This window comes from Nucisporomicrobium flavum (assembly GCF_016464385.1).
GTDB lineage: Bacteria > Actinomycetota > Actinomycetes > Mycobacteriales > Micromonosporaceae > Actinoplanes > Actinoplanes flavus_A.
The window spans coordinates 1-113005 of sequence record NZ_JADMLH010000002.1; the positions used below are offsets into that span (position 1 = coordinate 1).

At 71.3% G+C, this 113005-nt stretch carries 107 protein-coding genes, 9 tRNA genes, 1 other RNA gene and 1 pseudogene (1 of these 118 cut by a window edge); 62 read left to right on the forward strand and 56 right to left on the reverse strand.

The window, feature by feature from the left end:
• Window positions 1–269: 269 nt before the first annotated feature.
• Window positions 270–1244 (forward strand): NAD(P)H-quinone oxidoreductase, encoded by a 975-nt coding sequence (locus tag IT780_RS04150; RefSeq protein WP_199510074.1) that lies wholly within the window; start codon window positions 270–272, stop codon window positions 1242–1244.
• Between the two features lie 228 nt (window positions 1245–1472).
• On the opposite strand, the gene IT780_RS04155 is transcribed toward IT780_RS04150, so the two are convergent.
• Window positions 1473–2192 (reverse strand): hypothetical protein, encoded by a 720-nt coding sequence (locus tag IT780_RS04155; protein WP_199510075.1) that lies wholly within the window; start codon window positions 2190–2192, stop codon window positions 1473–1475.
• A gap of 116 nt (window positions 2193–2308) precedes the next feature.
• Window positions 2309–2740 carry a redox-sensitive transcriptional activator SoxR gene (gene soxR / locus IT780_RS04160; RefSeq protein ID WP_199510076.1) on the reverse strand — a complete coding sequence of 144 codons (432 nt, stop codon included), beginning with the start codon at window positions 2738–2740 and terminating at the stop codon, window positions 2309–2311.
• 58 nt (window positions 2741–2798) lie between these two features.
• On the opposite strand from soxR, the gene IT780_RS04165 reads away from it, so the two are divergent.
• Window positions 2799–3545, forward strand: coding sequence for an NADPH-dependent FMN reductase (locus tag IT780_RS04165; protein WP_199510077.1), 747 nt, complete (start codon window positions 2799–2801; stop codon window positions 3543–3545).
• Window positions 3546–3547: 2 nt separating this feature from the next.
• Window positions 3548–4159, forward strand: coding sequence for an antibiotic biosynthesis monooxygenase (locus IT780_RS42980; RefSeq protein ID WP_199510078.1), 612 nt, complete (start codon window positions 3548–3550; stop codon window positions 4157–4159).
• Here IT780_RS42980 and lipB read toward each other — a convergent pair.
• Genes lipB through IT780_RS04185 form a run of 3 tightly spaced genes read right to left on the reverse strand, consistent with a single transcriptional unit; the run spans window position 4122 to window position 6296 of the window.
• Window positions 4122–4778: a lipoyl(octanoyl) transferase LipB gene (gene lipB, locus IT780_RS04175; RefSeq protein WP_199510079.1), complete on the reverse strand. Its 657-nt coding sequence runs from the start codon at window positions 4776–4778 to the stop codon at window positions 4122–4124. The genes IT780_RS42980 and lipB overlap by 38 nt on opposite strands.
• Entirely contained in the window at window positions 4756–5967 is a 1212-nt protein-coding gene (locus IT780_RS04180) for an RNA polymerase sigma factor (RefSeq protein ID WP_199510756.1), read from the reverse strand. Before IT780_RS04180 ends, lipB begins: the two co-directional genes overlap by 23 nt.
• Window positions 5955–6296, reverse strand: a complete 342-nt coding sequence (locus IT780_RS04185) for a YciI family protein (protein ID WP_199510080.1) — start codon at window positions 6294–6296, stop codon at window positions 5955–5957. Before IT780_RS04185 ends, IT780_RS04180 begins: the two co-directional genes overlap by 13 nt.
• Window positions 6297–6518: 222 nt before the next feature.
• On the opposite strand from IT780_RS04185, the gene IT780_RS41575 reads away from it, so the two are divergent.
• The gene (locus IT780_RS41575) at window positions 6519–7421 is read left to right on the forward strand and encodes a C40 family peptidase (RefSeq protein WP_307831034.1); all 903 of its coding nucleotides are present in this window, start codon (window positions 6519–6521) and stop codon (window positions 7419–7421) included.
• A 106-nt stretch (window positions 7422–7527) separates the two neighbouring features.
• Window positions 7528–8091 (forward strand): prepilin-type N-terminal cleavage/methylation domain-containing protein, encoded by a 564-nt coding sequence (locus IT780_RS04195; protein WP_199510081.1) that lies wholly within the window; start codon window positions 7528–7530, stop codon window positions 8089–8091.
• Here the strand turns inward: IT780_RS04195 and IT780_RS04200 are convergent, their stop codons facing one another.
• The gene (locus IT780_RS04200; RefSeq protein ID WP_199510082.1) at window positions 8092–9276 is read right to left on the reverse strand and encodes a GAF domain-containing sensor histidine kinase; all 1185 of its coding nucleotides are present in this window, start codon (window positions 9274–9276) and stop codon (window positions 8092–8094) included. It abuts the gene before it with no gap.
• A 417-nt stretch (window positions 9277–9693) separates the two neighbouring features.
• On the opposite strand from IT780_RS04200, the gene IT780_RS04205 reads away from it, so the two are divergent.
• A complete protein-coding gene (locus IT780_RS04205; protein ID WP_199510083.1) occupies window positions 9694–10224 on the forward strand; it encodes a YbhB/YbcL family Raf kinase inhibitor-like protein in 531 nt (176 codons plus the stop codon).
• 73 nt (window positions 10225–10297) lie between these two features.
• Here the strand turns inward: IT780_RS04205 and IT780_RS04210 are convergent, their stop codons facing one another.
• A complete protein-coding gene (locus IT780_RS04210; protein ID WP_199510084.1) occupies window positions 10298–11011 on the reverse strand; it encodes a class I SAM-dependent methyltransferase in 714 nt (237 codons plus the stop codon).
• A gap of 264 nt (window positions 11012–11275) precedes the next feature.
• On the opposite strand from IT780_RS04210, the gene IT780_RS04215 reads away from it, so the two are divergent.
• Complete coding sequence (locus IT780_RS04215) at window positions 11276–13246, forward strand: DUF6311 domain-containing protein (RefSeq protein WP_199510758.1); 1971 nt, start codon at window positions 11276–11278, stop codon at window positions 13244–13246.
• Window positions 13247–13307: 61 nt separating this feature from the next.
• On the opposite strand, the gene IT780_RS04220 is transcribed toward IT780_RS04215, so the two are convergent.
• The gene (locus tag IT780_RS04220; protein WP_199510759.1) at window positions 13308–14030 is read right to left on the reverse strand and encodes an IucA/IucC family C-terminal-domain containing protein; all 723 of its coding nucleotides are present in this window, start codon (window positions 14028–14030) and stop codon (window positions 13308–13310) included.
• Window positions 14031–14430: 400 nt separating this feature from the next.
• Between IT780_RS04220 and IT780_RS04225 the strand changes: the two genes are divergently transcribed.
• A complete protein-coding gene (locus IT780_RS04225) occupies window positions 14431–16011 on the forward strand; it encodes a peptide deformylase (protein ID WP_199510085.1) in 1581 nt (526 codons plus the stop codon).
• Between the two features lie 3 nt (window positions 16012–16014).
• On the opposite strand, the gene IT780_RS04230 is transcribed toward IT780_RS04225, so the two are convergent.
• Both IT780_RS04230 and IT780_RS04235 read right to left on the reverse strand, forming a co-directional pair.
• Window positions 16015–17127: a globin domain-containing protein gene (locus tag IT780_RS04230; protein ID WP_199510086.1), complete on the reverse strand. Its 1113-nt coding sequence runs from the start codon at window positions 17125–17127 to the stop codon at window positions 16015–16017.
• 351 nt (window positions 17128–17478) lie between these two features.
• On the reverse strand, window positions 17479–18975 hold the full coding sequence (locus IT780_RS04235) for a hypothetical protein (protein WP_199510087.1): 1497 nt from the start codon (window positions 18973–18975) through the stop codon (window positions 17479–17481).
• Window positions 18976–19248: 273 nt separating this feature from the next.
• Here IT780_RS04235 and IT780_RS04240 point away from each other — a divergent pair.
• The 3 genes from IT780_RS04240 (at window position 19249) to IT780_RS04250 (ending at window position 19903) form a co-directional block, all read left to right on the forward strand.
• Window positions 19249–19339, forward strand: a tRNA-Ser gene (locus IT780_RS04240).
• A gap of 36 nt (window positions 19340–19375) precedes the next feature.
• Window positions 19376–19448: transfer RNA gene (locus IT780_RS04245), tRNA-Arg, on the forward strand.
• Window positions 19449–19600: 152 nt separating this feature from the next.
• The gene (locus IT780_RS04250) at window positions 19601–19903 is read left to right on the forward strand and encodes a hypothetical protein (RefSeq protein WP_199510088.1); all 303 of its coding nucleotides are present in this window, start codon (window positions 19601–19603) and stop codon (window positions 19901–19903) included.
• On the opposite strand, the gene IT780_RS04255 is transcribed toward IT780_RS04250, so the two are convergent.
• Window positions 19894–20466, reverse strand: a complete 573-nt coding sequence (locus IT780_RS04255; RefSeq protein WP_199510089.1) for an alpha/beta fold hydrolase — start codon at window positions 20464–20466, stop codon at window positions 19894–19896. The two genes, IT780_RS04250 and IT780_RS04255, sit on opposite strands and share 10 nt — an antisense overlap.
• Before the next feature lie 93 nt (window positions 20467–20559).
• Here IT780_RS04255 and IT780_RS04260 point away from each other — a divergent pair, with 93 nt between their 5' ends.
• Genes IT780_RS04260 through IT780_RS42985 form a run of 3 tightly spaced genes read left to right on the forward strand, consistent with a single transcriptional unit; the run spans window position 20560 to window position 25593 of the window.
• Window positions 20560–21735: an FIST signal transduction protein gene (locus IT780_RS04260; RefSeq protein WP_199510090.1), complete on the forward strand. Its 1176-nt coding sequence runs from the start codon at window positions 20560–20562 to the stop codon at window positions 21733–21735.
• Between the two features lie 34 nt (window positions 21736–21769).
• Entirely contained in the window at window positions 21770–24418 is a 2649-nt protein-coding gene (locus IT780_RS04265; RefSeq protein ID WP_199510091.1) for a putative bifunctional diguanylate cyclase/phosphodiesterase, read from the forward strand.
• 20 nt (window positions 24419–24438) lie between these two features.
• Complete coding sequence (locus IT780_RS42985) at window positions 24439–25593, forward strand: DUF4241 domain-containing protein (protein ID WP_199510092.1); 1155 nt, start codon at window positions 24439–24441, stop codon at window positions 25591–25593.
• A gap of 18 nt (window positions 25594–25611) precedes the next feature.
• Here IT780_RS42985 and IT780_RS04275 read toward each other — a convergent pair whose 3' ends face one another.
• From IT780_RS04275 to IT780_RS04325, 11 genes are all read right to left on the reverse strand, one after another.
• Window positions 25612–26064 (reverse strand): hypothetical protein, encoded by a 453-nt coding sequence (locus IT780_RS04275; protein WP_199510093.1) that lies wholly within the window; start codon window positions 26062–26064, stop codon window positions 25612–25614.
• Entirely contained in the window at window positions 26061–26696 is a 636-nt protein-coding gene (locus IT780_RS04280) for an RHS repeat-associated core domain-containing protein (RefSeq protein WP_199510094.1), read from the reverse strand. Before IT780_RS04280 ends, IT780_RS04275 begins: the two co-directional genes overlap by 4 nt.
• Complete coding sequence (locus IT780_RS04285) at window positions 26600–29869, reverse strand: DUF6531 domain-containing protein (RefSeq protein WP_199510095.1); 3270 nt, start codon at window positions 29867–29869, stop codon at window positions 26600–26602. Before IT780_RS04285 ends, IT780_RS04280 begins: the two co-directional genes overlap by 97 nt.
• A gap of 56 nt (window positions 29870–29925) precedes the next feature.
• Window positions 29926–30006: transfer RNA gene (locus tag IT780_RS04290), tRNA-Tyr, on the reverse strand.
• Window positions 30007–30018: 12 nt separating this feature from the next.
• Window positions 30019–30091, reverse strand: a tRNA-Leu gene (locus IT780_RS04295).
• Between the two features lie 11 nt (window positions 30092–30102).
• Window positions 30103–30175: transfer RNA gene (locus IT780_RS04300), tRNA-Leu, on the reverse strand.
• Window positions 30176–30205: 30 nt separating this feature from the next.
• A tRNA-Gln gene (locus IT780_RS04305) sits at window positions 30206–30278 on the reverse strand.
• A gap of 96 nt (window positions 30279–30374) precedes the next feature.
• A tRNA-Ala gene (locus IT780_RS04310) sits at window positions 30375–30446 on the reverse strand.
• 277 nt (window positions 30447–30723) lie between these two features.
• On the reverse strand, window positions 30724–32343 hold the full coding sequence (locus IT780_RS04315) for a glucuronyl esterase domain-containing protein (RefSeq protein WP_307831035.1): 1620 nt from the start codon (window positions 32341–32343) through the stop codon (window positions 30724–30726).
• A gap of 273 nt (window positions 32344–32616) precedes the next feature.
• Window positions 32617–33390, reverse strand: coding sequence for a CPBP family intramembrane glutamic endopeptidase (locus IT780_RS04320; protein ID WP_199510096.1), 774 nt, complete (start codon window positions 33388–33390; stop codon window positions 32617–32619).
• Window positions 33387–33998 carry a DNA mismatch repair protein MutL gene (locus IT780_RS04325; RefSeq protein WP_199510097.1) on the reverse strand — a complete coding sequence of 204 codons (612 nt, stop codon included), beginning with the start codon at window positions 33996–33998 and terminating at the stop codon, window positions 33387–33389. Before IT780_RS04325 ends, IT780_RS04320 begins: the two co-directional genes overlap by 4 nt.
• A 36-nt stretch (window positions 33999–34034) precedes the next feature.
• Between IT780_RS04325 and IT780_RS04330 the strand changes: the two genes are divergently transcribed.
• The 7 genes from IT780_RS04330 to IT780_RS04360 all read left to right on the forward strand — a co-directional run bounded on the left by IT780_RS04330 (window position 34035) and on the right by IT780_RS04360 (window position 40986).
• A complete protein-coding gene (locus IT780_RS04330; protein WP_199510098.1) occupies window positions 34035–34721 on the forward strand; it encodes a response regulator transcription factor in 687 nt (228 codons plus the stop codon).
• Window positions 34718–36043, forward strand: coding sequence for a sensor histidine kinase (locus IT780_RS04335; protein WP_199510099.1), 1326 nt, complete (start codon window positions 34718–34720; stop codon window positions 36041–36043). The genes IT780_RS04330 and IT780_RS04335 overlap by 4 nt, the downstream gene beginning before the upstream one ends.
• Window positions 36044–36133: 90 nt before the next feature.
• Window positions 36134–36931, forward strand: a complete 798-nt coding sequence (locus IT780_RS04340) for a lytic polysaccharide monooxygenase (RefSeq protein WP_199510100.1) — start codon at window positions 36134–36136, stop codon at window positions 36929–36931.
• A gap of 26 nt (window positions 36932–36957) precedes the next feature.
• Window positions 36958–37509, forward strand: a complete 552-nt coding sequence (locus IT780_RS04345) for a DUF305 domain-containing protein (RefSeq protein ID WP_307831036.1) — start codon at window positions 36958–36960, stop codon at window positions 37507–37509.
• A 215-nt stretch (window positions 37510–37724) separates the two neighbouring features.
• Entirely contained in the window at window positions 37725–38720 is a 996-nt protein-coding gene (locus IT780_RS04350; protein ID WP_199510101.1) for a methyl-accepting chemotaxis protein, read from the forward strand.
• Between the two features lie 137 nt (window positions 38721–38857).
• The gene (locus IT780_RS04355; RefSeq protein WP_199510102.1) at window positions 38858–40090 is read left to right on the forward strand and encodes an MFS transporter; all 1233 of its coding nucleotides are present in this window, start codon (window positions 38858–38860) and stop codon (window positions 40088–40090) included.
• Between the two features lie 62 nt (window positions 40091–40152).
• Window positions 40153–40986, forward strand: coding sequence for a phosphoribosylaminoimidazolesuccinocarboxamide synthase (locus IT780_RS04360; protein ID WP_199510103.1), 834 nt, complete (start codon window positions 40153–40155; stop codon window positions 40984–40986).
• Window positions 40987–40990: 4 nt separating this feature from the next.
• On the opposite strand, the gene IT780_RS04365 is transcribed toward IT780_RS04360, so the two are convergent.
• From IT780_RS04365 to IT780_RS04395, 7 genes are all read right to left on the reverse strand, one after another.
• Window positions 40991–41167, reverse strand: coding sequence for a hypothetical protein (locus IT780_RS04365; RefSeq protein ID WP_199510104.1), 177 nt, complete (start codon window positions 41165–41167; stop codon window positions 40991–40993).
• Between the two features lie 30 nt (window positions 41168–41197).
• Window positions 41198–41485, reverse strand: a complete 288-nt coding sequence (locus IT780_RS04370; RefSeq protein ID WP_199510105.1) for a DUF3040 domain-containing protein — start codon at window positions 41483–41485, stop codon at window positions 41198–41200.
• A gap of 70 nt (window positions 41486–41555) precedes the next feature.
• Entirely contained in the window at window positions 41556–42146 is a 591-nt protein-coding gene (locus tag IT780_RS04375) for a DUF6518 family protein (RefSeq protein WP_199510106.1), read from the reverse strand.
• Window positions 42133–42591 carry a hypothetical protein gene (locus IT780_RS04380; protein ID WP_199510107.1) on the reverse strand — a complete coding sequence of 153 codons (459 nt, stop codon included), beginning with the start codon at window positions 42589–42591 and terminating at the stop codon, window positions 42133–42135. The genes IT780_RS04375 and IT780_RS04380 overlap by 14 nt, the downstream gene beginning before the upstream one ends.
• Window positions 42588–43685, reverse strand: coding sequence for an FxsB family cyclophane-forming radical SAM/SPASM peptide maturase (locus IT780_RS04385; protein WP_199510108.1), 1098 nt, complete (start codon window positions 43683–43685; stop codon window positions 42588–42590). Before IT780_RS04385 ends, IT780_RS04380 begins: the two co-directional genes overlap by 4 nt.
• Window positions 43686–43724: 39 nt before the next feature.
• Window positions 43725–43919 carry a hypothetical protein gene (locus IT780_RS04390; protein ID WP_199510109.1) on the reverse strand — a complete coding sequence of 65 codons (195 nt, stop codon included), beginning with the start codon at window positions 43917–43919 and terminating at the stop codon, window positions 43725–43727.
• Entirely contained in the window at window positions 43916–44242 is a 327-nt protein-coding gene (locus IT780_RS04395) for a hypothetical protein (protein ID WP_199510110.1), read from the reverse strand. Before IT780_RS04395 ends, IT780_RS04390 begins: the two co-directional genes overlap by 4 nt.
• 301 nt (window positions 44243–44543) lie before the next feature.
• Here IT780_RS04395 and IT780_RS04400 point away from each other — a divergent pair, with 301 nt between their 5' ends.
• Complete coding sequence (locus tag IT780_RS04400) at window positions 44544–45434, forward strand: Sco1979 family transcriptional regulator (RefSeq protein WP_199510111.1); 891 nt, start codon at window positions 44544–44546, stop codon at window positions 45432–45434.
• Between the two features lie 158 nt (window positions 45435–45592).
• Here IT780_RS04400 and IT780_RS04405 read toward each other — a convergent pair whose 3' ends face one another.
• Entirely contained in the window at window positions 45593–45829 is a 237-nt protein-coding gene (locus IT780_RS04405) for a DUF397 domain-containing protein (protein ID WP_199510112.1), read from the reverse strand.
• Window positions 45830–46078: 249 nt separating this feature from the next.
• Here IT780_RS04405 and IT780_RS04410 point away from each other — a divergent pair, with 249 nt between their 5' ends.
• Together IT780_RS04410 and IT780_RS04415 are read left to right on the forward strand one after the other, a co-directional pair.
• Window positions 46079–46330 carry a hypothetical protein gene (locus tag IT780_RS04410; protein WP_199510113.1) on the forward strand — a complete coding sequence of 84 codons (252 nt, stop codon included), beginning with the start codon at window positions 46079–46081 and terminating at the stop codon, window positions 46328–46330.
• Window positions 46308–46682 (forward strand): hypothetical protein, encoded by a 375-nt coding sequence (locus IT780_RS04415; RefSeq protein WP_307831037.1) that lies wholly within the window; start codon window positions 46308–46310, stop codon window positions 46680–46682. The genes IT780_RS04410 and IT780_RS04415 overlap by 23 nt, the downstream gene beginning before the upstream one ends.
• Before the next feature lie 211 nt (window positions 46683–46893).
• On the opposite strand, the gene IT780_RS04420 is transcribed toward IT780_RS04415, so the two are convergent.
• Together IT780_RS04420 and IT780_RS04425 are read right to left on the reverse strand one after the other, a co-directional pair.
• Window positions 46894–47685, reverse strand: coding sequence for an SAM-dependent methyltransferase (locus tag IT780_RS04420; protein WP_372443629.1), 792 nt, complete (start codon window positions 47683–47685; stop codon window positions 46894–46896).
• A 399-nt stretch (window positions 47686–48084) separates the two neighbouring features.
• Window positions 48085–49686 (reverse strand): tetratricopeptide repeat-containing diguanylate cyclase, encoded by a 1602-nt coding sequence (locus IT780_RS04425; RefSeq protein ID WP_199510114.1) that lies wholly within the window; start codon window positions 49684–49686, stop codon window positions 48085–48087.
• Between the two features lie 175 nt (window positions 49687–49861).
• On the opposite strand from IT780_RS04425, the gene IT780_RS04430 reads away from it, so the two are divergent.
• Both IT780_RS04430 and IT780_RS04435 read left to right on the forward strand, forming a co-directional pair.
• Window positions 49862–50521 (forward strand): TetR/AcrR family transcriptional regulator, encoded by a 660-nt coding sequence (locus tag IT780_RS04430; RefSeq protein WP_233412242.1) that lies wholly within the window; start codon window positions 49862–49864, stop codon window positions 50519–50521.
• An 88-nt stretch (window positions 50522–50609) separates the two neighbouring features.
• Complete coding sequence (locus IT780_RS04435; RefSeq protein ID WP_199510115.1) at window positions 50610–52037, forward strand: MFS transporter; 1428 nt, start codon at window positions 50610–50612, stop codon at window positions 52035–52037.
• A gap of 75 nt (window positions 52038–52112) precedes the next feature.
• Here IT780_RS04435 and IT780_RS04440 read toward each other — a convergent pair whose 3' ends face one another.
• Entirely contained in the window at window positions 52113–53696 is a 1584-nt protein-coding gene (locus IT780_RS04440; protein ID WP_199510116.1) for an MDR family MFS transporter, read from the reverse strand.
• Window positions 53693–54175: a MarR family winged helix-turn-helix transcriptional regulator gene (locus tag IT780_RS04445; protein WP_199510117.1), complete on the reverse strand. Its 483-nt coding sequence runs from the start codon at window positions 54173–54175 to the stop codon at window positions 53693–53695. Before IT780_RS04445 ends, IT780_RS04440 begins: the two co-directional genes overlap by 4 nt.
• A gap of 104 nt (window positions 54176–54279) precedes the next feature.
• Between IT780_RS04445 and IT780_RS04450 the strand changes: the two genes are divergently transcribed.
• The gene (locus IT780_RS04450) at window positions 54280–54891 is read left to right on the forward strand and encodes a TetR/AcrR family transcriptional regulator (protein ID WP_199510118.1); all 612 of its coding nucleotides are present in this window, start codon (window positions 54280–54282) and stop codon (window positions 54889–54891) included.
• Window positions 54892–54987: 96 nt separating this feature from the next.
• Here IT780_RS04450 and IT780_RS04455 read toward each other — a convergent pair whose 3' ends face one another.
• Window positions 54988–56433 (reverse strand): cellulose binding domain-containing protein, encoded by a 1446-nt coding sequence (locus IT780_RS04455; protein WP_199510119.1) that lies wholly within the window; start codon window positions 56431–56433, stop codon window positions 54988–54990.
• A 170-nt stretch (window positions 56434–56603) separates the two neighbouring features.
• Here IT780_RS04455 and IT780_RS04460 point away from each other — a divergent pair, with 170 nt between their 5' ends.
• On the forward strand, window positions 56604–57350 hold the full coding sequence (locus IT780_RS04460; RefSeq protein ID WP_199510120.1) for a dienelactone hydrolase family protein: 747 nt from the start codon (window positions 56604–56606) through the stop codon (window positions 57348–57350).
• Between the two features lie 2 nt (window positions 57351–57352).
• Here IT780_RS04460 and IT780_RS04465 read toward each other — a convergent pair whose 3' ends face one another.
• Genes IT780_RS04465 through IT780_RS04480 form a run of 4 tightly spaced genes read right to left on the reverse strand, consistent with a single transcriptional unit; the run spans window position 57353 to window position 61907 of the window.
• Window positions 57353–57697, reverse strand: coding sequence for a hypothetical protein (locus tag IT780_RS04465; protein ID WP_199510121.1), 345 nt, complete (start codon window positions 57695–57697; stop codon window positions 57353–57355).
• A 1-nt stretch (window position 57698) separates the two neighbouring features.
• A complete protein-coding gene (locus IT780_RS04470; protein ID WP_199510122.1) occupies window positions 57699–59333 on the reverse strand; it encodes a DUF2334 domain-containing protein in 1635 nt (544 codons plus the stop codon).
• Window positions 59333–60529 (reverse strand): non-hydrolyzing UDP-N-acetylglucosamine 2-epimerase, encoded by a 1197-nt coding sequence (gene wecB, locus IT780_RS04475; RefSeq protein WP_199510123.1) that lies wholly within the window; start codon window positions 60527–60529, stop codon window positions 59333–59335. Before wecB ends, IT780_RS04470 begins: the two co-directional genes overlap by 1 nt.
• 31 nt (window positions 60530–60560) lie before the next feature.
• Complete coding sequence (locus IT780_RS04480; protein WP_199510124.1) at window positions 60561–61907, reverse strand: glycosyltransferase; 1347 nt, start codon at window positions 61905–61907, stop codon at window positions 60561–60563.
• A 323-nt stretch (window positions 61908–62230) separates the two neighbouring features.
• Between IT780_RS04480 and IT780_RS04485 the strand changes: the two genes are divergently transcribed.
• From IT780_RS04485 to IT780_RS04500, 4 genes are all read left to right on the forward strand, one after another.
• The gene (locus IT780_RS04485) at window positions 62231–62482 is read left to right on the forward strand and encodes a hypothetical protein (protein ID WP_199510125.1); all 252 of its coding nucleotides are present in this window, start codon (window positions 62231–62233) and stop codon (window positions 62480–62482) included.
• A 123-nt stretch (window positions 62483–62605) separates the two neighbouring features.
• Window positions 62606–63184, forward strand: coding sequence for a DUF1449 family protein (locus IT780_RS04490; protein ID WP_199510126.1), 579 nt, complete (start codon window positions 62606–62608; stop codon window positions 63182–63184).
• A 10-nt stretch (window positions 63185–63194) separates the two neighbouring features.
• The gene (locus IT780_RS04495) at window positions 63195–65192 is read left to right on the forward strand and encodes an SPFH domain-containing protein (RefSeq protein ID WP_199510127.1); all 1998 of its coding nucleotides are present in this window, start codon (window positions 63195–63197) and stop codon (window positions 65190–65192) included.
• Window positions 65189–70027 (forward strand): DNA repair ATPase, encoded by a 4839-nt coding sequence (locus tag IT780_RS04500; RefSeq protein ID WP_199510128.1) that lies wholly within the window; start codon window positions 65189–65191, stop codon window positions 70025–70027. Before IT780_RS04495 ends, IT780_RS04500 begins: the two co-directional genes overlap by 4 nt.
• Before the next feature lie 52 nt (window positions 70028–70079).
• Here the strand turns inward: IT780_RS04500 and IT780_RS04505 are convergent, their stop codons facing one another.
• The 7 genes from IT780_RS04505 to IT780_RS04535 all read right to left on the reverse strand — a co-directional run bounded on the left by IT780_RS04505 (window position 70080) and on the right by IT780_RS04535 (window position 78595).
• Window positions 70080–70748: a hypothetical protein gene (locus tag IT780_RS04505; protein WP_199510129.1), complete on the reverse strand. Its 669-nt coding sequence runs from the start codon at window positions 70746–70748 to the stop codon at window positions 70080–70082.
• A gap of 95 nt (window positions 70749–70843) precedes the next feature.
• A complete protein-coding gene (locus IT780_RS04510) occupies window positions 70844–71476 on the reverse strand; it encodes a GTP-binding protein (protein ID WP_199510130.1) in 633 nt (210 codons plus the stop codon).
• Window positions 71454–71930 carry a DUF742 domain-containing protein gene (locus tag IT780_RS04515; RefSeq protein WP_199510131.1) on the reverse strand — a complete coding sequence of 159 codons (477 nt, stop codon included), beginning with the start codon at window positions 71928–71930 and terminating at the stop codon, window positions 71454–71456. Before IT780_RS04515 ends, IT780_RS04510 begins: the two co-directional genes overlap by 23 nt.
• Window positions 71927–72397, reverse strand: coding sequence for a roadblock/LC7 domain-containing protein (locus tag IT780_RS04520; protein ID WP_199510132.1), 471 nt, complete (start codon window positions 72395–72397; stop codon window positions 71927–71929). Before IT780_RS04520 ends, IT780_RS04515 begins: the two co-directional genes overlap by 4 nt.
• A complete protein-coding gene (locus IT780_RS04525; RefSeq protein ID WP_199510133.1) occupies window positions 72394–75138 on the reverse strand; it encodes a sensor histidine kinase in 2745 nt (914 codons plus the stop codon). The genes IT780_RS04520 and IT780_RS04525 overlap by 4 nt, the downstream gene beginning before the upstream one ends.
• Window positions 75125–76192, reverse strand: coding sequence for a hypothetical protein (locus IT780_RS04530; RefSeq protein ID WP_199510134.1), 1068 nt, complete (start codon window positions 76190–76192; stop codon window positions 75125–75127). Before IT780_RS04530 ends, IT780_RS04525 begins: the two co-directional genes overlap by 14 nt.
• 561 nt (window positions 76193–76753) lie before the next feature.
• On the reverse strand, window positions 76754–78595 hold the full coding sequence (locus IT780_RS04535) for a M48 family metallopeptidase (protein WP_199510135.1): 1842 nt from the start codon (window positions 78593–78595) through the stop codon (window positions 76754–76756).
• 168 nt (window positions 78596–78763) lie between these two features.
• On the opposite strand from IT780_RS04535, the gene IT780_RS04540 reads away from it, so the two are divergent.
• The 3 genes from IT780_RS04540 to mtnA all read left to right on the forward strand — a co-directional run bounded on the left by IT780_RS04540 (window position 78764) and on the right by mtnA (window position 82624).
• Window positions 78764–79831: a PHP domain-containing protein gene (locus IT780_RS04540; RefSeq protein ID WP_199510136.1), complete on the forward strand. Its 1068-nt coding sequence runs from the start codon at window positions 78764–78766 to the stop codon at window positions 79829–79831.
• Between the two features lie 38 nt (window positions 79832–79869).
• A complete protein-coding gene (locus tag IT780_RS04545) occupies window positions 79870–81540 on the forward strand; it encodes a DUF885 domain-containing protein (protein ID WP_199510137.1) in 1671 nt (556 codons plus the stop codon).
• A gap of 121 nt (window positions 81541–81661) precedes the next feature.
• A complete protein-coding gene (gene mtnA, locus IT780_RS04550) occupies window positions 81662–82624 on the forward strand; it encodes an S-methyl-5-thioribose-1-phosphate isomerase (protein ID WP_199510138.1) in 963 nt (320 codons plus the stop codon).
• A 195-nt stretch (window positions 82625–82819) separates the two neighbouring features.
• Here mtnA and IT780_RS04555 read toward each other — a convergent pair whose 3' ends face one another.
• Window positions 82820–82987 carry a hypothetical protein gene (locus tag IT780_RS04555; protein WP_199510139.1) on the reverse strand — a complete coding sequence of 56 codons (168 nt, stop codon included), beginning with the start codon at window positions 82985–82987 and terminating at the stop codon, window positions 82820–82822.
• A gap of 103 nt (window positions 82988–83090) precedes the next feature.
• Window positions 83091–83477 (reverse strand): hypothetical protein, encoded by a 387-nt coding sequence (locus tag IT780_RS04560; protein WP_233412244.1) that lies wholly within the window; start codon window positions 83475–83477, stop codon window positions 83091–83093.
• 132 nt (window positions 83478–83609) lie between these two features.
• Between IT780_RS04560 and IT780_RS04565 the strand changes: the two genes are divergently transcribed.
• Window positions 83610–84323 carry a M23 family metallopeptidase gene (locus IT780_RS04565; RefSeq protein ID WP_233412245.1) on the forward strand — a complete coding sequence of 238 codons (714 nt, stop codon included), beginning with the start codon at window positions 83610–83612 and terminating at the stop codon, window positions 84321–84323.
• A gap of 96 nt (window positions 84324–84419) precedes the next feature.
• On the opposite strand, the gene IT780_RS04570 is transcribed toward IT780_RS04565, so the two are convergent.
• Window positions 84420–85541, reverse strand: a complete 1122-nt coding sequence (locus IT780_RS04570; protein ID WP_233412246.1) for an outer membrane protein assembly factor BamB family protein — start codon at window positions 85539–85541, stop codon at window positions 84420–84422.
• Window positions 85542–85680: 139 nt separating this feature from the next.
• Between IT780_RS04570 and IT780_RS04575 the strand changes: the two genes are divergently transcribed.
• Both IT780_RS04575 and IT780_RS04580 read left to right on the forward strand, forming a co-directional pair.
• On the forward strand, window positions 85681–86649 hold the full coding sequence (locus tag IT780_RS04575) for a prephenate dehydrogenase (protein ID WP_199510141.1): 969 nt from the start codon (window positions 85681–85683) through the stop codon (window positions 86647–86649).
• 35 nt (window positions 86650–86684) lie between these two features.
• Window positions 86685–87269, forward strand: coding sequence for a DinB family protein (locus tag IT780_RS04580; RefSeq protein ID WP_199510142.1), 585 nt, complete (start codon window positions 86685–86687; stop codon window positions 87267–87269).
• 75 nt (window positions 87270–87344) lie between these two features.
• Here IT780_RS04580 and IT780_RS04585 read toward each other — a convergent pair.
• Window positions 87345–87434 (reverse strand) — tRNA-Ser (locus IT780_RS04585).
• A 152-nt stretch (window positions 87435–87586) separates the two neighbouring features.
• On the opposite strand from IT780_RS04585, the gene deoD reads away from it, so the two are divergent.
• On the forward strand, window positions 87587–88294 hold the full coding sequence (gene deoD / locus IT780_RS04590) for a purine-nucleoside phosphorylase (RefSeq protein WP_199510143.1): 708 nt from the start codon (window positions 87587–87589) through the stop codon (window positions 88292–88294).
• Between the two features lie 11 nt (window positions 88295–88305).
• On the opposite strand, the gene IT780_RS04595 is transcribed toward deoD, so the two are convergent.
• From IT780_RS04595 to IT780_RS04605, 3 genes are all read right to left on the reverse strand, one after another.
• Window positions 88306–88728: a nucleoside deaminase gene (locus IT780_RS04595; protein ID WP_199510767.1), complete on the reverse strand. Its 423-nt coding sequence runs from the start codon at window positions 88726–88728 to the stop codon at window positions 88306–88308.
• Window positions 88729–88754: 26 nt separating this feature from the next.
• Window positions 88755–89276 (reverse strand): tRNA adenosine deaminase-associated protein, encoded by a 522-nt coding sequence (locus IT780_RS04600; RefSeq protein ID WP_199510144.1) that lies wholly within the window; start codon window positions 89274–89276, stop codon window positions 88755–88757.
• 176 nt (window positions 89277–89452) lie between these two features.
• The gene (locus tag IT780_RS04605; RefSeq protein WP_199510145.1) at window positions 89453–90400 is read right to left on the reverse strand and encodes an AraC family transcriptional regulator; all 948 of its coding nucleotides are present in this window, start codon (window positions 90398–90400) and stop codon (window positions 89453–89455) included.
• 162 nt (window positions 90401–90562) lie between these two features.
• Between IT780_RS04605 and IT780_RS04610 the strand changes: the two genes are divergently transcribed.
• The 7 genes from IT780_RS04610 (at window position 90563) to IT780_RS04640 (ending at window position 96439) form a co-directional block, all read left to right on the forward strand.
• Window positions 90563–91975: an extracellular solute-binding protein gene (locus IT780_RS04610; RefSeq protein ID WP_199510146.1), complete on the forward strand. Its 1413-nt coding sequence runs from the start codon at window positions 90563–90565 to the stop codon at window positions 91973–91975.
• A gap of 101 nt (window positions 91976–92076) precedes the next feature.
• Window positions 92077–92964: a carbohydrate ABC transporter permease gene (locus IT780_RS04615; RefSeq protein ID WP_199510147.1), complete on the forward strand. Its 888-nt coding sequence runs from the start codon at window positions 92077–92079 to the stop codon at window positions 92962–92964.
• On the forward strand, window positions 92961–93809 hold the full coding sequence (locus IT780_RS04620; protein ID WP_199510148.1) for a carbohydrate ABC transporter permease: 849 nt from the start codon (window positions 92961–92963) through the stop codon (window positions 93807–93809). Before IT780_RS04615 ends, IT780_RS04620 begins: the two co-directional genes overlap by 4 nt.
• Window positions 93810–93849: 40 nt before the next feature.
• Window positions 93850–94845 (forward strand): NAD(P)-dependent alcohol dehydrogenase, encoded by a 996-nt coding sequence (locus IT780_RS04625; RefSeq protein WP_199510149.1) that lies wholly within the window; start codon window positions 93850–93852, stop codon window positions 94843–94845.
• A 37-nt stretch (window positions 94846–94882) separates the two neighbouring features.
• Entirely contained in the window at window positions 94883–95332 is a 450-nt protein-coding gene (locus IT780_RS04630) for a MarR family winged helix-turn-helix transcriptional regulator (RefSeq protein ID WP_199510150.1), read from the forward strand.
• Window positions 95333–95343: 11 nt separating this feature from the next.
• On the forward strand, window positions 95344–95949 hold the full coding sequence (locus IT780_RS04635) for a maleylpyruvate isomerase family mycothiol-dependent enzyme (protein WP_233412248.1): 606 nt from the start codon (window positions 95344–95346) through the stop codon (window positions 95947–95949).
• A 97-nt stretch (window positions 95950–96046) separates the two neighbouring features.
• Complete coding sequence (locus IT780_RS04640; RefSeq protein ID WP_199510152.1) at window positions 96047–96439, forward strand: ribosomal maturation YjgA family protein; 393 nt, start codon at window positions 96047–96049, stop codon at window positions 96437–96439.
• Here IT780_RS04640 and IT780_RS04645 read toward each other — a convergent pair.
• Entirely contained in the window at window positions 96402–96803 is a 402-nt protein-coding gene (locus IT780_RS04645; protein ID WP_199510153.1) for a glutaredoxin domain-containing protein, read from the reverse strand. The two genes, IT780_RS04640 and IT780_RS04645, sit on opposite strands and share 38 nt — an antisense overlap.
• Window positions 96804–96842: 39 nt before the next feature.
• Between IT780_RS04645 and IT780_RS04650 the strand changes: the two genes are divergently transcribed.
• The 5 genes from IT780_RS04650 to IT780_RS04670 all read left to right on the forward strand — a co-directional run bounded on the left by IT780_RS04650 (window position 96843) and on the right by IT780_RS04670 (window position 100013).
• Complete coding sequence (locus IT780_RS04650) at window positions 96843–98069, forward strand: SLC13 family permease (RefSeq protein WP_199510154.1); 1227 nt, start codon at window positions 96843–96845, stop codon at window positions 98067–98069.
• Window positions 98066–98509, forward strand: coding sequence for a universal stress protein (locus IT780_RS04655; RefSeq protein ID WP_199510155.1), 444 nt, complete (start codon window positions 98066–98068; stop codon window positions 98507–98509). Before IT780_RS04650 ends, IT780_RS04655 begins: the two co-directional genes overlap by 4 nt.
• A gap of 240 nt (window positions 98510–98749) precedes the next feature.
• The gene (locus IT780_RS04660) at window positions 98750–98959 is read left to right on the forward strand and encodes a hypothetical protein (protein WP_199510156.1); all 210 of its coding nucleotides are present in this window, start codon (window positions 98750–98752) and stop codon (window positions 98957–98959) included.
• Between the two features lie 105 nt (window positions 98960–99064).
• A complete protein-coding gene (locus IT780_RS04665) occupies window positions 99065–99589 on the forward strand; it encodes a DUF6886 family protein (protein WP_199510157.1) in 525 nt (174 codons plus the stop codon).
• Window positions 99590–99683: 94 nt separating this feature from the next.
• Window positions 99684–100013 (forward strand): STAS domain-containing protein, encoded by a 330-nt coding sequence (locus tag IT780_RS04670; RefSeq protein ID WP_307831038.1) that lies wholly within the window; start codon window positions 99684–99686, stop codon window positions 100011–100013.
• Between the two features lie 30 nt (window positions 100014–100043).
• On the opposite strand, the gene IT780_RS04675 is transcribed toward IT780_RS04670, so the two are convergent.
• On the reverse strand, window positions 100044–100787 hold the full coding sequence (locus tag IT780_RS04675) for a hypothetical protein (RefSeq protein WP_199510159.1): 744 nt from the start codon (window positions 100785–100787) through the stop codon (window positions 100044–100046).
• A gap of 686 nt (window positions 100788–101473) precedes the next feature.
• Between IT780_RS04675 and IT780_RS04680 the strand changes: the two genes are divergently transcribed.
• From IT780_RS04680 to IT780_RS43400, 4 genes and pseudogenes are all read left to right on the forward strand, one after another.
• Window positions 101474–102544, forward strand: a complete 1071-nt coding sequence (locus IT780_RS04680; protein WP_199510160.1) for an ArsR/SmtB family transcription factor — start codon at window positions 101474–101476, stop codon at window positions 102542–102544.
• 62 nt (window positions 102545–102606) lie between these two features.
• Window positions 102607–103131, forward strand: coding sequence for a maleylpyruvate isomerase N-terminal domain-containing protein (locus tag IT780_RS04685; protein WP_199510161.1), 525 nt, complete (start codon window positions 102607–102609; stop codon window positions 103129–103131).
• A complete protein-coding gene (locus IT780_RS04690; RefSeq protein WP_199510162.1) occupies window positions 103128–103919 on the forward strand; it encodes a metallophosphoesterase in 792 nt (263 codons plus the stop codon). The genes IT780_RS04685 and IT780_RS04690 overlap by 4 nt, the downstream gene beginning before the upstream one ends.
• Before the next feature lie 93 nt (window positions 103920–104012).
• A pseudogene (locus IT780_RS43400) lies at window positions 104013–104484 on the forward strand (transposase); the annotation flags it as partial.
• A 186-nt stretch (window positions 104485–104670) separates the two neighbouring features.
• Here the strand turns inward: IT780_RS43400 and IT780_RS04700 are convergent.
• A tRNA-Ser gene (locus IT780_RS04700) sits at window positions 104671–104758 on the reverse strand.
• A gap of 81 nt (window positions 104759–104839) precedes the next feature.
• On the opposite strand from IT780_RS04700, the gene ffs reads away from it, so the two are divergent.
• The 7 genes from ffs to IT780_RS04735 all read left to right on the forward strand — a co-directional run.
• Window positions 104840–104936: signal recognition particle sRNA small type (gene ffs / locus IT780_RS04705), an RNA gene on the forward strand.
• A gap of 71 nt (window positions 104937–105007) precedes the next feature.
• Window positions 105008–108331 (forward strand): DNA polymerase III subunit gamma and tau, encoded by a 3324-nt coding sequence (locus IT780_RS04710; RefSeq protein WP_199510164.1) that lies wholly within the window; start codon window positions 105008–105010, stop codon window positions 108329–108331.
• A gap of 163 nt (window positions 108332–108494) precedes the next feature.
• Window positions 108495–108827: a YbaB/EbfC family nucleoid-associated protein gene (locus IT780_RS04715; RefSeq protein ID WP_199510165.1), complete on the forward strand. Its 333-nt coding sequence runs from the start codon at window positions 108495–108497 to the stop codon at window positions 108825–108827.
• A 4-nt stretch (window positions 108828–108831) separates the two neighbouring features.
• Window positions 108832–109425, forward strand: coding sequence for a recombination mediator RecR (gene recR / locus IT780_RS04720; protein ID WP_199510166.1), 594 nt, complete (start codon window positions 108832–108834; stop codon window positions 109423–109425).
• A gap of 600 nt (window positions 109426–110025) precedes the next feature.
• Window positions 110026–110982: an ABC transporter permease gene (locus IT780_RS04725; protein ID WP_307831039.1), complete on the forward strand. Its 957-nt coding sequence runs from the start codon at window positions 110026–110028 to the stop codon at window positions 110980–110982.
• A gap of 71 nt (window positions 110983–111053) precedes the next feature.
• The gene (locus tag IT780_RS04730; protein ID WP_307831040.1) at window positions 111054–112808 is read left to right on the forward strand and encodes an ABC transporter substrate-binding protein; all 1755 of its coding nucleotides are present in this window, start codon (window positions 111054–111056) and stop codon (window positions 112806–112808) included.
• Window positions 112809–112902: 94 nt separating this feature from the next.
• Window positions 112903–113005: the beginning of an ABC transporter permease gene (locus IT780_RS04735; protein ID WP_199510169.1), read on the forward strand. 911 nt of this gene lie beyond the right edge of the window; the window shows 103 of its 1014 coding nt (coding positions 1–103); the start codon lies at window positions 112903–112905; its stop codon lies beyond the right edge, outside the window.

A 113005-nucleotide genomic window follows, 5' to 3' on the forward strand; every position in this document is an offset into this window, starting at 1 on the left:
GGCCACGAGGTCTCCGGTATGAAGTTCTTGCTTGGTCGCAGAACCAGATACCGGAGACCTCTTCAGTTATCGACCACCGCCACGCCGCAACTTCAGATCTCGGCGGGGCTTATGAAACACGCCTTAGGGCCGGCCTCGGACGAGAGGGCTCGCGGGTGGCGGTGGGTGCCACCCGTGGGCCCTCTCCCCGTCCAACCACCCCGCCGCCACCCACAACCGGACTGAAGGCCATCCCGTTTTCTGTCACACCCCTGGGGCAAGCTCATCCCATGCACGCCATCACGATCGAGAAGCCGGGCGGACCCGAGGCGCTCGTCTGGGCCGAGGTCCCGGATCCCGAGCCCGGCCCCGGGGAGGTTGTCGTCGAGGTCACGGCCGCGGCCGTCAACCGCGCCGACGTGATGCAGCGACAGGGCCACTATCCGCCGCCGCCCGGCGCCCCGCCGTACCCCGGCCTCGAATGCTCCGGCGTGATCGCCGCGACCGCGCCCGACGTGACCGGCCACCACGTGGGTGAGCGGGTCTGCGCCCTGCTGGCGGGCGGCGGCTACGCCGAGCGCGTCGCCGTGCCGGCCGGCCAGCTGCTCCCGGTGCCGCAGGGCATGTCGCTGCAGGAGGCGGCGGCGTTGCCCGAGGTCGCCTGCACGGTCTGGTCCAACGTCGTGGACATCGCCCGCCTCCGCAAGGGCCAGACCCTGCTGGTGCACGGCGGTGGCGGCGGCATCGGCACCTTCGCGATCCAGCTCGGCAAGGCGCTCGGCGCCACCGTCATCGTGACCGCCCGCGAGGCGAAACACGAGCAGCTGCTGGCGCTCGGCGCCGACCTCGCCGTCGACTACACCACCGGCGACTTCGTCCAGGCGACCCGCGACTTCACCGAGGGCCACGGCGCCGACGTGATCCTCGACATCATCGGCGCGAAATACCTGCCCCGGAACATCGAGGCGCTCGCCACGGACGGCCACATCGTCACGATCGGCATGCAGGGCGGCCGCAAGGGCGAGCTCGACTTCGGCGCCCTCATGGCAAAACGCGGCACGGTCGCCGCGACAACGCTGCGAGCCCGCCCGGTCCGAGACAAGTCCCGCATCGTCCGCGGCGTGCGAGACCAGGTCTGGCCACTCGTGGACGCAGGCGCCATCCGCCCGATCATCGACCGCACCATCCCGATGCGCGACGCCGCGGACGCCCACCGCCTGATGGAAGCGAGCGACCACCTGGGCAAGATCGTGCTGCTCCCGTAAGCGGTTCGGCCCACGCGGCCCTCCAAAGCCGGGCTGGCCGAGCCGAGCCGCGCTGAGCCGCGCCGAGCGACCGGGTCGGGCTGCGCGGCCCGACCGGCCGGGCCGCGCGCCGCGCGACTCGCTCGAGCCGCACGCCTGGCCGCCGGGCGATCGGGCGCCCGGAAGAGCGAGCGGCCGGCCGGCCCCGGTTGCCCGAGCCGACCGGCCGGCGTCGTTCTGTGAGGAGGTTCAGACCTGCACGTTTTCGATGCCGGAGAAGACCCGCACCCGCCAGCTGCAGTTGATCCACGTGCTCACGTCGAAGTAGCCCGTACGCGCCCCGGCGTGGCCGTTCAGCGTCACCGTGCCCGCGGACGTGGAGGCGTTCGCCGACTCGTAGCCGGACGGGTTGCCGTTCCACGCGACGAAGAGGAAGCCGTCCTCCTCGCACGTGTAGTTCGCGATCACCTTGTAGTCCTTGGTCGGCACCCGCAGCGTCGGGCTCTGCCAGGTGCTGGACGTGCCCTGCCAGTCGGAGATCAGCTTGGAGCGGCGCTGCACGACCTGGACGGCGTCGAGGCGGGCGGCGTTCTTGCGGGCCGTGGTGGCGGCGAAGACCGCCTTCCAGGTGCCCGTGGTGTCGGCGACGTAGCGGCGGGTGAAGGTGCCGGCGTCCGTCGTGGTCGCGTAGCCGCGGTAGGTGAAGGCGGTCGACATGGTGCCGGCCTTGCGGAAGTAGAAGCTGACCCTGCCGCGGTTGCCGGTCGCGCCGACCCAGACGCGGCCGGTGAGGGTGACGGTGGAGCCCTTGAGCGCCGGCTCGGGGGTCGCGTTGAAGGTCATCTTGACCGCGACCTGCGCACTCGGGGCGGCCTGGGCCGGGGCGGCCTGGGCCGGGGCGGCCATGGTGGCGGCGAGCGCGGTGGCGGCGGTGAGCAGGGTCAGGAACAGGGACGGGTTGCGGCGCATGAAACGGGTGGCCTTTCGGAATGGTTCACAGTGGTATGTCCGAAGTGTCCCAGCCGCAGGCGGGGCCGTCGAGAACGCCGAAAGAAGACCACCGTGTCCGGTTCGTCCGAATGGGGTCAGTTGTCGATCAAGCGGCGGGGACCCGCACCCAGTCGGCCCAATTCGTCGCCCGGGTTGATGAGCGGGCAGCGGTCGATCGACATGCAGCCGCAACCCACGCAGCCGGTGAAGTCGTCGCGCAGCTGCTGCAGGTGGCGCATCCGCCGGTCGAGTTCGGCCTGCCAGCACGCCGACACCCGGGCCCAGTCCTCCCGCGTCGGGGTGCGGTTCTCCGGCAGCACAGCGAGGACCGCAGCTACGTCCTTGAGTGGGATGCCGACCCGCTGGGCGATGCGGATGAACGCGACCCGGCGCAGCGCGTCACGGCGATAGCGGCGCTGGTTGCCGGCGGTGCGCGTACTCGTGATGAGGCCCTGCCGCTCGAAGAAGTGCAGCGCGGACACCGACACGCCGCTGCGGGCCGCGAGCTGGCCGACCGTGAGCTCCATCTCCCGTGCCCCTTCGTCGCTTGACCTCAACATTAGTTTGGGTTCTAGCGTCCCGGGCATGGACACCACGCCGCTTCGCGTAGCAGTCATCGTCGGCAGCACCCGGGAGGGCCGGTTCGGGCCGACCGTCGCCGCCTGGATCGCCGGCCTGATCAGCCGGCGATCCGACCTGAAAGCCGACCTCATCGACCCGGTCGCACCCGCCCTCACCCACCGCGTCCGGGCCGACAAAGCCGAGAGCGTCCGGGCCGACGAAGCCGAGAGCGTCCCGGCTGACGCAGCCGACCGCGTCCCGGCTGACGCAGCCGACCGCGTCCGGGCCGACGAAGCCGACAGCGTCCCGGCTGACGCAGCCGACCGCGTCCGGGCCGACGAAGCCGGCAGCGGCAACGCCGGCGCCGCCCCAGCCGGCCCCGCGACCGTGACGGAGGCGCTCGGGCTGGCCGACGCCTTCGTCGTTGTCACGCCCGAGTACAACCACAGCTATCCCGCCCCGCTGAAGGCCATCATCGACGGTCACTTCAGCGAGTGGCGGGCCAAGCCGGTCGCCTTCGTCTCGTACGGGGGACTGTCCGGTGGTCTGCGCGCGGTCGAACACCTGCGCCCCGTTTTCGCCGAGTTGCATGCCGTCACCGTGCGGGACACCGTCAGCTTCCACGGCGCCCGGCAGTGTTTCGGCGGGGACGGGCTTCCTGTCGACCCCGGCAGCACCGTCGCGGCGGGGCGGATGCTCGACGGGCTGGCCTGGTGGGGGCACACCTTGAGGGACGCCCGCGTGCTGCGCCCGTACCCGATGGGAGCCTGAAAGTGCAGATCAGTGACCGGATTCCGGACCCTGCGCGAGACGATGCCCGGTTTGTCCTCTCGGGTGAGTGGCAGGCGCGCGACCTGGCCGCGTCGGCCGCGGTCGATGCGAGGAGGGCCGAGCCGTGGCCGGAAGGCCTGCTTTCGTACTCGATCTATTGTGATGCCGACGGCGACCTCATCCGGGACTACTCACAGTGGACGGACCGGCCGGTGGAGCGCGACCTGCCCGGCATCGTCCGGCGCGATCTCGTGGAATACCAGCTGTATCGCGGCTCGCGGAAACCCGGCGTTCCCGGCGCGTTCGTCGTCGTGCGCGTCGACACGGACGGTGCCGATCTCTCCCGCACCTGGGTCGACGCGGTTTTCGATGCGCTGGCACACGACGGGAATCTGCCCGCCGGCGGCATCGGCGCGTTCTTCCACATCAGCACCGACGGCACCCGCGTGCTGAACTACGCCGAGTGGGAGAGCGCGGAGGCCCACCGCTGGGCCGTCGCGGCGACCGGTCGCGGGATCTCCTCCGGGCCGTTGTGGGACAAGGTCCAGACAATGCCGGGGGTACGCCCGCAGAGCGTCACCCGTTTCCACCTGTACGCGACCCTGACTCCTTGACCAGGTGGAGCGCGATGGCGTCGCGGACCGCGGCCTCGTCCGGCATCGGGATGTCCTGCTGCGTGGCGAGCTGGCGCAGCGACGTCATCGCCACATCGGTGAGGCTGCACGCGACGAACGAGTCGAAGACCGACAGGTCCGGGTCGATGTTGAGGGCGAAGCCGTGGCTGGTCACGCCGCCGCGGATGCGCATGCCGATGGAGACGAGCTTGCGGCCGTCCGGGGTCCAGACGCCGACGAGGCTGGGTGACCCCTTCGGCGTGTCCCGGCGCACGGTCTCGAACCCGAGGTCCCGCAGCGCCGCGATCAGGCCGTTCTCCAACCAGCGGACCACGTCGCCGGGGCCGCGTTCGCGCAGGTTGAGCACCAGGTAGCCGACGAGCTGGCCGGGGCCGTGGTAGGTCGCGTGGCCGCCGCGGTCGGCCTCGACCGCCGGGATGCGGGACAGGTTGTCGGGCAGTTCGGTGACGGGTGTCGTGTGCCCGTACGTGATCACCGGCGGGTGGCTGAGCAGGAAGAGCCGGTCCGGCGCGGCCCCGGACCGGCGCTCCTCGACCCAGCCGGCCATCCGCCGCATGGCGTCCTCGTACGGAACCTCATTGAGGTCGACTCGTTCCATCACCCCAGTCTGCGCCGCCGCGGGCCAGCAGGTGGCGGCGCTCGGCCTCGTTCTGCGTGAGTTCCGCCGCACGCTCGTACTCGAGCGCCGCCTCGGGTGCCCGTCCGAGCCGGCGGAGGAGGTCGGCGCGGACGGCGTGGAAGACGTGGTACCGGTCGAGGTCGAGCCCGTCGACAATCTCCAGCGCCGACGCAGCACCGGTGACCTCGGCGACCGCGACGGCGTGGTTCAGCGCGACGACCGGTGTCGGGGTGAGGGCCATGAGCTGGTCGTACAGCTGCAGGATCGCGGGCCAGTCGGTGGCCGCGGCGGTCGGTGCGGCGCTGTGCACCGCGTTGATCGCCGCCTGGAGCTGGTACGCACCCGGTTGGCCTCGCCGCACACACGCCCGCACGAGCCGCTGGCCCTCGGCGATCAGCGCGGCGTCCCACCGGGCCCGGTCCTGGTCGCCGAGGCGGATCAGCTCGCCGTCCACAGTGGTGCGTGCGGGCCGGCGGGCGGCGATGAGCAGTTGCAGCGCCAGCAGGCCGGACACCTCCGGCTCGTCCGGCATCAGGGCCGCCAGCATCCGGGTGAGCCGGATCGCCTCGGCGCACAGGTCGTCGCGGACGAGGGCGGGGCCGGTGCTGGCCGCGTACCCCTCATTGAAGATCAGGTAGAGCACGGCCAGAACCGGTCGCAGCCGGTCCGGCAACTCCGCCTCGCCCGGCACCCGGTACGGGATGCCCGCGTCGCGGATCTTGGCCTTGGCCCGCACGATCCGCTGCGCCATCGTGGCCTCCGGCACGAGGAAGGCGCGCGCGATCTCGCCGGTGGTGAGCCCGCCGACGAGCCGCAGGGTGAGGGCGACCTGCGCTTCCCGGCGCAAGGCGGGGTGGCAGCAGGTGAAGATGAGCCGCAAGAGGTCATCCTCCTCGGACGTCCGGCCGGCGTGCAGCCGGAGGGCTTCCGCCTCCTTCGCGCCGCGGGCCGCCTCCCGGCGGAGGCGGTCGACGGCCCGGTTCCGGGCGGTCGTGATGATCCAGCCGGCCGGGCTGGGCGGCGTGCCCTCGCGCGGCCAGCGGTCGGCCGCGACGGTGAAGGCGTCCTGCACCGCCTCCTCGGCGAGGTCGAGGTCGCCGAGGAAGCGGGTCAGGACGGCCACCGCGCGCCCGTACTCCGCGCGGTAGATCTCGGTCAACCCTGGAATGGCCGGACCTCCACCGGCAGCGTGGTGATCGCCGCCATCCGCCGGCCCCACTCCAGCGCGCCATCGAGGTCGGGCGCCCGGACGACAGTGAAGCCGCCGAGGTGTTCCTTGCCCTCGGTGAAAGGGCCGTCGGTCAGCAGGGTGTCGTCGTCGCGTACGCGAACCACCGTCGCCGTGTCGGGCGGGCACAGGCCGGCCGTGAACACGAATGCTCCGGTGTCGTGCATTTCCCGGGTGAGCTCGGCGAGCCCGCGCATGATCGGTTCCAGGAACTCCGGCGACGGCGCCGGCCCGTCGGGCTGATACAGGCTGAGCAGGTACGTCTTCACAACTACCTCCCTGGAAGAACTGCTTTCACGCCCTACACGAACGGCGGTCCCCCGATCTCGACAGCGGCCCGGGATGGATTTTGCCAATTCCGCCGGACCCGATGGCGAATGTGTGTTGGCATGGTCGGCGGAATGACCAATACGTCCGGGTTCCCATTGTCGCCGCTCGACGGGTGACGAACCGGTCGGCGGCAGCGACGCCTCCGCCCGGCTGGGATGCGCGTGAGTGCCCCGGGCCGAGTTCGGAGGCTCCTGCTGTCCCGTCCGACCACCGGCCGCGTGCTGGCCGCCGGCGCCCTGGCGCTGGCCGTGAGCGCACCGGCCCTCGAACCCGTCCACATCGCCGCCGAGGCGCGGCCCACCCCGGTCCTCGCCGTCGCCCCCGCCGCGGTGGCCGACGCGACGCTGCAGGCCCGCTCCCGTGACCGGGTGGCTTCCCGGACCGCGGCCCGCCGATCGGCCACGCGCCCTGCCGCGATCGCGCTGCGTGCGGCACACCGTCAGATCGCGACCGTACGGCGGGCAGAGAAGTCCCGCCGCGCGGCCGAACTCCGCGCGGCCGCCCAGCGCCGCGCGATCGCTCAGCGTGAGGCCCGCGTCGCGGCCCAGCACCGGCGCGCCCTCGCCGAAGGGCGCGTGCAGGCCACCGGAGCCGAGCGCCGGGCCCCCGCGCGCCGGGCCTCCCCGCGCCGGGCCTCCGCGCGCCGGGTGCAGGGCGAGCGCCGGGCCCACGTGAGTCCCGCGCGCCACGCGGTGAGGCATCGCGTGAAGCAGCGCACGCGCCGCAGCGTGCCGGCGGGGATGTCCGCGGTGATCGCCTTCGCCCGGGCCCAGGTCGGCAAGCGCTACTCGGCGGGCGCGGAGGGCCCGAACGCGTTCGACTGCTCGGGCTTCACCAAGCGCGCGTACGCCCGCGCCGGGATCAACCTGCCGCACTCGTCGGGAGCGCAGGCGGCTCGGGCCCGCTCGATCTCCCGGTCCGCGGCCCGGCCCGGCGACCTGGTCGTCGGCGCGGGGCACGTGGGCATCTACATGGGCGGCGGCATGATGATCGACGCCGGCAACCCGCGCACCGGCGTGGTCTACCGCAGGATGTACGCCGGCCTGCACATCGAACGGCTCTGACCGCAGGGTTCGGTTTGATCATGGCGCCGGGCCGGAACGACGGCCTGGCGCAGGTTCGGCCGGTGAGGTGCTCGGATCCCGTCCGGCGGTGCCGATAACGACGGTCATGGGGAGCAAGTCCGCGTCGACGCGTGCCGGCGACGAGGGCTTCACCTTGATCGAGCTGCTCGTCGCGATGACCGTCATGGTGGTCGTGATGTCGGTCGCCACCGCGGGGATCGTCTCGATGTACCGGTCGGCCGGCGAGGTCGATGCCCGGTCGGCGGCGCAGGCGGAGCTCGGGCTCGTGCTCCAGCGGCTCGACCGCGAGGTGCGTTACGCCCGGGGCGTCTCGTCGACGCCGGCCACCGGCGCCTCCGCCGTCGACTTCCTCACCATCCAGGGGACGCACGAGGTCTGCGTCCAGCTGCGGGTCGTGGGTGGGGTGCTCTCCCAGCGGACCTGGGCGTACGGCGGGAGCGGGATCAGCCCGACGGGGTGGAAGCCGCTCGCCTCAGGGCTCACCCTGGCCCGGCCGTTCACGTACGTGCCACCGGACGACTCGCTCGGGCACCAGCGCCTGCGGATCGATTTGCGCCGGCAGGGGGAGGGCAACCAGGCCACCTTCACCGCGCTCAACACCGATCGCAGCAGCGGGAACGATTACTGCGCGGCCGGCCGTACCCCCTGATCAGGGTTTCGACAGGATGATCCGGACGGTCGTGCCGATGCCGGGCTCGCTCGCCACGTGGATGCTGCCGTGGTGGGCGTCGATGATCGAGCGGACGATCGCCAGCCCCAGGCCGGGCCCCGGCGTCGCCATGGCGTCCGCCGTCGCGCTGCGGAAGAAGCGGTCGAAGACGTGCGGCAGCTCGTCCGCCGGGATGCCCACCCCGGTGTCGGTGATCACGACCTCGGGTTCGTCGCCGGCGGTGGTGGTCACCGAGATCTCCCCGCCGGCCGCGGTGAACTTGATCGCGTTCATGATCAGGTGGTTGAGGGCCTGGCCCAGCCGCTTGGCGTCGCCCCGGGCGGGCACCGGCTCGGCGCAGCGGATGCGCAGCTTGACCTCGCGGTGCTCGGCCAGCGGCCGGCACGACAGCGTGACGTGGTGCACCAGCTCGGCCAGGTCGATCTCGGTCAGGTCCAGCTCCACGCTCTCGTCGCTGAGCCGCGCGACGGTGAGCAGGTCGTCGATGAGCCGCAGCAGCCGGTCGGAGTTGCGCTGCATGACGGTCAGGAACCGGTGCGAGGTCTCCGCGTCGAAGTCGTCGTCGAGCAGCATCTCCAGGTAGCCCCGGATGGCGGACAGCGGCGTGCGCAGCTCGTGGCTGACCGAGGCGAGGAACGAGTCCTTCATCCGGTCGAGCTGGCGCAGCCGGTCCACGATCTCGCCGGCGTGCCGGGCGTACCGGCGCAGCTCCAGCTGCACGGACGCGTGCCGGGCGAGGCTGCGCAGGGCGCGACGCTGCTCCTCGGTCAGCTCCCGAGGCCGTCGGTCGACCACGCACACCGTGCCGATCGAATGATTCCCGCCGAGGACGACGGGCGCACCCGCATAGAACCGGACCTCGTGACCCGCGAGGGCCGGGGTGCCCGGGCCGGTGTCCGGCACCTCCACCATCTGCCGGCCCTCCACCACCCGGAAGCAGTACGGGAGCCCGCCGCCGACCTCGCCCCGGTCCACCCCGGCGGCGGCCTTCACCCACTGCCGGTCCCGGTCGACGAACGTCACCATCCCCACGGGGGTCGCGCAGATCTCCGAGGCGAGCATGGCGATGTCGTCGAAGTCGTCCTCGGCGGGCGTATCGAGGACCTGGGCATCGTGCAGGGCGGCGAGACGGGCGGCCTCGTCGTCCGGCAGCGGAGCTCTCACGACAGTGATCGTCTCATCGCCGCACCCTGGTCAGGGCCGGTTTGCGCGGTGCGACAGGGCTTGGCGCGGGCGGCGGGGACGCATCGCGCGGCGGGCGGTGGCGGCGTCCGGGCGATCGGTGGCCGGACGGCAGTCGGCGCCCGTCCCGTGGGACAGGCGCCGACTTGCTGGCCGCGGCGTCGTTGCCGGACGACCGATCACCACCGGGCGCGGGGATCTCCTGCCGCTCACACCCGGTCGGATGTCTGACACAACTATTGCCCCCGTCAAGCGATTTGACGCGCACCAGCTGTGCGTTTGTTCAATTTCCTCGGCGCAGGTCATCAGCTCGAAAGGCCGCTGACATGTCCGCCGGTTACTCTCGGCTGCACCTGGGCAGTCTGACTCGGACCGAGCACAGCTGGAAGGACAACGAGTATGAGCCTGGAGCGCGCCGAAGCACCGGATCCGTACGACCTCCTGCCGCCGGTGCCGTCCTTCACGGTGACCAGCACGGACCTGGCCGACGGGCAGCCGCTCGACGAGCTGTACGTGCACACCAGCGTCGGTGGCAAGAACCTCTCCCCGCAGCTCGCCTGGTCCGGATTCCCGGCGGAGACCCGCGGCTTCGTGGTGACCTGCTTCGATCCGGACGCGCCGACCGGCAGCGGTTTCTGGCACTGGGTGCTGGTGAACCTGCCGAAGTCGGTGACCGACCTGCCGCGCGGCATCGACCCGCTCCCCGAGGGAGCGTTCACGATCCGTAACGACTACGGCGAGGCCGGGTACGGCGGTGCCGCCCCGCCGCCGGGTGACCGCCCGCACCGGTACGTCTTCGCGGTGCACGCCCTGGACGTCGACAGTCTCGAGGTCGGCGCGGACGCGACGCCGGCGTACGTGGGCTTCAACCTCGCGTTCCACACCCTGGCCCGGGCGACGATCCGCCCGACGTACCAGGTCAAGGGCTGAGGATCCGCCGCACGCGAAAGCCCGCCAGGTCGATCGACCCGGCGGGCTTCGTCGTTCGCTGCTGAGGGTGGGGTCAGCCGGGGACCTTGGCGACCACGAAGACCGACTGGCCGAACGGCGGCTTCACGATCTTCTCCGCGGCCTTGGTGATCGGCAGCACCACGCTGTCGTACACCTTCACCATCGGGCCCTCCTTCGGGGCCAGCTTGAAGATGCTCGTCGCGCCGTAGTAGCCGATGAGGCCGAGCGCGTTCGCGTAGTGCAGCTTCTCGATGGTGAGGCCCGCCTCGGTCATGGCGGCGCGCATCGTCTTCTTGGTGTAGCGGCGGATGTGCCCCGTCGCGATGTCGACCTGGCTCATCGCGAACATGAACGCCGGCACGATGAGGATGACCCGGCCGCCGGGGCGGACCAGCTCGGCCATGCTGCGCAGGGCGCCGACGTGGTCCTCGATGTGCTCGAGCACGTTGTACGACACCGCGGCGCTGTACTCACCGGCGGCGTCGGCCGCGGGCAGCAGCATCTGCCGCACGTCGATGTTGGTGTGGTCGGCCAGGCGCTCCTTGAGCTGCACGAGCCGGTCCGGGTCCGCCTCGGTGGCCGTGAAGTGCGGAACGTGCTCCGCCCACTCCAGGGCGTAGTCGCCGAGACCGCTGCCGATCTCGATCGGGTTCTCCCCCAGGTAGGGGAGCGCGAGCTCGACGAACCACCGACGGTGGTTCACCGCCATGGCGAGGCCTTCGAGCACTTCGGACTGGATCCGCTGGTCTCCAGTGATGTCTGCCATAAGTAGGTTCCCTCGTCTTGCCGATCCGAGCTGACAGCGGGACCGGAAGAGTTAACCATCCGGTGCGTCCTGCCGAAAGTTGAGCAGGGGGTGGGCGCTCTATTTTTGCCTGATTGAGACATTGCCCGGCGGGTAGCCGGGGTCGATACCCATCATGCCCGACGGGTGCCGACCGCGTCTAAAACATGCCTTCATATCGGCTCGATCACGCATGGGCCGCCCGTCACAACACTGTTACCAACCTCGGTTAGGCTCGCCGATGCTATGACGATTACGGGTATTGACTCGACAGGCCACTCGCCCGGCGGGAACCTTCTGCCGCCGCCCCGCGAGGCCGCCGCCGACGACCTGGATGCGGAGCTGATCGCGCTGGAAAGCGAGGTCGCCGCCGCGCCGATCTCCGTCATACCCGCAGATCGCACGGCACCCGCCGGTGAGTCGCAGGTCACGCCGCGGCGCCGCTGGTGGCGTTCTCTCACCTGGCGAGATGCGCTCGCGATTACCTCGTTCATTGCGGTAGCGCTCTTCGTCACAGCTCCGTTGTGGCTCAACCTTGATCATGAGTTGCGCGACGATCCACAGGACCAAGCATTTTTTGAGTGGATGTTGGCGCACGGTGCACGCGTGCTCACGGATGGCGTTTATCCGTTCTTCTCGGATCGCATGAATTACCCCGATGGGGTGAACATGATGGCCAACACCTCGGTGTTGGCAGTTTCGCTGCCGATGACGCCCGTCACTGCCATCTTCGGGCCGCATGTGGCGTTCAACGCGTTTCTCACCCTCGCGTTGGCACTCACCGGTATCTCGTGGTATTTGGTGCTCTCTCGCCACTTCGTGGCATCTCGGCTCGCGGCGTGGGTCGGCGCCCTCGTTGCCACCTTCGCGCCGAGCATGATCTCGCACGCCGGCGGCCACCCGAACATCGTCTCGCAGTTCCTGGTTCCGCTGATCATCTGGCGCACCCTCGCGCTCCGGACGCCCGGCCGGGTGGTCCGCAACGGCCTCGCCCTCGCGGGCCTGCTGGTCTGGCAGGCGTTCATCAACCTCGAGGTCCTGTTCATGACCGCGGTGGGACTGGGCGTCTTCTGCGTGGTGATGGGGCTCGTCCGGCGCCGCGGCGGGCGTACCGAGGCGCTGACGTTCCTGCGCGGCCTCGGCATCGCGGCGGCCGTCACGGTGGCGCTGCTGGCGTACCCGCTGTGTGTGCAGTTCTTCGGGCCGCAGAGCTACCACGGGCTGCCCGAGTTCGTCCGCTACTTCGGGGCCGACCTGGGATCCTTCACCGCGTACGCGCAGCGCTCGATCGCCGGTAACAGCGAGACCGCGGCGCGCCTCGCCCAGAACGCCTCCGAGCAGAACGCGTTCTTCGGCTGGGGCCTGGTGATCCTCTTCTTCGGCCTGGTGGCGTGGATGCGCCGCAGCGCCGCCGTCCTGACGCTGGCCGGGGTCGCCCTGCTGTTCGGCGCGATGTCGCTCGGCCCGCAGGTCCGCCTCAACGGCGTGGACACCGGCGTCTCCGGCATCTGGTCGCTGCTGCACAGCGTGCCGGTGCTCAACTCGGCCGTGCCGACCCGCTGGGCCATGGCGATCGCACCGGTCGTCGGCATCATCCTCGCGCTCGGCTGCCAGAAGGCCTCGGACCTGATGAAGGCCCAGCCGGGCGCACGGGGCCCGGTCCGGGTCGCGATGATCACGGCGGTCGCGATGGCGCTGGTGCCGCTCGCGCCGACCCCGCTCGAGACCGTGAAGATGGACCCGGTCCCCGAGTTCGTCACGTCCGGCGCCTGGCAGCAGTACGTGGACGACAACCACACGATGGTGTCGCTGCCCCTGCCCGACAGCACGTACCCGGACCCGCTGCGCTGGAGCGCGTACACCGGGCTCGACATGCGCATCGCCAGCGCGTACGCGTTGCTGCCCAGCCAGAACCCGCTCGACCCGAGCGACCGGACCGCGCTGTTCTCGCCGCCGTGGCGGCCGACCAGCGGGCTGATGACGTCGATCAAGCAGGGCAACCCGATCCCGGAGATCACCGACACCCGGCGCGAGATGACCCTGGCGGACCTGCGCTACTGGAAGGCCGGCGTCATCGTGCTCACGCCGCAGGTGCGCGACATCGAGATGCTCCGCGCGATGACCGACCTGCTCGGCTTCCAGCCCACCTGGACCGGCGGCGCGTGGGTGTGGGACGTGCGGAACCTGGTGGACGACCCGAAGGCGACGCTGGGCTGAGGTCCGGCACAGCGATGCCGGCGCGGGCTTCCCGCGCCGGCATTTTGTCGTTCAGGTGGGCTTAGGCCTGCTTGATGCAGCAGCCCATGCACACCTTGGGCTTCGGCAGCGTGAACGCGAGGCAGCACGTCTTGCGCTGCACGTCCAGCTTGCCGGCGCGGCCCGGGACCAGCTCGATGAGGTCCTCCACGCCGAGTGTGGTGAGCAGGGTGTCGATGGTCCGGGCGGACGAGCCCGGCATGACGTCGGCCGAGCGCAGGACCGCGTACGCGACCCCGGACGCCAGCGAGCCCATCAGCGTGCGCTTGCCCAGCCGTACCTTCGCGTGGATGGCGTCGAGCAGCGGCGTGAGGTGCTGATCCAGCAGCGAGCGGCGCAGCTCCTCCAGGAGCGCGGCCTCGTCCGCCACGACGCGTACCTCGGGCAGGCCGCTGAGCGCGAGCGGGTCCGACGGCAGGACCGCCACGGTGATGTCCGGGTGCAGGCCGAGCGTGACGAGCGGCCGCGGGTCGTTGAAGTGCATCAGCACGTCCGTGCCGGTCAGCAGCGGCACCCGGCGCGCGGACGCCCAGCCCAGCACGGCGGGCAGCGCCAGCCAGTACGTGTACGCCTTCCAGGCCAGCGCGGCGGCGGCGTGCGGCTGCGCCTGCCAGCGGTGCTTCGACGACTCCAGAAGGATGTCGAGGGTGCTGCCGGCCAGCTCGGCCGAGGGCACCCAGCCGGCGGTGTCGCGGATCAGGAGATCGGGGGCCAGGCCGGGAAGCTGGGTGGACGTGCCGAACATCGCGCGCAGGCTCGCCGTGACGGGTGCCAGGGGCGAGTCGGCGAACGAAGCGTGACCGGGGGCGTGGTCCAGGGTGGTCGTCACCGGCTGCCGCCGGGCCCGGGGGAGCAGGGACTCCGCTGGATCACCGTGCTCACCTCGCTGTCCTTGAACCGGGAGCTGTCGGCGCTCAAGCTCCGGGTCACTCACCGTACCCCGTTAAGGCTAGCCTAACCATGCCACCCCCTGGGCGCCCGGACCGGGTGTTCTTCTGCACGAATACCCCTAGCAAGGGTCACCTAACGGAACGCTGCGCCGTTGCCGGAGTCGTCAAGGTATCTGTCGGCAACGCGCTACTAGCCCCATGCGGACACCGGAAGACATGGACACTGAAATTCCTGTCGCAAAGGGGACATCCGTGATGACCACCTCGCCTGTCGAGAGGGCCGCCGACCAGTTCGTGACGGCGCTCGCGCAGTGGCGGGTCGAGCGCGGGATGACGAAGAAGCAACTCGCCGCCCGGATGGGCTTCGACCCCTCCTACGTCAGCCACGTCGAAGGCCGCCGGCACAAGCCCACCGAGGACTTCGCCCGGCGCGCCGAGGCGGTCCTGGCCGCCGGCGGTGCCATCTGGCAGAGATTCCAGGAGTACGACGAGCTGCGGCACGCCCGCGGCGCCACGCTGCACCGCGACCCGCCGGTACCCGTCCAGTGGATGCCACCCGGCACCGGACTCATCGTCGAGCGTGAGGTGGCCGAGCTCACGTACACGCAGGGGGCGTACCGGTGCCGGATCCGCCGGGCGCTCTACAACGCCGGCGTCGAGCCCGTAACCCGCTACCTGGTGAAGATCGCGGTCGACCGTTACCCGCACGACCCCGCCGGCTCCAACCGCCACCACCGGACGCACCCGCTCAGCTTCGACGAGATGGACCTGCACGCGGTCGCCGGCGAGGGCGACGCGGCGGAGCCGATGCACTGGCGGCTCAAGCTCGACCGGGACGCCGCCAAGGAGGTCTGGCTGCTCTTCGCCAACGACCACGGCCAGTTCCCGCTCTACCCGGGCGAACGGACGACGATCGACTACGCGTACACGGTCGGCGAGGAGAAATGGGGCCAGTGGTTCCAGCGGGCGGTCCGCCTGCCCACCCGCAACCTCACCGTACGGCTGGACTTCCCGGTCGAGTTCGAACCGCAGGTGTGGGGCGTCGAGACGTCCCTCGCCGCCGAGGTGCCGGTCCGTACGCCCCTCGAACGCCACAACGACGACGAGCGCGCCGTCTTCGAATGGTCGACCGACGCGCCCCTGCTCAACGCCCGGTACCGCCTCGAGTGGCGGTTCCGCGGGCAGTCCGCACCCACCGCCGGCGACGACGCAGTCCCGAGACCGGAAGCTGCGGCGGCCCCGCACGGGGACGCACCCCAGCGGGCCACCAACGGTCACGAGCTGAGAGCGAGCCAGCGGATGCGCGGAATCGGCATCGTCCAACGCGGCGCGGACCTGCTGCGCCAGCGCGCCCGGCACTTCCAGCTGCCCCGGGAAGAGGCGGCCGCCCGCGAAGCCGTCGACGCGCTGCGGACCACGCTGGACCGGCTCGAGGGCGTACACGACTTCAGCAAGGGCGTCGGCCTCGCCGCCCCGCAGATCGGCCTGGCCGCCGCGGCGGCCGTCGTCCGCCCGCCCGAACGCGGTGCCGAACCGGTCGTGCTGCTCAACCCGCGGGTCGTCGACGAGTCCGGCGACACCGACGAACAGTACGAGGGCTGCCTGTCGTTCTTCGACTACCGGGGCCTGGTCCGGCGGCCGCTGCGTGTCGACGTGGAACACGCCCGCTTCGATGGGACCCGGGTGATCACGTCGTTCGAGCGCGCGATGGCCCGGCTGGTCAGCCACGAGATCGACCACCTCGAGGGCCGGCTGTACGTGGACCGCATGGCCGCCGACGCGACGCTGGTGCCGGTCGAGGAGTACGGCCAGACCGGGCGGCCCTGGGCGTACTGACCCTCAGGCCTCGGAGAAGCTGTCGTACTTGACGCGGATCGACGGGACCTGAAGTTCGGCGAGCGTCTTGAGCGTCGCCCGCACCATCGGCCCGGAGCCGGACACGAAGAAGTCATGCTCGTTCCACGGGCCGTACCGCCCGACGACGTCCGAGATGTTGCCCTGCTCACCGGGGAACGTCGGATCGTCGCTGCACGCGGTCACCACCGACAGCCACGGGTAGCGGGCGGCGAGGCGGTTGAGGGCGGCCAGGTCGTACAGGTCGTCGCGGGTACGGGCGCCGAAGAACACATGCACCCACCGCGTACGGTTGTAGCGCGTCAGCTCCTCCAGCAGGGATTTCACGGGTGCGAGACCCGTACCGCCGGCCACGAACACCGCGTCGCGGGTTGACCGCCGGTCCAGGTTCATCGACCCCATCGGCGCCGCCAGGCGAAGCATGTCGCCGACCTGCAGGCGGCGCACCAGCGCGCTGGAGACCCAGCCGGCGCCGACCGCGCGTACGTGGAACTCGATCGAGTTGTCCCGCCGCGGCGCGTTCGCCGGTGAGTAGGTGCGCCACAACCGCGGCTGGAAGCGGGGGCACTCCAGGCTCAGGTACTGCCCGGCGCGGAACTCCAGCGGCTGCATCGGCTTCACGGTGAAGACCGCTATGTCGTGCCCCCGGCGTTCGTGCGAGGTGACCTCGGCGTACCAGAACGGCGGGTTCGTGTCCGCCTCGGCGCCGGCCATCATCTTCGAGGCGATCACCGCGTACGCGTCGGCCCACGCCTGGTCGTACTCGATCCCCCACTGCTCCCCGGCGTAATGCCGCATCGCCTCGATCAGCGCGCCGCCCACGACCTCGTAGTGCTTCGGTTCCACGTGGAACTTGCGATGATCACGCCCCAGCGAGCGTAGATAGTCGTCGAACCGCTCGGGATCCTCCAGCGTCTGCACCGCGGTGACGATCGCCCCCAGCAGTCGCGCCCGCTGCACGTCCATGTGGACGGGGAAGAGCTCCCGGAGATCGGGATGCGAGAGGAAGATCCGAGCGTAGAAATACCCGGCGACCTTGTCCTGATGCTCCTCGACGAGGCTCCAGCTCTCCTTGAGCAAACGCGCGAGGTCTCCCATGCCCTAAGCGTGAGCAGGGAAGACGCTGATGCATCGCACGCAAGGTGCGACGCGGGCGGAACAGATTACCGACAGTCGGCGTGCTGCTTGCCCGATACGCCGCAATTATGTCGACCTATGGGCGGGTGGCACGGGGTGATCGGCGCTCCTCGCTGTCCCGCGCGGCTCGGTCGCGGCCGCCGACTCCCGTCGCGGGCGCCGACTCCCGTCGGGGGCGCCGACTCCCGTCGCGGCCGAGCGCCTCGTCCGGCCCGATCGCACTGTCTGCGACCGATCGCACTGTCCGCGGCTGGTCGGCTTTCCGTGGCCGATCGCCCTGTGTCTTCGGGCGGTCGGCTTTCCGCGGTCCCGTTATGCCGCTGCGGCCGTCCGGTAGAACAGGGTCGCCCGGGCAGCCACCGTGCCGGCTGCGGCTCGGCTGGTCAGTACCGCCGTGAGCAGGCTCGCGCCCGGGAAGAACCGATTGAGCCCGCGCAGCACCGTCCAGGCGCCGGCGTGGACGGCCACCATCCGGCCCAGACGCCAGAGCGCATCCGTGACGCCGCCGGCACCCTCGTACGAATGCTCCCGCGCAGCGGTCAGAGCGGCCTCCGCATCCTCCCGGGTGGGATGCACCCGGGTGAGAAGCAGCAGGTCGGCGGCCCGCGCCGGGTCGGCCGGATCAACGCCGTAAGCGGCGGCGACATGCAGCGAAAGCTCGGCATGCGCCAGCGCGGCGGCCCCCAGCAGCGTGAGCGGAGCGTACGAACCGGCGACGGCGCCAAAAACGCTGCCCACGGTGCCGAACCGCACGAACTGCTGTGCAGCCAGCCGGGCGAGTCCGTCCGGCGTCGCACCCGGGTACGCGTCCCGCATCCGGTCCGCCCACTCCTGCGCCTGCGGACCGAGCGTCTGCACGGCGGCGAGCGCGAGGAGCTCGGGGGAGTGACCGGGGTCGGCGATCAGGCGCGCCCAAGCCTCGGTGTGGGTGGCGGACTCGACGGGGCGGCTCTGAGCCGGGACACCGGAAGTCGCCGCGGAGGACTCGGCCGGACCGCCCGCCGCAACGGCGGTCCTCACCGGAGCGGTCGGCCCCGGCGCGGTGGTCGCCGGAGCGGTCGTCGCCGGCGTTGCGGGAGCGCTCGTGGCCGGTGCGGTGGTCGCCGGAGCGATCGTCGCCGACGTGGCCGGGGCGCTCGCCGGAGCGGTCGTCGCCGGCGTTGCGGGAGCGCTCGCCGGTGTGGCCTCATCCGCAGATGGAACAGTGGCGGTCGCCTGCTCCTCGGGGGTGGTCCCCTCGTCGGGGACCGTCGTCATGTCGGGCTCGACGAGCGCGGGGGCCACCTCGGCGGCGGCTGCTTTCAGGGCGTGCTTGAGCGGCGCGGTCTTCCTGGCAGGAGTCGCCTTCACGGCCTTCTTCACGGGCGTGTCTGCGCTGGCCTCCGGGGTCACCTTCTTGGCCGGGCCCGCCTTCTTCGCGGCTGCCGACTTCCTGGCAGGCGTGGGGTTCGTCACTGCCTTGGCCGGGGCTGCCTTCTTGGCCGGGCCGTCGGTCGCGCCGCTTCCGCCGCTGGGCGTGCGCTTGGCCGGCGGCTGGTTCGCCGGGTTGCGCCTCGCGGCGGGCTGCTGCCGGCGCGGTGGTGCGGGCGGTGTCGAGCCGTTGACCTGGGTGGACTCGTCTGCGGTTGGGTGGTCTGTGGCCGTACTCTTCCCTCGATCAACCGTGGGACCCGGTGGCCGGAACGTGATCGGCGGCGGCGTGGCCGGCGGTTTCCGGGCCGGCGGCGCGGAGGATTCCTGCTGGTCAGGCGTGCTGAACGCGGCCCGGGGCGTCCGCGGGCGACGCCGCGGCGGCTGGTTCTCCTCCATGCCGTCGGAGCCTATCCTGACCGCGACGGTTTCACCTGCTGGAAAGCGGTGTGGCCGATCGATTCGTATGTTCCGGATTCGAGCGGGCCCGCGCGGCTTGATCGACCGCCCCGTCCCGCGGGTCTCGAGGTCGGGCCGGCGGGGCCGGGCCGGGCCGGGCTCCGGGGCGCATCTGGCCTGGTCCGCCGGGGCGGCGCGCTGAGGGGCGAACCTCTTTGCCGGGCCGTCGGAGGGTCCGGTATCCTCAACCGTCGGTGGCCTGCAAGCCACCGAGGAGACTTCGCCTAGTCTGGTCTATGGCGCCGCACTGCTAATGCGGTTGGGGGCTTATACCCCCTCCCGGGTTCGAATCCCGGAGTCTCCGCGTGTGAAGCCGGTGTGTATGCTGGCGAAGCACCGAGCGCCCGTAGCTCAATGGATAGAGCATCTGACTACGGATCAGAAGGTTAGGGGTTCGAGTCCCTTCGGGCGCACTTCTCGAGAAGGCCTCCACCAGCCGAAACGGCATGGGCGGGGGTCTTTCTCGCATTCACGGATCGTATTCATCGGTCGTGACATTGCCTCGGCTGAGTCGCCGGGTCGGCTCGCGCCGGCCGAAGGCTGCCGATGGACGGAGGGTGCTGCGATGACCGCCTCGATCGGGATCTGGGCCCACGGCGATCTGACCGGTGACCACGTCCTGTACCGATGGGAAGCCGACCAGGACGCGGGCTTCGTGGCTTTCGAGGTGGCGACGCGCAGGTTCCGCCCGGCCGACGCCGGCGGGCGGCCGATCGGGGACCTGGTGCTCGACGTGGTCAGCGGGGACCTCACCGGGGCGGCTGATGGGGTGAACCAGAGGTTGTTGAGTCAGGTGGTTGCCTCGATCCTGCGCGGATACGCCCGCGTCGGCGGGCCGCCGGCAACGGCGCATGCTTACTACCACTGACTCGCGGCGGGACGAGCCGCTCGCTTCCAGCCCGGCCACCCGATGGCGTCGAGGAAATCCTCGATGGCGGCCACGACCTGGCCCAGTACCGCGACCGACTCCGTCAGCGGGCCCGGTACGTACATTCCGTGGTTTGCGCCTTCCACTTCCAGCACGTGAGGTGACAGCCGGCGGGCCAGGTTGCCGTCCCAGACCTCGTCGGCTGTGCCGCCGACCAGCAGGGACGGCGCCGTTGCTCGGCTCAGGGCGTCTGCCACCCAGGGGAACGTCAGCAACGGCGTCAGCCACACTGCGGGCAGGGACTTTTCCGCTGCGAGCGATGCCGCGTTGGTGCCGAGCGATTTGCCGATCAGCAGCGGGGCGGCGCCGGCGGCGTCGATGACGGGACCGATCTCACCGGCGACCCAGCTCTCGATCTCGGGTTGGTCGTGCGGCGGGAACTCCCGCGACCATGAATGTCGATGGATCGTCGCCCCGCGCTGTTCCGCCACGTCTCCGGCGTACATGAGGAGAGGGGCGTACGGTCCGAACCGACCGCCGGGGATCACCACCGCGTCAGCCATGCCGACGACCCTACTGAGGCAGCGCCAGGTTCAGGTCGGTTGCCGGCGCCGCGAATCGCTCACCTCGCCGGGCCGGTCACCGATGGCAGCGGCATGGAACGTTTGTCTGTGGGGTCCGGGTCCAGCTGTTCGGACGACGCCGCCGTCGCCGGTGCCGAGGCCGCTCGCGCTGCCGTGTCCGGGCTCGGCGGGGTCGAGCCCGGTCTGGTGATCGTGTACGCGTCCATCCGGTACGCGTTCGACGAGCTGCTCGCCGCCGTCCGTGGCGTCACCGGGGACGTTCCCCTGGTCGGGGCCAGTTCCTCCGGGCAGCTCATCGAGGGCGAGTACCTGCCACCGAGTTCCGGGGTGAGCGTGATGGTGCTGGGTTCGGGCGTGTACCGGTTCGGCACCGCCGAGGTCAGCGGGATCGGCGCGGACATCGCGGGGTCAGGGCGGGAGCTCGCACGCCGGGCGCTGGACGCGGCCGGCGGTGACACCACGCCGCACAGCGCGCTGATGGTGCTGGCCGACGGCATGGCGGGCGACATGCAGAGCCTGCTCGCCGGGATGTACCGGGTCACCGGTGCACGCGTACCGGTGGTCGGCGGCGCTGCGGGAGACGACCGGACGTTCTCCGGCGCGTACGTGTTCTTCGGTGATCGGGCCCTGCGCGACGCCGCCGTGGCCGTCTGGATCGGTTCCGACCGTCCGCTGCGGGTTGTCGCCGGGCACGGCTGGCAGCCGCAGACGCTGCCGATGCTGGTCACGAAGGTGGACGGGATGGCGGTCGAGGAGATCGACGGCCGCCCGGCCGCCGACGTCTTCAACGAGGCGGTCGCCCGGGACGCGTCGGCCCGCTCCGAGTACTTCGAGGGCACCTATGAGGGGTGGCACACGGGGCACTCGTTCGGTCTCATCGAGCCCGACGGCACCCAGCTGATCCGCGGCGGCTTCGTCGGTCAGGACGGGGTGCTGCGGACCTTCGTGCCGCTGCCCGAGTACTGCGCGGTGCAGATCGTCTCCGCCGACCAGGACGACCTGCTGACGGCCAGCGAACAGGTGGTGGAGGAAGCGCTGGACGGCATCGCCGACCCCGCGGTCATGCTCGTGTTCAGCTGCATCGCCCGCAGCGACCTGCTCGGTGACCGGGCCGCCGAGGAGGCGGCCCGGCTGCACAAGGCCGCGGGCCAGGTCGCCACCTTCGGCTATTACACGTACGGCGAGTTCGCCCGGAGCAACGGCGTCGCCGGGTACCACAACGCCACCCTCACCGCCATCGCGCTGTAGGGCACCGGGCGACTCGTACAGGAGGGGAATCACCATGTCCGGACAGCATGAGGCCGACCGGCTCCGGGAGCAGCTGGCTGCCGCGACGGCCGCCACCCGCGACGCGTACCGGCACACCTCGCGCCTGATCCGGGTGCTCACCGTGCTGGGCCGGCCGTCGTCGCCCGCCGAGCTGGTGGACGAGACGTTGAACGTGCTGTCCCAGATCTACGCCGCCGATGTCGCCGCCATGGTGCAGACGACGGGCGGCCGGCTGCGGGTGACCAGCGCCTGCGGGATCCCCGAGCGCGATGCGGCGTACACGACAGGGTGGCCGCTCGCCGGCGGCGCGGCGGAGGCGCTGGCCACCGGCCGGGTCGTCGCCCGGACCGGCGCGGACCTGGACCCGGCCGCCGACCTGCCGCCGACGTTGGCCGACCTGGCGCCGGGTTCGGCGTGCTGGGTGCCGGTGGGCGAGGCGGGCGCGGACGAGCTGCTGGTGATGTACCGGCTCAGCGAAGCCGGCTTCCCGCCGGGCGACCTGCCGGTGCTCGGCTCGGTGGCGGCCCGGCTCGGGCTGGCCGTGGAGGCCCGCCGGCGCAGCGCCGCCGTGGAGGACCTTGCGACGTTCGGTCACCGGCTCTCCAGCCGGCTGGACCTGCCGTCGCTCTACGCGGAGGCCGTACGCCTGTTGCCGACGCTGGTCGACGCGGACCACGCCGGTGTCGCGCGGGTCGACGGCGACGTCGCGTATCTCTGCGCCGCCAGCGACGTCTCCGGTACGCCGGGGCCGGGCGAGCCGATCCCGCTCACCGATCTGATCGGCTGGGACGCCCTCCGGGCCGGTGAACCGTACGCCGGGCAGTACGACGGCCCACCCGTCGGCGGGTCCGTGCTGGCCGTCCCGATCGTGCGTGAGGGCTCGCCGACCATCGTGCTCTACGCGCTGCGCCGCGATCACCGGCCGTTCCGTCGCGACGCCCTCGAGTCGGCGACCATCTTCGGCACCTACGTCAGCGGCGCCATGACCAACGCGGAGCTGTACCGGGCCCTCGGTCGCAGCGAGAACCAGCTCCGGCTGATCACGGACTCGGTCAGCGACCTGATCGCGGTGGTCGACGCCGAGGGCCGGTTCGGGTACGCCTCCCCGTCGCACGAACGCGAGCTCGGCCTCGTGCCGCAGGCGTTGCTGGGCACCGCGGTGATCGACCTCGTGCACACCGCGGACCGGCCGGCCCTGGCCGCGGCGCTCGCCCGGCCGTCGGACGCCGCCAAGGTGGAGTACCGGCTCGGTATCGGTGAGGACTCCTGGGTGTGGGTGGAGAGCGCGCTGCGCCCGGTGCCGGACGAGGGCACGCTGGTGCTCTCGTCCCGGGTCATCGACGAGCGGCGCCGGCTCGAGGACGAGCTGCGCCGGCGTGCCACCCACGACCCGCTGACCGACCTCGCCAACCGGGCGCTCGTCGGCGAACGGCTGGACGCGGCGCTCGGCCGCGACGGCGACGACCACGTCGGGCTGCTCTTCTGCGACCTCGACAAGTTCAAGGACGTCAACGACCGGCTCGGTCACGAGGCGGGCGACGAACTGCTGGTCCGCGTGGCCGACCGGCTGCGCGGGTGCGTACGCTCCGTCGACCTGCTCGCCCGGTTCGGCGGCGACGAGTTCGTCGTGCTCCTCGACGGCATCGCGGACCTGGACGGCGTCACCGACATCGGCGACCGGGTGGTCCGGGCGCTCGAGTCGCCGTTCTGGCTGCACGGCGAGTGGGTGGAAGTCTCCGCGAGCGTCGGCGGTGTGCTCGGCACCCGCGGCCGGTCCCAGGCGAGCGCGATGCTGCGCGACGCCGACGCCGCCATGTACGCCGCCAAGAACGCCGGCCGCGGCCGCGTGCGGGTGTTCGACGAGGACGCGTCGCAGCACAGCCTCGGCCGGCTCGAACTCCGCTCCGACCTGGCCCAGGCACTCGCCCGCGACGAGCTGACGATCCACTACCAGCCGATCGTCGAGCTGGCCGGCCGGCGGATCATCGGCTTCGAGGCGCTCTGCCGCTGGACCCACCCGCGCCACGGCCCGGTGCCGCCGGACGAGTTCATCCCGCTGGCGGAGGAGACCGGCGCCATCGTCGGCATCGGCGAGTGGGTGCTCGGCGAGGCCTGCCGCCGGCTGGTCGAATGGCAGCGACTGCCCGGGTACGAGCACCTGCGCATGAGCGTCAACCTGTCCCCGGTCCAGCTCGAGCAGCCCGAGGCGGCCGGACACACGCTCGGCGTCATCGCGGCCGCCGGAGCGAACCCGTCGCACGTGTGGCTCGAGATCACCGAGCACAGCTCGATCCGCCAGGACGTCACCGCGTTCGCGACCACGCTGCGCGCGGCCGGGGTGCATTTCGCCCTCGACGACTTCGGCATGGCGTACTCGAACCTCAGCCACCTCAAACGGCTGCCGGTGGAGATCCTGAAGATCGACAAGTCCTTCGTGGACGGACTGGCGGCCGACACCGACCGCGGCATCGTCCGGGCGGTGCTGGGGATCGCCGACTCGCTGGGACTGGCCGTGGTGGCCGAGGGCATCGAGACGGAGGAGCAGCGGGCCGAGCTGCTGGGGCTGGACTGCCAGCAGGGCCAGGGCTACCTGTTCTCCCGCCCGATTCCCCCGGAGGAAGTCGTGGCGCTGCTGCGTACGGGATCGCTCATCGCGGCATGAAGGGCAGGTAGCGTGCCGGCGTGACCACCCACTTCACCGCCGCGTACGCCGACGGCTGGGCCGGCGCCGTCGTCAACCCGCTGACTCGTGCGGAGGCGGAACGGCGGGACGCCGACGGAATCCCGTACGCCGTGCTGCTCCTGGCCGGCGGCCGCCCGCGCGTACTGGTGCACGTTTCCTGGGCGGACGCCTACGTCGGCGTCGTCGTGCACGGAGACGACGGCCGGCGGACCGCTTCGCTGGACCTGCGCCGTACGCCGACCGGCGATCTGTTCCTCCGCGAACGCCGGGAGTGGCCGGACGGCGACGGGCCCGCCGCGCCCCGGCATGCCACCACCTGGACGCTCGCCGGCCGCCGCGAGGACCTCGACCAGCCCGCGGGAGATGGGGGCGGAAGCTCGCGGGACTGGAGGGACGAACAACCCCCGCGCGTGGCGCCGTTTCCGTTCGGCGCATGGGATGAACTGCTGAAACTCGCCGGACTCGGCCGCGCCGCCGTGACCGACGCACCGGATCATGACCTTCCGGTCGTGACCGCTGCCGAGCCGCCCTGGCACCCACCTCGCCCTGCGGCGCCGCGGGACCTCGCGCTGCTGTTCACCGTCGGCGCCACAGTGACGTTCGGGGTCGTCGACCTGGTTCCGGCCGGTTCGGTACGGCTCACCTCGGGCCGGCTGGTGGCTGCCGACCCCAGTTCGATCGGTGCGACGCCGGAACCGCCGTACGCGGTGACGGTTGCGCCCGGCACATACCCAGTGACCGTCTCGCGGGTGCGATCCGCCGACCGGCCGGACCGGCCGCGGGTGGCGGCGGCGCGGCTCGAGGTCAGCGACCGGCCGGTGGTGCGCTGGGAGCTCGCGCTGCAGGACGGTCAGAGCGTGCTGGACCTGGGGAACGGGGAATTCTACGGGTTCGGTGTGGACAGCGGGCTGGCGTCCTTCGCCGACGCGGACCTGTGGCGGTCGTTGAGCGAACGGGACCACGACGGCTGTGATGCGTGGGAGGACGACTGGCTGGAGCATGGGCGGGTGGCCGGGGAGCAGCAGTTCGTGGTGGTGGAGGCGGGCGGGATGGTGGCCTGGCCGAGCGGGTGGGGGGACGGGTCGTATCCGACCTGGATCGGGTACGACGATGCCGGGTCGGTGGTGTGTTTCGTGGCGGACATGCGCCTGTAGACCATCCGTGAACTCCCACTACCGACTGACTCGATAGCAGATCCCGGTGATGGTCACCTCGTTTCCCGCCACGGTCACCTCGTCGAAAGAGTTCAGCAGATAATCGTTGACCTCCTGGGCGCCCGACGCCCAGACGTTGAGGATCTCAATCGCCAGATAAACCTTCAAGAATTCCGAGGCGAGCGGCGTGTGATCGCGCAGCAACGTCTCCAGTGGTGGCCAACCGGCGCGCATCACCGCCACGTCGACGCCCTCGTCCTCCGTGCCGACGGCCGCGATGTCTTCCTGGAGCTCCGCCACGCATTGCCGGTATTGCGGCTCGGTGCGATCGCAGAACTCCCGTATGGCCAGACGCAGGGAGTATCGCAGGGGAGTCTCTCCTGCGATCGGCTGGCCGAAGTTCATCGGTCGCGCGATGACCCGGTCGCCGGGCACGCGCTTCGCGCCTATGTCGAAGTAGGCGAGCGTCATCCGGGGCACCTCGATGACATCGATCCGTCAGGGTTGTAGGTGTGCGAGCCCGAGGGCGTGTACGGTGCACCGCCCTTGTCCTCGGGCCGGCGGTTGCCGGATCGCGCGAAGAACTCCTCGGGCGACTCGATCCTAGCGATGTGCGGGGTCTGGTTTCCGGGGACGATCTTCGTGGTCTCCATGGGTAGGAAGGATGGATCGTTCGCACCGGCGGTGTTGACCTTGTCGATCACCTTGCCGGCCTGACTGGGGCTGAGGCTTCCGAACCCGACGTCCACATCGCTCGTGGGCGTGTAATTGCCGCGAACCCGGCTACCGCCGAAGACGACGGACGAGCCGCGCTTGAACGCCTCGGTCATGATCAGCCGGGCCTGTGCCTCGCCCAGGCCTCCGACGTTCTGGGTCGCGTGCTGGAGCTGTTCGGGGGTGGGGCCCACCGGGACCGCGTTGAGTCCCAGCGGGTCGATCTCGAATGTCGGGTTCGGCACGTACGCCGCGGGATTGGGTGCCGGTTGCAGGCCCAGCGGGTCCTGGCTCAGGTAACGCGCGGTGTCCGGGTCGTAGTAGCGCTGGTTGTTGTAGTGGTGTCCCGTTTCCGGTCGTGGTACTGGCCGGGCAACCGCAGCGGGCATTCTGCTCCGCCGCTGCTCACCGCGATTGTGGTGCCCCAGATGGTCTGGCGGGTTTCCCAGACCACGCTGCCGTCCGGGGCCGTGAGATGCGTGGGCCGGCCGACCAGGTCCGCGACGATGCTGTAGAAGCGTTCGTCGATGTCGGCCTGCGAGGTCGTTGCTGTCCAGCGGCGCTCGCGCTGGGCCATCGGGGTGTACGAGCCGGGCACGTAGTCCCAGGTCGTCACCTCCGGGCCGGCGTCGGAGCCGAACCGGTGGTGGACCTGCTCGACGATCCGGGTTCCGTCCCAGGTGAAGTCGAGCTGCTCCGTCACGCGGCCGTCCGCGGCGTGCCGGTATTTGCCGACGCGGCGACCGAGGGGGTCGTAGCGGTAGGACCAGCGGGTGCCGTCGGGGGTCCGTACGCCGACCAGCCGATCCTCGGAGTCCCAGAGGTAGTGCCAGGTCAGCGGTTTGGCCGAATGCAGGGTCCGCTGCCGGAGCACCATCCGACCCTGCGCGTCGTGCTCGTAGCGGTACTGGCCCGCGGAGCGTATCCGGGTGCCCTCGTATCGTCGCGCGCCCTGGACCTCAGGCTCCCCGGCGGCCCAAGAGGCCGCGGTGAGGTTGCCGGCCGGGTCATAGGCGTACCGCTCCTGCCATCCGGCCGCTGTGACTGCCGTGACGCGTCCCGCATCGTCGAGCGCCACGGTGCGGGTGCCGGTCGCCGGATCGTCGACAGAGGTCAGCAAGCCGTCCGGGCCGTACGCGTAGCCCCGCCGTACCGTGGTCCCGGCCGAGCCGGTCAGCGTCTGCGCGACCAACCGGCCGCCGAGGTCGTGGGCCTGGCGAAGCGTCTGCCAGTCCGAGCCCGTCGAGACCGTGCGCTCGAGCAGGTTCCCCGCCGCGTCGTGCAGGAGCGTGACCTCGTGGCCTCCCAGGCGCAGGACGGTCGGTGTGCCCGACGCGCCGTGGCTCCACGTGGAGCTTGCACCGGTCGGCGTCGTGCAGCCGATGCGGCGACCCGCGAGGTCATAGCTGAATGTGACTGTTCGCCCATCAACGGTCTCGCTGAGGACTCGGCCAACTGCGTCGTATGTGCAGTTCAGATCCGTCGTGGGTGACGTCGCTTGGAGCAGTCGGCCCGCCGCGTCGTAGCGGAACGTGGTGACACCTTCGTCGGAACGGCGCTCCACGACCCGCCCGGCCGCGTCGCGGACATATGTCGTGGTCTGGCCGGACCCATTGGTGCGCGTGACGAGCCGCCCCGCCGCGTCGGTCCCGTACGTCAGCGTGCGCCCGTCGAAGTCTGTCTCGGTGGCGAGCCGGCCGGCCGGGTCATAGGTGTACGACCAGCTCAGACCTTGCGGGTTCGTCACCTCGATCAGCTGGAGCTGGGCGTCGTACGCGAATGCCAGCCGGCTTCCGTCGGGGTCGATGCGGTGGGACAGGGTGTTGAACGGTCCGTACTCGTACCTCGTCACCGCGCCGGACGCGGTGGTGTGCGTGATCAGGTTGCCTTGCGGGTCGTACTCCCACACCTCCGTCGACCCGTCCGGCCCGGTCCGCACGACAGGCAGCCCGTCGAGGTTGTAGTGCAGCACAGTTCGGGCGCCGAGCGCGTCGGTGATGGACACGACCCGGCCGGCGTCGTCGCGGTCGTAGACCGTGCTTGCGCCGGCCGCGTTCGTCACCCGCACCGGCAGGCCGGCGCCGTCCGACTCCACCAGGGTGGTCGCGCCGAGCGGGTCGGTCACGGACGCGAGGTGACCTGCAGCGTCATACGTGTACGCGGTGACAGCGCCGACAGCATCGGTGACCGACGTCAGGTTGCCCCTTGCGTCGTAGGTGAACGTCTTCCGCGCGCCGTCCGGGCCGATCACCGTCTGAGGCAGCCCGTGGCTCGTGTACGACGCCGTTGCCACTGAGCCGTCCGGACCCGACACCCGGATCAGGTTGCCGTCGTCGTCGTACGCGTGCCGGGTCGTCGCCCCGGTCGGGTCGGTGAGCTCGACGATGCGCCCGTGCCCGTCCCACTTCCGCCGCAGGACCCCGCCGAGCGGATCCACCTCGCGGACCACGCGACGCCGATCGTCATACGTGTACGAGGTGACGTGCCCGAGCGCGTCGATGACCGTGGTCGTCCGGGCCGGCTCGTCGTACGCGAGCCGGGTGGCGAGCGCCCGCGCCGGCCCGGTCGACGTCACGCATCGCCCGAGCTCGTCGTAGGCGTACGTGTACCAGTGCCCGTTGCGGTCGAGCCACCGGGTCAGCCGGCCGTCATCGTCGTACTCGAAGCGCAGCGGCAGCCCCGAGCCGTTCACGACCTCGGTCAGCAGACCGCCGTCGTCCCCGTACCCGAACCGCGCCACCGGGACGGCGATGCCGTCGGGACCGTACCGGGACAGCCGGACCACCCGGTCCAGGTGCCATTCCACGGCCACCCGGTAGCCCCCACTGTGGACCACCTCCGTCACGCGTCCGTGCCGGTCACGGACCAGGTCGATGCGATCACCACAGCGGTGGGTCATCGCGGTGAGCGGCAGGCCGTCGCCGGAGAAGTGCCAGGTCACCCCGGCCGCGGAGGAGGTGACCGCGTAGCCCTCCGGCGTGGCGGTCAAACCCAGTCGCGGTCCGGCCTGGGGAAAGACCGCGCCCTCACCCGGCAGATTCCGGTACGCGAGCAGCGCGCCGTCCGGCAGCACGAGGACCGCACCCGTCTCCTCCGGCTCCAGCCGCATGTCCAGCGTCGATGCCCACCGGTGGCCGAACGCCCGGCCCATCCGGTACGACGACACGTACGTACGCTCGAGCACCAACGGCAGCACCCCGGGCAGCATGACGTCGGTCTGCGACATGAAAACCTCGCCGCTGACGATGTCCACCGGGTCCGTGGTGGCGACCCGGTCCCGTGCCGGCGTGCTGTGACTGTCGGGGTTGTCCCAGGCCTCCCGGCGAGCCGTCGTGCCGGTGCCGGAACCATCACCAGTTCCGCGCCGGACCGAGCCGCCCGTTGACGGCACACTCCCGGCGCCGGGCCGGCCCAGCCGGGCCATGTGCTCGGCGGCCGCCTGCGCCTCGGCGACGGAGCGCGCCCGTCCGCCGCCGCCCCCGAAACCGGGTCGCCGCCGCCGCGGCGGACCGCCGCCGTCGCCGCCACCGCCGTGGCCGTGCGGTGTGTGACTTCTCGCCATGCTCGGCTGCCGTCCCCGCGGTTTCAGTGTCCGAGCGCCGATCGTATCGATGGTCGTGCGGTAGGAGGGATTCGAACCCTCTCAGCGATGCACCTGCTTTACAGGCAGGCCCGACTCTCCCGCGTCGGCGCTACCGCTTGCGGATTGCGTACCCGGGGAGGGATTCGAACCCCCATCCTTCCGACCCTGAATCGGACGCCTCTGCCGTTGGGCTACCCGGGCATTGCCGTGCGTACCCTCGGCGGGATTCGAACCCGCACCGGCGACGTCCTCAACGTCGTGCCTCTGCCGTTGGGCCACGAGGGTGGGCCGCGCCGCTTTGTCGGCGGCGCGGAGCTGCGAGCGGAGGATTCGAACCTCCCATCTCCCGGGTCAGAGCCGGGTGTGCTGCCGGTTGCACCAGCTCGCATCGGCGGGCCGGCGGGGGTAGCGGTCCCGCCGGCCCGGCCATGGCCGGGCGCGTATCGCGCACCGGGCCGGAACGGTAAAGCTCATAAGGGTTTCGTGGACCCGGACGGATTCGAACCGTCGGCCCCCGGTCTGCCGAACCGGTGCGCTACCGCTGCGCCACGGGCCCGAGAAAGGGGAAAGCCGCCCGTTCCTCGGATGGAGGGGGCGGCTCGGATGGATACGCTGCTGCGTTACCCGCTCCGCCGCTCCGGCTGATAGGCGAGGTCGGACAGGAGTAGCTGAACGGCCCGCTGCTGGGCGTCGGCGTCGGCTGGCTGCCACAACATGTCGATTCAACTCCCCTCGCTCGCCGGTGTTGACGATGATCCTGGACGAAGGCGCCGGCGCGGTCAAAGCCTTTTACGGGCCGGCCGGCGCCGCGGGTGGGCGCCGGCCGGTATGGGTCAGGCGGGCGTACAGGTGGGTGTCATCGCGGTGCTCGTACCGGTGGCCTGGAAGCCGAATTCCGTGGTCTGGCCGGCGGTCACCCGGCCGTTGTACGAGACGTTGGCGAATTGGACGGCTCCGCTCGCGCCGGTACGGGTGGTGTTCCAGCTGCCGGTGATGGTGGCGCCGGCGGGCAGGGTGAGGCCGACCGTCCAGCCGTTGAGGTCGGAGGCGCCGGCGGTGACCTTGACCGTGCCGACGAAGCCGCCGTTCCACGCGTTGACCGAGATGCTTGCGCTGCACCCCGAGGGCGGCGGGTTCGAGGGCGGCGGGTCGGACGGGCCGGGGCCGGACGGCGGGGTGCTCGGGGTGCCGGTTCCGAGGACCGGGGTCTGCCAGTCGCGCCACTCGGCGAGGTTGCCGGCCGCCTTGCTGGAGATCCGCATCGTCCCGGCCGCGTTGCCCGTCTTCAGCAGGAACTTCTGGATGTTCTGCTGCAGCGGCGTACGCCATTCCGGCCGGCTGGCGCAGTGGTTGCCGTCCTGGATGTCGGACCAGTAGGTGATGTTGTCGCCCGCGCCGAGGGCCTTGTAGACCTCGGCGCCGCCCAGGGCTGCCACGCTCGCAGATTTCGGGCCGAGGTTCACGATGTGCGGGTTGTCCATGATGAACAGGCCGCGCGGCGCCACCATGGCGACCATCTCGTGGGTGTCGACCGGCAGCCGGGTGGGGCTGCTGGTGAAGGAGCCGAACGCGTCGCCCAGCCAGGGCTGCTCGCCGTACGCGCTGCTCAGGCTCTGGGCGCCCTCGCCGGGGATGCCGCGGAAGATGGGTACGCCGGCGCTGCCCGACTCGATCGGCATGGTCAGGGCGATGCGCTGGTCGAAGGCGCCGATGACGAACGCGCCCTTGCCGAAGCGGGAGCAGCCGGTGACGCCCGTCGCGTCGGGTCGCAGGATCGTGCCGCCTGACTGCTCGATCACGTCGATGATGCGGCTGACGCCCCAGGCCCATGCCATGAGCAGGCCGGTGCTGCTGGACGATCCGTAAATGCTGTAGAACGCGCCCTGCTTGTTGCTGCGGGGCGTGCCTTCCTTGCCGACGGCGTACGGGTCGTAGTTGATGACCGCGGCGCCGGCTGCCTTGATCGCGGCGGTGTCGGCGCCGAAACCACCGAGCACGACGACGGCCGGGAACGGGCCGGAGCCGCCGGGCAGCTCCACCTTGGCGGAGAAGCTGGAGCTTTTGCCCTGGTGGGACACGTTCACCGTGATGCTCGTGCTGGTGACCGTACCCGTGACGGTCTGCGGTTTTGCGGGCTTCTCGCCGTACACGTATCGCTCGGCCTGTTTTTTGATCTCCTCGCGCCGGCAGGTCCACTCGGACTTGGTCGCGATGCGGGTGCCGTCGATCTTCTTGAACGGGTCGGGGAGCTTCGCGACGGTGGGCAGCGCGCCGGGGTCGGGCAGGGCGGGCACCGGGCAGCCGGCACCCTCGTCCTCGACGCCGGCGGCCGCCGTGACGACGTCGGCGGTGGCGATCCGGGGGATGGCCGCCACCGCGGCGCCGACCGTGAGCGCTGCGGTGAGCGCGACCATGGTCGAGCGGATCGCCGAGCGGCCCGGGATTCTGGTCACGGGCTTCTCCTTCCGGGGCGTGGGAGCGCTCCCGAGTCGATGCCCCAGTGTTGGCCCATCCATTGAACCGAGTCAATGTAACGAAGAAACTTCCGGCCGCTGCGAACGCTCGCAGCGGCCGGATCAGGGACTATCCAAAAAGGAGACCGATACCGGATCGCCGGAATTATCGGTGGACTCAGGTGAGTCCGGTTCCGAAGTAGGCGTGGAGAGACGCGCCGAACGGGAAGTTGGCACCGGAGAAGAAAACCCCGCGGGCCCGGTCCTCGGGCGTCACAGCCACCGGAGCCAGTCGTCGGGGAGCAGGGTGTAGCCCACGAACGCGGCGATGTCGAGCAGGCTGTGCGCCACGATCAGGGGCATGACCCGGCCCTTGCGCAGGAAGAACAGCGCGAACACCACGCCCATCACCGCGTTGCCGACGAACGCGCCGAAGCCCTGGTAGAGGTGGTACGAGCCGCGCAGGACCGCGCTGGCCGCCACGATCCAGCTCAGCCGCCAGCCGAACGAGCGCAGCCGGGTGATCAGGTAGCCGACCACGATGACCTCTTCGAGGATCGCGTTCTGCATCGCGGCGATGATCAGCACGGGGATCGCCCACCACACCGGCTTCAGCGCCGCCGGGATGATCTGCGCGTTGAGGCCGAGCTGCGCCGCCGCGTACACCAGGAGCAGGCCGGGGATGCCGATCGCCGCCGCCAGCCCGGCACCCCAGCCCAGGTCCGGGCCGGGGCGGCGCAGGTCGAGGCCGAGCGTGCGGACCGGCTCCAGCCGGTCGCGGTTCAACAGATACAGCGCCAGGAGTACGGGCACGAGCGCGAAGAAGATGCCCAGCACCTGGTACGTCAGATCGAGGTACGGCCGCGGCGACTGCGACGGGTTCAACGTGGCGGTCTGCTGCGACAGCGGCTTCCCGGCGGTGAGCTTCGCGACGAGGGACACGACGGCGTACACGGCCGACTGGCCGAGCGACAGCAGCAGCACGACCGCAATCTCGAACCGTGTCTCGCGGCGGGTGGCGGGCGGGCGCTCGACCGTGGCCGTCACGAGCCGACCTCGCTGACCTCGGCGAACGGTTTCCCGGCCTGCCACACCACGTGCACGATGAAGCTGTGGTTGACCTCGTTGAAGTAGACGGCGAGGTTGTCCGCGGTGTTCTGCACGGTGGCGACCGAGAAGCCGTCCGCCGGCGTGGCCGTGACGAGCTTGATGACGCCGTCGGCCGCCCGGATCACGGTCTGGCCGCCCTCCATCCGGAACGACCGGACATAGGTACGGTCACCGTCACCGTTCGTGGTCACCGTCCAGCCGTCCTCGACGGTCGTGGTCGAGTCGTCCCGGGGTGGCGGCGTGGTCGTCGTCGGGGCCCGGGTCGCCGGCGTGGAGCGGGTGCGTGACGGGCTCCGCGCGGCTGAGGGTGACCGGGGCTTCTCCGGCGCGGAGGACGTTACGGACGGCGACGGCGGCGGCGGTGGCGGGGCGGGCGTGGGGCTGAGCACCGTCGAGTCGCGCAGTTGATCGACCGACACCAGGGCGCTCTCGTCCGCGGTGGCCGTACGCAGCACCGGCAGCATCGCCACCGACGCCAGCGCGACGCTGGTCAGCGTGGCCGCGCACCATCCGAGCACCGGGAACCAGCTCCGCCGAGATCGCACGTGGCCATGCTCTCACCTACCCCTATGGTTGTGCCCATGGCGTTGATCCTGCTGGTCGAGGACGACCGCAACATCACCGCGGCGCTGACCCGGGCGCTGACGGACGCGGGCCACGTCGTGCGCCCGGTCGGGCAGGCCGCCGAAGCCCTGAAGATCCTCACCGAGGAGCAGCCGGACCTGGTGATCCTCGACCTCGGGCTGCCGGACATCGACGGTACGGACGCGCTGCGGATGATGCGCTCCGTGTCGGCCGTGCCCGTCATCGTCGCCACCGCACGCCGCTCCGAGGCCGACATCATCACGTTGCTGAGCGACGGCGCCGACGACTACGTGACGAAGCCGTTCTCCAGCGGGCACATCCTGGCGCGGATCACCGCGGTGCTCCGGCGTACCCGGGCCGCCGTCGACACCGCACCCAGCGTGATCACCGTCGGGGAGCTGGAGATCAACCCACGCCAGCGGCGGGCGGCGCTGCGCGGGCAGGCGCTGCAGCTGACCCGGCGCGAGTTCGACGTGCTCACCTACCTCGCCGAGCGCGTCGGCCAGGTCGTCAGCCGCCGCGAGCTGCTGACCGAGGTGTGGAACCAGTCCCGCATCGGCGAGGAGCAGACGATCGACGTCCACATCTCCTGGCTGCGGCGCAAGCTGGGGGAGACAGCCGCGGCGCCGCGATTTCTGCACACCGTACGCGGGGTCGGCGTGATGATGGTCGACCCGCAGTGAGATGGGAGCTGAACCGGCTGGCGCTCGCCATCACCTCGATGGTCGCGCTCGCCTTCCTCGTACCGCTGATCTACGCCACCGGGAAGATCGCCCACGACCGGGCCATCGGTGACGCCCGGCAGCAGGCCGCGGCGATGGTCGCGGCGCTCGCCGTCAACGCCGACCCCCAACTGCTGACCAGCGCGGTCGCCAGCACGGTCGCCGGCAGCGCGGGACGGCTCGCGGTCCACCTGCCCGGCATCGCGCCGGTCGGTCACAGCCACGTCACCGACGCGGAGGTCGCGCAGGCCAACCTCTACCGGCGGCCGGTCACCGCCGACGCCGCGGGCGGGCTCGTCTACCTGCAGCCCAGCGTGCTCAGCGACGGGCGGTCCGTGGTGATCGAGGTCTTCGTGCCCGACGAGGAGATGCGCCGCGGCGTGTGGCCGGCGTGGCTGGCGCTGGGGGCTCTCGCGATCGTGCTGGTCGCCGGCTCGGTGCTGTTCGCCGACCGGCTCGGCGGCCGCCTGGTCCGCGCGACCCGGGACCTGGCCGGCTCCAGCCGCCGGCTCGGCGCCGGTGACCTCGCCGTCCGCATCGACCCGTCCGGACCGCCGGAGCTGCGGGACGCGGCCAACGCCTTCAACGCGATGGCCGCCGACCTGCGCCGCCTGCTCGACGCGGAACGGGAGCTGGCAGCCGACCTCTCCCACCGGCTGCGGACGCCGCTGACCGCGCTGCGGCTGGACGCGGAGACGATGCCGCCCGGGCCCATCGCCGACCGGATGCGGCAGGCCTGCGACATGCTCGACGAGGAGCTCGAGGCGATCATCGCGGGCGCCCGCCTCGGCGTGGAGGCGCGCGGCAAGCAGCAGTCGGACCTCGTGGAGGTGCTCGCCGACCGGCTGGCGTTCTGGTCGGCGCTGGCCGAGGACCAGTTCCGGCCGTGGGAGGTCGTGGGCGGGCAGACCCCCGTACCCGTGCCGTTGCCGCGCAGCGAGCTGATCCTGGCCGTGGACTCGTTGCTGGGCAACGTCTTCGCGCACACGCCCGAGGGTGTGGCGTTCCGGGTGACGGTGTCGCAGGCCGGGCTTCTCGTCGACGACGCCGGCCCGGGCATCGCCGACCCGCAGGCCGCCGTGCAGCGCGGGGTGAGCGGCGCCGGCTCCACGGGACTCGGCCTGGACATCGTGCGCCGGGTCGCCGAGGCCGCGGGTGGGCGGTTGGAGATCTCCCGGGGGCCGCTCGGCGGGGCGCGGATCGGGCTGGTGCTGCCCGTACGCGACGAAACGCCGCCCCCGCAGCCACGGCCGGCCGCCCGGCGCCGCCGTACGCCTTCATGATCCTTTCTGGTGCTGTTAAGGCTGCTTTATGGAACGCGTCGTTACGGTCCTCGCCGTAAGAAGCCGGACGACACGTTGGGAGCCGCAAAGATGCGCAGGTCGATCGCCTATCCGCTGGTGACACTCGGGGCAATCGTGGGGTCGGCAGCGGTGGTCGCGTCTCCTGCGCTGGCGCACGGCTACGTCTCCGCCCCGCCCAGCCGTCAGGCCCTCTGCGCTAGCGGCGCGGTCAAGGACTGCGGGCAGATCCAGTTCGAGCCGCAGAGCGTCGAGGCGCCCAAGGGACAGCGGTCCTGCAACGGCGGCGTGGCGCAGTGGTCGGTGCTCGCCGACGAGAGCCGTAACTGGCCGGCGAAGGCGGTCGGCAAGAACGTCACCTTCACCTGGGTCATGACGGCCCGGCACCGCACCAGCAACTGGGAGTACTTCATCGGTGGCAAGAAGGTCGCCACCGTGGACGGGGGCAACCAGCAGCCGGACGCGGTCGTCACGCACACCGTCGACCTCAGCGCCTTCCCCGGCCGGCAGACGGTCCTCGCCGTCTGGAACATCGGTGACACGGTGAACGCGTTCTACAGCTGCATCGACCTGAACGTGGGCGGTGGCGGCGGCTCGACCACGCCGACCACCCCGCCCACCACAGCTCCTACCAAGGCCCCGACCACCCCGCCGACCTCGAAGCCCGCCCCCACCACCCCGGCGCCGGCCGTTCCTACCACCACCGCGCCTGCGGCTCCGGCGAGCGGCTCGTGGGCCGCGGGTGTCGCGTACAAGACGGGCGATGTCGTCAGCTACGAGGGCAAGAAGTACAAGTGCCGGCAGGCGCACTCCTCGATCCACAGCTGGGAGCCGTCGATCTACACGCTCGCCCTCTGGCTTCCGCTGTGAAGCGCCTCGTCGTAGCGGTCTCCGCCGTGCTTCTGCTCAGCGCGTGCGGTACGGCCCCGCAGACCCAGGCCACCCAGGTCACCGACGCGAAAGCCGTCGTGCAGGCCGAGGGTGAGCACAACGACACCGACGTCATGTACCTGCAGATGATGGTCGCCCATCACGAGCAGGGGCTGGAGATGGTCCGGCTCGCCGAGAAGTCGGCGAAGCGCGACGAGGTCAAGACCCTGGCCAAGGCGGTCGACGCCACCCAGTCCGACGAGGTCGCCATGATGAAGTCCTGGCTCACCTCGTGGAAGCAGCCCACCACGGTCGACCACGCGCCCAGCGCGCATGCCGACCACGGCGGCCTGCCCGCCACCGGTCCCGAGGAGATCGCCGCGCTGAGGAAGGCGAAGGGCAAGGCGTTCGAGACGGCGTTCCTCAACCTCTTCGTCGCCCACCAGCACAACGCGGTCGAGATGGCGAACCTGGAGGCGGCCGACGGGGTCAACGCCGAGGCCAAGGCGTTCGCCGAGCGGGTCAAGCTCAGCCGTACGGACCAGATCAAGCAGATGCTCACCATGATCAACAACTGATGGACCGACCCCGACCGGCATCCCCACGCGCCGAAAGGCGCGACGGTCGGCAGAGACGGGCGCTTCGGTCTCCCCCTTCATGACCGGCAGAGCCCGGCAGCTCCGGCCGGCACGCGGACCCCGCGGGCCGGCCGGAGTCTGTTGCCGTCGCGCCTCAAGAGGACCTCCCGACTGCCGATCAAAGGGCAAGTCGGAACTCCCAGGGGGAAGCAGTCATGGTCGTAGGCATTGTTGCCGCAGTTGTCGGGCTGGTCGTCGGATTCTTCATCGCGCGCAGCATGCGGCGTCAGGACCCCACGGTGGAGGTGCTGGAGCGGGCGGCGGCCGGTGATCTCACCGTACGGGTGGACGAGGCGAACCTGACCCCCGCGGGTGAGAACCTCAACAAGCTGCTCGACGAGTTCGCGGAGATCGTCCGGGTCTCCGAGGCCACCAACGCCCGGCTGACCGGCTCCACCGAGCGCCTCACCTCGCTGGTCGCCGACATGGTCGCCGGCGCGCAGGGCTCGGTGCAGTCCGCGGGCGAGATCCTCCGCGCCTCGCAGGAGGTCTCCGAGAACATCGCCAGCCTGGCCGCCGGCGCCCAGCAGATGGGCGCGAGCATCCAGGAGATCTCCCGCAGCGCCAGCGAGGCGGTCACCGTCGCCGCCGACGCCATGGAGGTGTCCTCCGACGCCAGCCGCACGATGACCAAGCTCGGCGACTCGTCGGCGCAGATCGGCGACGTGGTCCGGGTGATCACCGCCATCGCCGAGCAGACCAACCTGCTCGCGCTGAACGCCACCATCGAGGCGGCCCGCGCCGGCGAGATGGGCAAGGGCTTCGCCGTGGTCGCCAGCGAGGTCAAGGACCTGGCCCAGGAGACCGCCAAGGCCACCGACTCGATCACCACCCAGGTCGGCACGATCCAGGCCGACACCACCGGCGTGGTCGACTCGATCACCCAGATCGGCGAGGTCATCGGCAAGGTCAACGGCTACCAGACGACGATCGCGTCGGCCGTCGAGGAGCAGCACGCCACCGCGGACATGATGGCCCGCAGCATCGTGTCGGCCGGTACGCAGGCCGCCCAGATCGCCGAGAACATGAGCCGCATCTCCGAGACCCGCGCGCAGGCCAAGGAGGCCGTCGAGCAGACCGACGAGGTCACCCGGGAGCTGCGCGAGGCGGCCAAGGATCTGGCGACGGCGCTGCGGTCGTACCGCGCCTGAGCAACCGACGGGGTTGCGGTTGCGGTGTACCGCGCCGCTGCCCCGAAGCACCCCCCGAGCACGTCCCGATAGGGCAGGTGGCGCCGATCCCGGCGTCACCTGTTTCTATCTGTGGAGGTGCCGCCACCGTGGCCCCGATGCTCGCACCGCTCCGAGAGCGCAACTACCGTCTCTGGGCCGCCGCCGACCTGGTGTCCGTGGCGGGAACCTGGATGCAGGTGCTGGGGCTGAACTGGCTCATCCTCACCGCGACCGGCTCGGCCGCCACGATGGGCGTGATCGTCATGCTGCAGGCGCTGCCCGTCCTCATCCTCGGGGGCTGGGGCGGCGCGCTCGCCGACCGGCTCCCGGCCCGCCCCACGCTCATCGCCCTGCAGACGCTGCGGGCCCTGCTCGCCCTCGCGCTCATCGCCGGTACGGGCCACCTCTGGCCGATCTACGCGGTGGCCCTCGTCTCCGGCGTCATCAGCTCCCTCGAGGGCCCCTGCCTCGGCCGCTTCGGCTCCGCCCTGGTCCCGCCCTCCGCGCTCGGCTCGGCGCTGGCGCTCGGCTCCGTCCTCAGCTCGGCCGGCCGCATCCTCGGCATGTCGCTTGGCGGCGTGCTGGTCGGCGTCACCGGCGTGTCCTCCCTGTTCGCCCTCAACGCCCTGTCGTACGGCGCGGTGATCGTGGCGCTGGCGGCCATGCGCCCCGGCTCGGTGCGGACCCTCGCCACCGCGGCACCCGGCGACGGGGGCGTACGGGCCGGCCTGCGCTACATCGCCCGTCAGCCCGTCGTGCTGGTCGTGCTGGCACTCTCGTTCGTGCTCGGCTCGCTGGGCCGCAACTACCAGGTCACCATGGCCGCGATGGTCGCCGGACCGCTGCACGCCGGCTCCGCCTCGTACGGAATGCTCTCGACGGTCTTCGCGGTCGGCGCGGTCGCCGGCGGCATCGCGCTGGCCGGCAGCGGCCGCTCCACCCTGCGCGTGCTGCTGGCCGCCGGCGCCACCATCAGCGCCCTGCAGATCGGCGCCGGCCTCGCGCCGACGACCCTCGGATTCGCGGCGTTCATCCTGCCCATCGCGGCGGGCGCGGTCATCTTCGACACGATCGTCTCGACGCGCATCCAGCTCGACACCCGCGAGGACATGCGCGGCCGCGTCCTGGCCACGGTCGGCATGGTCTCCTCGCTCTCCGGCATCGTCGGCGCGCCGCTGATCGGGTGGTTGTGCGACTCGCTGGGCGCCCGCGGAACCCTGGTCTCGGCGGGCACGGTCACCGTGGTGGCGGCCGTCGCGGGCGGGGTCGTGCTGGCCCGGCTGAAGGGCGTCCGCGTGCTTGCGGTGTTGCCGCTGGTGGGGCGTCGGCCGGCCGAGCAACTCGCCTGAACGGCCGCGCCGGCGGTTCGATAGCGTGACCTGCAACGAGCCGGTGTGGTGGAGGGACGAACGTGGAGCTGTTGCACTCGGGCAAGGTCAGGGACGTCTACGCCGACGGGGACGACCTCCTGCTGGTCGCCTCGGACCGGGTCTCGATCTACGACGTGGTGCTGCCCACCGCCATCCCGGACAAGGGCAAGATCCTCACCCAGCTGTCGCTGTGGTGGTTCGAGCAGCTTGCCGACGTCGTACCGAACCACATCATTTCCGCGACCGACGTGCCCGCCGAGTGGGCCGGCCGGGCCGTGCGCTGCGAGCGGCTCGAGATGGTCATGGTCGAGTGCATCGCGCGGGGTTATCTGGCCGGGTCGGGGCTCAAGGAGTACGAGAAGGACGGGGCCGTCTCCGGCGTCGCGCTGCCGCCCGGGCTGATCGAGGGCTCGAGGCTGCCCGAGCCGATCTTCACGCCCACGACGAAGGTCGCGCCGGGCGAGGGGCATGACGAGTTCATCACGTACGCGGACGTCGAGACGTCGGTCGGCGCGGACGTGGCCGCCGAGCTGAAGCGGATCACGCTCGAGGTGTACCGGCGCGGGTCGGAGATCGCCGCGCGCACCGGCATCATCGTCGCCGACACGAAGCTCGAGCTGGGCTTCTCCGGCGGCGTGCTGAAGCTGGGGGATGAGCTGCTGACGCCCGACTCGTCCCGGTTCTGGGCGGCCGACGAGTGGCAGCCCGGCGGCACCCAGCGCTACCTGGACAAGCAGTTCCTGCGCGACTGGTCGTCGCGGTCCGACTGGGACCGGACCGCGCCCGGTCCGGAGATCCCCGACGAGGTCGTCGAGGCCACCCGCAACCGCTACATCGAGGTGTACGAGCGCCTGACCGGCAACCGCTGGAGCTGACGCCTCACTCGCCCCGGGTCTCGCCGGCCGTCGACGAGTCCGGGGTGCGGGCGTCGTCATCAGTGGCTGCGTCGTCGTCGCCCTGGATGCCGTGCGCCGCCTGGAGGGCGTCGTCGTTGCGGACGATGTCCGCCGCTTCCTCGGTGCTCATCTCCGAGCCCTCGGTGTCCGGATTCGTCATGAATTCCTCCTGAGTTGCCGGCCGCGGCGGTCAGAGCGAGGCACCGGGGCGCCGGTGCCGTGCCGGGTCCGCCGCCCCGGCGTGCGGCTGGTGCCGGTGCCGCATGAGGTGGACGCCGTACGCGCCGCCGACCACCGCCATGATCGCGCCGGTCCAGCCGCCGAGCACGATGCACATCGGTGCCAGCGTCCACAGCAGAATGGCGAGGACGAGCCGCACCGTGCCGTGCGGGCTGTCGAGCTTGCGTACCCGCCGGATGAAGTCCGGGTCCTCGGCGCGCAGCTGCGACACGATGGCGTCGAACGTGGGATCGGGCACCGGAACCACCTCCACCAGCGGCGTGCCGACGCTCCCCTCTACCCGCCAGCAGTGACCCGAAACACAACGCTCACGCGAACCCGCCGATCTGGAAACCCAGGAAACCGAGCAGGGCCAACGGTACGGCCACAGCCGCGCCCAGCCCCCGCCGCCGCCACGTCCGGCCGGCCAGCAGCACCACGGCCACCGCCAGCACCGCCTCGATGATCGCGGTGGCCGGCTCGTCCCGGCGTGCCAGCCGCACCGCCTCCGCGAGGAGCACCGCCCCGGGCAGGGCGACCCCGACGACGCCGCGCCACCCGCCGTCCCGGGCCCACGCGGCCGCGACGCCGAACACGGCACCGGCCAGGACGCCGAAGAACATCCACAGGATCGCGGTCGTCGTCCACAGGTTCGCGACGTCGTCGTGCTGGACGAGCGTGGCCGTCAGGTAGTACGCCGGCACCGCCACCACCAGCATCACGATCGCCGCACCGGCCGACCGGAGCAGGCTTTCGCGCAGCCCGTACGCCATCGCGAACGCCAGCACCGCCCACACGGCCGACGAGTTGGCGAGGTTCGCCCACGGGTACGGCAGCAGCTTCTGCATGGCGAAGTCCATGGCACCCAGCGCGACGCCGCCGAGGAGCGCAACCGTCGCGTGGCGGTCAATCGTTGCCATCCACGTCCTTCAAGTGTTCGGCCCAGCGGCGGGCGAGGTCGGCGTCGGCGGGTGGGCGTACCAGCTGGCCCGAGGCGAAGATGTGGTTCCAGTGGTGCCCGGGCACGTCGTGCAGCAGCTCCGCGACGGGCAACCGGTCAGGTACCGGCAGCACGCGCTCCCACAGCACGTCGGCATAGTAGGTGACCCGGTCCGCCCGGCCGGCCCAATGTGGCGCCGGGAAGATCACGCCGTCGGCGAGGCGGCCGCCGGCGATGATGCCCCGGGCGGTGTTCTGCCGGAGCAGGAAGACGAGGTCGCCGGGGGCCGTACCCGATCGGCGTGACCCGAAGCTCCACCGGCCGCGCACCCGGCGGCCGGCCGCGGTGGCCGCGATGTCGTTCTCGTGGTTGGTCCGGAAGTAGCCGGTGTCGCTCCCGTCCCAGGTGAGGATGAAGGTGCTCACGCGCGGGCGCGCCTTTCCAGGTCCGCGGCGACACGGGCGCCGATGTGGTCGATGAGGCGGCGCAGGTCGGCGCAGTACACCGACGGGTTGCGGAAGCCGCCGCCCGGCCGCCATCGGTGCGCATAGTGCCCGGCGCCGCAGAGGTCATGCACCGGGCAGCTCAGGCAGGACGCCGCCAGCGCCGCGAGCCCGGACTGCCGGGCGATGATCCCCGGATGCCGCGTGGCCGCGTCGAGGTCGTGGTCGAAGACGTTCAGCCCGGTCGCGGCGGCGCCCGGATACGTGGCCTTGAGCGAGTCGACCTGCTCGATCGTGCCGTCGGACTCGATCACCGCGACCGCCACCGGGCTCAGCCCCACCTGGTCCGAGCGGCTCGATCCGCCGAGGACCAGGCTGATCACCTCCTCGAAGAGGCGGATGCCGGTCTCCCGGCGTGGGGCTTCGTACCAGCGGTCGAAGACGGCGATCAGCCAGTCCGCGGTGCCGGGCGCGGGCAGCGCCCCCCAGTGGGCGTGCGGCAGCAGCAGATCGATCATCGGCGGGCGGTGGTCCAGGAGGGACTCGTAGACCGCGACCGGGTCGGTCGCCGGATCGACGGTGCAGAGGATCCCCGCGTACGCGGGGTGCCCGGCGAGCAGCCGCAGCGCCCGGTCGGCGAGGGCGTGGCTGCCCCGGCCGTCACGGTGCCGCCGGTGCCGGTCGTGCTGCCCCGCGGGCCCGTCAAGGCTCACTCCGATGCGGACACCCAGGCCGGCCAGGGCATCGAGCATGCGGGCGTCGAGCAGGGCGCCGTTGGTCTGCGTGCTGAACCGGGCGGCCGGCACGACGGCCCGGAGGTCGCCGACGAGCCGGACCAGCGACTCGCGCCCGGCGAGCAACGGCTCACCGCCGTGCAGCACCACGTCGACGTGGTCGAGGCCGTGGCGGCTGACGTGTTCACCGATGCGCTGCGCGGCTCTGCGCCAGACCTCCGGTGACATCGCGGGCGGCCGGTCGCGCCAGCTCTGGTCGGCGAGCTCGTAGACGTAGCAGTAGTCGCAGGCGAGGTTGCAGCGTTGGTGCACCTTCAACACGAACTCGCGGAAGGCCGGCACACCTCAAGTCTGCCTCACCCGCACGCGTCCGGGCGGACCCTAACGCTTGTCGAGGCTCAGCTCGGGCTCGCGGCGGCGTGGCCAGGCGGCTTTGCTGCCGCAGGCGTCGCAGCTGAGCTGTTCACCGCAGTGGGCGCACCAGTCGTTCGTGCGGCGCAGGTACCAGCCGAGGGCGACCCCGGCGAGGAGGCTGGCGAGGCCGATGAGGGCGGCCAGCGCCACGGCGCCCGTCACAGGTGCGGTCCGCCCAGGGCCGAGGCGCCGTCGCCACCGACGCGCGGCCGGCGGCAGGCGAGGCCGTTCGCCTGGCGGTGGTCCAGCGCCGGGTCCTCGTCGGCGCGGGAGGTCACGTACGAGGCGGTGAAGGTGTCCACGCCCGTGCCGACGTGGGTGCCGGGCCGGTACGTGACCGTGACGGCGCGCGGCGACGCTGCCTCGATCACTCCGGCGCGCCAGCCGTCGCGGTAGACCCACACGGGGTCCGCCTTGTGGTAGCTGTCGGCCGGCGCCACCTCCGCCGGATCTCGGTGCGGTGGGGCGATGGTCGGGGTCGACATCGAGAGCCTCCTGGATCCCGGGACTCGGGTCGTCGGTCGTCCATGGGGCGCCCACCGGCCGTGACACCGAAAACGTCATGCCTTTCAGCACGCTGTGTCAGCGACCAGGCAACCGCCTGTCAGCTATCATGCTCGGCATCCAGTGCGTCCGCAAGGCCGGATGCACGTGCATCCGTAGCGTGCGGGTGCGAGTGAAGGTAGCCGAACGTTCGGTTTTCGACGGAGCGGCGGCACCCTTAGGATGCATTGGGCGACGGAGCTGCAACTTGCAGTTTCCGGGGACGAACCGGACGGGAGCGACGTGACCACGGGTACGCAGGAGGACGGGCCGAACAGCGGCCCTACCGTGCTGCGCATCCTGCTCGGTGCGCAGCTGCGACGGCTCCGCGAGACCAAGCAGATCAGCCGTGAGGACGCCGGCTACGAGATCCGCGCCTCCGGTTCGAAGATCAGCCGGATGGAGCTCGGTCGCGTCAGCTTCAAGGAGCGCGACGTCGCCGACCTCCTCACGCTGTACGGCGTCAAGGACCCGGCCGAGCGCGAGGCGCTGCTGGGGCTGGCCCGGCAGGCGAACAACCCGGGCTGGTGGCACCACTTCGGCGACATCATGCCGTCCTGGTTCCAGTCCTACCTGGGCCTGGAGGCGGCGGCCTCGCTGATCCGGACGTACGAAATCCAGTTCGTGCCCGGCCTGCTGCAGACCCCGGCGTACGCCCGCGCCGTGATCATGCTCGGCCACGCCGGCGCCACCGCGGACGAGATCGACCGCCGCGTGGAGCTGCGCCGTCAGCGTCAGCAGCTGCTGAACCGGGTCGAGGCGCCGCAGCTCTGGGCGGTGATCGACGAGGCCGTGCTGCGCCGCCCGATCGGCGGGGTGGACGTGATGCGCGGCCAGATCGAGGCGCTGATCGAGGCGGCCAAGAAGCCCAACGTGCGCCTGCAGATCATCCCGTTCAACGCCGGCGGCCAAGCCGCGGCGGGCGGTCCCTTCGCGATCCTGCGCTTCCCGGAGCCGGAGCTGCCCGACGTGGTCTACGTCGAGCAGCTCACGAGCGCCATCTATCTGGACAAGCGGGACGACGTCGACCAGTACGCGATCGCCATGGAGCGCGTCTGCATCGACGCCGAACCGCCCAGCCACACCCAGGAAATCCTCGGCAAGCTGCTGCACGAGGTCGGCCGGCTCACCTGACTCCTGGGCGCACACATCGCCCGGTGATCCACGGCAGGTGTGCCCGATAGGCCCTGCCCTCCGGGCCTCAGGGGCGGCACCGCTCCGGCCCCTGGGTTGCAGAGTGTTTACTTTATGTAATTAACCCCTGAGGGTGACACCCCCGTCGAGGGGGCGATTCACCCGAGCAGGTGATCGAAGTCCCCGTCGCGCACGCCGCCGAGGAACGCCTCGATCTCCGCCGGCGTGTAGATCAGGGCCGGGCCCTCCGGGTCGCGGGAGTTCCGCATTGCGACGCTGCCGTCCGGCAGTGCGGCGCACTCGACGCAGTTGCCGCTCGGGTTGCTCCGGCCGCTCTTTCGCCAGGTCACACCCTGCAGCTGCCCAGCGGGCATGCCGTTGAAAATGCGCGTCATTACTAGGCTCCCTAACGGTGAGACCGGTCCGGGGACCGGCGATGTGTGTCCCGCCGGCTACCTGCTGTGCAGATGCACGTGCATTTGGCCTTGCGTTCTCACATGATTGTGAGCATGATAACGCACGTACCCCACTGAAAGTGGGTCACGGAGGGTGACATCTTTGAGTGACGGGTCGGTCGCGGAAACGGCCGCTGCGGCCCTCGACGCGAGGCTCTCTGGCGGGAGCGTCCGAGCGGGAGGAACACAATGTCCGTACCCAACATCGGCCCGGAGCCCTTCGAGACCTACGACATCGACGGTGTGGACACCCACCGGCGCGGCAACCCGGCGCCGGTCCTGCGCGACGAGAGGCTGACGGACTGCATGGAAGCAGCCACGACGCGCGCGACCACGGTGTCCCACCGGTTCGGCGGGGTGCGCTACGCCCTCACCCGGCACGACGGCGCGTCGCCGGACGCCGGCCCGGACGCCGGAGGTGATCCCGACGAGAGTCACTGAACACCTGCCCTGTGCCAGCCGGCGCCGCCCGGACGAGACGCTCGGGCGGCGCGCCTGGTCGCTGTCCTCCCCGATCCTGCGCCGGGGGCGGCTCCAGCTCAGCATCGCGCGCTGGCCCGTACGCGTCTTCCAGGAACAGGACTACTGCTACGGCGTCGGCCCGCTGGCGCTGCGGGTCGCCCGCGTCGGCTGGACGTCGCCGGTGCCGTACGAGGGCGACACCTGGCTCGAGGTCGAGGGCACGGTGATCGACGGCCGGACCGGCGAGGAGCGGCAGACCCGGCAGGTACTCGTACGGGCGTGCAGACTTCCTGGACCACCGCACCGCAAGCGCCCACGGTTGCGGCCCTGACAACGTCATAGAGAGTGAGCGGCGTCGCGCAGATGCCGTTCGACGCGCGTCCCGGCAACGGGACGCGCCGCCCGGATCCCGGCCGGGCGGTCCGGTTCCCCCGTGCTGGATCGCTCGGCCGGCCGGCCCGGCTGCAGCCCGACGACCGCCCCCCGGCTGTGTTCCCCCGGCCGGCCGGGGCTGCGGTCCGACGGCCGGCCCGGCTTTACGGTTACGGCTTGCGGGCGACTCCGGCCCAGTAGTAGGCGGTTTCGGGCTCCACGTCCGTCGCGTCCGGGCGCCACGCCGACACCGGCACGAGGCCCGGCTCCAGCATCTCCCAGTCGCCGAAGAAGCGGGCCACCGCCTCCTTGGTGCGGGCCACCAGCGTCATCCCCGCGTCCGTCGCCGCTGCCACGGCCCGGCCGACCGCCTCCGGGCTGAAGTCCGCCGTCGGGTGCGTGATCGCGAGGATGCTGCCGGACGGCATCGCGTCGCGGAGCCGGCCGACGAGGTCCCACGGGTCGTCCTCGTCCGCGAGGAGCATCAGGATGGCGATCAGCGTGAGACCGACGGGCCGGGTCAGGTCGAGGGTCTCCTGCAGCACCGGCTGCTCGAGGATCTGTTCCGGGTGGCGGATGTCCGCGGAGATGTACTCCGAGCGGCCCTGCTCGCTGCTGATCATCAGGGCGCGGGCGTGGACCAGCACGATCGGGTCGTTGTCCACATAGACCACCCGGGTCTCCGGGGCGATCCGCTGGGCGATCTCGTGCAGGTTGGGCCGCGTCGGGATGCCGGTGCCGATGTCCAGGAACTGCCGGATGCCCTCCCCGCTGACCAGGTCACGGGCGGCGCGGTGGACGAACTTGCGGTTCTCGGCGGCCATGGCGCGCATGCCCGGGATGGCCTTCAGCATCGCCTCGGCCACCGCCCGGTCGACGGCGAAGTTGTCCTTGCCTCCCAGCCAGTAGTCGTAGATGCGGGCCGAGTGCGGGATGTTCGGGTTGACGCCGGGCGGCGCCACCTCGGCCGGTGCGGACGTCTCACTGCGCTGGGTCACTGTCGACCGCCTCCTGCTCAGGCCACCCCTGGCCGAAAAGGACACCGGCCGCCGTGGCCGCGCCCGTGCCGGCCGCGAGCGACCGGCCGGATCCCGCAGGGCCGCGTGGGCAGAGGCCCGTCGCGACTCGACAGGCCGATCGCGAGCCGCGCCGGCCGGGAGCCGTAGCCGCCAGCCTAGCCTCAGAAGTTGATCAAATTCAGCCGCGTCGCTCGATCGGACCGGCCGCCGGGAGGAGGGACGGATGTCCGCTCCAGCATGGAAAAATGGTGATCAGGCCGTGTTCGCACCGTCGCCGTTGGACGGTGCGGGCGGTGATCAGCACGCTTTCGCGCCGTCCCCGGTGCACGGTACGGGCGGTGATCAGGCCGCGTTCGCGCCGTTCCGGTAGGACCCCGCTCGGCGGTCGCGGGAGCCGGCCACGACCTGGTTGCGGCCGGCGTGCTTGGCGACGTACAGGTTGCGGTCGGCGGTGGACATCAGGCCGGACTGGGTGGCCGCCGCCGCGTCGGAGAGTCCGGCGACGCCGATGCTGACGGTGACCGGGAGGCCGTGGGTCAGGGCGGTCCAGTCGTACGAGCTGATCGCGCGCCGGATGCCGTCGAGCTGGTCGGTGGCCTGGGGTACGTCCGTGCCGGGCAGCGCGAGCAGGAACTCCTCGCCGCCCATGCGCGCCACGAAGCCCTCCGGCGCGACGGCCGCCAGCTCGGTCTCCAGGAGCTTCGCGACCAGCACCAGCACCTGGTCGCCGACCTCGTGGGAGAGCTGGTCGTTGATCCGCTTGAAGTGGTCGAGGTCGACGATCGCCACGGTCAGGCTGCCGCCGTCGGCGACCAGCGCAGGCAGCTGCTCGTCGAGGTAGCGGCGGTTGCGCAGGCCGGTCAGCGGGTCGCGCCGGGCCTGCTCGCGGAAGCGTTCCGCCTCGCGCCGCGCCTCGGTGGTCTCGAACATCGCCTGCCGGGTGCGGGCCTGTGCCTCCCGCTGCGACGAGTGCAGCGCGTTGTGGGCGGCGAAGAACTCCTTGTGTACGGCGAAAGCGTCCGCGTACTCGCCACGGGCGGCATGCAGCTCGGCCTGCTCCTGGTGGACCCGGACGAGGACGTCGCCGAGCTCGCGTTCGAGGCAGAGCGCCCGGGACTTGTCGAGGCTGACCTGGGCCCGGTCGGTGGCGCCCAGGAAGCGCTGGGCGCGGGCGAGCGTGAGCATGAACTCGGCGAGCGAGTCGGCGTCCTCGTACCGGCCGTCGTGGTGCCGGGCCACCGCGAGCCGCAGCGTCTCCTCGGCCTGCGTGTAGTTGCCGTTCTCGATCTCGATCGCGCCGATGGTGTCGAGGACCGCCGGGTCGAGGACGAAGCCGTACTCCGCCGCGACGTCCTGGAGGCGCTGGGCGACCGCTTCGGCGCGGGCGTGCTCGCCGGTGGCGAACTCGGTGTACGCGTAGTTGTTGAGCATGCCCATGAGCAGCTGGGGCAGCCCGAGCCGGACGGCCAGCTCCTCGGCCTGGGCGTACTGGTCGCGGGCGGCGTCCATGGAGCCGGCGGCGCCGAGCGCGTCGGCCAGCTTGGCGCGGTGCCAGACGCGCATGTGGTCGGTGGCCGTGTCGTCGAGGAGCTCGACGGCGAGCAGTGAGTGTTCGAGGGACTGGGCGGCGTCGCCGAGGTGGCGGTGGATGTTGGCCCAGACGAGGTGCGTACGCGCCTGCACGAGGTGGTCGCCGTGCTCGGTGGCCCACTGGTGGATCTTCCAGATGCGCTGCGCGGCGCCCGAGACCTCGCCCTTGCGCATGAGCATGTTGGCCTGCAGGAGCCGGGCGCGGGTGGCGAGCCGCTCGTCGCCGAGCCTGAGCGCCGCTGCCTCGAAGGCGGTCGCGGCCTCGAGGGTCGCGTCGGCGTCCCAGAGGTACTGATCCTCGTGCTGCGTCAGGGCAGCCGACAGCTGCTCCACGTCGCGTACGCGCCCGTCCATCCGGCTCACCCCTTCCGCTCAGGCGAATCATCGTCACGAACAGCGCGCGCTGAAGAACAAATGCGCTGTGTTCCCGAAGGTTAGCCCTGAGTGACCACTGGGACCCAGTGTGGCGTACGTGATCCAGCTCGCCGTCGTCCGAGGTCGCACACGTTGTACGTCGTACAGTTGTGGGATGGCCAAGCGGAGCGTGCGTCTGTCCCGGGATGCGATCATCGATTGCGCGACGGCGCTCGCGGACGCCGAGGGGCTCGAGGCGGTGACGATCCGGCGGCTGGCCCAGGAGAACGGCGTCACGCCGATGGCCATGTACTGGCACTTCAACGACAAGGACAGCCTGCTCGACGGGCTGGCGGAGCACCTGATCGCCTCGGTGAAGCTGCCCGAGCCCGGCGACGGTATGTGGGACGAGCAGCTGCGCGCGATCCTCGTCGCCTTCCTGGACGCCATCCGGCCGCATCCGGCGCTGGCCGGCCTGGCGTTGCGGCGCATCCTGGTGGCCGAGCCGGGTCTCCGGCTCGCGGAGCGGGTGCTGGATCTGTTGCGGCAGGCCGGGTTCGGCCCGGAGCAGGCGGCCGAGGTCGGCACGTTCCTGATGTGCGCCGTGATCACCCTTGTCGTCGGCGACCCGATGGCCGCCAAGGCCGCCGTGGGTGGTGATGCGGCCGCGGACATGCGCCACAAGCAGGCGATGCTCCAGGCGCTCGAGCCGGGGCGCTACCCGAACCTCATCGCGGCCGCTCCCGCCCTGGTGAGCTGCCGCGGGCAGGACGACTACTTCACGATCAACATCGACCTCCTCGTGCAGGGCGTCCGCGGCACTCGCCGCAACTGATCTCGGTCACACCCCTTGACGGTCCTCTACGCCGTACATATACGTTGTACATGTACGGCGCATAGGACGCCGCTCGGAGGAGGTACCGATGCACCGCAAACCGTGGTCGGCCCTGGCCGTACTGGCGCTCGCCCAGTTCATGGTCGTGCTCGACGTGACGATCGTGAACGTGGCGCTGCCCGACATACAGCAGGACCTGGGGTTCAGCGCCTCGGGGCTGCAGTGGGTCGTCAGCGCGTACACCCTGATCTTCGGGGGTTTCCTGCTCCTCGGCGGGCGGGTGGCCGACCTGCTCGGCCGCCGCCGGGTCTTCGTCGCCGGGCTGCTGCTGTTCGGGGTGACGTCCCTGGTGGCCGGCCTCGCGCAGAGCCCCGAGCAGCTCGTCGTGTTGCGGGCCGTGCAGGGGCTCGGCGGCGCGCTGTTGTCCCCGGCCGCGTTCGCGATCCTCACGGTCACCTTCGCCCACGGCCGGGACCGCAACATCGCGATGGGGATCTGGGGCGGTCTCGCCGGGCTCGGCGGCACCCTGGGCGTCATCGCGGGCGGCCTGCTCGTCGACTCGCTGAGCTGGCGCTGGGTCTTCCTGGTCAACGTGCCGATCGCCGCGGTGCTCGCGCTGATCGTGCCGATGTTCGTCGCGGAGAGCCGGGCGACGACGCCCGGGAAACGGACCTTCGACGTGGCCGGTGCGCTGCTGAGCACGGGCGGCCTGCTGGCGATCATGCTGGGCGTCATCCGCGCGGAACCGCTCGGCTGGTCGTCGTTCGAGGTCGTGGCGCTGCTGGCCGGTGGGCTGGCGCTGCTGGGGGCGTTCGTACGCGTCGAGGCACGGTCGGCCGCTCCGCTCGTGCCGTTGGCGTTGTTCCGCTCCCGTGGGCTGAGCACCTCGATCCTGGCGCTGGCCCTCAACGGCGGGGCGTTCCTCGCGATGTTCTTCCTCACCGCGATCTTCCTGCAGCAGGTACGGGGCCTGACCGCGCTGGAGACTGGCCTGCAGTTCCTGCCGATGGGCATCGCCGCGATCGCGAGCGCCGTGCTGGCCTCGCAGCTCGTGACGCGGTACGGCACCAGGCCGGTGCAGATCGGCGGGGCGGTGCTGAGCGTCGCCGGCCTGCTGCTGCTCTCCGGCGCGGATGCCACGGGCTCGTACGCGTTCACGATCCTGCCGGGCATCGTGCTGTTCGGCATGGGCATCATCGGCACGGGCACGCCCGCCTCGATCGCCGCGGTGGCCGACGTCCGGCACGAGCAGGCCGGCGCCGCGTCCGGCGTGGTGAACGCGGGCTACCAGGTCGGCGGGGCGCTCGGGCTCGCGGTGATCACCACGCTCGCCACCTCGCACGTCGAGGACCTGATCGCCGGTGGCGAGCAGCCGGGCACGGCCCTGGTCGACGGGTTCCAGCGCGGGTTGTTCTTCGCGGCGATCTTCGCGGCGGCGAACATCCTGACGGCCATCGGCGCTCCGCGTCTGCGCCCGACGTCGGAGCAGCTCGCGGAGGCGGCCGTCGCCGCCTGACCTACCGTCGCCGCCTGACCTGCCGACGCGAACGGCGCCCGGGGTGAGCCCCGGGCGCCGTTGCGATGATCCGTTCTATCGAGCCGCGGGAACCGGTGCCCCGTCCGCCTTCCGGGCGGCGGCGAGGTCGATGGTCGAGCGCAGGGTGATCTGCCGGAACAGCAGGGCCGCGATCACGCCGACCACCCCGATGCCCGCGGAGATCAGGAAGATGTGACCGGTGGCGTCGCCGTACGCGGCCCGCACGATGTGCTGGATCGTCGGCGGCAGCTCCGCGAGGTTCAGGCTGCTGGTCTTGCCGCCGCTCGACCCCGCCGGTACGCCCGCCGCGGCGAGCTGCGAGGTGATCGAGTCGGTGACCCGGTGGGCGAGGACGGCGCCGAGCACCGAGACGCCGATCGTGCCGCCGAGCGAGCGGAAGAAGGCGATGGTCGAGCTGGCCGCGCCGATGTCCCGCAGGCGGACGGTGTTCTGCACCGCGAGCACCAGGTTCTGCATCGACATGCCCACGCCGATGCCGACCAGGGCCATGCCCACGCCGATGTACCAGAGCGGGGTCAGGTGGTCCATGGTGGAGAGCATCGCGAAGCCGGCGACCAGCACGATCGTGCCGGTCACGATGTACGGCTTGATCTTGCCGGATTTGGTGATCATCCGGCCGGAGATGGTCGAGGAGACCAGCACGCCGGCCATCAGCGGGATGGTGAGCAGGCCGGCCTCGGTGGGGCTGTAGCCGCGGCCGATCTGGAAGTACTGGCCGAGGAAGACCGAGCCGCCGAACATGGCCATGCCGACCGCGAGGCTGGCGAGGATCGCCAGGGCCGTGGTGCGCTGCCGCACGATCTGCAGCGGGACGACCGGCTCGGCGGCTCGGGACTCCACCCACACCGCGGTCGCGAGCAGCACGAGGCCGGCGCCGACCATGGCGAACGTCTGCCACGAGACCCAGCCGAACGAGCTGTCGACGAAGGAGACCCAGATCAGCAGGATGCTGACGCCGGCGGCGATGAGCGAGGCACCGGCGTAGTCGATCTTCACGTTGTCCCGGCGGAAGACCGGCAGGTGCAGCGTGCGCTGGAGCACCACGAGCGCGACCACGGCGACCGGGGCGCCGATGAAGAAGCACCAGCGCCACCCCAGCCACGACGTGTCGACGATGACGCCGCCGAGCAGCGGTCCGCCGACCGTGGCGAGGGCGAGGACGCCGCCGAGGTAGCCGTTGTAGCGGCCGCGCTCGCGGGGCGGGATCATCGCCGCGATGGCGACCTGGACCAGCGCCTGGACGCCGCCCATGCCGATGCCCTGGAACGCGCGGGCGGCGATGAGCTGGCCCGCCGACTGGGCGAAGCCGGCCACGATCGAGCCGAGCACGAACACCACGATCGAGACCTGGACCAGGGCCTTCTTGCTGTAGAGGTCGGCCAGCTTGCCCCAGATCGGGGTCGTCGCGGTGGCGGTGAGCAGGCTGGCCGTGACCACCCAGGTGTACTGGGTCTGGCTGCCGTTGAGCGCGCCGATGATCTTCGGCAGCGCGGTGGAGACGATGGTGGCGCTGGACATCGCGACGAACAGCACGAGCAGGAGGCCGCTGAGGGCCTCCAGGATCTCGCGGTGGCTCATCGCGCCCTGTTCGGCGCGCGTGGTGGTGGGTGCGCTCATCGCGCGGCCTCCAGCGGTTGGTCGTAGCGGGACGTGAGGTCTGTCGAGAAGCGCCGCATCAGCGTGGTGAAGGCGGCGATCTCGTCGGGGTGCCATTCCTGGAGGGCGTCGGCGAGGCGCTCGTCGGCCCATGCCGTGACGTCGTCGAGGGCCTGCCGGCCGAGCGGGGTGAGGCTGAGCACGCTGGCCCGGCGGTCCGCCGGGTCGGCCGTCCGCTGCACCAGTCCCGAGCGCACGAGGGTGGCGACGGTGCGGCTGATCGTCGACGGGTCGAGCGAGCAGCGGGCGGCCAGCTCCTTGCCGTGGCACCCCGCGGGAAGCCCGGCCGCCATGGCGTCGATCACCGAGAGCACGCCGACCGTGCCGAAGGGAACAGCCGGGTGCCGCGCCGGCAGGTCGTTCTTGAAGAGGCGTACGGCCCTGAGCATCTCCCGTACGTGGCTGAAAAGCTCGCGTCGTACCGCGGTGCCGTCGTCCATCTGCCCCTCCCGGAATGGGTGCCGCATACAACTATCGGCTCGCATTGCTCACTGTGCAACTTTGCTCAGTGGGAAGTGAGTCACATCGTCGGTACGCTCGACCCATGACCGCCGAAGTCCGCGTACCCGAGCCGGGGCTGCGGGAACGCAAGAAAGCCGCGACGCGTCAGGCGCTGCACGACGCCGCCGTCCGCCTGGCGATCGAGCACGGCGCGGACAGGCTTACGGTCGAGGCGGTCGCGGACGAGGCCGGCGTCTCCCGGCGGACGTTCTCCAACTACTTCGCCAACAAGGAAGAGGCGCTGCTGCACGGGGACCGGCAGCGCATGGTGTTGCTCATCGACGCCGTGCGCGCGCGTCCCGCGGCCGAGGGTCCGTGGACGGCGCTCAGCCGGGCGGCGCAGGAGGCGTACCAGCAGATCGGCGAGCTGGACCCGCACTGGGTGGCGCAGACCCGGCTCCTGCGCAGTGAGCCCGCGCTGCTCGCCCAGCAGGTCAGCACGTTCGCGGCGCTGGAGCGCGAACTGGCCGCCGCGGTGGCCGACCGGCTGCCCGAGGCCCAGCGGTCCGGGATCCGGGGCCGCCTGATGGCCGCCACCTTCATGACGGCCACCCGGGTCTCGCTGCACGTGTGGCTGGAGGACCCGGCAGAGACGCCCCTGGCGGAGCTGGTCCAGCGGTCCCTGGCCGAGGTCGGGCGCGGGTTCGTCGAATAGACGGGCGCGCGGCGCCGGGAGGGATGCTTCCTGGCGCCGCGCTGGTGGGGATGGTGGAACTCAGGGGACGGTACGGCCGCGGGGACGGCCGGGGCCTCAGCCCTGGAAGCCGGCGAAGATCTTGCTGAACTCGAACGGCGACTGGGCCACGTTGGTGCACTGGAACAGCGCGCCGTTGCAGGCGTTGCGGTCGCGGTTCGCCTCCCAGAAGGAGACGAAGCCGATGTGGTTGCTGTTCGCGAAGGCGACCAGGTCGCGGGCGTCGCTCTGGGTGAACGTCCCGTTGTCGTCGTTCTTGCCGAGCATCGGCGTCACGCCGACCATCTTGAAGGCCGCCGCGTCACTGCTGCCGTAGATCGACTTGAGCTGGTCCTTGGTCGACTTGACCGCCTGGATCGCCAGGTCGCCGTAGTCCTGCGCGGAGCGCCCGTAGTCCATCGCCATGATGTTGACCAGGTCCAGGTCGACGCCGGCGTTCTTGGCCGACTTGACCACGTTGAGGCCGTCGCTGGTGAGGCCCTCCGGCAGCACCGGGAGGGTCAGCGAGATCTTCAGGCCCGGGTTGGCCTTCTGCAGGGCGGCCAGCGCGGTGGAGCGGCGGGCGATCGTGGTGGGGTCGGCCACGGCCGCGCCCTCGATGTCCAGGTCGATGTACTTCAGGTTGTACGCCGACACGACCGCCTGGTACTCGGCCTGCAGCGCCTTCACGTCGGTGCAGGCCTGGGCCAGCTCGATGCCGGTCGCGCCGCCGAAGGACACCTTCACGTCACCGCCGGCGCGGCGCAGCGCGTCGATCTGGTCGCCGAACTGCTTGCTGCGCGGGTCGAACGCGTTGAACCAGCTCGCCTTGCAGCCGGCGCTGGTCACGAACGCCAGCGAGAACGACTTGACGTTGCCGCTGGAGGCCAGCTGGGAGAGCGTCGTGCTGCCGTTGGAGAGCAGGCCCATGTCCACGTACGGGGCCACGCGGACGCTGCCGCCACCGGATGCCGGGGGAGCCGTGGTGGCCGGCGGCTTGCTGGTCGCGGGCGGCTGGGTGGTCGGTGCCGTTGTCGGCGGCTTCGTGGGCGCGGTGGTCGGCGGCTTCGTGGCGGGCTTGGTCGTCGTCGGCGCGGTGGTGGGGACCGAGCCGCCGCCGGTGCAGGGGGCGCCGTTGATCGTGCAGCTGGTCGGGGCGCCGCTGCCGTTGACGATGAAGCCGAACTCGGTGGTCGCGCCGGCCGGGATCGTCGCGTTGTAGCCGCGGTCCTTGGCCGTCGACACCGCGCCGGAGGTCGTGACGGCGGCGTCCCAGAAGGTGCCGAGCTTCGCGCCGGACGGCAGGCCGAAGGCGAGCTGCCAGCCCGTGACGGCGGAGCCGCCGGAGTTCTTGATCGTGTAGTGCGCCTGGTAGCCCGTACCCCAGTCGGAGTCCTTGGTGAACGAGGCGGTCAGGCCGCCGGCCGCCGGACCGGTCGCCGCCACCGCGGCGATCGCGCCTCCGCCCACGGCGACGAGGGCCGCTCCCAGGTAGATGGACAGGCGTAGCCGGTTGCGTGCCATGTAACGACTCCGATCGAGGGGGCTGCGAACGGAGTCGATCGTGATCCGGCGGTGCTTAAAGGGTTCTGCCAATTTCCTTAAGTCTGCTTCAAGTCGCTGACCGCGGGCCTGTTGATCACTGCCGGTGAGCATGCGCGGGATGGCGTCCGGCGGGGGATACGGTTCGAGGCATGCACAAGACCACCGTGGACATCACCACCGACGACGGGGTGGCCGACGCCTACCTCGTCCGGCCCGACGGCGAAGGGCCGTGGCCGGCAGTGCTGCTCTTCATGGACGCGTTCGGCCTGCGTCCGCGCATCGAGGAGATGGCCACCCGGATCGCCGGGCGGGGATACGTCGTCCTCGCTCCCAACATCCTGTACCGCGGCGGCCGCTCGCCGCTGGTCGACCTCAGCGCTCTCTCCGACCCGGCGGCCCGGGAGTCCATCTTCGGCAAGGTCGTGCCGATGATCATGGCGCTGGACACCGACAGGATCGTCCGGGACACCCGGGCGTACCTCGACTTTTTGGCGGCGCAGGACGGCGTCGCGCCCGGTCCTGTCGTGGCCACCGGTTACTGCATGGGCGGCACCAACGCGGTCAAGGCGATCGAGGCGTACCCGGACCGGATCAAGGGGGTGGCCAGCTTCCACGGCGGCCGCCTCGTCACCGACCAGCCGGACAGCCCGCACCTGAAGGTCGGCGCGGTGACCGGCGAGTTGTACTTCGCCCACGCCGACAACGACCACTCGATGAACGCCGAGCAGATCGCCACCCTCGAGGCGGCCCTGGACAAGGCCGGCGTGCGGTACACCTCCGAGGTGTACGAGGGCGCGCCGCACGGCTTCACGATGTCTGACACCGCGGCCTACAACGAGGCGGCCGAGAAGCGGCATTGGGAGAACCTGTTCGCCTTCCTGGACCGCCTCGACTGAGGTCAGGCCAGGCCGGCGAAGTACCGGGCCAGCGCCACCAGGTCCCACGCCTGGCGGACCTCGCCGATCCGGCCGTCGGTGACGGTCAGGAACTCGGCGAGCCGGACCGTCCCGAACGGCGCGGCGCAGTCGTAGAGCAGGGCGGTCCGGTCGCCGGCGTGCACGGCCGAGACGACGGTGACCGAGTCGGCGAACGAGGCGATCCGGTGCTGGGTCTGCACCAGCTCCTCGTCGTCGACCGGGACGCCGAGATTCCACTCGATCTCGGCGTCCGGCGCGATCAGCCGGCGGACCGCCGCCCGGTCCCGGGAGATCCAGGACCGGGCGTAGAAGTCGGCCACCTCCATGTCAGTTGGCGACCATCGAGTCGCCGCTGACGAAGGTGTAGCCCAGCGCCTTGATGCCCGGCACCAGCTGCTTCAGGTGGTCGGTGCCGAGGTACGGGTGGTAGAAGAAGCTGGCCACTCCGTCGCGGACCACCAGGTTGCGCTGCGCCGAGGCAATCAGGTCGGCGGGGAGCCGGGCCGGGTGGTTGTTGAACGGCAGGGGCTCGACGTTGCCGATGTTCTCCGGGATGACCACCGAGCCGTAGACGTCGCGGACGGCGTACGGGAAGAACTGGCCGAACTGGCGGCTGTAGTCGATCTTCCCGCCGCCGAGCACGCCGGGGAAGTACAGGCCCCGGTCGTAGCGCTTGCCCATCACCGAGTTCACGGTCTGGTAGTCGACCGCACTGCCGGCGTAGTGCGGGAACTCGAACGTCGTCGGCACACCCAGCCCGGCGAGCGCGAAGGTGAGCCCGGAGGACGCGATGCGGCTGGCGGCGAACGCGGCGGAGTCACCGGCGACCGGGCCGTCGTAGATCACGCTGTCGTTCGCGTCGACGTGCGCGGCGTAGAACTCGAAGTCGTTCGCGCTGACGCCGTCGTACGGGTTGGGCGCGGAGCCGTACTGGTGGGTGTAGCCGTGCATGAGCAGGGTGCCGCCGCGCTGCTGCATGTAGCGCAGGGCGGAGACGACCTTCGGCCGCTGCAGCAGCGTGTAGTCCTGTGCCTTGCCGTTGTTCTGGACGCCCTTCGGGTCGCGGTAGCGCGGGTAGACGGCGACGCTGAACGGGACTTTCTGGGCGTACAGGTAGTCGGCGATCGCGCGCAGCTCGTCGGGGTCCGAGTCGGGGCCGACGTCCTCGATGCGGGCCAGCGCGCGGTGCCGCTCGCGGGACACCCCGGTGTCGCCGAGGGAGTCGAACAGCAGGTCGGCGAAGGCGAGGTAGCGGTCGTCGTGGGTCACGTATGCGAAGGGCATCTCACCCACGTACGTGAGGTTGCCGGACTGCACCGCCCACGGGAAGGACGTGCCGTCGGGGCGTACGGCGGAAGCCAGGGTCCTGACCTTCGCCCCGTCGGTGATCGACAGGTTCATGATCCCGGACCTGTTCACCGTGTCGCGGGTGAGCTTCGTGCCCTTGTAGTCGACCTGGGCGACGTCGGAGAAGTCGAAGGCGCCGCTGGTGAAGCCGTGGGTCGCCGCGAACGTCGCGTCCCGCGAGACGAGCTGCCAGATGTTGTCGAAGACCCAGGTGACGGGCTTGGTGGTGGCGGCGACGTCGTCCAGGAACGCGGCCGGCAGCGGCTCGTCGTACGTCGAGCCGAGGTAGACGACAGCGGTGTACGCCGACAGGTCGTTGGCCTTGTAGCTCGCCACGGGCGCGGCGGTCCACGAGCCGAAGTGCGAGGCCAGGTTCGCGGTCTGGGTGGCGTAGACCTCGCCCATCCAGCCGTAGTCGCCGGTGGTGTCGTACAGCACGAGCGTCTTGGCGGTGCCGCCGCCCGGCGCCGCCTTGCCGGACTTCGCGGCCGGCGTGGGGGCGGCGGTGCGTTCGGCGGCGTCGGCGTTGACCACGCCCAGCCCGAGAGCGGCGGTCGCGGTGAGCGCGACGGTCGCGCCGAGCAGGACCCGGCGGGAGAACTTCGGGGTACGCATCAGAACGCTCCGTACGTGGCAGTGGCGGGGGAGTCCAGGGCGGGCATCGGTGCGGGAGCCTCGGCGAGGCCGAGCAGGGCGGCGGTGGCCTGGGCGGTACGGGCGGCCGCGAGCCCGTCGCCGTACGGGTTGCCGCCGGCGGCCATCGCGTCCCGGCGCACCCGGCTGTCGAGCAGCACGGACGCCTCCTTGACGATCAGCTCCGGGTCGGAGCCGACCAGCCGGGCGCAGCCGGCGTGCAGCGACTCGACCCGCTCGGTCACCTCCCGCAGCACCAGGGCCGGTACGCCGAACGACGGCGCCTCCTCCTGGATGCCGCCCGAGTCGGTCAGCACCAGGTACGCCTCGGACAGCAGCCGCGACAGGTCCGGGTACGGCAGCGGGTCGGTGACCGTGACCCGCTCGATCCCGGCCAGCCCGGCCTCCACCTGGGCGCGGACCGCGGGGTTCGGGTGGCTGGGCAGGACCACGTCGATGTCCGGGTAGCGGGCGACGAGCTCGCGGACCGCGGTCAGGATCCGGTCCAGCGGGGCGCCCCAGGACTCGCGCCGGTGGGCGGTGACCAGCACGAGGCGGTTGGTGCTGCCGGCCCGGGCGGTGGCGACCTGCGGGTTCTCGTACGGCATCCGCCGCGCGGCCACCGCGAGCGTCGCGTCCACGACGGTGTTGCCGGCGATCAGCACGTCGGACGTGGCGATGTTCTCGTCGAGCAGGTTCATCGCGGCCAGCGGCGTCGGCGCCAGGTGCAGCGCGGCGACCTGGGCGACCAGCCGCCGGTTCGCCTCCTCGGGGAACGGCGAGTCGAGGTCGCCCGAGCGCAGCCCGGCCTCGAGGTGCACCACGGGGATGCGCCGCCAGAACGCGGCCAGCGCCCCGGCGAGGCTGGTAGTGGTGTCGCCCTGCACGATCACGGCGGCCGGCGTGCGGACCTGCCACAGCTCGTCGAGCTGCCGGATCATCGCGGTGAGCAGCTCGGCCTGGCCGCCGGTGCCGCGCTCGACCCGCAGCGTGACGTCGGGGGTGAGGCCGAACGCGGCGAGCGCCTGCCCGACCATCGCCGGGTGCTGGCCGCTGGCGACCAGGACGGGCGTCAGCAGGCCGGCGTCGCGCATCGCCAGGACGACCGGCGCGAGCTTGACGGCTTCGGGGCGGGTGCCGCCGATCAGGTGCACTTCGGGGAGCGAGGGGAGCGACATGCCTTTTCTCCAAGGTCCGGGGGGAAAACCTTCAGGCGGCGAGGGCGAGGGAGGGAGCGGGTTCGAGCGGCTCCTCGGCGAGCCGCTCGGTCTTGGCCCAGGACTGCTGTCCGCGGGCCTGCCGGACGATCGCGCGGTACGTCGCGACGAGTCCGAGGAGCAGGAAGATCGGGTACGCGACCGCCGCGGTGAGCAGCCGGCGCAGGGTCTCGTCGCGCAGCCGGTACCGGTGCACGAGCGCCCAGACGAAGCCGGGGAAGAACGTGACCGCGAACCACACCTCGCCGCTGTAGGCCAGCTCCTGCCAGGACTGCAGGTACGGCATCGGGTGCCCGGCCGCGAGCCCGACCGCGGCGACCGACACGCCGGCCACGAGCGCCACGGTGACCAGCGCGTTGAGCCACGGGGAGACCAGGTAGTGCAGCATCTCCAGCAGCGAGGTGACGCCGATCTGCCGGGATGCGAACAGCCGGCGCAGGTAGCGGGCGCACTGCAGGTTGCCCTGCGCCCAGCGGGTGCGCTGCCGGGTGAGCCGGCGCAGGTCGACGACGGCCTGCTGGGTGACCGAGGCCCGCGACGTGTAGCGGATGCCGACGCCGCCGAGGTGCATGCGCAGCCCCAGCTCGAGGTCCTCGACGAGGCAGGCCGACCAGGGCGCGTCGCCGAGAGCCAGCAACGCGGAGAGGCGGGTGAACTGCCCGTTGCCGCCGAGCCCGACGGTGTCGATGGTGTCGCGCAGGCTCTGGCAGGCGTTGACGATCGCGCCGAACTCGAGGTCCTGCACCGCGCCGAGGAGCTTGTTGCGGTTGCGGATGCGTACCTGCACCTGGGCGGCGCCGATCCGCGGGTCGCGCATCATCCGGGAGACCTCGAGCAGGATGTTGCGGCTGCCCTGGCCGTCGCCGTCGATGATGCCGATGACCACCTTCGCCGGGTCCACACCGGACTCCGCGGTGCGCTCGGCGATGTAGCGGTACGCCGCGTTCAGCGCCTCGCCCTTGCCCTTGCGCGCCTCCGGCAGCTCCCGGCGCAGTACCTGCAGCCGCGGGTGGTCGATGGCTGCGAGCACCTCGGGCGTACGGTCGTCCGACCCGTCGTCGACCACGAGCACCCGGGCGAGCGTGCCGCCGGGGCCGCCGAGGCTGAGCGCCGCGTTCACGGTGTTGCCGACGACGACCTCTTCGTTCAGCGCCGGCACGATGATCCAGAAGTGCTCCGGGGTGCCGTCGCCGTGCGCGAGCGACTGCTCGACGACCGTACGGCGGTGTGACGCGGCGTACCGGACGGCGAAGCTGACCAGCGCGAGCGTGGAGACCGGCCAGGCGAGCAGGACCGCGTACCCGGCGACCACCAGGAACCAGCTGTCCGCTGCCGTCATCGCTGCCTCCCCGCTGTCACTGACTGTGTTGTCGGCCGGGTAACGCTTGCCGCGCTCCCGGACGTATCAGGACATTAGGGCGCTACTCAGCGTGATACAAGCCCGGCGACCGGAGCGACGACGCGAACTGACTGTTCGGCCCATCTCAGACATCTCAGGCAGCGCAATACGGGCAAAACCGGGCCAACCGGTTTCGTCGCCGGACGGCGAGCGGCCTGAAAGGGCTGCTGCGGCCGGTGACTATGCGTAAGTGCGGCCGTCACGGAGCACGACAACCCCCGGCGGCGATTCCTGTAACTCTCGGTGAGGTCTATGCTGCGTGCGTGAACCGGATCCTGGTGCGGGCGCTGATCGACCTGGCGGTGGCGATCGAGCTGTCGAGCGACGACGAGATCGACCCCCGGACGGCGACGACGCTCCTCGACGACCTGGCGGCCACCCTCGACGACCTCCCGGACGCCGACCGCGACGAACTCATCGACTACATCGAGGAACAGGCGGACCTCACCCGGGACCCGGACCGCCGCGAGGTCCTCCTCGAGCTCCCCGACACGCTTGCCCTCACCGACGACTGACCCGGTACGACCACCCGCGATCTTGTCCTGACGGGGGAGGGACCGGCTTGTACCGGCCTGTCATCATCGACGTCACCGCAGGAGATCCATCCGGCGGGCGTGTCACGGGGGCGGGGCTGATTCATGGGTGGGTTCTTCGAGGCTGCGCTCAGCTTCCCCACCGTCGTGCTCACGCCACTACTGGTCGTGGTGATCGGGTACTGGCTGGTCGTCGTCGTGGGCGGCGCCGACCCCGACGGTGACGGCGCCGGCGGCGAGGGCGGCTTCCTCGGGTTCCTGGGGCTCGGCGGGGTGCCGGCCTCCGTGGTCGTCTCCCTGCTCGTCGTCTTCGCGTGGTTCGCCACACTTGCCGGCTCGCAGCTGCTCGGGGCGATCCCGGCCGCGCTCGTGCTGGCCGCCGCGGTGGTCGTGGCGTGGGTCGTCGCGCGCCTGGCCGTCCTGCTCATCAGACGCTTCCTGCCCGCCGGCGCCGAGCCGTCGCGGGCCGACTTCCTCGGGCTGACCTGCGTCGTGCGCACCGGGCGGGTCACCCGCACGTTCGGGCAGGCCGAGGTGCACGCGCCCGACGGCTCCTCCGCCATCGTGCAGGTCCGCCAGGCCGGCGACGACGACCTGCGCGCCGGCACGGTCGCCGTGCTCTACGACGTCGACCCCGACGGCGACTTCTTCTGGATCATCCCCGCCGACATCGCACAGAATTAAGGACCCCTGCATGGACGTGATCTCCACCGGTATCGGTGTGCTCATCGCCGTGGTGCTGCTCATCGCGCTCGGCGTCGTGTTCTTCATCAGCCGCATGTTCCGCAAGGTGGAGCAGGGCAAGGCGCTGATCGTCAGCAAGGTGCGCCGCGTCGACGTCACGTTCACCGGGGCGGTCGTGCTGCCGGTGCTGCACAAGGCCGAGGTCATGGACATCTCGGTGAAGACGATCGAGATCTCGCGTACGGGGCGGGAGGGGCTGATCTGCCGCGACAACATCCGCGCGGACATCCGGATCACGTTCTTCGTGCGCGTGAACAAGACGACCGAGGACGTCATCAAGGTCGCGCAGGCGATCGGCACCACCCGGGCCAGCAGTGAGCAGACGCTGCAGGAGCTGTTCAACGCCAAGTTCTCCGAGGCGCTGAAGACCGTCGGCAAGCAGTTGGACTTCGTCGACCTCTACACCAAGCGCAACGAGTTCCGGGACCAGATCATCGAGGTGATCGGCACCGACCTCAACGGGTACAGCCTCGAGGACGCGGCGATCGACTTCCTCGAGCAGACGCCGCTGGGGTCGCTGGACCCGAAGAACATCCTCGACGCGCAGGGCATCCGGAAGATCACCGAGCTCACCGCGATCGAGTCGGTGCGCACCAACGACTACCGGCGCAACGAGGAGAAGGAGATCACCCGGCAGAACGTGGACGCCAAGGAGGCGATCCTCGAGCTGGAGCGCCGGCAGGCGGACGCGGAGATCAAGCAGCGCCGGGAGATCGAGACCATGCGGGCCCGCGAGGAGGCGGAGATCGCCCTCGCGCACGCCCAGGAGCGGCTGCGCGCCGAGGGTGCGCACCTGCAGACCGAACAGCAGCTCGGGGTGCAGCAGGAGAACAAGGCCCGGGAGATCGCGGTCGCCGAGAAGAACCGCGAGCGGGTCATCGCTATCGAGACCGAGCGCATCGAGAAGGACCGGATGCTCGAGGTCATCGGCCGCGAGCGCGAGACGCAGCTCTCCACGATCGCCAAGGACAAGGAGGTCGAGGCGGAGAAGCGCTCGATCGCCGAGGTGATCCGTGAGCGCATCGCCGTCGAGAAGACCGTCGCCGAGCAGGAGGAGAACATCAAGCGGCTGCGCGTCGTCGAGGAGGCGGAGCGTACCCGGCAGGCCGTGATCATCAACGCCGAGGCCGAGGCGCAGGAGGCCCTGGTCAAGGACATCAAGGCCGCGGAGGCGGCCGAGGCCGCCGCGAAGTTCAAGGCCCGCGAGGAACTGGTGCTGGCGGAGGCCCGCCAGCAGGCCGCCGAGCTCGACGCCCGGGCCAAGATCCGGCTGGCCGAGGGTACGCAGGCCGAGGCGGCCGCCGCCGGCCTCGCCGACGTGCAGGTACGCGAGCGCAACGCCGAGGTCGTCGAGAAGACGGGCCGCGCCGAGGCCGCCGTGGAGCGCGAGAAGGCGCTCGTCGCCGCGGAGGCGATCCGCGAGAAGCTCAAGGGCGAGGCCGAGGGCCTGCACGAGAAGGCCGGCGCGATGGCGGCGCTGGACGACGCGAGCCGCGAGCACGAGGAGTACCGGCTGCGGCTGGAGATGGAGAAGGAGATCCGGCTCGCCGGCATCCACGTGCACAAGGACATCGCCGAGGCGCAGGCCACGCTCATCGCCACCGGGCTGGAGAAGGCCGACATCGACATCGTCGGCGGCGACTCGGTGTTCTTCGACAAGCTGGTCGGCTCGATCACGCTGGGCAAGAGCATCGACGGCTTCGTCCAGCACTCCGACGTCGTGCAGGGGCTCGGCGCGCGCTACCTGGACGGCTCGGCGAACTTCGCCGACGACCTCAGCCGGGTGGTCGGCTCGGTCGGCACCGGTGACGTGGCGAACCTGACGCTGTCGGCGTTCCTCACCCAGCAGATCAAGGCCGGCCGCGAGGACTCCGGCAAGCTGCGTGAGCTGCTCGCCGCCGCCCAGGAGATGGGTCTCGCCGACGCGAAGGTGCCGGCGTCCCGGTGACCGACGCGACCACGGGGACCCTCGACGCGGGCACCTACGAGGTCCTGCGCGGCCGGCTCGGGGCCCAGGCCAAGGAGCTGGCCGCGCGGGCGGAGGCGCTCAACGCCCGCCGGATGGAGACATTCGGCGGGCAGCAGATGCGGCTGCTCGGCGCGGAACGGATCCGCACGGAGAACAACTGCGTGCCGCGCGACATCGTGCAGGTCGGCGGCGCGATGCTGTTCGGCTACAACGTGTTCATCGGGCTGAAGACCGAGACCACGGTCGCCGACGTGTTCACCGTGCACGGGTTCGCGGACGGCAAGTTCCACGAGACGACGCTGCCCGGGCTGCTCGACGATCCGCAGTTCCTGCGCGACTTCGCGGAGCTGTACCGCTACTACCGTGAGACGCATCTGCTGCAGCTGCGCCGGCTGGAGGGCGTGCTGCTGGCCGTCTTCCAGACCGGCGCCCGCGCCGACGACCTCAAGGTGCTGCGCTGGCGGGTCGGCACGGACGGCTCGGTGTCGTACGTGGACAACCGCGGCGAACGCGACCACGTCTTCCCGCCCTCGCACGACTTCGAGTGGCGGCTCACCACCCGTGAGCAGCACATCCTCGGCCGGCACCCGCACGTGTCGATCGAGGACGAGGTCTTCGTGGAGACGGTCGGCGGCACGCTCACCGTCAAGATCGAGAACAACACCGAGGACGGCGAGGGCATCTTCTCCGAGCCCGTCGACGAGCCGCTGCAGAGCCTTGCCGACGCGGAGATCGCGTACGCCCGGATCGGTCCGCTGATCCTGCTGCGCGTGCTGCCGTACAAGGAGACCCGGCACCGGTACCTGGTGTTCAACACGCGTACCCGTGAGGTGGTCCGGCTCGACGGGATCGGGCAGGCGTGCCAGCGGCTGCCCGAGGACCAGGGCGTCATCTTCCCCGGCGGCTACTACCTGTCCACCGGCATCGCGAAGACCTTCGACGCCGACGTGGCCGACCTGGAGTTCGAGCGGGTCGTGCGCTCGATCAACGGCGAGGACGTGCTGTACGTCTTCCACGCCCGGGTCGCGGGGCGCTACCTGCTGCTGCCGTACAACGTGATCCGCAAGGAGGTCGCCACCCCGATCGCCTGCCAGGGGTACTCGCTGTTCGACGACGGGACGCTGGTCGCCTTCCGGGCCGGGTCCGACGAGCCGACCCGCGTGCATCCGATGCAGGTGTGGCAGACGCCGTACGTCTCGGACACCTTCGCCGCCGCCCAGCCGGTCGGCGAGGGCCCGCTGGAGCGCGTGGGCAACGCCGACCTGGTCCGCGGCATCGCGGACGCGCTGTCGGTGGCCCGCATGGTCGAGGAGATGAGCCCGTCCGGGCCGGTCTTCGAGGCGATCATCGCGGCCTCCACCCGGCTCTTCGACAACTACCACTGGCTCACCGAGGGCGAGCTGGAGCAGCTCAGCGCCCCGCTGTCCGAGGTCCGCGCCACCGCCGAGCAGGTCCTCGACGAGTTCGAGTCGGTGCAGGAGCTGACCTCCCAGGCCGCCGCCGCGGTGGACGAGGCGGCCGCCGCGACGACCTCGCTGATCCGCCGGGCCCGCGGCGAGGTGCCCACCAGCACCGACGCCTGGATCCGGCAGCTCGCCGCGCTCCGGCAGGCACAGGGCCGCATCGTGACCCTGCGCGAGATGCGGTACGCCGACACCGCCCGCCTCGACGCGCTGGACACCGAGCTCACCGCCGAGGTCGACTCGACCGCCCGCCGGGCCGTGGAGTTCCTCCGGCGCGACGACGCGTTCACCGGCTACCAGCAGTCGGTCGAGCAGCTCGTCGCCGACGCGGCGGCCATCACCACGGTCGCCGAGGCCGCCCCGGTCGCCGAACGCCTCACCGAGCAGGCCGACGGGCTGCAGGTCGTCACCGAGGTCGTCGGCGGCCTCGACATCGCCGACGCCACCGTCCGGGTGGCGATCCTCGAGCACATCGGCGAGATCCTCGGCGGGGTCAACCGCGCCCGGGCCACGCTGGACGCCCGCCGCCGCGAGCTGGCCGCCGCCGAGGGCCGCGCCGCGTTCGCCGCCGAGTTCGCCCTGCTCGGCCAGTCCGTGACCGCCGGGCTCGCCGCGGCCGACACCCCGGAACGCGGCGACGAGCAGCTGGCCAAGCTGATGCTGCAGGTCGAGGCGCTGGAGTCCCGGTTCGGCGACTTCGACGACTTCGCCGACCAGCTGGCCGCGAAGCGTACGGAGGTCTACGAGGCGTTCGCGGCCCGGCGGCAGGCGCTGCTCGACGAGCGGGCCCGCCGCGCCGACCGGCTGTTCGGCTCGGCGCAGCGCACCCTGGCGAGCGTCCAGCGCCGGGTCGCCACGCTGGGCACGGTCGACGACGTCAACACGTACTTCGCCACCGACCCCATGGTGGCCAAGCTGCGGCAGGTCGCCGAGGAGCTGCGTACGCTCGGCGACACCGTACGGGCAGAGGAGCTGGACGGGCGGGTCAAGGCCGCGCGGCAGGAAGCCGGGCGTGCCCTGCGCGACCGGCTCGACCTCTACGGCGCCGACGGCACCACGATCACGCTGGGCCGGCACACGTTCGCGGTGAACACGCAGGCGATCGACCTCACGCTCGTGCCGGACGGGTCCGAGCTGGCGTTCGCGGTCACCGGCACCGACTTCCGCGCGCCGATCCGCGACGAGGCGTTCCGGGCCACCCGGCAGTTCTGGGACCAGCCGCTGATCTCGGAATCACGGGAGGTCTCCCGCGCCGAACACCTGGCCGCGACGCTGTTCGCCGACGACCCGGCGGGTGCGTCGGCCGCGCTGGCGGACGGCACCCTGCGCGATCTGGTACGCCGGGGAGCCGAGGCCCGCTACGACGAGGGCTACGAACGCGGCGTCCACGACAGCGACGCCGCGCTGATCCTCGGCGCGGTGGTCCGGCTGCACGCGGGAGCCGGCCTGCTGCGATATCCCGCGCCCGTCCGGGCCGCCGCGCAGCTGTTCTGGGCTGCGCTCCCCGCCGACCGGCAGTCGTCCTGGGCTGTCCGCGCCGGCTCCCTCGTCCGCGCCCGTGAGCTGTTCGGCGCCGGTCAGGACCTCGCCGACCTCTGCGCGTCCCTCGCGGCGGCCGCGGGGGACGAACCGGCCGTCGGTGAATACCTCGTGGAAGAGCTGGCGAGCGCCCCCGCCGGCTTTGTGACCAGCGCTTCGGCCCGGATGTTCCTCGACCGCTTCCACCGTGCGCTGTCCCCCGAGGCGGCGCGGTCCTATGCGGAGGATCTCCGCGCGCTGGAGGCAGACCCCGGTTCCCGCCGACAGGTCGTGCACGCCTGGCTGTCCGCGTTCCACCGGGCGCACCCGGACGCCGGGGACGGGAGCGACCTCGTCGAGGCCGTGGCGATCGAGCTGACCGGGACGGCGCTGACCCGGTACGACTCCGCGGCGGCGATCAGCGAGACCGTCGAGGGGCTGCTGTCGACGCACCCGCGGCTGGCGGGCGGGCGGCTGACCGTACGGCTCGACGAGTTCCTCGCGGCCACCCGGCGGTTCCGGGAGGAGCAGATGCCGGCGTACCGGGCGTACCAGAAGCAGCGGACCGCCCTCGCCGCCGCCGAACGCGACCGCCTGCGGCTCGACGAGTACAAGCCCGGCGTCATGTCCGCGTTCGTGCGCAACCGCCTGCTCGACGAGGTCTACCTGCCGCTGATCGGCGACAACCTGGCCCGCCAGCTCGGTGCCGCCGGTGACGGCAAGCGCACCGACCAGTCCGGCCTGCTGCTGCTGATCTCACCGCCCGGCTACGGCAAGACGACCCTCATGGAGTACGTCGCCAACCGCCTCGGCCTGGTCTTCGTCAAGGTCAACGGGCCGGCGCTCGGGCACGGCGTGACCTCGCTCGACCCGGCGGAGGCGCCCGACGCCACCGCCCGCCAGGAGGTCGAGAAGATCTCGTTCGCCCTGGAGATGGGCAACAACGTCCTGCTCTACCTCGACGACATCCAGCACACCTCGCCCGAGCTGCTGCAGAAGTTCATCTCGCTCTGTGACGCGCAGCGGCGGATGGAGGGCGTCTGGGACGGCCGGACGCGCACGTACGACCTGCGCGGCAAGCGGTTCGCGGTGTGCATGGCGGGGAACCCGTACACCGAGAGCGGCACCCGGTTCCGGATCCCCGACATGCTGGCGAACCGGGCCGACGTGTGGAACCTCGGCGACGTGCTGTCCGGGCGCGAGGACGTGTTCGAGATGTCGTACCTGGAGAACGCGCTCACCTCCAACCCGGTGCTCGCGCCGCTGTCCGCCCGCGACCGGGACGACCTGCCGCTGCTCGTGCGTCTCGCCGAGGGTGACGACTCGGTACGCCCCGACCGGCTCAGCTACGCGTACTCGGCGACGGAGCTGGAGCAGGTGCTGTCCGTGCTGCGCAAGATGCGCCGGGTGCAGCGGATCGTGCTGCGCAACAACCAGACGTACATCGCCTCGGCGGCCCAGTCGGACTCGGCGCGCACCGAGCCGCCGTTCAAGCTGCAGGGCTCGTACCGCAACATGAACAAGCTGGCTGAGCGCATCGTGCCGGTGATGAACGATGCCGAGCTGGACGCCGTGGTCGACGACCACTACCGGGGCGAGGCGCAGACGCTGACCACCGGTGCGGAGGCCAACCTGCTGAAGCTGGCCGAGCTGCGCGGGCGGCTGACCGCCGACCAGGCCGCCCGCTGGGAAGAGGTCAAGGCGGCGTTCCGGCGCGAGCAGGCGCTGGGCGGCGCGGAGGACGACCCGATGACCCGGGCGGTCGGCGCGGTAGGCCTGCTCGCCGACCGGGTCTCCGGCGTCGAGAAGGCGATCCTCGGGCGCGCTCAATGAACCCTTTTCCACCTGGCATCGAGCCTGACCGCCTCGCCACGTGGAAAAAGGTTCAGTCCTGAGCGCGCAGCAGTGACGGGTCCTCGCGGAGCAGGGCGGCCAGGCGCCGGGCCGCCATCTCCGTCTCCTCCTCGCTGACCCGCAGCGGCACCGGCTCGGGCAGCGGGGTCGGCATGCCGAGCGGCGGCTCGGGGGCGCGCTCGGCGGCGCTCGGCTCCTGCGGGGCCCGGTGCTGCTCGGGATGGATCGGGCGGGTGGTCTGCGGGGGCACTTCCGGCGGCGGGGTGGCCGCGAACGGGTGCGGCTGAGGCTCCTCGTAGCGGTGCGAGCCCGTCGGGTCGGGCTCCATGACCGGCGGGCCGACCGGCGAACCGAACACGTAGCCGTTCGGCGGCGCGTACGGCTCCGGCTCCGCCTCTTCGACGAGGTCGATGTCGATGTAGTCCTCGTGGGCGGGCTCCGCCGCGCGCTGCGCGACCGAGTTGTCCGCGCGCACCTGCACGATGCCGTCCTCGACCCCGAAGTGCAGCAGCACCGGGTCGCCCGCACCCTCGACACCGACCGTCACGGCGAGCTCGGGGTTGCGCCCGACGACCCCGGCGATCGCCTCGACCAGCTCTGTCACGGCCGGCGGGGTGCCGGTGGCCTCGCCCGCGGCACGGCGGCGTAGCTCGTCCCGGCGCGCCAGCCTGTCCAGCGCGTCGTCCAGTCCGCCTCGCACGTCACCGTCCTCCCGTCACACGCGGTCGCCCCGTACCACTGTGCCCGCTCGGAGGGCGGTTTGTGAACCGGGCAACCAGCGACTCGGCGCACACCTTACGACGATCGCATCCGCATGGCCTTGTCGAGGGCCTGGTCGAGCACCACGAGCAGGGCGTCGCGGACGGAGCCGCGGAAACGGGCGTCGAACTGCAGAACCGGCACGTCGTCACGGACCGCGAGCGCCCAGCGCACCTCGTCGAGGTTGTAGCCGGCCTGCCCGTTGAACGTGTTGATCCCGACGACGAACGGGAGCCCGGCGCGCTCGAAATAATCCACTGCGGGATAACAGTCGTCGATCCGGGACGTATCGACCACGACGAGCGCGCCGAGGGCGCCGCGGACCAGGTCGTCCCACATGAACGCGAAGCGGGACTGGCCCGGCGTGCCGAACAGGTACAGCTTCAGCGTCTGGTCGATCGTGACGCAGCCGAAGTCCATCGCGATCGTCGTGGTGGTCTTGGCCGTGGCCTGCCCCGGGTCGTCGACGCCGACCGACTCCATGGTCATCTCGGCCTCGGTGGTCAGCGGCGAGATCTCCGAGATGGCGCCCACGGTCGTCGTCTTGCCCACGCCGAAGCCGCCGGCAACGATGATCTTGACCGGCACCGGCGGTGCGGTCCGCTGCGGCGCGCCCGGTACGCGCGCGGTGCCGACGACGCGGCTCTCAGGAAATGGATCGAAGTCCACGGATCACTCGCATGATGGTCTCGGGGTCGGGGAAGTCGTTCTCCAACACGTGTACGTCCAGGTGGCCGGCGGCCCGCAGATCACCGACCAGGATCCGCGTGACGCCGAAGTGCAGCCGGAGCCGGGCCGAGATCTCGGCCACCGACAGCGGCTCACCGCACAGGTGCACGATGGCCCGCTGCTCGGGTGACAGCCGCGCGGACAATGCGCCGGGGTGCGCGCTGACCTGCGTCTCCAGCCCGATGGCGGGATCGACCGCCGCGACCCGGCCGGACGTGATGACGAACGGCCGCAGCGACGTCGTGTGCTCGCCGGGCGGCTCCCCGGGCGCGGGCCCGGGGGGCGGGGCCGGCGCGGGTTCGTACCGCACGCCGGGGCCCGTGGCGCGCAGGAACGGCCGGACACCCGTTGCCGCCGGGTGGTCCGGGTCGTCGGGGTCGGCCGGGAAGGTCATTGCTGAACGGCGTTCTTCAATTCAGCGATGAGGCGCGGGCTGAGGGCGCCGCCGGCCCGGGTGGCGAAGAGCGTCATCTCGTACGCGAGCGTGCCGAGGTTGGCCGAGCGGTCGGCGATCACGCCGAGCACCGAGCCGGCGCTGATCGCGGTGACCAGCAGGTACCCGTCCGCCATGTCGATGATGACCCGGTTGAGGCTGCCCAGCGCGTACCAGCTGGCGGCGCCGCCGGCGAGGCTGGTCAGGCCGGAGACCACCGCGGCGAGGCGCTCGGCGTTGGGCCGGTCCTTGATCGCCGACATCGCCATCAGCAGCCCGTCGGAGGACACGGCGATGGCCTCGACGACGCCCGCGGTGCCGGACGTGAACGAGTCCAGCAGCCAGTTGAAGGTCTTCGCCTCCGCACTGAGCTGGGATTGCGCGTAGTCGCGCCCGTTGCCGGTGTCGGTGGAGTAGGGGGAAGTCATCGCGGTTGTCCCTCTGGTTGTGGCTGGCTGTCCTGCAGTGCTCGCGCTACGCCGTACTCGAACTGCTCCATGAGCGCCCGGGCGGCGTCCGGATCGAGCGGCTGAGCCGGCGTGGCCGGCGGGGTGGGATTCATGGGTTCGCTGACCGGCAGCGTCGCGCCGGGCACCCGCCGGGTCAGCGGCGGGTGGCCCACCGCCGGCGGCGCCGACATGTCCTGCTCGATGACGTCCCACTTGGCGCGGGAGACGCCGGCCTCGAAGGCGTCGAACGCCTCCCGGGCCGCGAGCGCGTCGTCCGAGGTCGGCGGCGCGGCGGGCAGCCTGGGGCCGGTCTCGGCGGGCAGCTGGCTGCCGGGCACGCGCCGGCGCAGCGGCGCGGCCGTCCCGTTCCGCGGCTCCGGGCTCGTGCGCGGTTGCGGCACGACCGCCGGGGGCGCGGGCGTCGAGCTCACGGGCGTCGAGCTCACGGGCGTCGGGCTGACCTGTATCGGGCTGACCGGGGCGGGCCCGGGCTGCCGGAAGTCGGCCACCGGCTGCGGACGCTGGTACATCGCGTCCACCGGCGCGTCCACCACCGGGCGCTGCGGTTCGGCGTACCGACCGGCCGCGGGCAGCTCCGGCAGCGCCGCCGGGAACCGTCCCGCCACCGGCGTCGCCTCGAAGACCTGGTGGTCGGTCGGGGACGCCTCCAGCTGCGGCCGGACCGCGAAGGCGTTCCAGCTGCGGGCGGACTCCAGCGTGCGGGTGGCCCGGGTCAGCACGTTCGCGTCGAACGGCTGGGCGCTGCCGGGCACGGACCGGACGGAACCGCCGGCGATCAGCGGGGCGAACTCGCTGTGCTGGCTCGGCACGGTCGCGTGGATCGGCGACACCGCCACGGGCATCGCCTCGGGCCGCGCCACGAGGTGCGCCGGCTTGAGGTCCACCCACGCGGTCACGCCGCCGTCGGGGGTGTCGGTGAGCGTGACCTCGATGCCGTGCCGCCGGGCGAGGCGGCCCACCACGAACAGGCCGAGCACCTCACTGGGCACCAGGTCGAGACGCTCGCGGCGGGTGAGCCGCGCGTTCTCCTCGGCGAGGCGTTCCGGGGCCAGGCCCAGGCCGTGGTCGACGACGGCCAGGCGGGCACCGCCGTGCAGGTCCGAGGCGCTGACCGTGACGCGGGTGTGCGGCGGCGAGAACGACGTGGCGTTCTCCATCAGCTCCGCGAGCAGCAGCGTCAGGTCCGCCACGACCGCGGGTACGACCACGATCTCCTCGGGCACCTCGACGTCGACGCGGGTGTAGTCCTCGATCTCACCGAGGGCGAGGCGTACGACGTCGGACAGCGGCAGCGGCGCCATGTGGTCGTTCGCGCCGGCGCCACCGGAGAGCACGACCAGCGCGCTCGCGTTCCGCCGCAGACGGCTGGACATGTGGTCGAGCCGGTACAGCTCGCCGAGGCGGTCCGTGTCGGTCTCGCGGCGCTCGAGGTTGTCGATCAGGGCGAGCTGACGGCCGACCAGGTTCTGCGTACGACGTCCGACGTGCCCGAACATCTGGGCGACGTTGCGGCGGCCGAGCACCTGGCGTTCCACCAGCCGGGCGGCCGTGGTCTGCACCCGGTCGAACGCGCGCGCCAGGTCGCCGATCTCGTCGCGGGCCTCCACGTCGACCGGGTCGAGGCGGATCGGCCGGGACGCCTCGTACTCGTCGTCGGCCACGCGTTCGAGCTCGGCCTCGGCGGTGCGGGCGATCCGTTCCGCGGAGGACGTCAGGCGGCGCAGCGGCCGGGCGACCGCGCGGGCCATGAACAGCGACAGCGCGACCACCAGCAGCAGCAGGAGCAGCGAGCCGCCACCGACCAGCGCGGCGGTGCGCAGCGCGTCGTCACGGTTGCGGGTCACGACCGTGTCCACGTCCGCGGCGACCCGCTTCTCCACGAAGCCGCCGAGGACGATGACGGACCGCAGCGACGGGAACAGCGTCTGGATGCTCAGCTGCTTGATCGCCGACTCCGGGTCGGTGGCCGCCTCGACCAGGAAGCGGGTGCCGACGCGCGAGGCGAAGGCGTCCTGGGCGCCGAGGTAGAGCTTGTACTGCGCGTCGGTGAAGTACGGCTGCGCGTTGGTGATGATGAACTGCAGCTGCAGCAGGGTCGAGTAGAACAGGCGGACCAGCCCGGAGTTCTTCGTGACCACGGCGGCGGTCAGGTACCCGGACGCCTCGCTGATCAGGTTGTCGCTGCGGAGGGCCTGCTCGAGGGCGTACATCTGGCGGCCCGTCGAGGTGGTGAGGTCCGCCTTCCGCGACAGCCCGAGTGCGTCGATGATCTGGTTGATCACGGCGCTGAAGTCGCTGACGATCAGGTCCGGCCGGATGGTCCGGTCGAGCACGCCGGCGCGGGTGCCGCTGAGCTTCGAGATGTTGTCGACAGCCTTGGTCATGTCGGCCGACAGCGGCTCGTCGAGGTGCTTGAGCCCCTGGATGCGGTCAGTGGCCTTGGCGGTCTGCACGGCCAGTTCGGGCTCCTGGACCAGGCCGAACATGTAGCCCACCGAGAGGAGGCGCTCCTCCTGCAGCTCCTGGACGGCCGAGCCGACCCGGGTGGCGAGCAGGACGGCGTCGGAGGTGCCCTGCGCGTCGCGCGCCACGTCGACGCGGTTGACGACGATCGGCACGGCGAGCGCCACGACCCCGATGAGGGGTACGAGCACGAGCAGCGTGAGCTTCCCGAGGATGCGGAACTTACCGAAGAGCACCGGTTCGCTCCCGCCGTGTCGAGGTGGCGTCGCCGTACGCCGGCATCTGGCCACCGAGCTCGACGCCGCCCGGCCCGACCGTCATGTCGCGGGTGGACTCGCCGGGGGCCCGCGCGGACGGGGACGGCCCGGAGGCGCCGCGCCGGCGGCCGGTCAGCGGCAGGATGATCGCGGCGAGCGCGAGCAGGACCGCGGCGATGGCGGCGGCGAGCGTCTCCAGCGTGCGGTAGCCGAGGCTGTCGAGCCGGTCGTCCAGCAGCCGCGTCATCTCCCGCGTGGTGATGCCGGCGAGGTTGCCCAGCGACACCTGCAACCGGGTCTGCGCCGTGGCGATGGTGGAGGCGTTCGGGGCGCCGGTGGGGTTGGCGCCGCGGGTGAGCAGCTCGACGCCGCGGCGGAACGCGTCCAGGCCGCTGACCAGGTTGCCGCTCAGCGTCGGGCTGCTGGTGTCGTCGACCGCCGCCTGCAGGTTGTCGGTCAGGTTGTTCACCGAGGTGTTCACCTCGACCACCGCGGCGCCGAACTGCGGGCCGAGCTGGGCCCGCTGCTGCGCGTCGGCCTTGGCGACGAGCTGGCTGAGGTCGCTCATGCGGCTCATCTGGACGACGGCGGCGGGCAGGTCGTCGGCGACCGCCTGCTGCAGGTGCGAGATGTCGTTGTCGGGGTCGCGGGCCAGCTCCGAGTTGTTGCGCACCGCGTCGTACAGGGCCAGCGTCAGGTCGGCGACCTCGACGTGGGCCTGGTAGACGGCGAGCGGTCCGCCGGTGGCCTTGGGGAGCAGGTCGATACGCTGCTTCAGCCCGCTCCACCGGTCCCGCGTCCGCAGCTCTGCGCCCAGGCGCTGGTCCACGGCGGAGACGCCGGCGACCGCGGACGTCAGCGAGCTCGGCGGGGTGGCGACGCCGGACAGCGCCGAGGACTGCGCCTCGGTGAGCGCGCTGACCAGCGGGCCGAGGGCGGTCAGGTACTCGACGCCCTTCTGCTCGAGCCGGGTGCTCTCCTTGCGGTCCGAGACGTCGTCCCAGGCCCGGGCGAACAGGATGCCCGCCGGCACGAGTATCAAAAGCGTCAAAACAGCCGCGAGCACGGACCGCGTCCGGGATCGCCGGTTCTCCACCGAGACTGACATCGCCAATTCCTCCACCATGCGCCCGCGATAGACCGTTTCGGCGGCTACCCTCCGTAGCCGTGCAAGCGCACCGATCCGGGTCAATCTATCCGAGAAAAAATCATGTGACCCCTTTCCTAGGGTCAGTCTTGGCTCGTCTGATCGGAGGATGGACCGCGGGGCCGGGCAGGTCGTAGGCGGTTCCGGAACCAGCCCCACCAGCCACGTCGCCGCTGTCCGGCCCGGACGCGACGCGCGCTGGGCGCGCTCCCGTGTGCGCCCTGGCCCGGCGACCCCGGCCAGGACCGAACTTCCACAGTGGAGTACGCTGTCTTGCCCGGCCATTGTTACTCAGCGGTAAAGACTGCGTCACGTAGTGATACTTAGTTGCTCTGCGTAGTCATGCGGATACATTTCTCGTCTCACGTACCGGACGAATCCATGAGAAAGCCCGCCCGGTGGAAGGCCGGACGGGCTTTCGGATCTTCGCTGGGGACGAAGGGAGTGCTAGGCGTCCGCCTCCTGGGCGAAGCGGTCCAGGACCTTCAGCAGGGTCTCCCGGCTGTCGCCGAGCTGCTCGCCCGTCCACCGCTCCTCCACCGCGATCACGGTGCCGTCGTGCATCCGCAGGTCGGCCCGCACCGGGGTGCGCTTGGTCACCGTGGCGCCGCGTACCTCCTCGAACGGCACGAACCGGTATTGCGCCGCCAGCTGCTCCACCGGTGCCGACCCGAGCAGCTCCTGCAGGCGCTTCTTGCCGTGGTCCGTCGACTTGGGCCCGGGCACGAACAGGAACCCACGGTCCAGCAGCACCAGATCGGTGTGCGCGCCGTCGACCTTCAGGTTCGCCATCGCGGCGATCACGTCCGAACCGCTCGCGGACGCCTTGCGCTCGATGATGCCGGCGGCCTCCACGTGTACGCCCCGCTCGGCCAGCCGGGCCCGCGCCTCGCCGATCGTCTGAGGCGAGACGGCGAGCTTGGCGATCTCCTCGAAGTCCAGCTCCGCGCCCTGCGCGTCGGTCAGCCGCGCCGGGCCCGACCACGAGTGCTGCCAGAACGCCGTACCGGAACGGATGGCCGCCAGGGCGAACAGCATGTCCATCGGGCCGGCGAACCTGAGCGCCGCCTCCTTGCGGGTCGCCCCGGGGAAGAACTCCTCCGCCAGCTCCCCGAGCCGTCCCGCGGTCACGAGGTCGAACAGCGTGCCCAGCCCGGGGTCCGGGGCGCCGGTGAGCCGGCCCAGCGACCGGAAGATGCGGTCGGCGTTGCGCTGCAGACGGGCGGTCGCCGCGGCGGCGGTGAACTGCGGCCACGGCAGCACCTGCCGGTTGCCGACGTCGACCACCTCACGCTGCAGGGCGATCCCCGCCTCACGGATCGAGGGCAGCAGGGCGGCGGCGGGCCGGCCGTCCACCGGGTGCGCCACCTGCGGCGCCGTACGCATCACCGCGATCCGCTCGGCCGTCGACGGGTGCGTGTCCCAGCGCGAGCGGTGCTCCTCCGGCTCCTGATCGCGCAGCTCTGCCAGCTCGTCCCCGCGGGCGGCGAAGAGCTGCCCGAAGCCGCCGAAGAAGTCGTCCGGCGCGTACCCGGCCTCCCAGCCGCCGGACACGTACCGTCCGAAGTAGAAGTCCCAGGCCGCGTCGACGACCGGCAGCTCGCGCAGCGTCGACATGGCCACCTCGGGGCCCGCGACGCGCACCGAGGCGCGGTCGGCGTCCAACTCCTGCCGGCGGGAGGCGGCGTTGTCGACGAGCAGGTACAGCCGGGCGTAGCCGCGGAACACCATGCCCACCGGGTTCCACTTGCCGATGCGGCTGACCGTGCCACCGATCGCCAGCCGGCCCCGGTACGCCACCGCGCCGAGCCGGGTGTGCCGTCCCGAGTAGTGGCCCAGCTCGTGGGCGACGACCGAGCGCATCTGATCCACCGACAGCGCCTGCACCAGCGGCATGCCCAGATACAACAGGCGCCGGCCCCCGATGAGGCCCAGCAGCTTGGTGTCCTCGCTGACCGCGGCGTTCACCTCGGGCACCAGGCGGATCTCGTCGGGCGTACGCGTACCGACCTCGGCGGCCAGGGCCCGTACGGTGTTCCACAGCTCCGGCGCCTGCTCCGGTGAGACGACGAGCCCGTGCATCGGCTCGGGGCGCGTACGGATGGCCCGCCACAGCCCCACCACGGTCGCGCCCACGGCCAGCAGCAGCGGGAAGCCCAGCTTGATCCCGACGCCGGCGTTGGCCTCCATCGAGATCCACACGACGAGCGCCAGCACGGCGGCCAACTGGATCAGAGCGACCACATAGAAGCCGAGCAGCATCACGACGGATGCGGCAGCACGAAACATCTCCGGTGTTCCTTCCCCCGTGACACCGCGCATGCCAGCCGCGGTCCCGCGCACCGGACCGGCCGCGCGGCGCGAGGAAGATACCGGCACCGATCTCTGCCCGGCAACCCCGTGCGCCGCTGCGCCGACGTCGAGCGGAACGGCGTATGTGAGCCCTACGCTGACCGCATGCCAACCCGTGATCCGGTCGCCGACCTGCGGCGCATCGCGTTCCTGCTGGAACGGGCCAACGAGGCGACGTACCGCGTCCGAGCGTTCCGGTCGGCGGCCGCGACGGTCGCGGCGCTGCCCGCCGCGGAGCTGGCCGAGCGTACGGCCGAGGGCACGCTGGCCAAGCTCCCCGGCGTCGGGGACGTGACCGCCCGGTGCATCGCCGAGTCCCTCGCCGGCGAGGAGCCGGTGTACCTGCGCCGGCTCGAGACCACCGAGGGCACCGACCTGAAGGGCGCGGCCGCCGCCCTGCGCCAGGCGTTGCGCGGCGACTGCCACGCGCACTCCGACTGGTCCGACGGCGGCTCACCGATCGAGGAGATGGCGCTCGCCGCGGTCGAGGTCGGCCACGAATACCTCGTGCTCACCGACCACTCCCCGAGGCTGACCGTGGCGCACGGTCTGACCGCCGAACGCCTGCGCAAGCAGCTCGACTACGTGGAACGGCTGAACGACGCGCTGCCCGACGGCTTCCGCATCCTCACCGGCATCGAGGTCGACATCCTCGCCGACGGGTCGCTGGACCAGGAGGACGAGCTGCTCGCCCGCCTCGACGTGGTGGTCGGGTCGGTGCACAGCAACCTGCGCGAGGAGTCGCCGAAGATGACGCGCCGGATGCTGGCCGCCATCGCCAACCCGCACCTCGACATCCTGGGGCACATGACCGGTCGCAAGGTCTCCGCGGGCGGCGAGGGCGACCGGGCGCACCGCGGCGGGCGCACCCGGCCGCCCAGCACGTTCGATCTGGAGAAGGTGCTCGCCGCCTGCGTCGAGCACGGCAAGGCCGTGGAGATCAACTCGCGACCGGACCGGCTCGATCCGCCGAAGCGGATGCTCACCGTCGCGGTCGAGGCCGGGTGCCTCTTCAGCATCGACACCGACGCCCACGCGCCGGGACAGCTCGACTGGCAACGGTACGGGTGTGAGCGCGCCGCGCTGTGCGGCGTACCGGCCGACCGGGTCGTGAACACCTGGTCGGCCGAGCGCCTCCTCGAATGGACGGCGGGTCACTCGGCGGCGGAATAGGGCCCGAGATTGTCGGAGGTCTCCCGTAGGGTCGGCGCGTGGGACAGATTGATGACCTCGCCAACCGCTACGTCGACGAGTGGGCGCCGCTCAACCCGACCGGCGCCACCTTCATCGGGGTGCCCGGGCACGACCACGAGCTGGACGACCTGTCGCCCGAGGGCTTCGGCGCCCAGGCCGACCTCGTCCGCCGCACCCTGGCCGAGCTCGACCCGATCGACCCCGAGACCGAGGCCGAGAACGTCGCCAAGGACGCCATGCAGGAGCGGCTCGGACTCGACCTCGCCCGCTACGAGTCCGGCGACACGGCCAGCGAGATCAACGTCATCTCCAGCGCGGTGCACGGCCTGCGGATGGTCTTCGACCTGATGCCGGTGCAGGGCGACGAGGCGCTGGCCAACATCGCCGCCCGGCTCGGCGCGTTCCCGCGCGCCCTCCAACAGTACGAACGCACGCTGCTCGAGGAGGCCCGCCGCGGCAACGCCAGCGCGCGGGTCCAGCTGCTCGAGGTCGCCGAGCAGTGCGCCGCGTGGACGGACCCCCAGCGCGACAACTTCTTCCACAACCTCGCCGACGGGCTCGGTGCCGAGGGCGCGCTGCTGGCCGACCTGCAACGCAATGCGGCGGCTGCCACGGCGGCCACGGCGAGCTTCGGGCAGTTCCTGCGCACCGAGCTGGCCCCGTACGGCCGCGACAAGCAGGCGGCGGGACCCGACCGGTACGCCCGTGCCTCCCAGTACTTCCTCGGCGCGAAGGTCGACCAGGAGGAGACGTACGCCTGGGGCTTCGAGGAACTCGCCCGGCTGGAGCGCGAGATGCGCGTGGTCGCCGCCGAGATCGCGGGCCCCGGTGCCACGGTGGACCGCGCGGTCGAGGTGCTCGACGCCGACCCCGCCCGGCGGATCCCCGGCAAGGAGGCGTTCCGCGACTGGATGCAGTCCGTCGCCGACAAGGCGGTCAGCGAGCTCAACGGCACCCACTTCGAGATCCCCCCGGCGGTCCGCACGGTCGAGGCGTGCCTCGCACCCACCAGCGACGGCGGCATCTACTACACCGCGCCGAGCGAGGACTTCAGCCGCCCGGGCCGCATGTGGTGGGCGGTCCCGGAGGGCCAGACCGAGTTCTCCACCTGGCGCGAGACGTCGACGGTCTACCACGAGGGCGTGCCCGGTCATCACCTCCAGATCGGCCAGACGATCCAGCGCGCCGACCTGCTCAACCGCTGGCAGCGGCTGCTCTGCTGGTGCTCCGGCCACGGCGAGGGCTGGGCCCTGTACGCCGAACGCCTCATGGACGACCTCGGCTACCTCGCCGACCCGGGCGACCGCCTCGGCATGCTCGACAACCAGGCCCTGCGCGCCACCCGCGTGATCGTCGACATCGGCATGCACCTCGAGCTCGTGATCCCCCGCGACAACCCGTTCGGCTTCCACCCGGGTGAACGCTGGACGCCGGAGCTGGGCTGGGAGTTCCTGCGCCAGCACTGCCGCATGCAGGAGGACGTGCTGCGCTTCGAGTGGAAGCGCTACCTGGGCTGGCCGGGGCAGGCGCCGTCGTACAAGGTGGGCGAGCGCATCTGGCTCCAGGCGCGCGAGGACGCCAAGGCCCGCAAGGGTGCGGCGTTCAGCCTCAAGGACTTCCACCGGGACGCGCTGAACCTGGGATCGCTCGGCCTGGACCCGCTGCGCAAGGCCCTCGCCCGCATCTGAGTCGCCGCCCCGCCATCTGGGTCGCCGCCCGGGCGGCTGGGCCGCTCCCGGCCCTGGGCCGCACTCGGGTCTGGGCCGCACTCGGGCCCTGGGCAGCGGGCGGGTCGATAGACTGCGGTGCATGCGGACCATTGACTGGGTGGACGGGGCCGTCGAGCTCATCGATCAGACCGCTCTCCCCGATGAGCTGCGGATCCTCCGGGTCACCTCGGTCGCCGACCTGGTCGCCGCGATCCGGTCGCTGGCCGTGCGGGGCGCCCCGGCGCTCGGGGTGGCCGGCGCCTTCGGGGTCGTGCTCGCGGCGCGGGAGTTCGCCGGCGACCCCGCGGGGCTCGCTGCGGCCGTACGCGATGTCGAAGTGGCCCGGCCCACCGCCGTGAACCTCGCCCGCGGGGTGCGCAGGGCCGCCGCGCGGCTCGGGGACGGGTTCGACGGCGTGCTCGCCGAGGCGTGCGCGGTGCGCGACGAGGAGATCGCCGCGTCCGCCGCGATGGCCGCGCTCGGCGCCGACCTCATGGTCGAGCTGTGCGGCGGGCCGCCCCGGGTGCTGACCCACTGCAACACCGGCGGGCTCGCCGCGGTGGTCGGCGGGACCGCCCTCGGGGTGGTGGTCGAGCTGCAGCGGCGCGGCTCCCTGGCCGGGGTTATCGCCAGCGAGACGCGCCCGTTGCTGCAGGGCGCCCGGCTCACCGCCTGGGAGCTGGAACAGGCCGGCATCGAGTTCCGGGTCGCGGTGGACTCGGCCGGCCCGTTCCTGCTGGCCCGCGGGGAGGCGGACGCGGTGATCCTCGGCGCCGACCGGATCTGCGCCAACGGTGACGTCATCAACAAGGTCGGCACGTACGCCCACGCCCTCGGCGCGCGGCGCGCGGGTGTGCCGTTCGTGGTGGTGGCGCCGGAGACGACCGTCGACGTCGACACCCCGGACGGCGCGGCGGTGGAGATCGAGGACCGGGGGTCGGCGGAGGTGACGGCCTGGTCGGCGGCGGTCAACCCGGCGTTCGACGTGACGCCGCACGACCTGGTCACGGCGATCGTCACGGACCGGCGGGTGATCCGGCTGGACCGCGGCGAGAAGCCCTGACCCACAGCAAACCTGGGCCCGGCGGATCGCGCCGGCCGCGGGTCGCGCCGGTTGCGGGGAGCGTGGGTCGCGCCGGCCGTGGGTCGCGCCGGTTGCGGGGAGCGCGCGTCGCGCCGGCTATGGGGAGCGCGGGTCGCGGAGGGCGCCGGCCGCGGACATCGGGGACCGCCCGAGACGGGCGGCCCGGGCCGCGGGTCAGTTGGCGAGGCGGCGCCGGTTGGCGATCAGTTCGCGGATGCGGGCGCCGCGCAGGCGGTGGGGCTGGCTCAGCTCGCGGGCCGACTTCGCGTCTGCCAGAGCCGCGAGGAGCTCGAGCCGGCGGCGGCGACGTTCGGGGTCGAGTCGCTGCGGTACGTGGGCCATGGGCCGAGAGTGCCCAAGGCGTTCGGCCTTCGTCAAGGGCGAGTGCGTTGCGCCACCGGAGCCGTACGGTTCGTCAATGACAGACCGCCGCAGAGCTGGACATTCACCACAGCGGCCAGTCGTTCGTAGTGATCCACCTCGCACCGACGACACCGGCGGTTATCGATAGGCCGACGCCGCTCGCGAGGGCCACGCCGGCGGCCGCCCCGCGGTCGCCCAGGACGGTCAGCACGGCCGCGGCGATCCACGCCGACACCGCCGCGCCGAGGGTCCACCATGCGTAGCCGAACAGATCGCGGCCGAGGCTGCCGAAGAGCGTGAACCAGAGCGCCGCCGCTCCCGCGCCGCTGAGCAGTGGGGCCGTGCGGATGCGATGCGCCTCACGGTACGTCGGGCGGGGCGGCAGGCCGGGCAGCGCCTCCGGCGGACGTGCGGGCGGCAGCCATCCGGCCGGCGGCGTCGTCCCGCCCCATCCCGCGTGCTCGCTCATGCGCGCCCCTCCGTCGTCGGCCAGCTGCGTCCCCGAACCCGAACCTGAACCCTATCCACCGGCCGCGGGTCTGCGGGCGCGGACAACTTCTGTCAGGATGGCGCGGTGCTTTCCCTGCGTACCCTCTCGGTCTTGACCGTCACCGCGCTCTCGCTCGCCGCCTGCGGCACGCCGGGCGACGGGCCGTCGTCGGCCGCGACGCCGCAGTTCGTGGAGCCCACCGCGACCACCGCGGCGCCCGTGGAGTCCGCGGCACCACCCGCCGCCGCCGGCAAGGTCGTCACCCCGGCCACGCCGTCGAAGACGCCGGCCAAGCCGCGGGCGACCGCACCGCTGAGCGTGAAGTACGTCTTCCCCGTCAAGGCGTCGAACGTGGCGTACCACCCGACGCACTCGAAGTATCCGGCGACCGACATCTTCGCCGACTGCGGCGAGAAGGTCGTGGCGACGACCAGCGGCGTGGTGCTCGAGATCAGCCTCAAGGACGAGTACGTGAAGGGCCGCCCCGACGGTCCGCTGAACGGCGGCCTGTCGGTCTCGCTGCTCGGCGACGACGGCGTGCGCTACTACGGCTCGCACCTGAGCAAGGTCCAGACGGGCATCAAGAAGGGCGTCCGGGTCAAGGCCGGCCAGCTGCTCGGCAAGGTCGGCCACACCGGCAACGCCAACAACGTCTGCCACCTGCACTACGGCATCTCACCGCCGTGCGCGCGGGTCGGCGACTGGAAGGTGCGCCGCGGCGTCATCTGGCCGGCGCCGTACCTGGACTCCTGGCGCAAGAGCGGCAACAAGAGCCCGGTCGCGAAGGTCAAGGCCTGGAAGAACAGCCACAACTGCCAAGCCTGAGGGTACGGGCACAGGGCCGCGACAACCGCAGGGCCGGTGCGGAACGACACAGGGCCGCACCCGTCGCCCGAGGATGCGGCCCTGCTGCGGTGAGGCTCAGCTGAACTGTGCGAAACGCTTCTGGGTCACGCCGTTGATCGTGGTGAAGGCGCCGCCCGCGGCGAACGCCCCGAGCCCCGGGTTGACGGCCATGGTGAGCACACCCTCGATGCCGTTGGCGTCGGCGGTCCAGTCGCGCAGGTGCCCGTCCGCGATGTCGAGGGCCGCGAGCTTGACCCGTGGGTCCGAGCCGTCGAGGCAGACGCCCTGGTCCCCGGTACGCGCGGTACGGCACGCGTGGTCGAAGTGCCCGCCGACGTAGACGGTGTCGCCGAGGCTGGTGATCGCCTGAGCGTCGCCGTCGAACGTCGCGCTCCACCGCTTGCCGCCGCTGAGGGTGTACGCCGTGGCCGTACCGCCCTGGCCGCCGTGCGCGGTGTAGACGCTGTCGCCCGTGACCGCGATGCCGAACACGATGACGGCGGGCTTCGGCTTGAATCCGGTGACGATCGCGCCCGACGCGGGGTCGAGGGCGACGAGGCGGTCGTACCCGCTGGTGCTGTTGACCTTGTGGAACTTGCCGCCGACGTAGACCCGGCCGGACGCCGTGGCGAACGCCTCCACCTGGTCGTCGACGATCGGCTTCCACGTGCCGTCCAGCGCGCCGGTGAGCAGGTCGAACGCGGCGAGCCGGGTCCGCACCTGGCCGCTGACCTTGGTGATCGTGCCGCCGACGTAGAGCCGGCCGTTCGCGGCGGCGAGGGCGTACGGCTTGCCGTCGATCGCGTGCTTGAACGTGCTGGAGACCGCCCCGCTGGTGGCGTCGAGCCGGGCGAGGCTGTCCCGCTTCTGCCCGCTGACGTACGTGAACTCACCGCCGATGTAGACACTCGACCCGCTGACCGCGATCGCCTTGACCCGGGCGTCCGCCGTGGGCGCCCACGGCAGCAGCTCGCCGGTGGACGCGTTCAGCGCGGCGAGCCGGGTCCGGGCGATGCTCTTGCCCTTGACGATCGCGTAGGTGAAGTCGCCGCCCACGTAGATCGTGCTGCCCGAGTACGCGACCGCCCGTACCGTCCCGTTGAAGCCGGGTACGGCGTCCGAGGACTGCGACGGCGCGGCCTGTGCCGGCCCGGCGACGGTCCCGACCGCCACGATCAGCGCCCCGAGTACCATCATGCACTGCTTGCGAATTTTGCCCCTGTACGTCACGTCCCGAACGTAACCGTATTGACGTGGGTTATCTAGTGACGAAACGGACTAAAAGGCACATGTCCGTACGGCTGATGTGTCGCAGGGGTGTGCGAGAGTCACCGGCGTGAACGTCGCGGTCATCGGTCTCGGTCTCATCGGCGGCTCCCTGCTGCGCGCCCTCGCGGCCCGCGGCCATCAGGTCACCGGCTACGACCTCAGCGAAGCAACCCGCCAGGCAGCCGCGGAGGCGGCGGTTCAGGCGGCGGTTGCGGAGGGGAGCTGGCACATAGCGGCCGACATCCCGGCTGCGATCGCGGACGCGGAGATCGTCGTGCTGGCCGTGCCGCTCCCCGCGCTGCCGGCGGTCACCGCCGCGCTCGCCGGCTTCAGCGGCCTCATCACCGACGTCACCTCGGTCAAGGGCCCGGTGCGCGACCTGCTCAAGGGCCGCCGGTACGTCGGCGGTCACCCGATGGCCGGCAAGGAGTCGTCCAGCTTTCACGCCTCCGACCCGGGCCTCTTCGACGGCTGCGCGTGGGTCCTGTGCCTCGAGCCGGGCGAGACGGACCTCGACGACTGGCTGCGCCTCGCGGCCCTGTACACCTCGATCGGCGCGCGGGTCGTGCCGGCCACGGCGGAGGAGCACGACGAGGCCGTGGCCCGGATCAGCCACGTGCCGCACCTGCTGGCCTCCGCGCTGAGCAGCCTCCTCGACGGCAACCCGCTGGCCGGGGCGCTGGCCGCCGGGTCGTTCCGCGACGGCACCCGGGTCGCGGCGACGCGCGCCGAACTCATCGCGGCCATGTGCGGCGGCAACGCGGCGGCCGTACGCCGGGTTCTGGCCGAGGTGCTCGACCACCTGGCGGCGTACGACGCGGAGCTCGCGTCCCCGGACCCCGTGGCCGCCCTGACCTCGTCGTTGCAACGGCCCGGCGAGCTGCGGCGGGCGTGGCCGGTCGTCGATGGTGTGACCGTGCGGGTCGACCGGGAGGCCGACGCCCTCTTGAGCCTCGGCCGCGCGGGCGGCTGGCTCACCGATATCGGCCCGGACATCATCGGTCAGCGGCCAGAAAGTGGCCGGAATGGTTCCTAGGCTGAGGCGGTAACCGCGAACGACGGGAGACAGTCATGCCGGGTCAGGTCGGTGCCATCAGCAACGAGCGCGAGGGTCTGCTCGCCTACCTCGCGCACATGCGTTACGTCCTCAAGCTCACCGCGTACGGCCTCACGCCGGAACAGCTCCGCGCCACGCCGACGGCCGGCACCCTCAGCGTGGGCGGCCTCATCAAGCACTGCACGGCCACCGAGGAAAGCTGGATCGACACCGTACGCCGCCAGCCGCAGAAGGTGGACTACGAGGCGTACAACGCGAACTTCCGCCTCGCCGACGACGAGCCGATCGAGGCGGTCCTCGCCGAGTACGGCCGCGTCGCGCTGAAGACCGAGGAGACGATCGCCGGCATCGACGACCTCGGCCAGGCGGTGCCGGTGGACCACTCGGTTCCCTGGAACCCCAAGGACGTCGACAACTGGTCGGTGCGCTGGGTCCTGCTCCACCTCATCCAGGAAACGGCCCGCCACACCGGGCACGCCGACATCATCCGTGAGGCGATCGACGGCGGGACGGCGTACCCCATCATGGCGGCGGCGGAGAACTGGCCGGACAGCCCCTGGATGCAGAAATGGAAGCCCTCCGGCGACCAGCAGGCCTGACCGGCCGCTCCCGGCGCTGAGCCCAGATGCAAGAACGCCCGGCCCCTCGCTTCGAGGGGCCGGGCGTCTGCAAGCTGGCGGTGGTGAAGGGATTTGAACCCTTGGAGGGCTTGCACCCTCACACGCTTTCGAGGCGTGCTCCTTAGGCCGCTCGGACACACCACCGCGAAGTAGGTTACCCGACCGCCCGCGGCCTCCGCCGCCGGGTTACCCCAACGGCGCGCCGCGGCCCGAAGTGCCAGGTCGTGCCGCCTCCGCCCGGCCCGAAGTGCCAGGTCGTGCCGCCTCCGCCCGGCCCGCCTGGCAGGATCTTCCGAATGAGTGTGCACATCGGCGCGCAGCCGGGCGACATCGCCGAGCGGGTTCTGCTTCCCGGGGATCCCATGCGGGCGAAGTGGATCGCCGAGACCTTCCTGACCGACCCTGTCTGCTACACGCAGGTGCGGGGCATGCTGGGCTTCACCGGCACGTGGCAGGGGGTGCCCGTCTCGGTGCAGGGGTCCGGCATGGGTATGCCGTCCGCCTCGATCTACACCCACGAGCTGATCAACGAGTACGGCGTCCGCTCCGTGATCCGGATCGGGTCGTGCGGCGCGCTCGCCGAGGACCTGAACCTGGGTGACGTCGTGGCCGCGATCGGGTCGGCGACGGACTCGAACATGAACCGGGTGCGGTTCGACGGGCTCATCGACTACGCGCCGGTGGCGGACTTCGGGCTGCTGCGTACGGCCGCCGAGGTCGCCGAGCGCCGGGGTGTCGACATGCGCGTGGGTCCGATCCTGGCCGCGGACGCGTTCTACACCGACCGGCCCGACCTGTACGACACGCTGGCCGACTACGGCGTGCTGGCCGTGGAGATGGAGTCGGCCGCCATCTACACGATCGCCGCCCGGTACCGCGCGAAGGCGCTGACCATCCTGACCGTCAGCGACCACATCAAGCGCGGCGAGAAGATGGAGGCGGCTCAGCGGGAGCAGGGCTTCTCCGACATGGTGCAGATCGGCCTGGACACCGCGATCGCCTAGCCCCTCGGAAACTAGGCCCCGCGGAAGAAGTCGCGCATCAGGGTGGAGCATTCCGCTTCGAGGACGCCCGAGTACACCTCGGGCCGGTGGTTGAGGCGGCGGTCGCGGACCACGTCCCAGAGGGATCCGACCGCCCCCGTCTTGGGCTCCCACGCGCCGAAGACGAGCGTGCCGATGCGGGCCAGCACCAGCGCTCCGGCGCACATCGTGCACGGTTCGAGGGTGACCACCAGCGTGCACCCGTCGAGCCGCCACGTGCCGGCGACCTCGGCGGCCCGGCGCAGCGCGAGGATCTCGGCGTGCGCGGTCGGGTCGCCGGCCACCTCCCGTTCGTTGCCGGCGGCGGCCAGCTCCGTACCGGACGGGTCGTAGACGACCGCGCCCACCGGCACGTCCTCCGGGGACGCGGTGGCGGCGGACAGGGCCCGCCGCATCCACGCCTCATGCAGAGGACGGACGCTCACGCGTCGCGCAGCTCTTCCAGCTCGTCCCCGCAGCCCAGCTTCTGGCAGATCTCGGCGGTCACGTCGGAGGGCATCATGCCCTCGAGGCCGCAGAGCGCCAGCAGCCGGTGCGAGCCGATCCCCAGGTCGGCGAGGAGCTCCACGTCCCCGACCGGGTCGGCGTCGGGGTCGGCGGCGGGCCGGTCGTCCTCGTCGTCGTCCCCGGCCGGCGGCGCGGCCAGGTCGTCGATCTCCAACGCCGGCGTCTCCACGTCGGCGAGCAGCAGCGCCCCGAGCCGCGACTCGTCGGCGTACGCCGAGTCGGACCCGAAGATCCGCAGATCCTCGCCCTCGTCCAGCCGCAGGATCACCAGATACTGATCGTCGGCCTCGACGAAGAGCAGCGACAGCTCGGCGTCGGGCTCGGCGTCACGCAGCCGGTCCACGACCTCCTCGATGTCGGCCGCCCCGGTGAGCTCCACCTCGGACGCCGTCCAGCCGTTCTTGCCCCGGGCGACGGCGGCAGCGAAAGTCGACACGAATCCCCCCACGAACATGTGTTCTCAGCGAGTGACGGTAGCCCCTGCATCGGCCGCAGCGCAGCGCCACGCCCCGAAGGAGACAAAGACCGGCCGTGGGTGGTCCCGCTTTTTCTCAGGTACGGCCACAGCGGAGCGGGCGTGGCACACGCCCCGCCGCTGCCGTCCCGGCCGGATCACGCCGCCGTCCGGCCTTCGTCGGGGTCGCCGCGCTCCCCGCGGGACGGCCCGGCGCCGTCGCGGTACTCGGTCGGCGTCACGCCGTGTTCTGCCCGGAACTGACGGTTGAAGTTCGAGAGGTTGTTGTAGCCGCTGGAGCGGGCGATCTTCGTTATCGGGTCGTCGGTGAAGGCCAGCATCTGCCGCGCTTTCGCCAGGCGGAGCTTGCGCAGGGTGTCGCTGAACGACTGTCCGGTGGCGCGGGTGAAGTAGCGGGAGAAGCCGGACTGCGACATGCCCACCCGGGCCGCGATGGAGCTCAGGCTGACCGTCCCGTTGAGGTTGGTGAGCACTTCGCGCATGGCCAGGTCGACGATGCGGCTCGCCTGGTGGTCGCTGGGCGGGACGATGCCCGGGCTGGCGAGCAGCCGGTATTCGTCGGCCGGCGCCTCGGCGAGGGTCCGGAGCAGGGTGGTGATGTGTTGCAGCCGGGCCATCCCGGTGCTGCCGCCGATCGCCATGAGCTCGGCCGTGCCGCGCTGGGCGGACGCGCCGGAGTACTCGATGCCGCGGGTGGCTCGGCTCAGCAGCGGCTCCAGCGCGGCGAGCTCGGGGAGCAGTGACTGCGCGTCCTTGACCCATTGCGGGTGGAACTGGAAGACCACGTCGCGGTCGGCGATGTGGGCTCCCGGCTCGATGTCGCTGATCCAGTTGTGCGGCAGGTGCGAGCCGACCAGGACGAGCTGGCCCGGGGAGTATCTGCCGATCCGGTCGCCCACGATGTACCAGCCGGACCCGTGCTGGAGCAGGTGAACCTCCAGCTCCGGGTGGTGGTTCCAGCGCGCGACGGGGTCGGGGTACCCGTGCATGAGCCAGCGGCCGGTCTGGTCCGGGACGGCGGGAATGATCTCGCGGGCCGCGGTCTGGCCGACCAGCCGACGGGCGCGTTCGACGTGGGTGTTCAAGCCACGACCTCCGTCCGGTGGGTGCATATAAGTATCAGAAGCTGTGATCTATGGCACTAGTTTCGGCTGTGGCGCCCATTTAACTTCGCTGTAACCAGGACGGCAACCAGTGAGGTGATCGGTATGGCGCCAAGGACTGATGCAATTAGCCGCCGGCAGCTGTTGGCGGGCGGTGCCTCGCTCGCCGCGCTCTTCGCGTTGCAGGCGTGCTCGACCGGCGAGAAGACGGAGACCCCGAAGGGCACCGCGGGCGGCGGCGACCCCTGGAAGCAGTTCAGCGGCACCACGATCAACTTCATCTCGGAGAACACCTCGCCGTCCGCCGCCATCGCGGCGAACCTGGCCCCGTTCGAGCAGCTGACCGGCATCACGGTGAAGGTCCAGCAGATGGAGCTCGACAAGGTGGTGGAGAAGTGCAAGCTCGACTTCTCCTCCGGCACGGCGCAGAACCACGTGATCTACGCGGACCCGTACCAGATCCTGGCGCCTATGGCGGACGGCCTGGCCGACCTCCGGCCGCTCCTGGACAGCGGCAACTATCCCGCGGTCGACAAGGGGCTCGGCGACTTCATCGACACGCAGCTGCAGGCGACGGGGTCGTTCATCGACGACAAGAAGCTCTTCGCGCTGCCGTACGACGCGCCGACGATGATCCTGCACTACCGCAAGGACCTCTTCGAGAAGTACGGACCCCGGGCCAAGGCCGACCTCGGCTTCGACCCGACCCCCTCGGACTCCATGACCTGGCAGCAGTACCTCGCGGTCGCCAAGTGGTTCAACGAGAACGCCCGCAGCGACGTGGCGTACGGCATCGGCGCCCAGGCCAAGCAGCACGACGCGCTGCAGTGCGACTTCTCCAACGTGCTGTGGTCGTTCGGCGGGGACTACTTCGAGAAGGGGCAGAGCCTCGGCCTGCGCGGATCCGAGGAGCCCGGCGCCGTGACGGTCGGCTCGCCGGCGGGCGTGGCCGCGGCGACGTTCTACCGCGACCTGCTCAAGGTGGCCCACCCGTCGTCGACGACCTGGGACTGGACCGGCCTGGCCGACGCCTTCGTCGCCGGGGAGATCGCCATGTGCCCGAACTGGCACGAGTTCGCGGCCGGCGAGGAGAAGGCCTTCCCCGGCAAGGTCGGGTACGCGCTGCTGCCCAAGGGGCCGGCCCGGCGGGCGCACATCTTCGGCGGCACCGGCATCGGGATCAACGCCAACGCCAAGGGCGACGAGCTCGGGGCGGCGTGGCTGTTCGTCAACTGGGCCACCTCGCCGCAGACCCAGCTGATGAGCCTGGGCTCGAAGGTCGGCGGTGGCACCCCGACCCGCACCTCGGTCTACGAGCTGCCCGAGGTGAAGGCCGAGGAGGGCAAGAGCCCGTCCAAGTTCCCCAACATCCGTACGGCCGAGACTGTGCTCAAGGCCTGGCAGGCGGAGAACATCGGGCTGCGGCCGAAGGTCGCCCAGTGGGTCGAGCTGGACACGATCATCTTCACGGAACTGTCGAAGATGCTCACCCGCGGCGCCGACCCGGCCGCCACCATGGCCGCGATGCAGCAGCAGATGCAGAAGGCCATGCAGTGAGCGCCGGCCTCGACACGGCGCCCCGCACGACGCTGAGAACCCGCGCGGTTCCGCCGGCGCGCGCGGGCCGGGCCCGGCGGCGAGCGCGCCCGCCCCGTGGGTTGAAGACGTTCGAGTTCGCGATGATGGCGCCGGCCCTCACCGTGCTGTTCGTACTGTCCTGGGTGCCGTTCGTGATCCTGATCGCGATGAGCTTCGCGAAGGTCCGCACCCTCGGCGGGGTGTCGCTGACCTTCACCGGTGCCGACAACTGGTCGGCGGTGCTGGGCGACGGCGCCATCTGGGCCTCCTGGGCCCGGTCGCTGGTCTACTTCGTCGCCATCGTCGGGCTGGAGATGCTGCTCGGGCTCGCCGTGGCGCTCGTCCTGCACCAGCTGGTCCGGGCCCGTTCGGTGGTGCTGTCGATCGTCCTGCTGCCGATGTTCCTGGCGCCGGTGCTGGTGGGCCTGCTCGGCCGGTTCATGCTCGACTCCACCATCGGCCTGTACGCGAAGATCCTGCAGGGCGTGGGCCTCGGCGACGACCTGCTCGCCTCGCCGTCGACCGCGCTGCCGACGATCGTCTCCATCGACGTCTGGCAGTGGACGCCGCTGGTGGCCCTGATCCTGCTGGCGGGACTCACCGCGGTGCCGCCGGCGACCCTGGAGGCCGCGACGGTGGACGGCGCCGGCTACCTCCGGACGCTGGTCTCGATCATCCTGCCGCAGATGAAGCCGATCATCCTGGTGGCGCTGCTGGTCCGGTCCATGGACGCCATCCGGTACTTCGACATCGTCGTCGCCACCACCAACGGCGGACCGGCCGACGCCACCAAGATCATTCCGATCAAGCTGTACGAGTTCGCCTTCCGATTCAACAACCAGCTCGGCAAGGCCGCGGTGCTGGGCCTGACGATGCTGGCCTTCTCGATCGTGATGGCCCGGATCTTCCTGCGGTTCTTCGGCGAACGCCCGTCGATCGCCGCGGGGGACGGAGGTGACCGCGGATGACCACCATCAGGCCTCCGGCAGCCCGCTCGATGAGCCGCCTGCTCGTGCCCGCGCTGGCCGTCGTCATCGCGGTGTGGGCCGGGTTGCCCCTGCTGTGGATGCTGCTGACCGCGTTCAAGCCCGACACGGCCATCCGTACGAGCCACCCGACGATCAGCTTCACGCCGACCCTGGACAACTTCCGCAACCTGTTCCTCGGCGGCAACCGCGTGGGCGCGTACCTGGTGAACAGCCTGGTCGTCACCGGCGTGTCCACCGTGATCGCGGTGGTCCTCGGCTGCCTGGCCGGGTACGGCCTCACCCACTGGGCGTCGCGGTACAAGCGCGACGTCGCCTTCTGGGTCCTCTCCACCCGGATGGCGCCGATCGCGGCGGTCCTCGTCCCGCTGTTCGTCATGTTCCGTGGCGCCGGGCTCGTCAACACGATCCCCGGGCTGGTCCTCGCCCACCTGAGCTTCAACCTGCCGTTCGCGATCTGGCTGATGTCGGCGTTCTTCGCCCGCATCCCGGAGTCGGTCGAGGAGGCGGCGCTGCTCGACGGCTGCACCAAGTGGCGCCGGTTCCGCACCGTCTCGTTGCCGATGGCGCGTGCCGGCATCGTGACGACCGCCGTCCTCTGCATGGTCTTCAGCTGGAACGACTACGCCTTCTCCTCGGCGCTGAGCGGCCCGGACACGGCCACCCTGCCGCAGGCCGCCGGCGCCCTGGTCACCCAGAGCGGCATCGACTGGGGGCTGCTGTCGGCGCTGGCCGTCGTGGTCGCCGTACCCATGCTCATCGCCGGCCTCGCGGTGCGGCGCCACCTCGTCAGCGGGCTGTCCCTCGGCGCGGTCACCGGTGAATGACCGCCCGAGCAGCCCCGTCCCCCTGCGGAAGGAACCCGTCATGCGTGCTGCCGTCCTGCGTGAGCCGCTGGATCTGATCGTCGAGGAACGGCCCGCGCCGCAACCCGGCCCGGGCGAGGTGCTGGTACGCGTCACGGCGGTCGGCGTCTGCGGATCGGACACCCACTACTACGACCACGGCCGGATCGGGCACTTCGTCGTCGAGGCGCCGCTGGTGCTCGGCCACGAGGCCGCCGGCGTGATCGAAGCCGTCGGGGCCGGGGTGACCGACCGGCACGTCGGGCAGCGGGTGTCGATCGAGCCCGGCGTACCCGATCTCACCTGCCCGGAATGCCTGGCCGGCCGCTACAACCTCTGCCACCGGATGAGGTTCTTCGCGACCCCGCCGGTGGACGGTGCCTTCGCCGAGCTCGTCACCGTCCACGCCGCCTTCGCCCACCCGGTGCCCGACGAGGTCAGCGACGACGCCGCGGCGCTGCTGGAGCCGTTGTCGGTGGCCGTGTGGGCGTGCGAGAAGGCGCGCGTACGCCCCGGCGACCGGGTGCTGGTCACCGGGGCCGGCCCCATCGGGCTGCTGGCCCTGCAGACCGCCCGGGCCTACGGGGCCACCGACGTCACCGTGCTCGACATCAACCCGGACCGGCTCGAGGTCGCCCGGGCCTGCGGCGCGACCCGGACGGCCCTGGACGAGCACCAACCGGCGCCGACCGTCCTGCTGGAGTGCTCCGGCTCCACCGCGGCGGTGATGTCCGGCCTGCGCGCCCTGGGCCGCGCCGGACGGGCGGTCCTCATCGGAATGGGCGCCGACGAGCTCCTGATCCCGGTGGCCGAGCTGCAGATGCGCGAGATCGTCCTCACCGGCGTCTTCCGCTACGCGAACACCTGGCCGACCGCCATCCACCTCGCCGCCTCGGGCCGCGTCGACCTGGACGCGCTGGTCACGGCCCACTACGGGCTGCGGGACACCCACCTCGCCCTGACCGCCGCCCGCGAGGTGCCCGGCTCGATCAAGGTGATCGTCCAGCCGCACAAGTGATGGACGAGCGGTCGTCGGACATGACATCATTGTTGTCATGTCCGTCGACCGGGGGGCCGCGCTGTACGACCTGCTGCGCCACGTCCGCCCGCTCACGCTCAACTCCGCCCGGGTGGTCGAGGCGGCGTTGCGGCCGTACCACCTCACGGTGGGGATGCGGGCCGTCCTGGAGGTCCTGTCCGAGGCCGGCCCGGCGACCGTACCGGCCATCGCCACCCGGCTCGACCTGGCGCGGCAGGGGGTCCAGCGCCATGTCGACGACCTGGTCCGGCTCGGGCACGTCGAGATCCGCGTGAACCCGGCCCATCGGCGGTCCGTCCTCGTCGCCCTCACCGCGGCGGGTGCCGACGTCTTCGCCCACGTCCACGCCGATGATCTGCGCCACCTCGCGGCGATGGCACCCGAGTGCACCCCCGAAGACATCGCCACCGCGACCCGGGTGCTGCAGGCGCTGGGCCGCGACGTCCGGAAGCGGGCCGCCGAATGACGATCTTCGAGATGACCACGGCCAACCGCCGGTTGATCGCCGACGTCCTCGACTCCCTCGACGATGCGCGGTGGGACCATCCGACCCTGTGTGCCGGGTGGACGGTCCGGCACATGGCGGCGCACCTCGTCCAGCCCATACTGATCGGATTCGGTCGGTTCCTCCTCACCGCGATGCGCTACCGCGGCGACACCGACCGGACCGTCGACCATCTCACCCGGCGCCTCGCTCGCCGGCCGCCCACCGAGCTGGTCCGGCTGCTGCGGGACCACGCCGGCGACCGGGTGGTCCCACCGCGTGTCGGCCCGATGGGGCCGTTCGCCGACACCTGCCTGCACCTGCGCGACATCGCTCGGCCGCTCGGCCTGGACGCCGACGTGCCCGTCGAGCACTGGCACGTCCTCATGGACTACCTGACCTCGCCGTCCGTCGCGCCGGCGCTGGTCCGGCCGGGCCGCCTGCGCGGACTCCGCCTGGTCGCGACCGACACCGGCCGCGACTGGGGATCCGGCGCCGAGGTCGCCGGGCCCGTCGAGGCCCTGGCCATGGCCGCGGCCGGGCGGTCGGTCGCCCTCGCCGATCTGCGCGGCCCGGGCGTCGGAAAACTGATCATTTAGGTACGGGCGCAGCAAGCGCCCGTGACACACGCCGGGGCGGTGCCGTCCCGGCCTGGGCACGCCGCTTCCGGCGGACGCTGATACAAGGGAGCAACGCATGCTGCGCAGCCGGGCGGTCGCCCTCAGCGGTGCCGTCCTGATCGTCGGCCTCGGGCTCGCCGTCCGCGCCGGAGCCGGCGGGTCCTTCGCGCAGAATGCCGGCACCGCGCTCTACGCGTCGATGATCTACGCCGGCGTGCTCGTCCTACGGCCGGCGACAGCGCCCCTCCCGGCCGGCATTGTCGCGGTCGCCCTCTGCTGGGCGGTTGAGGCATTCCAGCTCAGCGGCGTACCGGCCGGGCTGTCCGAGCGGAGCCTGATCGCGCGGCTGGTGCTCGGGTCGCACTTCGACTGGGCGGACGTGGCCTGGTATCCCGTGGGCGTCGTACCGCTGGTGGTGGTGCACATGCTGCTCAGAGCGCGGATCGCAGCCACCGCGGGTCGGGGTTGACGTGCGGGGTGCCGGCCAGAATGACCGTAGGGACCGTCTCGTTGCCGTCCGCGACGGCCCGGACGGCCGCCGCGCCCTCCGGGTCCCGCCAGATGTCGACCCAGTGGGCCCGGCGTGACCGCAGACCGAGTGTGGCGCGCAGGCGGACGCAGAACGGGCAGCCGGGCCGCCAGTAGACGATCGCCCGGCCGTCCGCGGCGCTGCGCCGCTGGGCTTCGGCGGCCGGGATGGAGCGCGGGAACAGCAGCGGGGAGGCCACCAGCGCGAGCAGCGCGAACACGATGAGGAACGGCCATCCCGACGTCATGGCGAGGATGACGCCGAGCGTGAGCAGGACGGCGGCGAGGAGCCAGCGGCGGAGCATGGTTTCGACGCTACGGTATTCGGGCACCAGGGGCCGCTTGTGATCACCGTGGCCTCGCTCGTCCTGCTGGTCGGCGTGCTCGGCTTCGCCGTCGCCCGGCCGCGGGGGCTGCCCGAGGCAGTTGCCGCGGTGCCTGCCGCCGTCGTCGCGGTGGTGGCCGGGCTCGTCCCGTGGCGCGACGCCGTACGGGAACTGGCCGAGCTGGGCCCGACGGTCGGCTTCCTCGCGGCGGTGCTGCTGCTGGCCTACCTCGCCGACGAGGCCGGGGTCTTCCGGTACGCCGGCACGATCGCCGCCCGCTGGAGTCGCGGGTCGCCGCAGCGGCTGCTCGGGCTCGTCTTCGTCATCGCGTCCGTGGTGACCGCGGCGCTCAGCCTCGACGCCACCGTCGTGCTGCTGACCCCGGTGGTCTTCGCCACTGCGTCGACGCTGGCCGTACGCCCGCGGCCGCACGTGTACGCCTGCAACCACCTGGCGAACTCGGCCTCCCTGCTGCTGCCGGTGTCCAACCTCACGAACCTGCTCGCGATGTCGGCCGCCGGCCTGTCATTCCTGACGTTCGCCGGGTTGATGGCCCTGCCGTGGCTCGCCGTCATCGCGGTCGAGTACCTCATCCTGCGCCGCTTCTTCGCCGACGACCTCGGTACGCCGCCGCGCCCCGCCGATGTGCCGGTGGAGCGGCCGCCGCGGTTCGCCCTGGTCGTACTCGGGCTGACGCTGGCCGGGTTCGCGATCAGCGGGCCGGTGGGCGTGCATCCGGCATGGGTCGCGCTGGGCGGTGCGCTCGTTCTCGCCGTACGCCAGAGGGAGCCGGTCGGGACGCTCGTACGCAAGGCCAATCCGGGTTTCTGTCTTTTCGTCCTGGCGCTGGGCGTCGTGGTGCTGGCGGTGAGCCGCGGCGGGTTCGGCACGATCGTCGACCGTGTGGCGCCGCACCGGCCGGACCTGCTCGGCCTGCTGCTCATGGCGGGCCTGGCCGCCGTGCTGGCGAACCTGCTCAACAACCTGCCCGCGACGCTGATGCTGCTGCCGCTGGCCGCGCACTCCCCGGGCCTGGTGCTGGCGGTCCTGCTGGGCGCCAACATCGGACCCAACCTCACGTACGTGGGTTCGCTCGCGACCCTGCTCTGGCGGCGGATCCTGCACCACCGTGGCGCGCCGCCGGTGACGGGGGAGTTCCTGCGGCTCGGCGCGCTGACCGTTCCGGCCTGTCTGCTCGTGGGGGTGGCGTCGCTGTGGCTGGGTCTGCGAGTGTCGGGGCTGTGAAGATCCTGGTGTGGCTCGACGAGGGCACGTGGGAAGCGTGCATCGACGCGGCGCGCGACCTTCCCGGTGACGTCACGCTGCTGCATGTCTCCGATGTGGGCACCGAGGCGGCGCTGAGCGGGTCCGCCGGGCTGCTGGGCCGGGTCGCCGGCGCCGACCCCGCGGAGCTCCTCGCGGCGGCCGAACGCCGGTTGCTGACCGCGGCCGCGGAACGGCTCGACCGGCCGGCCGAAGTTCTCACTCTGCGTGGTCGTCCTGAACACGAAGTGCTGGCCTCGTGCGCCTCCGCGGACCTGTTGATCGTGGCCCGTGACGGTGATCAGCGACGCCTCGGACCCCGCAGCCTGGGCCACCGTACGCGTTTTGTGCTCGATCACGCACCGTGCCGAGTTCTTCTCGTCTGGCCCGGCTCGCCGCCGCCGCTCGGCTCGATTCCATGATCATCTGCCCTGGTCGGATGACGCGCACGTGTCGGTACCGTTACGTCGAATCGGGTACGAACCTCCGACCTGCGACAACCACGGAGAGTGTCTGTTAAGACGCCGCCCTAATATGTCGCCGTGACGCAAGGTATCAGGCGGAAAACCACCGGATCGGACAACTCGCTCCGGCCACCCGGCGAAAAACTTTCGCAGATTCGCATCGCGCAGAGTTGTCTATGTCTGTCGTAAAGTTGACGTGTGAGAGTTGAGCAGCACTGGTGGAATGGTGACGTCCGGCTCGCGCGCCGGGACGTCTACGTCCGCACCAATGGAGAAGTCTGGGAGGTCGAAGCCCAGATGGGCGGCCCCCAGGGCAAATCCAAGGTGCAGCAGTGTCCGGGTAAGGCCTCCGCGCTGATCCTGGCTGACGCGTGGCGCGGTCCACGCTGGCGGTGGCGTCAGATCTGACGCCAGGAGCCGCCGGGCTGCGCCGCATCTGACTTTCTCTCGGCCAGCCGTTGACCGGGCCGGACCCTCCCACGGGGTCCGGCCCGGTTCTGTTACAACCTCGACATGCGTCCCGTTGCCGGTCAGGTGCTGCACTTCTCCGAGGACCCGCACATCGCCCGCTTCGAGCCGCACGTCGCGGCCACCGCCGCCGAGCCCGACCCGTACGTGTGGGCCCTCGACGCCGAGCAGGCGCCCTCCTACTGGTTTCCCCGCGACTGCCCGCGGGTGATGGCGTGGCCCGGACCGGACACCGTGGACGCCGACCGCCGCCTCCTCGTCGCGGGCCGCGTGCACGCCATCGAGTACGGCTGGCTGCACCGGATGCAGACCGCCCGGGTGTACGCGTACCGCTTCGACGCCGCGCCGTTCCGTCCGATCGGGGCACCGCGGCCGTACGCGATGGTCGCCACCGAGCCGGTGCAGCCCCTCGGGCCGCCCGAGCCGGTCGGTGACCTGCTCGCCCTGCACGAGGAAGCCGGCATCGAACTGCGGCTCGTCCGGGAGCTGTGGCCCCTCTGGGACCTGATCGTCGCCTCATCGCTGCAGGTCAGCGGCATCCGGCTGCGCAATGCGGATCCTCGTTCGTAAACCGGACGGACGGGGTGTGCGCCGTCCGATGATCAAACCGCTCTAGATTGAGGAGCCGCGCAACCAGGACGAAAGCGATCCCATGCAGGCCACTGTGACCGATCACCGTACCGAAGTCGCCGTGCTCCGCCTGAGCGGCGAACTCGATGCCGGCACCGCCTCGAGACTCCACGACCTCATCGCCGACCTGCTCGAACGCCCGGTCCCGCGGATCGTCGTCGACCTCTGCGACCTCAAGTTCTGCGACTCCGTGGGGCTGAGCGCGTTCATCACCGCCAAGCAGGTCATCGTCGCCCGCGGCGGCTGGCTGAGCTTCGCCGGCGCCAACCCGTTCGTCACCGAGCTGCTCGACACGGTCGGGCTGAGCCGCTACTTCGCGATCTTCCCCGAGGTCGACGACGCCATCGCGGCGGCCCGCATCTAGCGAGCGCGCGCCGGCCTCTTCGTCGGGACGTCAGCCCTGTTCCGGCGTGACCTGGAGGCTCTGCCGGAGGCGTCCGTACTCCGCTTCCGCGCCGATCGCCGCCCGGTGCCCGGGCTGGGTGACGTAGTGGTGAATGGCCCGGGACAGGAACCACAGGTCGACATTGGTCACGGTCCGCACCTTCCGGCCAGGCGGAAGCCCTCGACGCTGCACCAGCTCGGGATTCCGGTAGGCGAACTCCAGCTGGCCGGGCTTGCCGGTCGGATACGCGGGACGCTCGAGGTCGAACGCGTCCCACGGAACGAACAGCGACCCGGCCACCGAGCGATCCAGCACACCGTCGTGACGCAGCTCGAGGCCGGGGTTGATCCACAGGGTTCGCACGAGCAGAACGAGCGCCACCGCGTAGCAGACCAGGGAGGCCAGGTCGAGCTGCCACAGATCCTCGCGGCCCGCCACGTCGCGCAGGCCCGAACCCACGTTCGAGCTCGCGATCGGCACCCACGCGCCCAGCAGGAAGACCGTGCCGGGGCCGACCGGCGTCGCGAACGCGCGCAGGTCGGGAGCGACTTCGAGGGTCGTGGGCCGCCGGTTGAACGCCGCGATCGCCAGAGCGCCGCCGAGCAGCACGACGCCGACCTCCCAGGGGAAGAGCGTCCGGGTCACGTCGGCGCGGCGGGCGTTGAGAACGACCAGGACAACCGCCACGGCCAGCTCGACGGCCACGATGAGGCGCCGGTGGCGGGCGGTGGCGGCCATCAGGCGGCTCAACATGATCAAGAAGGTACGCCGTACGCGCCAGCGCCGCTGTCCCCTCAGCGTCGGCGGTTCTTCAGCATCAAAGCCACCAGGGCGGCGGCGATGGAGACGACGGCGACGACGCACACCAGCACCAGCAGGACGTGCCACGGCTTGAGGGCTCCCATGATCGCAAACCGCACCGATCAGCAGCGGTCCTGCCATCCGCCGAAAGGCAGAACGGCCTGGTCGGGGCGCCGGGGAAGCGAAAAGGCCGGACCCGCGGGTCCGGGCATCGCCGTTTGGCAAAATAACGGTGTTCCGGCGCATCAAGCGATCCCGCACGTGCACTTCCACGTAGCAGGAACTCTTCCCGGCGGAGGAACAAACTGGGGCGATGTTCCCGAGCGATCAGTCGCTGAGACCGATCGCATCGCGGAGAAGCTACGCGCTTCGCTGGCCATCTACGACGATGGTCGGCCGGAGGGGTGACGGATGTTCTCTCCTAGTACGGCAGCCGCCGTTCGAGATCGTGCCTACCAGATGGCGGCGAATGGGTTCCGTCCAGCATGTTGCGACAAACCGTGCAGCTCGCCCCCGAAGGTCACGGGTAAGCAGGGTGTGGCGTGGCTCGATCCACCATAACTCGATCCACCATTAGAGGTCGGGCCGCTGCCAACGCGGGGTTCATCGTGCTGCTTAGCGACCATTAGGGTGTGGTCGTGCCGATCACGTTGCAGCTTCCTGCAGGTCGGGCCCCAGCGGTGACGTTCGCGGTCTCGCCGATGGTGGAGCTGGCCTGGGCGTGGCATGTGCTGGTCGGTGCTGAGCATCACCCGGAGCGTGGGGAGTGGGCGGCGCGAGTCCTCGGTGAGTTGCCAGACGACCTGGCCGCAGAGTTGGACGCATGGTCGTTCGCGGTACGGGCGGTCCGCGCGACGGTGTTCGCGGATCCGACGCTGCCGCTAGCCTCCGGCTGGGATCAGGCGGTGACGGCGCTGCGGAGGATGCCTCCCGCACAGTTCGCTGCTGCGATGCTTCGACCGCTGCTGCGAGTGGGCGGTCGATCCGGCGACTTGGCCGACCATCGCGTGCGTGCCGAATTGGTGGCTCTGACGCGGGCTCGGGGAGCGGGGGCGGTGCGGGCGGTGCGGCTGGTCCTGGAGAAGCCTGGCGCGGCGCAGGCCGCCGTGGTCGGCCTTCTGGAGGGCTGCTGGTCGGCCTTCTTTGCGGCCGAGTGGCGCCAAATCGAGCCCGCGCTGTGTGGTGAGGTGCGGTCGCGGTTGGGCACGAGTGCGCGCGGCGACCTCCGCGCCGCCTTGTCTGGCTTGTCTCCTGCGATCGCCGTCGGTGAGGACGGCCGCGTCGCCATAGACAAGGTGCAGAGCAAGTCACTGGCGGTGTCCGAACGTGGGCTGGTGCTGGTTCCGACCGTCTTCGGCACTCCACACGTGTACGTCGCCGACGAGGCGGGCCGTCCGGTGGTGGTGCATTACCCGTTCCCGCCGCCGGAGCGTGCGGCCGACCGGCGACTGGCCCTGCGGCGGCTCGACGTGCTCGCTCATCCGGCGCGCCTGGAGGTGTGCCGCGCCATCGCGGTCGAGCCCAGGTCAGCCCGGGAGATCGCCCGACTCTGGCGCCTCGACGAGACCGCGGTGACCAAGCACCTGTCCGCTCTGCGCGCCGCTGGACTGGTCCGCGCGGAGCGGGTTGGGCATTTTGTCCGGTACTCCCTGGAGGCGTCTGCCATCCAGACGATCGGCGCCGACCTGCTCGGCGTGCTCCGCCGGTGATTCCCTGCTGAAGACTGGCAGGCATTGGCTGCCTGCCAGCGGTACCTCCTACCGTGGCGGCCATGTTGACGCTCGGCGAGACGATGCGGCGGTTGGCCGCCGACCGGGACGTGCTGATGGACCGGATCGCGGATCGGACAGAGGAGGAGGTGTCCGCGGGGTATCGGGTGCGTGGTGGTCCTCTCGGTGACTTTTGCGAATCGCTGCGTGATTTGGTCGCACACGTGCTGATGTGGGACGAGATTAACCTCGCCGTACTGGCCGAGGCGCGCCAAGGACGTGCGCACTGGAGCCTGGACGCGCGTTGGGAGGAGCCTCAGATCGGCACGCGGCTCAACCGTTCGGGCGTGATGGCTGGGCGGGAGTTGCCCGTGGAACTGGTTGTGCACCGGTTCCAGGTGGTGCGGGGCGCGCTGATCGACGACCTGAGCCGATACGATGAGGAGCGGTGGTTGGCGCCGGTCGATCTGCCGGGCGGCAGATCACGGTCGATGAGTGAGCTGGCGCAGTACGTCATGACCGTCCCAGGCCATGAGCCGTACTGGCATGCGGCCATTCATTTGGGTGAGCTGGCGGCAGCGGCATGACGCCGCTGTACGTGGCGGCGGACATCCATGGTCACCGGTCCGAGTTCTGGGAGTCGCTTGGCGAGGCCGGGCTCGTCGACCGCACTGGGCACTGGTCCGGGGGTGGCGCGCGGATGTGGCTGCTCGGCGACTACGTCGATCGCGGCCCGGACGGTATCGGCGTCATCAACGACATCCAGCGGCTCGCAGTCTCCGCAACTGCCGTGGGCGGCCACGTCGGGGCGCTGTTGGGCAACCACGAGGTGCAGTTACTCGCCGCGCACCGGTTCGGCACCATGCCCGTTGCCGGGTGGGACGAGCCCGGCGGGTTTCAAGGTGGCTGGGCGCGGTTCGGCGGACGTGAGAAGGACCTGCGCCGGCTGACGCCACAGCATATTGAGTGGATGACACATCTGCCTGCGGTCGCGGTTGTCGACGGGTTCCTGCTCGTGCACTCCGACACCGCCCGATACCTGGAACTAGGATCTAGTGTGGCCACCGTGAACGCGGCAGTCACCATGGCCCTAGGCTCCAGCGACCCCGCGGCATGGCTGGACTTCTGTGGCCGGATGAGCGATCGGGGTGCCTTCCGTGACGCCGAGTCGGCGAAACCCGACGATCGAGTATCGATGATGCTGCGCACGCTCGGGGGCAACGTGCTCGTCCACGGCCACAGCACCCTCACCAAGCACTTCGGCGTGGCGCCGCAGGACGTCACAGCTGCGCTGCCGTACGCCGACGACAGAGTCATCGCCATCGACGGCGGCGTCTATGAGGGCGGCCGGATCCTGCTCACTCAACTCCGCTGACCCTAGTACGGCAGCCGCCGTTTGAGATCATGCTGGTGAAGCGGCGTGGACGCGAGGCGGCCACCGCGTGATCTCGATGACGTGTGCACCGACGCTGACCCCGACGACGGCGGCCGGCACAGCCTCCTGATCAGAAAGAACACCACCACCGGTGAACTGGCCTTCTACCGCTGCTGGACCCCACACCAGGCCACCCTCGCCCAACTCGTGCGGGTCGCGGGCATCCGCTGGACCGTCGAGGAAAGCTTCCAGGCCGCCAAGGGCCAGGTCGGCCTCGACCAGCGCCAGGTCCGCCGCTGGGACTCCTGGCACCGCTTCATCACCCTCGCCCTGGCCGCCCTCGCCGTCCTGACGGATCTGCGCCGCCGACGCGACCGACGACTCAACCGACAGTCGGCTGATCAAGCTGACCATCAACGAGATCCGCCGCCTGATCAACGCCTGCATCATCCGCCCGATCAGCGACCTCGCCCACCGTTTGCACTGGTCAGGCTGGCGACGCCAGCACCAAGCCCGAGCCCGAGCCCACCACACACGCCGCCTCAATCTCGAACTTCAGCCATGATCCCGAACGGCGGCTGCCGTACTAGATCGGACCGCAGCGTGCGACGGTCCGCGCGGCGGTGCGGTCACCCCGGATGAACCTTGCTTGGGCGGCTCAGCTCTCTTCACTGAGACGGGAACTGAGACGCAGGTAGCACGAAGGCCGGACCCGGCGGGTCCGGCCTTCAACGTCTGCCCTGGTGAGAGCTGGCGGAGGATACGAGATTCGAACTCGTGAGGGTGTGAACCCAACACGCTTTCCAAGCGTGCGCCCTAGGCCTCTAGGCGAATCCTCCGTCCGACAGGATACAGACCCCGTCGTCCTGGTTTCCCCGGGACCACCCCGTGTCGGCCCCGGGCCGCCGGGTACCCTGTTCAGCAGCCCCTCGTGCGGCGCGTACCCCGTGAACCTCCCCAGGGCCGGAAGGCAGCAAGGATAAGCGGGCTCTGGCGGGTGCACGAGGGGTCCTTCACTTCTGGGGCACGGCGTTTGTTCTTGTCACACCCTCGACGGAGAATGGCGCGGTCGTCCAGAGGAGGCAGGAGTGGCACTGGCCCTCTACCGCAAGTACCGGCCGCGTACGTTCGCCGAGATCATCGGGCAGGAGCACGTCACCGAGCCGCTGTCGCAGGCGCTGCGCAGCGGGCGGTTGCACCATGCGTACCTGTTCTCCGGCCCGCGTGGGTGCGGCAAGACGTCCAGCGCGCGGATCCTCGCCCGGTCCCTCAACTGCGAGCAGGGGCCGACGCCCGAGCCGTGCGGCACGTGCGCCTCCTGCCGGTCGCTGGCCAACGACGGCGCCGGGTCGATCGACGTCATCGAGATCGACGCGGCCAGCCACGGCGGTGTCGACGACGCGCGTGACCTGCGGGAAAAGGCGTTCTTCGCGCCCGCGAGCAGCCGCTACAAGATCTACGTCATCGACGAGGCGCACATGGTCTCGTCGGCCGGCTTCAACGCGCTCCTCAAGCTCGTCGAGGAGCCCCCGGAGTACGTGAAGTTCATCTTCGCCACGACCGAGCCGGAGAAGGTGCTCGGCACGATCCGGTCGCGGACCCATCACTACCCGTTCCGGCTGATCCCGCCGGCGACGCTCCGGCCGTACCTGCAGCAGCTGACCGAGGCCGAGGGCGTCCACGTCGACCCGGCGGTGTTTCCGCTGGTCGTGCGCGCAGGCGGGGGGAGCGCCCGGGACTCGCTGTCCGTGCTCGACCAGCTCATCGCGGGCGCCGGGCCCGAGGGTGTCAGCTACCCGCGGGCGGTCGCGCTGCTCGGTGTCACCGACGTCACGCTCCTCGACGAGATGTGCGACGCGCTGGCCGCCGGGGACGGCGCCGCGGCGTACCAGACGATCGACCGCGTGGCCGAGGCCGGCCACGACGCCCGCCGCTTCGCCTCCGACCTGCTCGAGCGCCTCCGCGACCTGATCATCCTGCAGCAGGTCCCCGACGCCGTCACGAAAGGCCTCATCGACGGACCCGCGGACCAGCTCGACCAGATGGCCGCCCAGGCCACCCGTCTCGGCCCCGCGACCCTGTCCCGCTGCGCGGACATCGTGCACAACGGCCTGGTCGAGATGCGCGGCACGACCGCCCCGCGGCTGCTGCTCGAGCTGATCACGGCCCGCATGCTCCTGCCCGGCGCGGACGACTCCAGCGGCGCCCTGCTCCAGCGCCTCGAGCGCATGGAGCGGCGGCTCACGCTGACGACCGATGCCGATCCCGTACGCCACGAGCACCCGTCCCCGCAGCCCACAGGGCCGACCGGGGCGGATGCGGCAGTGACCGGCGCGGGATCGCAGGACGCGGCGCCCACGGGATCCAGCGGCGGACTGTCCGCGGCGCGTGCGGCGGCCGCGGCGGCTGCGCGGCGTACCGGTTCCCCGGCGTCCGCCGCCCCGCCGGCTCCTACCCCGGCTGCTCCAGCCCCGACGGCTTCCGCCTCGACGGCTTCTGCCTCTGCATTCGCTGCCTCGGCGCCCGCTGGCGCGCCACCGGCTGATGATGTGCCCGTTTCTTCCGCCGGTGCCATCCCTTCCGAGGCCGGCGCGACTTCCGCCCTCGTCTCGACGCCGGGTCCGGTTGACCTGCCGGCCGCTGACCCATCGCCGACGCATGACGCCACCGGTCCGGGCGCACCTGCTGGTCCGGCCGAACCGCCCGCTGGTCCGGCGCAACCGTCTGCCGGTCCGGCCGAACCGCCTGCTGGTCCGGCGCAACCGTCTGCCGGTCCGGCCGAACCGCCCGCTGGTCCGGCGCAACCGTCTGCCGGTCCGGCGGAGCCCGAGCCGGTCGCACCCACGTCCGCCGCTCCGGCGCGCGCACCCGAACCGCGGCGGGCCGAGCCGGCCGGGATCATGCCGGATGCCCCCGACGAGCTGGGCAGCGCCGCCGACGCCGCGGTGCCCGGCCAGCTCTCCGCCGCCGCCATCCGCGAGGTGTGGCCCGAGATCATCGGTACGGTCGGCCGGAAGAGCAAGAAGATCGCCGCGCTGGCCCAGGGCGCCACGGTCCGCGACCTCGACGGGCAGACCGTCGTCCTGACGTTCCGCTTCCCCGCGCACGCCCGCATGGTCGCCGCCGAACCGCAACTCATCGCCGACGCCCTGTACGAGGCGCTCGGCGGCCGCTGGCAGATCCGCTGCGACGTCGCGGGCGAGAGCGGACCCTCGCTGGGCTCCAGCCGTGGACCGCAGGGCGGTGCAGGTACGCCCCCCGCCCGGGGGGCCGCCGGCCGCGGTGCTCCGGCGCGCGCCGATGCTGCTCAGCAGGTGGCGCCTGCTCAGGCTCGTACCGTATCGACCCGCGAAGCGGTCACGACGCCGCAGGCCGCCGCCGAGGATGACGACGACGGCGGCTGGCCGGAACCGGTCCGCCCCGGCGGTTCCGTCGCCGCTGTTCCGCCGGCCGCCGCCCCGGCCGCGGTGGCGGACGACGAGGACGACGAATGGCCTGAGCCGGTCCGGCCGGGCGGCAGCGCACCGGCCGTGGGTGGGGAGGCCGAGCCGGGTGACGTCCCGGGCCCCAGCGGTCCGGCGGCCGTCAACGGGTCGGCCGATCCCGGTAGTTCCTCGGCCGCCGCTGTGGCATCGTCGCCGAGCGGTGGCCCCGCGCCCGGTGCCGCTGCTTCCCCCACCGCGCCCGCTTCCGAGGGCGACGCGTCGACGTCGGCCGACAAGTCTGGAGCCGGTCCGGTCGGCGGGTCCGCGCTCGCTTCGACGGTCGGCTCCGGGACTGCGGCGGCAGCCGGCTCTGTTACTCCGGCCCCGCAGGCAGCGGCTGGCTCTATTGCCCCGGCCCGGCAGGCGGCGGCCGGTTCTGTTGCTCCGGCCCGGCAGGCAGCGTCCGGTTCTGTTGCTCCGGCCGGGCAGGCAGCGTCCGGTTCTGTTGCTCCGGCCGGGCAGGCAGCGGCCGGTTCTGTTGCCCCGCCCCGGAATGCGGCGGCCGCACCCGCCACTGCCGCCGCATCACCGGCGGCTCCCGCGAGTAGACGCGGGGCCGGCGGTCCCGCGCCGAGCAGCGGCTTGGCCGCGGCCCGAGCCGCTGCGGCCCGGGGAGCCGGGGCCGTGGCCTCCGCGCGCACCGCACCGAGCAGCCCCGCTGCGCCCGCCGGCAGCCCCTCGGCGAAACCCGGCACCAGCCCGGCGGACTCCTGGGCGGACGGTTCGCCGACCGAGGAGGCCCCGTACGACCCTGAGTACGACGGCCCGCCGCGCGCTGCCGACGGGGCCGCGTGGGAAGGGTTCGATCCGGGGGACGAGCCGCTCGACGACGTGATCGATGAACGGACCGCGCGGCAGAGCAGTGAGCAGCAAGCCGTGCAGTTGCTGCGGGAAGCCTTCGGTGCGGAGAAGATCAGCGAGTCCTGACCCGGTTGGCGGCCGCGTGGGCCGGGCACGGATCAGCGAGTCCTGACCCGGTTGGCGGCCGCCTGGGCCGGGCACGGATCAGCGAGTCCTGACCCGGTTCCCGGCCGTGTCGGCCGGGCACGGGACAATGGATCCGACCACCCCCTGACAGAGGAGTTATGCGATGCGCCCCGGTGGACAGCCGAACATGCAGCAGATCATGAAGCAGGCGCAGAAGATGCAGCAGCAGATGGCGCAGGCGCAGGCCGAGCTGGCCGAGGCGGAGCTCACCGGTACCGCCGGCGGTGGCCTCGTCACCGTCGTGGTGACCGGGCTGGGCGAGTTCAAGTCCGTGAAGATCGACCCCAAGGCGGTCGACGCCGACGACGTCGAGACGCTCGAGGACCTGGTGCTCGCCGCCATCCACAACGCCGCCGAGGCGCAGCGCGAGCTCACCGAGCAGAAGATGGGCCCGGCCACCGGCGGTCTCGGCGGCCTGACCCTGCCGGGATTCTGAGCCCGTGTACGAAGGTGCCATCCAGGACCTGATCGACGAGCTGGGGCGGTTGCCGGGCGTCGGCCCGAAGAGCGCCCAGCGGATCGCGTTCCACATCCTCTCCGCCGACCCCGCCGACGTGAACCGGCTGGCCACTTCGCTGCGCAAGGTGAAGGAGCTGGTCCGGTTCTGCACGACCTGCTTCAACGTCGCCGAGTCGGAGCAGTGCCGGGTCTGCCGCGACCCGCGCCGCACCAACGAGGTGCTCTGCGTGGTGGAGGAACCCAAGGACGTCGTGGCGATCGAGCGTACCGGCGAGTTCCGCGGCCGCTACCACGTCCTGGGTGGCGCCATCAATCCGCTCGAGGGCATCGGGCCGGACAACCTGCGCATCCGGGAACTGTTGCTGCGCCTCGGCACCGGCGAGGTGAAGGAGCTGATCCTCGCCACCGACCCGAACACCGAGGGCGAGGCGACCGCGACGTACCTGGCGCTGATGATCAAGCCGATGGGGATCGCGGTCACCCGGCTGGCGAGTGGGCTCCCCGTCGGCGGCGACCTGGAGTACGCGGACGAAATCACGCTGGGCCGCGCCTTCGAAGGCCGCCGCGCCGTCTGACACAGGCCGGGCCCGGCCACGCATTCAATCCGCCGCACCGCCGCGCCGGGCCGCGCCGCCGCGCCGGGCCGCGCCGCCGCGTCTACGACCGGGCCGCCTACGACCGGGCCGCGTCTGCGAACGGGCGGCGTCTCCATCACCGGTCCGGCCGGGCCCGTCCGGCCGCGCCCGCCCGCTCGGTCGCCGCGCCGGAGCCGTTTGGTGGGTTCTTCCGGCAAAGTGCCCGGCCTGCCTGTTCGGTCGGTTACGGTGCGGGCGTACGGATGTGGTGCCGGTAACAGATCACGCTGTCATCACGGCGCGGCCTGAACTTGGTTACGAGGGCCGGAGGGTCTTGACCCGCGCCGCCGAGTACGTGAGCGTTCCTCTCGTGCGACGGCGCAACCCGTTCGCACGTTCGGCATGCCGGCCCGGCGTCACCATCGCGGGGGCCGGCTGTAGTCCACGTACGCGACAACCGATCGGTTGCCCGCGTTGCGGGGCCGGACCGATCCGGAGCGCAGCTGGCCCGGCTCGGCCGTGGCGTCGTGGCGCGGTCGCCGGGAGAGGACCGGGCGCTTCATGGTCGTTGGACCCGGCACGGTCTCTGACCAGGCTCCGGTGGCTCCGGACCCCGCCGGGGGCAGCGTCCCCGGCAAGGCGATCGAGGGCCGTTCGCTCGGCCGCATCGCCTGGACCCGGCTCAAGCGCGACAAGGTCGCCATGGCGGGCGGCTATGTCGTCGTCTTCCTGATCCTGGTCGCGGTCTTCGCCCCGTTGATCGTCAAGCTTCTCGGCGATCCGCCGAACGAGTTCCACCAGAACCTGATCGACGTCAACACCCTGGCGCCCAAGGGCGGTACGGGCATCAGCGGCGACCATCTGTTCGGTGTGGAGCCGCAGAACGGCCGGGACATCTTCAGCCGGGTCGTCTACGGCGCCCGGATCTCGCTGCTGATCGCGTTCCTGGCGACCGGCCTGTCGGTGGTCATCGGCGCCACGCTCGGCGTGGTGGCCGGCTTCTTCGGCGGCTGGGTCGACGCGCTGATCAGCCGGGCGATGGACGTCTTCCTGGCCTTCCCGCTGCTGGTCTTCTCGATCGCGCTGGCCGGCGTCATCCCGGACAAGGCGTTCGGGCTGTCCGGGGACGCGCTGCGGATCGCCATGCTGATCTTCATCATCGGCTTCTTCAGCTGGCCCTACATCGGCCGCATCGTGCGCGGGCAGACGCTGTCGTTGCGGGAACGCGAGTTCGTCGACGCGGCGCGCAGCCTCGGCGCGCGCGGGCCGTACATCATCTTCAAGGAACTTCTGCCCAATCTTGTAGCGCCCATCCTGATCTACGCGACGCTGCTCATCCCGACGAACATCCTGTTCGAGGCGGCGCTGTCGTTCCTCGGGGTCGGGGTCCGGCCACCCACCGCCAGCTGGGGCGGGATGCTCTCCGACGCCGCCCGCTTCTACACGATCTGGCATTTCATGTTCTTCCCGGGCATGGCCATCTTCATCACCGTGCTGGCCTTCAACCTGTTCGGTGACGGCCTGCGCGACGCGCTCGACCCCAAGGGCCGACGCTGATCATGCGCCGGATGACTTTCTCGCCAGCCAGGCGGTCCAAGCGGGCCGTTCCTTCAGGGAGGTTGCTACAAGTGATCCAGAGAACAAGGGTGCTGGTGGCCGCGACGGCCGCCCTGGCACTCGGATTGACCGCCGCGTGCGGCGGGGGCAAGGACGATTCCAGCTCGGGCAGCTCCGCCAAGGCGGAGTTCAACGCCGCCCTGGACAAGGTGTTCAACCCCTCCGAGAAGAAGGGCGGCACCATCCGCCTGGCGAACTCGGGCGACTGGGACACCCTCGACCCGGGCGAGACATATTACGGCTACTCGTGGGACTTCCTGCGCCTGTACGGCCGCAGCCTGCTCACGTTCAAGGCTTCCCCGGGCGCGGCCGGCAACGAGCTGACCCCGGACCTCGCCGAGGGCCTGGGCGAGACGAACGACAACGGCAAGACGTGGACGTACAAGCTGCGTAAGGGCGTCAAGTTCGAGGACGGCACCGAGGTCAAGTCGGCCGACGTCAAGTACGCGGTGCTGCGCTCGATCGACAAGGCGACGTTCCCGAACGGCCCGGCGTACTTCGAGCAGTTCCTGAACCTGCCGGCCGGCTACAAGGGCCCGTACAAGTCCAAGGGCGTCAACACCGACCAGGCCATCTCGACGCCGGACGACAGCACGATCGTCTTCCACCTCAAGCAGGCGTTCGGTGGCTTCGACTACATGGCCGCGCTGCCGCAGACCGTTCCGGTCCCGCAGGCCAAGGACACGGCCGCGAAGTACAAGGAGCACGTGGTCTCCACGGGCCCGTACATGTTCGACCAGAACAACCTGGGCAAGAACTTCTCGCTCAAGCGCAACCCGAACTGGAGCGCGGAGACCGACCCGTTCCGCAAGGCGCTGCCGGACCGCTTCGAGGTCTCGCTGAACGTCAACGCGGACGACATCGACAACCGGCTGCTCTCCGGCGACCTGGACATCGATGTGGTCGGCACGGGCGTGCAGCCCGCCACGCTCGGCCGCGTCGTGGGGGACCCGACGGCCAAGGCCGGCACGGACAACCCGAACCAGAGCCGGCTCTGGTACACCTCGATCGTCGGCACGGTGAAGCCGTTCGACAACATCGACTGCCGCAAGGCGGTCCAGTACGCCGCGGACCGTACCGGCTACCAGACCGCGTACGGCGGCCCGCTCGCCGGTGGCGACATCGCCAGCACGGTCATGCCGCCGACCATCCCGGGTTACCAGAAGTTCGACCTGTACCCGGCCGGTCCGGACAACACCGGCGACGTGGCGAAGGCGAAGGAGGCCCTCGCGGCCTGCGGTCAGCCGAACGGCTTCTCGACCAACATCGCCTACCGTGCCGAGCGGCCGAAGGAGAAGGCCACCGCCGAGTCGCTGCAGCAGTCGCTGGCCCGGGTCGGCATCAAGCTGACGCTCAAGCCGTTCCCGCAGGGTGACTACTTCTCGCAGTACGCCGGCAACCCGCCGTACGTGAAGGCCAACAACCTGGGCCTCGTCCTGAACGGCTGGGGCGCGGACTGGAACGACGGCTTCGGCTACCTGTCGCAGATCGTCGACAGCCGGGTCATCCGGGAGACCGGTGGCTCCTCGAACGCCAGCGTCCGCGACCCCGACGTCGACAAGCTGCTCGACGCCGCGGTGGGCAACACGGACGCCAAGGCGCGTGAGGCGCAGTGGGGCGCGATCGACAAGAAGGTCATGGAGGACGCGTTCATCCTCCCCGGCGTCTACGCCAAGGCCCTGCTGATCCGTCCGAAGAAGCTGACCAACGTGTACGTCAACCCGGCGTACAACATGTACGACTACGTGGCGCTCGGCGTCGCGTGACCACCACCTCTGGCGTCCTAGTTCCGATTGGGTAGGTGAAGGCAGCAGGCGGCCGGTCCGGGGCGACCCGGGCCGGCCGTCGTAGCCGGGCACTGTGATCACGTACATCATCAGGCGTCTGTTAGCGGCCGTCGTGCTGCTCTTCATCGTCAGCGCCGCAGTCTTCGCGATCTTCTATCTGGTTCCGCGGGTCGTGG

Coding starts and splice junctions, on each gene's coding strand:
- IT780_RS04150 (WP_199510074.1), top strand. CDS start 270: ATGCACGCCATCACGATCGAGAAGCCGGGCGGACCCGAGGCGCTCGTC.
- IT780_RS04155 (WP_199510075.1), bottom strand. CDS start 2,192: ATGCGCCGCAACCCGTCCCTGTTCCTGACCCTGCTCACCGCCGCCACC.
- soxR (WP_199510076.1), bottom strand. CDS start 2,740: ATGGAGCTCACGGTCGGCCAGCTCGCGGCCCGCAGCGGCGTGTCGGTG.
- IT780_RS04165 (WP_199510077.1), top strand. CDS start 2,799: ATGGACACCACGCCGCTTCGCGTAGCAGTCATCGTCGGCAGCACCCGG.
- lipB (WP_199510079.1), bottom strand. CDS start 4,778: ATGGAACGAGTCGACCTCAATGAGGTTCCGTACGAGGACGCCATGCGG.
- IT780_RS04195 (WP_199510081.1), top strand. CDS start 7,528: ATGGGGAGCAAGTCCGCGTCGACGCGTGCCGGCGACGAGGGCTTCACC.
- IT780_RS04205 (WP_199510083.1), top strand. CDS start 9,694: ATGAGCCTGGAGCGCGCCGAAGCACCGGATCCGTACGACCTCCTGCCG.
- IT780_RS04210 (WP_199510084.1), bottom strand. CDS start 11,011: ATGGCAGACATCACTGGAGACCAGCGGATCCAGTCCGAAGTGCTCGAA.
- IT780_RS04215 (WP_199510758.1), top strand. CDS start 11,276: ATGACGATTACGGGTATTGACTCGACAGGCCACTCGCCCGGCGGGAAC.
- IT780_RS04220 (WP_199510759.1), bottom strand. CDS start 14,030: ATGTTCGGCACGTCCACCCAGCTTCCCGGCCTGGCCCCCGATCTCCTG.
- IT780_RS04225 (WP_199510085.1), top strand. CDS start 14,431: ATGACCACCTCGCCTGTCGAGAGGGCCGCCGACCAGTTCGTGACGGCG.
- IT780_RS04230 (WP_199510086.1), bottom strand. CDS start 17,127: ATGGGAGACCTCGCGCGTTTGCTCAAGGAGAGCTGGAGCCTCGTCGAG.
- IT780_RS04235 (WP_199510087.1), bottom strand. CDS start 18,975: ATGGAGGAGAACCAGCCGCCGCGGCGTCGCCCGCGGACGCCCCGGGCC.
- IT780_RS04250 (WP_199510088.1), top strand. CDS start 19,601: ATGACCGCCTCGATCGGGATCTGGGCCCACGGCGATCTGACCGGTGAC.
- IT780_RS04255 (WP_199510089.1), bottom strand. CDS start 20,466: ATGGCTGACGCGGTGGTGATCCCCGGCGGTCGGTTCGGACCGTACGCC.
- IT780_RS04260 (WP_199510090.1), top strand. CDS start 20,560: ATGGAACGTTTGTCTGTGGGGTCCGGGTCCAGCTGTTCGGACGACGCC.
- IT780_RS04265 (WP_199510091.1), top strand. CDS start 21,770: ATGTCCGGACAGCATGAGGCCGACCGGCTCCGGGAGCAGCTGGCTGCC.
- IT780_RS04275 (WP_199510093.1), bottom strand. CDS start 26,064: ATGACGCTCGCCTACTTCGACATAGGCGCGAAGCGCGTGCCCGGCGAC.
- IT780_RS04280 (WP_199510094.1), bottom strand. CDS start 26,696: ATGCCCGCTGCGGTTGCCCGGCCAGTACCACGACCGGAAACGGGACAC.
- IT780_RS04285 (WP_199510095.1), bottom strand. CDS start 29,869: ATGGCGAGAAGTCACACACCGCACGGCCACGGCGGTGGCGGCGACGGC.
- IT780_RS04330 (WP_199510098.1), top strand. CDS start 34,035: ATGGCGTTGATCCTGCTGGTCGAGGACGACCGCAACATCACCGCGGCG.
- IT780_RS04340 (WP_199510100.1), top strand. CDS start 36,134: ATGCGCAGGTCGATCGCCTATCCGCTGGTGACACTCGGGGCAATCGTG.
- IT780_RS04350 (WP_199510101.1), top strand. CDS start 37,725: ATGGTCGTAGGCATTGTTGCCGCAGTTGTCGGGCTGGTCGTCGGATTC.
- IT780_RS04355 (WP_199510102.1), top strand. CDS start 38,858: ATGCTCGCACCGCTCCGAGAGCGCAACTACCGTCTCTGGGCCGCCGCC.
- IT780_RS04365 (WP_199510104.1), bottom strand. CDS start 41,167: ATGACGAATCCGGACACCGAGGGCTCGGAGATGAGCACCGAGGAAGCG.
- IT780_RS04375 (WP_199510106.1), bottom strand. CDS start 42,146: ATGGCAACGATTGACCGCCACGCGACGGTTGCGCTCCTCGGCGGCGTC.
- IT780_RS04395 (WP_199510110.1), bottom strand. CDS start 44,242: ATGTCGACCCCGACCATCGCCCCACCGCACCGAGATCCGGCGGAGGTG.
- IT780_RS04405 (WP_199510112.1), bottom strand. CDS start 45,829: ATGACGCGCATTTTCAACGGCATGCCCGCTGGGCAGCTGCAGGGTGTG.
- IT780_RS04410 (WP_199510113.1), top strand. CDS start 46,079: ATGTCCGTACCCAACATCGGCCCGGAGCCCTTCGAGACCTACGACATC.
- IT780_RS04425 (WP_199510114.1), bottom strand. CDS start 49,686: ATGGACGGGCGCGTACGCGACGTGGAGCAGCTGTCGGCTGCCCTGACG.
- IT780_RS04430 (WP_233412242.1), top strand. CDS start 49,862: ATGGCCAAGCGGAGCGTGCGTCTGTCCCGGGATGCGATCATCGATTGC.
- IT780_RS04435 (WP_199510115.1), top strand. CDS start 50,610: ATGCACCGCAAACCGTGGTCGGCCCTGGCCGTACTGGCGCTCGCCCAG.
- IT780_RS04440 (WP_199510116.1), bottom strand. CDS start 53,696: ATGAGCGCACCCACCACCACGCGCGCCGAACAGGGCGCGATGAGCCAC.
- IT780_RS04445 (WP_199510117.1), bottom strand. CDS start 54,175: ATGGACGACGGCACCGCGGTACGACGCGAGCTTTTCAGCCACGTACGG.
- IT780_RS04450 (WP_199510118.1), top strand. CDS start 54,280: ATGACCGCCGAAGTCCGCGTACCCGAGCCGGGGCTGCGGGAACGCAAG.
- IT780_RS04455 (WP_199510119.1), bottom strand. CDS start 56,433: ATGGCACGCAACCGGCTACGCCTGTCCATCTACCTGGGAGCGGCCCTC.
- IT780_RS04460 (WP_199510120.1), top strand. CDS start 56,604: ATGCACAAGACCACCGTGGACATCACCACCGACGACGGGGTGGCCGAC.
- IT780_RS04465 (WP_199510121.1), bottom strand. CDS start 57,697: ATGGAGGTGGCCGACTTCTACGCCCGGTCCTGGATCTCCCGGGACCGG.
- IT780_RS04470 (WP_199510122.1), bottom strand. CDS start 59,333: ATGCGTACCCCGAAGTTCTCCCGCCGGGTCCTGCTCGGCGCGACCGTC.
- wecB (WP_199510123.1), bottom strand. CDS start 60,529: ATGTCGCTCCCCTCGCTCCCCGAAGTGCACCTGATCGGCGGCACCCGC.
- IT780_RS04480 (WP_199510124.1), bottom strand. CDS start 61,907: ATGACGGCAGCGGACAGCTGGTTCCTGGTGGTCGCCGGGTACGCGGTC.
- IT780_RS04490 (WP_199510126.1), top strand. CDS start 62,606: ATGGGTGGGTTCTTCGAGGCTGCGCTCAGCTTCCCCACCGTCGTGCTC.
- IT780_RS04495 (WP_199510127.1), top strand. CDS start 63,195: ATGGACGTGATCTCCACCGGTATCGGTGTGCTCATCGCCGTGGTGCTG.
- IT780_RS04515 (WP_199510131.1), bottom strand. CDS start 71,930: ATGACCTTCCCGGCCGACCCCGACGACCCGGACCACCCGGCGGCAACG.
- IT780_RS04520 (WP_199510132.1), bottom strand. CDS start 72,397: ATGACTTCCCCCTACTCCACCGACACCGGCAACGGGCGCGACTACGCG.
- IT780_RS04535 (WP_199510135.1), bottom strand. CDS start 78,595: ATGTTTCGTGCTGCCGCATCCGTCGTGATGCTGCTCGGCTTCTATGTG.
- IT780_RS04540 (WP_199510136.1), top strand. CDS start 78,764: ATGCCAACCCGTGATCCGGTCGCCGACCTGCGGCGCATCGCGTTCCTG.
- mtnA (WP_199510138.1), top strand. CDS start 81,662: ATGCGGACCATTGACTGGGTGGACGGGGCCGTCGAGCTCATCGATCAG.
- IT780_RS04555 (WP_199510139.1), bottom strand. CDS start 82,987: ATGGCCCACGTACCGCAGCGACTCGACCCCGAACGTCGCCGCCGCCGG.
- IT780_RS04560 (WP_233412244.1), bottom strand. CDS start 83,477: ATGAGCGAGCACGCGGGATGGGGCGGGACGACGCCGCCGGCCGGATGG.
- IT780_RS04570 (WP_233412246.1), bottom strand. CDS start 85,541: ATGATGGTACTCGGGGCGCTGATCGTGGCGGTCGGGACCGTCGCCGGG.
- IT780_RS04580 (WP_199510142.1), top strand. CDS start 86,685: ATGCCGGGTCAGGTCGGTGCCATCAGCAACGAGCGCGAGGGTCTGCTC.
- deoD (WP_199510143.1), top strand. CDS start 87,587: ATGAGTGTGCACATCGGCGCGCAGCCGGGCGACATCGCCGAGCGGGTT.
- IT780_RS04595 (WP_199510767.1), bottom strand. CDS start 88,728: ATGCGGCGGGCCCTGTCCGCCGCCACCGCGTCCCCGGAGGACGTGCCG.
- IT780_RS04620 (WP_199510148.1), top strand. CDS start 92,961: ATGACCACCATCAGGCCTCCGGCAGCCCGCTCGATGAGCCGCCTGCTC.
- IT780_RS04625 (WP_199510149.1), top strand. CDS start 93,850: ATGCGTGCTGCCGTCCTGCGTGAGCCGCTGGATCTGATCGTCGAGGAA.
- IT780_RS04630 (WP_199510150.1), top strand. CDS start 94,883: ATGTCCGTCGACCGGGGGGCCGCGCTGTACGACCTGCTGCGCCACGTC.
- IT780_RS04635 (WP_233412248.1), top strand. CDS start 95,344: ATGACCACGGCCAACCGCCGGTTGATCGCCGACGTCCTCGACTCCCTC.
- IT780_RS04640 (WP_199510152.1), top strand. CDS start 96,047: ATGCTGCGCAGCCGGGCGGTCGCCCTCAGCGGTGCCGTCCTGATCGTC.
- IT780_RS04645 (WP_199510153.1), bottom strand. CDS start 96,803: ATGCTCCGCCGCTGGCTCCTCGCCGCCGTCCTGCTCACGCTCGGCGTC.
- IT780_RS04665 (WP_199510157.1), top strand. CDS start 99,065: ATGCGTCCCGTTGCCGGTCAGGTGCTGCACTTCTCCGAGGACCCGCAC.
- IT780_RS04675 (WP_199510159.1), bottom strand. CDS start 100,787: ATGTTGAGCCGCCTGATGGCCGCCACCGCCCGCCACCGGCGCCTCATC.
- IT780_RS04685 (WP_199510161.1), top strand. CDS start 102,607: ATGTTGACGCTCGGCGAGACGATGCGGCGGTTGGCCGCCGACCGGGAC.
- IT780_RS04690 (WP_199510162.1), top strand. CDS start 103,128: ATGACGCCGCTGTACGTGGCGGCGGACATCCATGGTCACCGGTCCGAG.
- IT780_RS04715 (WP_199510165.1), top strand. CDS start 108,495: ATGCGCCCCGGTGGACAGCCGAACATGCAGCAGATCATGAAGCAGGCG.